This is a genomic window from Actinoplanes sp. NPDC048796, from assembly GCF_040650035.1.
Lineage (GTDB): Bacteria > Actinomycetota > Actinomycetes > Mycobacteriales > Micromonosporaceae > Actinoplanes.
Genome location: NZ_JBEZGO010000022.1, coordinates 1 through 110,084 on the forward strand (window position 1 = coordinate 1; position 110,084 = coordinate 110,084).

Genomic DNA, 110,084 nt, shown 5'->3' on the forward strand with positions numbered 1-110,084 from the left:
ACGAGACCGCAACCATCGCCCCGCTGTTACCGTCCCTCAAAGCAGCCTGAAAGGATCAACACATCAACCCTGTCCGTCGAATCGGGTCAGGCCCACTCCAAGTATGTCGACGCTCTCGAAACACGGATACAGCTCTGAATCCGGGAACACGTGGGAGCGCGATCGGGCCCGTCATGGGATCGACCGATCCAGCCGATGTTCAAACGTTCTCATCTCGGCATGAGCACCCAGGCCGATGCTTACCCGGCGTGACGGACCTCGGCGGTCCGCCGCGCGCGGTCGGCGGAAAATCAGTGCGACGGTTCGCTTCTTGCTCCGAGTGCTTGTCTGATGGTGCGTCCGATCGGAGAGGGTTCGGTGTCAGTGACGGAGAGGCTGAAAGGCCCGGGCATAAACGGTGGCGAAGGGTGCAAGGGCGGCTGGCCGAGGAAGCGGGGACGTGACCCGTGGTGTGGCTGGGCAGCGTGAACGAGGAACGGGTGACAGAGGTAGACGTCTCCAGGCTGGCCCGTCGCCAGGGTGACGCGCCGGTGAGTGGACGCCGCGTCGACTAGGGGCCCGAGCACGGACATGGGGGCTCCTTGACCGCCGTAGGGGCGGAGGACCTCCGGCACGTCGAGGTGGGAACCGATTCTGATGCGGGTGGGGGCGTTGCTCTCGTCGATCTCCGAGAAAAGGAACAACATCAACAGCGTCTTCCCTGAGGAGTGGACGTTGGTCCACCACTCGGTTTCCCCAGGTGGCTGATAACCGCCTTCGATGTGCCAGCCCGCGTCGTTGGGTTCTTGCGCGTGTGGGAACCGCAGGGGGAATGACCCCATCGAGGGTCTGGGTGACCAGCGGCCCGGCCCCACCAAGGCGTCGAAGGCGTCGTGGAGGACAGGAGTATTCGCTGCCTGGACAAAGGGTTCCTGCGGCATGTCACCGACCCAGTAGACCGGTTGAGTCCAGGTTGCCGGCTCGTCCGGCCGGGCGTCGATCTCCTCCCACAGCAGAGTGGCGCATGCGTCAGCGATATCCGTGGAAAAGGCACCCGGTACTTTGACGAAGCCGTCGAGAACGAAGTCTTCGATCAGTTCCTCACGCATGCCGACCAGAATCCCGGGGCGCCGCGATCCATCGCAACCTATTTCGGGGCACACTTCTCATGTGCCACTGTCGCGGGGAACACATTCATCTCGGCAGATCCGGATGTCTTCGTGATGACCTCACTCTTGTAGCCGGTCATCTGATTTTGTGCGCGTCGGCTGAGCCGGCACGTTCACTGAGCCTGCCGCGTTCCCAAGTCGTGAGACATGGGTTCACCGATCCGCTGTGCGGTGGGGGCCCGGCGGGCGGCGCCGTGCGGCTGGCCGGGGCGTCCGAACGCCTCCGTGTGACCGCGCCGGTGTTCCTTCAGTAGATGACATGCGGGGAGCCGGGAATCGCCCGTACGGGATAGTGCCAGCGCTCCAGCGCCTGCCGGATCTTGACCACGCCGGGCGGGTTGGCGGAGTGAATGTAGACGACGCCGATGTCGAACGGTTCGCCGTCGAAGGCCGCCCGCTCCAGCAGCTCGACGACCGGCCAGATGGTTTCCTCGCCGCCCAGGTCGTGGTCCAGCCACAACTCCGTGAGGTGACGGCCGCGCAGGCTCTCCAGGAGGGCGACGCCCGCCTCGCTCGTACGGGCCACCATCGCCGGGCGGCCGTCGGCGAAAGAGCGCAGGTCGTCGATCAGCACCGAAGTCATGCCCCCATCATGAGCCGCGGAGGCCTGTCGGGTTGAGACGGCGCCGTAGAGTCGTTGGGCATGTTGCCGGAACCCATCAGCGGTGTCATTTTCGACTTCCACGGCACTCTGGTCGACGGGGGCGACTCCGAACGATGGATCGCCGACGCCCTCCGCCGCCTGGCCGAGAACGGGAGCACCGAGCCGGTGCCGAGCGCCGGCCAGATCGCGGCGCTGCGCGGGCATCTCGACGAGATCTGGCATCACGCCCACACGTTCGACCCCGGCAGCGAGCGCGACCTCAGTCCCGAGCTGCACCGGGAGGTCTTCGGCCGGACGGTCGCCATGTGTGCGGGGGTGGGGCCCGAACTGATCGCCGCGCTGTACGCGGTGATGCCGGATCAGTGGGCCGTCTTCGAGGACACGGCCCCGGTTCTGCGTGAGCTCAAGGCGCGCGGCGTCCGGACCGTGGTGGTGTCGAACATCGCCGTGGACATCCGGCCCTGTCTGAAGCGGGCCGGCGTCGAAGAGCTGCTCGACGGTTTCGTGTTGTCCTTCGAGGTGGGTCTGGTGAAGCCCGATCCGGCCATCTACGCCCGCGCGCTGGAGGTGCTCGGGGTGCCGGGCAACCGGGCGCTGATGGTGGGCGACAGCCCCCGCGACGACGTCGGCGGCGTACCCCTGAAGATCCGGACGTTGATTCTGCCGAAGACCGACGGCCCGGTGCACGGTCTCGGCACGGTCCTGCGAATGGTCGGCTGAGTGCGGTCGTCGATGACGTAGATTGTCTTCCATGTCTCGAGACTTCGTGGTGGTGCTGCGGGGCTACAACCGGGTCGAGGTCGACCAGGTCGTCGCGCTCGCCGAGGAGGCGCTGGCCTCCGATAATTCGGTGTCGCGGGCGGCGGCGCGGACGGCGATCAGCGAGGCCAAGTTCTCGATGGTGCTTCGGGGGTACGACCGGAGCGAGGTCGATCAGGAGCTGGGGCGGCTGCTCCAGGGGCTGGGGTGACGCCATGCGCGCCGTGGAGGTCACCGCGCTGGGCGGGCCCGAGGTTCTTCAGCTGGTCGAGCGGCCCGACCCGGTGCCGGGGGAGGGGCAGATTCTCGTACGGGTCCTCGCCGCCACCGTCAACCCGGCCGATGTCGCCGCCCGCGTCGGGCGGATTCCCGGCGGGCCGGTCCCGCCGCCCTTCCGGCTCGGCTGGGACATCGCCGGCGAGGTGGTGACCGGCGACGACGATCTGCCGGCCGGTACCCGGGTCGCCGGAATGATCCCGTGGCATCTCACCCGGGGCGCGACCGGCGGCTATGCCGAGCTGGTGGCCGTGGACGCCGACGCGGTGGTGCCGCTGCCCGACGGGCTCGATCCGGTCGTGGCGGCCACCGTGCCGCTCAACGGGCTGACCGCGCACCGGGCCCTCGACGTGATGGAGCTGACCGGGCCGACCACGATCCTGGTCACCGGGGCCAGCGGTGGCGTGGGCGGCTTCGCGGCTCAGCTGGCGTTGAAGCGCGGCCACACGGTGCTCGCGTGCGCCACCGACGGCGACGAGGAGTGGGTACGCGGCCTGGGCGTGCACAGCGTGATCCCGCGCGGGGCCGAGCTCGACCGGCCCGTGCCGGCCGTGGTGGACGCGGTTCCCCTGGGCGGCATCAAAGGCGACGTGGTGGTGGCGACCCGGCCGATCCCGGACGACGGCCACACCCTCGTCCTCGTGGAACCCGACCGGGACGCCCTGCGTGACCTGATCACGGCCGTGGCCGACGGGACGCTCAAGACCCGGGTGGCCGAAACCTTCCCCTTGGAGGCGGCGGCCGAGGCGCACCGCCGCCTCGAGAGTGGCGGCGTCAGAGGAAAAGTAGTGCTGAAGCTATGAGCGTGGCCGCAGCCTGAGGCCCTGCATGCCGCCGTCGACGGCCAGCGCCACGCCGGTGGTGGCCGAGGCGAGCGGGCTCGCCAGGTAGGCGATGGCGGCGGCGACCTCGTCGACGGTCACCAGGCGGCCGCTCGGCTGCCGGGCGGCCAGGGCCGCGCGCTCGGCCGACGGGTCGTCCGCCTTCTCCAGCAGGCGGCCGATCCACGGCGTGTCAGCGGTTCCGGGGTTCACGCAGTTGACCCGGATGCCCTCGGCCAGGTGGTCGGCGGCCATGGCCAGGGTCAGCGACTGCACCGCGCCCTTGGTCGCCGAGTAGAGGGCACGCTGCGGCAGGCCGGCGGTGGCGGCGATCGAGCAGACGTTGACGATCGCGCCGTGCTCGGAACGCCTGAGGAACGGCAGGGCGGCCCGTGACGTACGGACCATGCCTTGGACATTCACGTCGAAGACGCGCCGCCACTCGTCGTCGTCGTTGTCCTCCACGGTGCCCTGCGCGCCGATGCCGGCGTTGTTGACGACGATGTCGACGCCACCCAGCTCGGCCGCCGCCTGGTCCACGGCCGCGCGGACCGAGGCGTCGTCGGTGACGTCGGCCTTGAGGCCCAGCAGCGGCTTGTCCACCGCCGGGTTCAGGTCGAGGCAGGCCACCCGCGCCCCCCGGCCGGCCAGCAACTGAGCGGTGGCCAGGCCGATGCCGGACGCGCCACCGGTGACGATGGCGGTCAGGCCAGCAAATTCAGACATACGAGGGGCCTTTCACAGTCGCGGATCCACCAGAACTTTCGGGCCGCCGTCGTAGCGGCGGCCTTCGAACACTTCGACGATCTCTTCGAGGCCCACCGTGGCCGCGACCAGCGGCCGCGGGTCGACGGCCCCCGAGGCGTACGCCTCGATCGCTGGCTCGAGCCCGGCCGACGCACCCAGAATGCCCACCGCCGTGACGTCCTTGAGCACGAGCGAGCGCGTGTCGATCGTGCTCGGCATCGAGGACAATCCGATGTAGACGATGGTGCGGCCGGGTTCGGCCAGGTGCAGGGCAAGGGAAGGCGAGGTCGTCGCGTTCGTCGCGTCGATGACGCCGTCCCACGGCCCGTCCGGCAGGCTCTCCCGGGTCCAGACGTCGTCGAAGCCCAGCTCGCGCGCCTTGGCCAGACCGGAGGGCAAACCCATCAGGTGTACGGCGGCGCCCCGGGCCCGGGCGAACAGCGCGGCCAGCAGCCCGATCGTCCCGGTGCCCAGCACCAGCAACCGGTCGCCGGCCGTGACGTCGGCGGCCAGCACGCTGCGCAGCGCGTTGCCGCCCGGCTCGACCATCGCGCCGGCCTGCACGCCCACCGAGGCCGGCAGCGCGTGCAGGAACCGCGCCGGATAGGCCAGCTGCTGGGCCAGGGCGCCGGGCAGGCCCCGGATTCCCAGCTCCCGCAACGACTCACAGACCCAGTGCCGGCCGCGCAGGCAGCGCCGGCACTGCCCGCACCCGATCATGGTGTCGCCGGTGACCCGTTCGCCCAGCCACGAGGGGTCGACGCCGTCGCCGAGCGCGGACACCACGCCGCACCACTCGTGCCCGGGCCGGATCGGGTAGGAGGACTCGCCCGTCTCCAGGTAGCTCATGGCCCCGGTGAACAGCTCGACGTCGGTGCCGCAGACGCCCACCCGGTCGACGTCGATGACCACCTGGCCGGGCCCGGCCATCGGCGGCGGCACCTCCTCGACGGCGGCCTTGCCGGGACCGGTGAAGACGAGCGCGCGCATCAGCGGGGGCCGACCACGTTCTGCCGGGCCTTGCCCAGGCCGGCGATACCGAGCTCCATCACGTCGCCCGGCTTGAGGTAGACCGGCGGCTTCAGGCCGAGGCCGACGCCGGGCGGGGTGCCGGTGTTGATGAGGTCGCCCGGCTCCAGCACCAGGAACTGCGACAGGTAATGCACGATGAAATACGGGTCGAAGATCATCGTCTTGGTGTTGCCGGTCTGCCGGCGGACGCCGCTGACGTCGAGGAACATGTCCAGATCCCGTACGTCGGAAATCTCGTCGGTCGTCGCCAGCCACGGCCCGGCCGGGTTGAACGTCTCGGCCGACTTGCCCTTCGACCACTGGCCGCCGCGCTCCTGCTGGAACTCGCGCTCCGACACGTCGTTGACGAGCACGTAGCCGGCGATGGCGTCGCGGGCCTGCTCGACCGAGTCCAGATAGGACGTCCGGGAGCCGATGACGATGCCCAGCTCGACCTCCCAGTCCGTCTTCACGGAGTTGCGGGGGATACGCACGTCGTCGTGGGGACCGATCAGGGTGTTCGGCGACTTGGTGAACAGGATCGGCTCGCTCGGCACGGCGGCGCCGGTCTCGGCCGCGTGGTCGCTGTAGTTCAGGCCGATGCACAGGATCTGGTGCGGCCGGGCGATCGGGGCGCCGATCCGCACGTCGCCGAAGGGCAGCACGTCGCCCGTCGCGATCCGCTCGGCGACCGGCTCGGCCAGGCGGGCGAGACCGCCCGTACCGAAGAAACGCTCGTCGAAGTCGGGGGTCAGGTCGGACACGTCGACGTAGTGACCCTCGTCGACGCGAACGACCGGCTTCTCGGCGCCGGGGGCGCCGATACGCATGAGCAGCACGTGTTTCTCCCTAGTGGTGCCAGTACGGCGTGTGCAGGCCGGCAGCGCCGACCCGCGCGGTGAACAGCGGCCCCTCGGCGGCCGTGATCACGAGGACGTCGAGATCCGGCCCGGCGAAGCAGACGCTGGTCGTCTTCGGCGCGGCCACGGTGACGGTGGCGAGAAGGTCACCGCGCGGCGTGAAGCATCGGACCTCGCCCCGCTCGTGGACGGCGACCCAGAGGTTGCCGTCGCTGTCGACGCACAGCCCGTCGGGCAGACCGTCGGTGACCCGGAACAGTTCGTGGCGAGGTCCGCCGGGATAGTCGCGCTCGTAGACGACGCCGGGGATCGAGTCGATGCTGTAGAGGCGGTCACCGGCCGGGCTCCAGGCGAGCCCGTTCGACAGGGTCAGGTCGTCGTCGAGCACGGCGATGCCGGCGCCGTCCCAGCGCAGCAGCCGTTCCTGGCGCCGGCGGCCGTCGAGGGCCATGCTGCCGACCACGAAACGGCCCTGAGGGTCGACGGCGCCGTCGTTGAGGCGGCTGCCCTCGCCGTCGACCAGGCGGGCCAGCCGCTCCCGGCTGCCGTCGGGGCGTACCCAGGTGAGATGGTGCCGCTCGGCGACGAGCAGATCGCCGTCGCGGGCCACGGCGACGGCGCAGGCGAGGTCGCCGAACTCCCAGGTGTCGGTGAGGCGGACGGCGCCGGTGTGACGGTCGAGCTTGCCGGCGCAGACCAGGCCGGCCTCGATGTCGACCCAGAGGAGCCGGTGACGGTCGCGGTCCCAGAGGGGTCCCTCGCCCAGGGTGTACGCCTGCGCGGTCGCTTCCCGAGCCTCGAAGACGGCGTTCATCGGGGATCCTCCACGATCGCTCGGATGACCGGCACATCCTCGATGAGCCGCTCGAGTGGCGTCCGGTACGCCAGGGCGCTCACGCTCACCGCGCCGCTCGGCACCGACGGCGAGTTCAGGTAGACCGGCACCGCCAGACAGTTCACGCCCGCCTCGTTCTCCTGGTTGTCGACTCCGAAGCCGCGCTCCCGAGTCCGCACCAGTTCCTCGTACAGTGAGGCGGCCGTCCCCAGCGACGTCGGTGTCGGAGTGGTCAGCGGAATGTCGCCGATCCACTCCCGGACGGCCTCTTCGCTGCGCAGAATGCCGGACAGGAGCAGTTTGCCGACGGCTGTCGTGTGCGCCGCGTTGCGGCCGCCGACGACCGACGAGAGGCGGACCGCGCCGGTCGGCGGGTCGAGTTTCGAGCGGTAGACGACCCAGCGCCCGTCGAGCGTCGCGTAGTGGGCCGTTTCGCCGTAGCGCTCGCTGAGCGCCCGGAGCACGGGCACGACGCGCACGTGGTCGGGCCGGGCCTCGTGGTGGGCGAAGGCGAGCCGCAGGAATTCGTCGCCGAGAACGTAGCGGCCGTGGCCGTCCTGGGCGGCGAAGCCGGCCCGGCGCAGGGAGGCGAGGGCGCGGTGGACGGTGGGTTTGGGGCTGGCCATGGCGCGGGCCATCTCGTCGAGGCCGACGCCGTCGGCGTGGCGGGCGAGCTCGGCCAGGACGGCCAGCACGCGGTCGGCGCCGACCAGCCGTGCCTCGTCCTGCGTCTCGGTCATGTTCCGAATGTTAGACCGATGTTCCGTCATCGTGAAAGAGGGCTTCTCCATCGGCGCGGACAGGGTTAGAGTCCGGCCATGCGGAGCGCTGAGTGGTACGGCGGTAACGATCGCAACAGCTACATCCACCGGGCCTGGATGCGGCGGGGCCTGCCCGCGGACGCCTTCGACGGGCGGCCGCACATCGCCATCGCGAACACCGCGAGCGATCTGACGCCGTGCAACGCCCACCTGAACGAGGTGGCCGAGTCGGTGAAGAGCGGCATCTACCAGGCCGGCGGCATCGCGCTGAACCTGCCGGTGGTGTCGCTCGGCGAGACGCAGGTGCGGCCCACGGCCATGCTGTGGCGCAACATGGCGGCGATGGCGATCGAGGAGATGCTGCGGGCCAACCCGATCGACGGGGTGGTGCTGCTCGGCGGCTGCGACAAGACGATTCCGTCGCTGCTGATGGCCGCGTCGTCGGTCGACCTGCCGGCGGTCGTCGTGCCGGGCGGGCCGATGCTCACCGGTACCTTCCGGGGCGTGCCGCTGGGCTGCGGCACCGACGTGTGGAAACTGTCCGAGGAGGTGCGGGCCGGGACGCTGAGCGCGGCCGAGTTCACCCGGTCGGAGTCGTCGATGATCCGCAGCCGTGGGCACTGCAACACGATGGGCACGGCCTCGACGATGGGGTTGCTGGCCGAGGTGCTGGGCATGACGCTGCCGGGCATCGCGGGCACCCCGGCGCCGGACAGCCGCCTGCTGGAGATGTCGCACGAGACCGGCGTGCTGATCGTCGAGATGGTGCAGAAGGAACGGCGGCCGTCGACCGTGCTGAGCCGGGGGTCGTTCCTGAACGCGATCGTGGCCTTGGCGGCGCTCGGCGGGTCGACCAACGCGGTGGTGCATCTGCTGGCCATCGCGGGGCGGCTGGGGATCGAGCTGACGCAGGACGACTTCGACGCGGTCGGGTCCGAGGTGCCGCTGCTGGTCGATCTGCTGCCGGCCGGGCGGTTCCTGATGGACGACCTCTACCGGGCCGGCGGGCTGCACGCGGTACTGACCGAGATTCGCGACCTGCTCGATCCGGCGGCGCTGACGGTGACCGGGCGCCCTCTCGCGGACTACCTGCAAAGCGCGCTTGTGTACGACCGTGAGGTGATCCGGGCCCGGGAGGAGCCCCTGCTGCCGGCCGCGGGAATCGCGGTCCTGTACGGGAACCTGGCCCCGGACGGGGCGGTCATCAAGCCGGCCGCGGCGTCGCCGGAACTGCTCCGGCATCGGGGACCGGCGGTCGTCTTCGACTCCGTGGAAGACCTGCACGCGCGGCTCGACGACCCCGATCTGGAGGTCACGGCCGACTCCGTGCTCGTGCTGCGGGGCTGTGGCCCGAAGGGCTATCCGGGAATGCCCGAGGTGGCCAACATGCCGTTGCCGGCCAAGCTGCTCGAGCTCGGCGTGCGTGACATGGTGCGCATCTGCGACGGGCGGATGAGCGGCACGGCGTACGGAACCGTGGTCCTGCATGTCGCCCCGGAGGCGGCCGCGGGCGGGCCGCTCGCGCTGGTGCGGACCGGGGACATCATCGTTCTCGACGTGCCGGCCCGGCGGCTGTACGTCGACATCCCGGACGCCGAACTGCTGGCGCGGGCGCCGTCGGCGGCGACCGTCGAGGCTTTCGCCGCCCCGAAGCGCGGCTGGGAGAAGCTGTACGTGAACACCGTCGGGCAGGCCAACACCGGAGCCGACCTGGACTTCCTGCTCGGGTCCAGCGGCGATCGGGTCTCGCGTGAGTCGCACTGAGCGCCGCACCGCCGTCATCACCGGCGGGATGAGCGGCCTCGGCGCGGCCGCCGCCGTTCGCCTGACGGCCGCCGGAATTGAGGTCGTGACCTGGGACATCGCCCCCGGCGCGTCCCAGAAGGTCGACGTCCGCGACGCGTCGGCGGTGCGAGAAGCCGCCGCACAAGTCGGGCATGTCGATATTCTGGTGAACTCGGCGGGGATCGTCGGGCCGAACGGGCCGCTGTGGCAGATTCCGGCGGCGGGCTTCCGGCACACCTTCGAAGTGAACGTGATGGGCACGGTCAACACCTGCCAGGCCTTCGTGCCCGGGATGATCGAGCGCGGCTGGGGCCGGATCGTCAACCTGGCCAGCATCGCCGGCAAGGACGGCAACCCCGCCATGTCGCCCTACTCGGCGTCCAAGGCGGCCGTGATCGCCCTGACCAAGTCGCTCGGCAAGGAACTGGCGACCACCGGAGTGCTGGCCAACGCGATCGCCCCGGCCGTCATCGAGACCCCGATGAACGCCACCACCTCACCCGAGGCGCTGGCCCACATCACCAGCCTCATCCCGATGAAACGCGCCGGCCAGGCGTCCGAGGTGGCCGAACTGATCGCCTGGCTGTCCTCGGACAAGGTCTCCTTCTCGACCGGCGCCGTCTACGACATCAGCGGCGGCCGCGCGACCTACTGACACCCGTGCGATGGCCGTAACGGCAAAACGCCCTCCGGGCGGCGAAGCTGTGCGACAAAAGGGGCATGACAAGGTTCGTGCAAGTGTTCGGCGCCGTGCTCGGGCTGGTGCTGGGGCTGGTGCCGGCGGCGCTTCCGGAGCCGCCGTTCAGCACGCGGGTCGTGGCCGACGGCCTCGACAGCCCGTGGGAGATCCTGCGAGGACCGGACGGCTACCTGTGGGTGACCGAGCGGACGGCGGGGCGGGTGACCCGGATCGACCCGGCCAGCGGGGCGCGCACGGTGGTCGGCACGGTGCCGAGCCGGGCCGCCGGCACGCAGGACGGGCTGCTCGGCCTCGCGCTCGACCTGCCGTACGTCTTCGTCGCCTACACGAACGGGCCACTGAACGTGGTGCGGTACACCTACGACGCCGCCACCGGGACGATGCGGGACCCCAAGGACCTGATCGTCGGGCTCCCGGCGACCGTCGACCACGTGTCGGGACGGCTGGTGCTCGGGCCGGACGGCAAGCTCTACCTCACCGTCGGCGACGGCGGGGCGAACCAGTTCGAGCGGGCCTGCGACCCCAACCGCGCACAGGACCTGCCGGTCTCGGCCAGTGACTTCACCCGCTACCAGGGCAAGATTCTGCGGTTCGACACCGACGGCTCGGTCCCGGCCGACAATCCCTTCTTGCGAGGTGTACGCAGTCACGTCTTCTCCTACGGGCATCGCAACGCCCAGGGGCTCGCGTTCGACGCGGCGGGCCGGCTCTACTCCACCGAGCAGGGCCCGAAGACCGACGACGAGCTCAACCTGATCCGGCCCGGCGGCAACTACGGATGGCCGCGGGTCGCCGGGTACCGCGACGACAAGGCGTACGTCTACGCGAACTGGTCGGCCGCCCCGGACTGCCGCTCGCTCACCTTCAGCGACTACCGGATCCCGCCGTCGGTGCCGCGGCAGAAGGAGTCGTCGTTCACCGACCTGAGTTTCGTGCCGCCGCTGCGGACGTTCTTCACCGTGCCCGACGACCACGACTTCGCGAGCGAGTGCGGCCACCTGTGCTGGCCGACGATCGCCCCCTCGAGCGCTGACGTCTACACCGCGACGGCCATCGCCGGCTGGGAGGGCTCGGTGCTGATTCCGTCGCTCAAGAACGGCGCGGTCTACCGGGTCGACCGCTCGGGCGAGACACAGACCTTGTGGCGTACGGTCAATCGGTACCGGGACGTGGCGATCGGCGCCGACGGCCGCACTTTCTACGTGGCGACCGACGCCTCCGGCGCTACCACCGACCTGGCCGGAAAGCCGACCAGCGAGCTGGCCGATCCCGGCGCGATCCTCGAGTTCACCGCCGGCTGAGCCCGGCGAGGCCACCCGCAAACCGGCGGTGAGCAGGGAAAAGACGCACGCCCCGAAGGGCGGACATCGTGCCTGCGCCGGCAAGCGGGCCGTGCGCCACACTTGGACCCATGATTAGCGAGGATGTGGTGTCGGTCGCGGTCGTCTCCAGCCGGTCGGAGGCGGAGATCATCGCGGGTCTGCTGCGCAGTTACGGGCTCAAGGTGGGCGTCTCGGCGGACGACGCGGGCCAGCAGGAACCGCAGTTACAGCTCACCGGCGTGCACGTGTACGTCGCCCCCGGAGACGAGGCCGAGGCGCGGGAGATCCTGTCCGCCTCGGGTCAGTAGACCCAGCGGTCCACGAGCGCCTCGTGAGCCTCGAGGCGCTCCTGGGTTCTCCCCGGGTCGGTGGCGGCGATCGCGTCGAGCAGGCTGATCGCCAGCACCACCACCGCCGCGTGGGAGTCGAAGATCAGGCCGGTGCCGACCGGCGCCACCAGCAGCACGTCGGCGTCGTCGGCGAAGGGCGCCAGCGCCGTGTCCGCGATCACCACGGTGGTCAGGCCGAGGCCGCGCGCGAGCCGCATGGCCGAGACGGTTCCGGCCGGGTAGCGCGGCAGCGCGAAGAACAGCGCCGCCGAGGCGCCCTCCTGGTGCATGTGGAGCACGAAGTCGTCGGCGCTGCCCGCGTCGGTGCACACCCGGACCGCCGGAAGCGCCCGGCGGGCGAAATAGCCGAAATAGTCGGCCAGGGCGGCCGAGGCGCGGAGCCCGACGACGCCCAAGGGGGCGGTGGCCGCGAGGGCGTCGACGGCCGCCGGCATCGTGCGGGCGACCCGCGTCAGCCCGGCGACGTTCGAGGCCTCCTGGTCGAACGCGCTGTGCCGCGGGAAGGGCAGCCGGGCGCCCGGCACCGGCACGGCGGAGCGGCCGGCCGTGGACGGTGACAGCACGACCTCGCGCAGGGCGGCGCGGAACTCGGGGTAGCCGGTGAAGCCGAGCGCCGTGGCCAGGCGGGTCACGGTCGGCTGGCTCACGCCGGCCCGCTTGGAGATCTCGATGGTCGACAGGAACGCCACGTCCGGGAACATGCCCAGCATGCGCTGCACGATCTGCCGCTGCGAGGGCGAGAGCCGGTGCCGCCGGGCGAGGTCGAGCAGCCAGTCCTCAGCCTGTCCGATGTCCATCCGCCCCCCGCTCTACCCTGAATAGCCTAAAACACGATCGGACAAGGGTGCATTCGATGATTCATCTGCGGTTCCTCTCCGGCCCGGACATCGAGGAGCTCGGTGTCGGCCCGGACGACGCCGTCGCCGCCGTCGAAGCGGTCGTCGCCGCGCACGGCCGGGGCGAGACGGTCTTCGAGCCGCGTACGCACCTCGTGCCGGACAACGGCGGCGTCGGCCACTTCAACGTCCTGCGCGGGCACGTGAAGCCGCTGGGGGTGGCCGGCGTCAAGGTGGTCGGCGACTTCGTGCCCAACTACGAGCGCGGCCTGCCGAGCGAACTGGCCATGGTCACGCTGCTGGACCCGTACACCGGCGTACCCCTGTCCATCATGGACGCCACCTGGATCACCGAGATGCGCACCGGGGCCATGACCGCCGTCGGCGCCAAATATCTGGCCCGGCCCGACTCCCGGGTGCTCGGGCACGTCGGCGCCCGCGGCACCGCCTTCGCCAACATCACGCTGCTCGACCGGCTGTTCGAGCTCGACGAGATCCGGGTCACCAGCCGCCGGGCCGAGTCGCGGGAAGCCTTCGGCGAGCGCCTGCGCGAGGTCACCAGCACCCCGGTACGCGTGGTGGAGACCGCCGACGAGGTGTTCGACGGGGCCGACATCCTCATCGAGGCGTCCCGGCTGACCGAGCCGCGGCCGCTGCTGCGGACGGCGCTGGTCGAACCCGGAGCCTTCGTGGTGCCGTACGGGACCGTCAGCGCCGTTGAACTCGATCTGCTCGACGTCATGGACAAGGTGGTCGTCGACGACTGGCGCGAGTCGCAGTCGGGCCGCTTCGGGGCCCTGCGCGCGCACGTCGACACCGGCCGCCTCAGCGAACAGAGCCTTTACGCCCAGCTCGGCGAGATCGTCAGCGGCCGCAAGCCGGGCCGCGAGTCGCCGGACGAGCGGATCCTGCTGTGGCACCGCGGCCTGTCGATCCTCGACGTGGCCCTGGCCCACCTGATCCTCACCCGCGCCGAAGCGGCCGGCGCCGGCACGATGCTGCGGTACCGATGAAGATCGGCCGGCCGGCCGACCTGGACCGGACCGCCATCCGCGAGATCGCCGGGGGAGCGTTCCCCGAGCTGTCCGGCGAACTCCTCGAGCGCCTGGCCGCCTCCCGCGAGGCGACGCTGGCCGACCTGGCCGGCGACGAACCGGTTTACGGCGTCAACACCGGGATGGGAGCGCTGGCCGGGGTACGCCTGGACGCCGCGACCCAGAAGCAGCATCAGAACACCCTGATGGCGGGCCGCGCGGCCGGCTCCGCGCCCTGGTTGCGTCCCGTCGAGGCGCGAGCACTGATCGCCGTACGGCTGGGAACGCTGCTGGACCCCGCGGCCGGAGTCTCCCCGGGCCTGTGCACGCACCTGGCCGGCATGCTCGAAGCCGGCGCCGAGCCGCGGATCCCGTTGCGCGGCGGCGCGGCCGGCGAGATCATCCCGCTCGCCCATCTGGGCCTGGCCGTGCTGGACGGCGGCTACTCGTTCGGGGCGAAGGAGGGCGTCGCGTTCCTGGAGGGCGTGCCCGGGCTGACCGGCCTGTCGGTGCTCGCGGCGGCGGCCGCGCGGACCCTCGTCGAGCAGACCGTGGCCGTCGCGGGCGACGAGATGGCCCTGATCGGCGCCAGCCGCGACCCGCTGCACCCGGCCACCGCGCGCGGCGACGCCGAACTGGGTGCGATCCTCGAGGCGCTGTCGGAGCGACGCGGCGGCGGACCCACCCGGGCGCTGCAAGCGCCGGTGTCGTTCCGGGTGACCGCCCCGGCCCTCGCCGTGGCCCTGCGCGCGGCCGCGGCTCTGGAGGCGGCCGTCGATCGCGCGCTGACCGCCGTGACCGACTCGCCGGCGCACCTGGACGGGCGGTTCGTCGGCACGGCCGGGTTCGCCGGAACCGACCTGACGGCGGCGCTGGGCGCGCTCACCACCGCGCTCGTGCACCTGGCCGAGGCCGGCGCGGCCCGCCTCCACCGGCTGCTCGACCCACAGGTGACCGGCCTGCCCCGGCAACTCTCGGACGCGCCCGGCCGGCACGCCGGCATGGTCTCGGTGCACAAGCGGGCGGTCGGCACGGCCCACCGGCTGCGGCGCTTCGCGCTGCCGGCGCTGATCGGCCCGATGGAGACCTCGACCGGCCAGGAGGACGTGCAGAGTTTCGGCTTCGAGGCGTACGAGTGCTTCACCGAGGCCGCCGCCGGCCTGCGCGACGTCCTCGCCTGCGAAATCCTCGCCGTCGACCAGGGCCGGCTCCTTCGTGCCGCGGCGGGCGCCCCGGAGCACGTCGCGCCGGGCGGCACACGGGACCGGCCGTACGGGCCGGAGATCGACCGGTTCGTCAGCCTGCTGGCGGGCGGCTGGTCGATCCCCGCTCGACCAGCGACGGGCGGAACGGCCGGGGCGCCGCCGACCGGTCGATGAGCTGGCCCACCGCCGACTCCACGATGGCGTCCTCGTCCCACGCCATCGTGGTCAGGCCCGGGCTGACCAGGGCGGCCAGCTGATGGTCGTCGTAGCCGATCACCGACAGGTCGGACGGCACGCGCAGCCCGGCCGCCCGCGCCGCGTGGTAGGCGGCGAAGGCCAGTGAGTCGCTGAGGCAGAACAGGGCGGTCGGCCGGCTCTCGGCCGCCAGCAGCGCCGACACCACCGTGACGGCCTCGGTCGTGGCGGCCGGGGCCGAGACGATGCCCAGCTCCAGGCCGATCGAGGCGGCGACGCGCGGCGCCAGCACCTCGGACGGGCGGCCCGGGGTGGACGGCAGCGACGGCGCCAGCATGCCGACCCGGTGGTGCCCGAGCTCCGCGAGATGGCCGAGCGCGGCCGTCACCCCGTACTCGTTGTCGAAGAGCACGCACCCCGAGCCGGGCCGTTCGGTCAGGGCGTCGCCGAGCGAGACGACCACGACCTCGGGGTCGAGCAGCCGCCAGTACGAGGCCGAGGGGTCGACCGGGGAGACGATGGCGCCGTCGACCCGCTGGGCGGCGAACTGCTCGACGATCAGCCGCTCCTGGGAGGGGTCGGCGTCGGCGTCGGCGATCGTGGCGTACCGGCCCCGGCTGCGCAGGGCCCGGGTCAGCAGCACCGAGAGATCCTGCTGCCACAGGTCGCGCAGGGAGCCGGAGACCCCGACCGATCCGGTACGCCCGCTGGCCAGCGCCCGGGCGATCGGGTCGACCGTGTAGCCGAGCTCGTCGGCGAGCTCGCGCACCCGGCGGATGGTGTCGGGGGAGCCGCGCACGCCGCGTAGCGCGTAGGAGGTAGCGGCCAGGGAGAGTCCGGCGGCGGTCGCCAGGTCCTGGAGGGTCCGTCGCGGTTGCTGCCGTGACACCGACTGAGGGTAACACCCGTTCCGGAGGGTGAGATCACGTTGCGTTTCCGATGGGGAAGCGCTTCACTTTTGGAAACTTGTGAAGCGCTTCCCTCATACGGAAAGTGAGGCCCGGCCATGCTGATCGACTGCCATCAGCACCTCTGGCCGGCGCGCCTGGTGGAGGCTCTGCGGCGGCGTAACACCCACCCTTACCTGCGCGAATGGACTCTTTACCTGCCGGGTGAGGCGCCCTACGAGGTCGACCCGCACGCCCATGACGTGGAGAAACGGCGTGCGCTGGATATCGCTGAGGGTAAGGATTTGGTGATCCTCTCCATCTCCAGTCCGCTAGGTATGGAATATCTGGATTCCCCGGAGCTGCTGGACGTCTGGCACGAGAGCGGCCTCGAGCTGCCCGATCCGTTCCGGATCTGGGCCGCGGCCAACGTCGCGGCGCCCGACCCCTCGGCCCTGGCCAAGATCCTCACCGAGGAGCGCGTCGTCGGGGTCCAGCTGCCGGCGACGGCCCTGTGCGACCCGGCCGCCATCGAGCGGATCGGTCCTCTGCTGGCGGAGGCCGAGCGGGCGAACAAGCCCGTGCTCGTCCACCCCGGGCCGGCTCCCGCCTGCGACCCGGGCGCGCCTTCCTGGTGGCCGGCCCTGGTCCCGTACGTGTCCCAGATGCACAGCGCCTGGCTCGCCTGGCACGTCGCCGGCCGCAAGCGGCACCCGCGGCTGCGGATCGCCTTCGTCGCGCTGGCCGGGCTCGCCCCGCTGCACCACGAACGGCTCGCCGCCCGGGGCGGCGCTCTCGGGCCGCTCGACCCGTACGTCTATTACGAGACCAGCTCGTACGGGACGCGGGCGATCGACGCCCTCACCCGTGTCGTCGGCGTCGACCCGATCGTGCACGGCTCCGACCGCCCGTACGCGGAACCGGCCGACCCCGGCCTGGGCGACGCGTTCCGGCACGCCCTGTTCACCGCCAACCCGCGTCATCTGCTGACAGGAGAACCGAGATGACGACCGACACCGTCGCGGTCACCGACCCGGCGCGGCTGCCCGACCTGCCCGGCCGGACCCTCAGCCCCAAGGAGCTGCAGCTCTGGGTGAGCGAGCTGGCGGCCCGCACCGAGATCTGGGAGCCGCTGGTGCGGCACGACACGGGCAAGCGCCACTACGCCTCGCTCTACCGCGACAGCGACATCGACGTGTGGGTGCTCTGCTGGAACACCGAGGACGACACCGGCTGGCACGACCACGACATCTCCTCGGGCGCGGTAGCGGTCACCCGGGGCGCCGTGAACGAGGCCAACCCGCGGATGGGCGGTGAACCGGTGACCCGGGTCGTCGGCCCGGGCCGGACGTTCGCGTTCGGGCCCGACCACATCCACCGCATGTCGGGCGCGGTCGACGGCTCGGTGACGATCCACGCGTACTCGCCGCCGCTCTGGCGCATGGGGCAATACTCGATCAGCGAGAGCGGCGTCATGCGCCGCAAGGCCGTCAGCTACGCCGACGAGCTCCGCCCGCTGTAGCTCGCCAGAAGCGGCAGCACCTCGGCCGCGGCCGTCAGGTCGATGCCGATCGGCCGGTCGCCGGCTTCGGGGTCCAGGACCTTCGAGACCATGTCGTACGCCTCCCGGGCCGGCCCCTCGGGCAGCCGGCCGGGTGCCATCCGCAGCGCCCGGACCGCCGCCACCAGCTCGGCCGCCAGCAGCGTCGGCGCCAGGTCGGCCATCGTCCGCAGCGCCCGCGCGCCCTGCGTGGCGAAGCTGGCGTGCTCCTCCAGGCCGAGCGAGATGGTCAGCGTGCCGGCCGAGATCGGCTGCATGCCGACGCGGATCTCGGTCAGCACGTCCTGCACCACGTACTCGCTGATCATCAGGCCCGAGCTGCCGGCCGGCCCGTCGGCCAGGAACGCCCGCAGACCGGTCATGTCCGGCCGCATCAACAGGCCGAGCCGCGCCGACGACAGCACCAGCACCGGCAGGAACGAGCCGCGCAGCGTGTCCAGGCTGGTGGCCACCGTGGCCGTGTGGAACTGGCCGTGGTGCAGCACCGCGTCCGCCGTGACCAGCGGGTTCTCCACGGCCGCGTTGATCTCCTCGGTCAGCACGTACCGCAGTTGCCGCACGGCGTGCGCGGCCGGCGCGGTGACCTGGGGGAGCACCCGCAGCCCGAACGGGTCCTGAATGCGCGCGGGCTCGCCGGCCCCGGCCACCAGGCGGCTCATCGTCGCCGCGACCTCGGCCTGCCCGGGGTGGGCCCGGGCGATGTGCACGGCCGGGTGGTAGGCCTCCGGGTTGCCGCGCAGCGCCAGGAAGGACAGTGCGGCGACCACCGTGGACGCCTCCAGCAGGCGCTCGACCCGGCTCAGCGCCAGCGCCGCGGTGGCCACGGTCAGCGCGCTCGAGCTGATCATCGGCAGGGCGTCGGTGGCGTCGATGACCGTGGCCGGCACGTCGCCGGAGCGCCACGGGCGCTCGCCGGCCAGGGTCAGCGCCAGTTCGGCCAGCGAGGCCAGGTCGCCGGTGCCGATCGCGCCCCACGAATGCAGGGCCGGCACGGCGCCGGCGCTCAGCGCGGCGGCCAGCGACTCGGCCACGCGACGGGAGATGCCGCTGCCTCCGGCGAGGATCTGATTGAGCCGTACGGCCATGGTCGCCCGGGCCGTGACATCGTCGACCTCCGGGCCCACCGCCGCGCAATGGCTGCGCAGCAGCCGCAGACCGTGGCCCTCCGACGTCCGTTCGTGGCGGTTGGCGCCGACGCCGGTGTTGGCGCCGTAGACGGCGCCGTGCTCGCGGGCGAGTTGCAGCAGGGCGTGACGTTCGTCGATCAACCGGAGCGCGGCCCCGTCGACGGTGACACCGGCCGTGCCGGAGGCGACCGCGACCAGACCCTCGATCGTCAAGGTGCGGCCGTCGAGTGACACCCCCATAGTGATCTCCAGCTCGAAGGTTTCCGGACCGTAACGGGCTCCGGCCTTCCGTTGACAGCCTATTCACTACACCGCAAGTATGAATAGCGCCATTCAGACGACCGCCCAGGAGAACCATGATCACTTTCGAGGACGTCGTCAAGATCTACCCCGGCGGCGGTACCGCGGTCGACCACCTCTCGATGGAGTTGCCGACCGGAAAGATGACGGTTCTGGTCGGTCCGTCCGGGTGCGGAAAGACCACTTCGCTGCGCATGATCAACCGAATGGTCGAGCCGACCTCGGGCCGGGTCCTGATCGACGGTCAGGACGTGTCCGGTCAGGACGAGGCGCTGCTGCGCCGCGGCATCGGGTACGTCATCCAGTCCGCCGGTCTCTTCCCGCACCGCACGGTGCTCGACAACGTCGCCACCGTGCCGGTGCTGCTGGGCAAGACCCGGCGCGAAGCCCGTACGGCCTCGCTGGAACTGCTGGAGCGGGTGGGGCTGTCCGCCGAGCTCGCCCAGCGCTACCCGGCCCAGCTCTCCGGCGGCCAGCAGCAGCGCGTGGGCGTGGCCCGGGCGCTGGCCGCCGACCCGCCGGTGATGCTGATGGACGAGCCGTTCAGCGCCGTCGACCCGGTCGTCCGGGCCCAGCTGCACACCGAGTTCCTGCGCCTGCAGCAGGACCTCGGCAAGACCATCGCCATGGTCACGCACGACATCGACGAGGCCATCAAGCTCGGCGACTACGTCGCCATCCTGCGCCAGGGCGGGGTCCTGGCCCAGTTCGGTACGCCGCAGGAACTCCTGGACGCGCCGGCCGACCCGTTCGTCGCCTCGTTCGTCGGGCGCGACCGGGGCCTGCGGAGCCTCTCGTTCGACTCCGCGGCCGCCGTGCCCGTGGCTCCGCCCGCCTCGTCCGCCGAGCTGATCCTTGACGAGGGCCGGCCGATCGCGTGGCGCACCTCCTCCGGCGACCGCGCGATCGCCGGAACCTTCACCAAGGCCGACTCTCTGCGGATCGTCACCGACCTGGCGATCAGCTCGCCGGTCGGCATCGCGGTCCGAGTGGACGACACCGGCGTGGCCGACGGGATCGTCCGCCACCACGACCTCGTCGACTACCTGATGGAGCGGCACACCTCGTGATCCAGTACCTGCAGAACAACTCGGACACCGTGCTGGCCGCCCTGCGGCAACACCTCTACCTGGCCCTCGTGCCGGTGCTGCTCGGCTTCGTCATCGCGCTGCCGATCGGCTACCTCGGCGTGCGCTTCCCGTGGCTCTACCACCCGCTGGTGAACGTCTGCGGCGTGCTCTACTCGATTCCGTCGCTGGCCCTGTTCGTCTTCCTGCCGGTCGTGCTCGGCACGAAGATCCTGTCGCCGCTCAACATCATCGTGGCGCTGACCATCTACACCGTGGCCCTGCTGGCCCGCACGGTCGCCGACGGCCTGCGCTCGGTCGACAAGCTGGTGAACGAGGCCGCCACCGCGATGGGCTACCGCCGCACCCGGCGGCTGATCGACGTCGAGCTGCCGGTCGCCCTCCCGGTCATCCTGGCCGGCCTGCGGGTGGCCACGGTGGCCAACATCAGCCTGGTCAGCGTCGGCGCCCTGATCGGCATCGGCGGCCTCGGCCAGCTGTTCACCCGCGGCTTCCAGCTCTTCTACCTCGAGCCGATCATCGTCGGTATCGTCCTGTCGGTGCTGCTGGCCGCCGTGGCCGACCTCGTCATCGTGCTGATCCAGCGCGCCGTCACCCCGTGGGCCCGCGCATGAACCTGTCGTACCTCTTCGACCCGGCCAACTGGGACCCCAGCGCCGCCGGCGGTTTCCCGCAACTGCTGCTCTCCCACCTCTGGTACGTGTTCCTGGCCCTGCTCATCGGCACCGTCATCGCCCTGCCGATCGGCCTCTACATCGGGCACACCGGCAAGGGCTCGTTCATCGCCATCAACGCCGGCAACGCCGGGCGCTCGCTGCCCACCCTCGGCCTGCTCATGCTGATGGTCACGCTGCTCGGCCTGGGCCTGCTCCCCGTGCTCATCGCCCTGACCGTGCTGGTCATCCCGCCCATCCTCACCTCGTCCTACGCGGGCATGCGCACCCTCGACCGCCGCGTCGTCGACGCCGCCAAGGGCATGGGCATGCGCCCGTGGCAGGTGCTCACCCGCGTCGAACTGCCGATGGCCCTACCGGTCATGATGGGCGGCTTCCGCAGCGCCGCCCTCCAGGTGGTGGCCACCGCGACGGTCGCCGCCGCGGTCGGCCTGGGCGGTCTCGGCCGCCTCCTGATCGACGGCCTCGCCGTCAACGACTACTCCCGTGTGCTGGCCGGCGCCATCGTCGTCGCGGTGCTGGCGGTCGTACTCGACCTGTTCCTGGCGCTCGTGCAGCGCTGGGTCGTGTCGCCCGGTGTCTCCGGGCGCTTCTGAAGGAGATTGTGATGTTCCGTATACGTACGGTCGGCGCCCTGGCCGCCGCCTTCTCGCTGGCACTCTCCCTCACCGCCTGCGGCGCCGACGAGGATCCGCTGTCGAACGACTCCGGCACCAAGTCGGGCGGCTCGTCGGCCGTGACGGTCGGCTCGGCCAACTTCGCCGAGAGCGAGCTGCTGGCCGAGATCTACTCGCAGGCCCTGGAGGCCAAGGGCGTACAGGTCAAGCGGCAGTTCAACATCGGCGCCCGTGAGCTGTACCTGAAGGCGCTGCAGGACGGCTCGATCGACCTGCTGCCCGAGTACAACGGCGCGCTGCTCTCGGCGCTGCACACCGGCGGCGCGCCGCAGGGCGTGTCCAAGCCGGACGACGTGCTGGCCGAGCTGAAGAAGGTCCTGCCGGCCGGCACCGAGGTGCTGGAGCAGTCGGCCGCCGAGGACAAGGACACCCTGACCGTCACCCAGGAGACGGCCACCAAGCACAACCTCAAGACGATCGAGGACCTCAAGCCGGTCGCCGGTCAGCTCTCGATCGGCGCCGGCCCCGAGTGGCAGGAGCGCTACCAGGGCCTCAAGGGCCTCGAGGAGCTGTACGGCGTCAAGTTCAAGAAGTTCCAGCCCCTCGACGCGGGCGGCCCGCTCACCCTGAACGCGCTGCTCGACGGCAAGATCGACGTGGCCAACATCTTCTCCACCGACTCGGCCATCGCCACCAAGAAGCTGGTGGTGCTCGAGGACCCGAAGAACCTCTACCTGGCCGAGAACATCATTCCGCTGATCCGCACCGAGGCCAACAACCCGACCGTGTCGGGCGCCCTCAACGCGGTCTCGGCCAAGCTCACCACCGAGAACCTGACCCAGTACCTGGCCAAGGTCCAGGTCGACAAGCAGGACACGGCCACCGTGGCCAAGGCCTTCATCAGCGACAACGGCCTCGCCTGACAAATAGCGCGCGGCAACGGGCCGCCCCCCTACGATCGTCGATCAGCGGTGGGCGGCTCTCCGCGGTGCTTCCTTCTCCCCACCCTTTCCCGGACATCCAGCGTCGCGACTCCCCGCCCACCGCTTCGTGCGCTCAACTGGGGATGGTCGTGGTGGATGCTCTGGCCTCGGTGCCGCTGCGCCGGGCCGGCACGTACACCGAGGTCCCCGCCTCCCTCCCCGCGATCCGCGAGGCGGCCGCGGCGCCCCCGGGCCCGCCCCGCCGGCCGCCGGCCGTGCCGGCTGGGACTGTGCTGGCCGGTGCGGTTGACGTCGCCGTCCTGCAACGGCTCGTGCCGGCGCCGGGGGCCGGCTCGGTCGCGGTGACGGTGAGTGGCGAGCCGGCCGAGCCGTGGTCAGCCCGCCACGTCACCGAGCTGCTGGCCGAGGTTCCGCGCCAGGAACGCGGCCGCCGGTGGAGCTCAGCCGAAGGAGGGCGGCCTGGTGAGAGAGCTTCCGCCGAAGGAGCGCGAGCCGCTGGGCGCTTCGCGTCAGGAGCGCGACCACCAGTCGTACGGCCGAAGCCCGGGCTTGAAGCCGTGGGCCTGGGCCATCGCGACGGCGCCGGCGAAGCCGCGGGCGAGCTCGTCGGGGTTGTGGGCGTCGCTGCCGAAGGTGACGGCCGTGCCGCCCTCGTCGCGCCACCAGCCGAGGATGATCGGGCTCAGCGGCACCGTGGTGTTGATTTCGAGAGCGCGGCCGCTGCCGGACAGCGCGCGCAGCGCGAGGCGGAACTCCTCCTCGAACGCGTACGGGTCGAACGGGCCCGCCGACACCGGCCACTTCCGGGCCGTGTAGTCGATGTGGGTCAGCACCTGGAAGGCGTCGGATCCGGCGACCAGGTTCGGGATTTCCAGCAGGTAGTCCCGTACGACGTCGGCGGCGGGCCGTTCGGCGAAGGCCGGCCCCACCTCGGCCAGGCCCTCGGCCACCGGGACCGTGTGCAGCGAGCCGACGACCCGTTCGAAGTCGCCGCCGGCCAGCAGCTTGGCGACGGCCTCGGTGTGCCAGTGCGGTTCGCCGAGTTCGAGGCCGGTCAGGATCCGCAGGCCCGGGAAGCGGTGGCGGCAGCGGTCGACCGCGTCCAGGTATCCGTCGACGTCCAGGGGCGGCGCGGTGAAGCCGACCCAGTCGGTGAAGTCCAGGTGTTCGGTGAAGGCCAGCGCCGGCAGCCCGATCTCGACGGCTCGGGCGCAGGTGGCCATCATGTCGGCCCCGCGCCGGCCGGCGTCCCAGGACCATTCGCTGTGCACGTGGTTGTCGGCGGGAAGTTCGAGGGTCATGCCGGTCCTCTCAGGCGACTGCCAGCACGACCACCCCAAGGATGATCAACGCCGCGGACGTGATGCGCTGGAGCTGATCTTGCCGTAGGCGCAGGGCCGTCCGCGCGCCGAGGAGCACACCTGCAGCGGCGATCACACCGATCAGTTCCCAGCTGACTGTTTCTCGACATGTGATTCGCGGCGCAAACCGCTGTCTACCGACGCTCCGGAGGGTCTACGTTGCCAGTCAGCGCACGTTTACCACTGTTTTCGCACCCCGGAGGCCCCCTATGGCTCGTGCTTTCGAGGAGTGGGTCAACCTCCCCTCTCCAGACACCGACCTCGCGGTGCCTCCGTTCTCTTTCCTGTACGCGGTGACGGCCGCCCTGGCCGCCTCGGTCGCCGTGGCCGCCGCCACCACCCACTACCTCCGCGCCCGCCGCGCCGCCTCGGCGCCGGCCGATTCCCTCCCGGCTCGATTCCGATGACGCTGCGGGCACGCAGGCCCGGTTCTCCCCGGCGGCCAGGTAGCCGCCCGAGCCCTCGCGCCTGCGTGCGCCGCCGTCGCCGCCTCACCCTTCGCCGGTTCGCCCTTCGCCGCCGCCGTTTCTCGTTGCGGCCCCCGCGCCCGGCCGCTTTCCGCCTGGCCCCCGCCGCGCTGCGCCTGGCACCGGTCGTCTTTCCCTTCGCGCCGGCCGCCCTGCTGTTCGCGCCCGCCGCGTTTCGGCCTGCGGCTTCCCGCCCCATCTCCACCCGGCCCGAGCCACCCGCTCCGCCACCGCCCCGCCCCTGGCGCCCGGCGCTTCGCGTCCTGCTGGGGGCCGCCGCCGCGGCCGCGGCGGTCGTCGCCCTGCGCGGCCGGATACCCGACCCGTCGTCGGTGGCCACCACCCTCACCCACGCCGAACCGCGCTGGCTGGCCGTGGCCGTGGCCGCCCAGTTCCTGTCCCAGGCCGGCTTCGCGTTGCAGCAGCGCACCCTGCTGGCCGCGCTCGGCACCGATCTGCGCCTGCCGGACGCCCTGGCCATCACGTTCAGCCGTACCGCCATGGGTTCGGTCCTGCCGGCCGGCTCCGCGATGTCGGCGGCCTTCGCCCTCCAGCAGTTCCGCCGCCGAGGCGCCCTCGCCACCGCGGCCACCGCCGCCGTGGTCCTCTCGGCCGCCGCGTCCATGCTGGGCCTGGCCGTCCTCTACGGGGCCACCGCCGCCGTAAACCTGAAACCGGCCCACACCGCCGAACTGGCCGCGGCCGTCCTCGCCGTCGCTGCCGTGGTTGCCTGGATCGCCCGTTCCCGCCGCGCGGGATCGCTCCGTGCACCGTCGCGGCGGCCCGAGTCCCCGGTCTCGGTCCTCGGCGCGCCCTTCGCACCGCCTCCGGCCGCTGGTTCGCCCACGTCAAGCGGGCCGACGACCAGGCCGACGACCGCGCCGCCGACCAGACCGACGACCGCGCCACCGACCAGACCGACGACCGCGTCGACCACCGGGCCGACGTTCGCGGCCGTTCGGCGGCGGTGGCTTGAGCGGGCGATCGCGCAGGCACGCCGCATGCTCGGCGAGGCGAGGGCCGTGCGCCCCCGGTACTGGTTGACAGCTGTCGGCTTCGCGACGCTCAACTGGGCGCTCGACCTGGCCTGCCTGATCGCCGTGGCCCAGGCGTGCGGCTTCCCGCTCAGCCCGTTGCAGCTCACCTCGGTCTACCTGGCGGTGCAGATCGTCCGCCAGATCCCGATCACCCCGGGCGGCATCGGCCTGATCGAGGCCAGCCTGCTGGCCGGCTTCCTGGCCGCCGGCGCCCCGCAGGCCGCGGCCGCCGCCGTGGTCCTCGGCTACCGCGTCATCTCGTTCTGGCTGATGCTCCCGATCGGCTTGGGCACCTATCTGAGGCTGAGCCGTTCTCGCCCGGGCCTGTCGTCACCGCAGCACGAGTAGATCGAGGACGTCGATCTGTGGCCCGGTCGTCGTCCGCGCGGCCGCGCTGAGCCGCCGGACACCTCGCGCGTACGCGTCATCGCTGATCAGCTGGAGCAGGGTGTGCGCCTCGCGGCGCAGGTGGGTGGCGGCGTGCTCGAGCGACGGCGCGGAGACCTGCGCGACCGGCTCGAACCCGGCGGTGGTGAAGCCCGCGGTCGCGAATGCCTCCTCGACGGTGGCCACGGCCGGGTAGCTGCCGTTCAGCGCGGTTATCGCTTCCGGCCAGAACCGGCACAGGGTCAGGCCGTCGTGCCGGCCCGGGAACGCGGACCGGATCAGGACCGGGCCGCCGGGTTTCAGGACGCGGCGGATCTCCCGGGCGGCGGCCGGCAGGTCGGGGACGTGGTGGATGACGGTGGAGATCCAGACCGCGTCGACGCTGGCGTCCGCGGCCGGGATGTCAGCGGCGTGCCCGGCGAGGACCGGCTGGAACGGCGCGCGCTCGCGCATGGCGGCGGACGGTTCGACGGCGAGCACGCCGGCGGCGGGCCACCAGGCGCGAAAGGCCTGTGACCAGCTTCCGGTGCCGCATCCGAGGTCCAGCAGGCGCATGCCGGGTCGCGGATCCAGATACCGGGTGATCGCCGCACGCCAGGCGCCCAGCGCGTCGCCGCTCAGGTGGCGGGTCGCCTCGAACGCGGCGGCGTCGGTCTTGTCGTACGCGATGAGCGCCATGCCTCGAGCCAACCCGTGGCGCCGGCGCCTCGCAAGACAGGTGTGACGTAAGCAATTGTTGACTTAATCGACGTGGCCACGATAATAAGTCAGCAATCGTTTACATCTCTGGTTCGGGGTTTCTCATGACGGGTGCGCGTCGCGCCGGCAATCTGCTCGTGCTCTATCTGTCGCTGGGAGGGCTCGCGTTCGCGGTCCTTCAGTCGCTCGTGGCGCCGGCGCTGTCCACCATCGGGCGCGATCTCGGGGCCGACACCAGCGACGTCAGCTGGGTGATCACCGCCTATCTGCTCTCCGCCTCCGTCCTCACGCCCGTCCTCGGGCGCCTCGGCGACATGGCCGGCAAGCGCAAGGTCCTGATCGGCGTCCTGGCCGCGCTGGCCGCCGGCACGCTGCTCGCCGCCCTCGCGCCCAACCTCGGCGTGCTCATCGTGGCCCGCGCGGTTCAGGGCGCCGCCGGCGCGATCCTGCCGCTGTCCATCGGCATCGTGCGCGACGAGCTTCCCCGCGAGAAGGTCAGCGTCGTCGTCGGCCTGCTCTCCGCCATCTTCGGGGTGGGCGCCGGTGTCGGCATCGTCGGCGCCGGTCCGATCGTCGAGCACCTCTCGTGGCACTGGCTCTTCTGGCTCCCGCTCGTTCTCGTGGTGGTCGCTCTGCTCGGTGCCATCTTCGGCATGAAGGAGTCCCCGGTCCGTACCCCCGGGAAGCTGGACATTCTCGGCACTGTGATCCTGTCCGCCGCCCTCGTCTCGCTGCTGCTGGCGATCAGCAAAGGGCAGGCCTGGGGCTGGGGCGAGCCCAGGACGGTCATCCTGCTCGCCCTCGGCGCCGTCGCGCTGGCCGGCTTCGTCCTGGTCGAGCTGCGCGTCAAGGAGCCGCTGGTCGACATGCGCCTGATGCGCCTGCGCGGCGTCTGGGCGACCGACCTGGTCGCGCTGATCCTCGGCTTCGCCATGTTCGGCACGTTCCTGCTGGTGCCGACGCTGCTGCAGCTTCCCGCGGCCACCGGCTACGGCTTCGGCAAGTCGGTCTCCCAGTCCGGGCTGTTCCTGCTGCCGACAGTGGTCATGATGGTCTTCTTCGGCCCGCTGGCCGGCCTGCTCAACCGCAAGTTCGGCCCGAAGCTCCCGATGTTCCTCGGCGCCGTCTCGGTGGTGGCCGCGTTCGCCCTGCCCGCCTTCGCGCACGGCCAGCTCTGGCAGGTGGTCGCCTCCGGTGTGCTGACCGGCGCCGGCATTGGCCTGGCCTTCTCGGCCATGTCGAACGCCATCATCGAAAGCGTTCCCGCCGCGCAGACCGGAGAGGCCACGAGCGTCAACACGATTGCCCGTACGGTCGGCAGCAGTATCGGCACAGCCGTGGTCGCGGCCGTGATCTCGTCGCACGCGACCCCGCGGGGCCTGCCCACCGACAACGCCTTCACCATGGGCTTCGCCGTCTGCGCCGGTGTGGCCGTCCTCGCGGTGGTGGCCGCGCTGGCGCTGCCGTCCGCGCACCGTCGCCACGAGGAGGCCGTCGCGACCGGCGTCGAGGACCTGCCGCCGGAGCCCGAAGAGCTCCACCTGACCCACCGGGCGGGGTAGAGTCTCGCCGCCCCAGTAGAAGATCCACCCAGGAGGCGGCGTGGCCCCGGATCCGGCCCGGTTGGTGAGGGCCCTCGCCGCCCTGTTCCGTAAGCGGAAGGCCCCACCGCCCGGCCCGTTCCCGCCGCGCGGCCCCTATCCGGGGCCTTTCCTTCCGGCCGACGACTACCCACCGGGACCGTTCTCGGAAGCGCCGCCACCGGAGAAACCGACGCACGGTACGTAGCGTCCAGTCTGGAGGACTTTCGGGCCGTCGTCGAGCGCAACGTCCTCATCTACGGCACCGGCCTGCTGGCCTCGGATCGCCAGGCGGCCGCGGACGAGTTGGTCAAGGCGCTGCGCGAGGGCCCCGGCTATCAGGTCACCGCCTCAGGCGGCGTCGTAGGGTCCGACGGCCGCGTTCATCAGCGCCGAGTTCGGGATGTTCAACGGGCCGTCCTCGGTCTGCAGCACGGTGTAGAGCAGGCCGGCCGAGACGATGGTGCCCACGTGCCGGCCGTTGAGCGCCCCCGACTCGATCCGCACGCGGGTGCCGGGCACGTACGGCCGGGCGAACAGGATCACCAGCCCGGCGAACAGGTTGCCCAGCACCGGCTGCGCGGCCAGGCCGAGGATGATGCCGGTGACCGACCCGGCGACCAGCAGGCGCTGCAGGCCCACGTCGAGCAGGTCGCCGACCGACACCACCACGATCAGGTAACCGGTGAGCTGGATCATCACCCGCAGCGGCGTCGCGGCGGCCTCACTGGCCCGGGCGGCCGCCACGCGGTGCACCTCACGCGCGGCGGTGCGGGTCGCCGTCACCCCGAAAACCCCGACGAGCGCGGCACAGCCGTACGTGATGAGCCGGTCCCTGGTCGTGCCGGCGCCGAACTGGGAGCCGGTGACGAGCGCGGCCAGCGCCACGAAGCCGAACACCACGGTGCGGCGGAAGTCCGGCCTGAGCAGTTCCGGCCTCAACAAGTTGATCACTCTTGGTGACCCTATCGGCCGGGATCACAGGATCGGGTGTGATGATGCCTACGTGACGGTTCTCGACCCGGTGGTGCGGCTCCTCGTGGAGGCGTCGGCCGGACCGCCGTTCCTGCACCAGATCGGCCCGCAGGACGGCCGTCAGGCGCTGCTGGAGTCGCAGGGCCCGCCGCGGCCCGATCCGCGGGTGTCGGCCGAGTTCCAGGTGGCGCCGATCGGCCCGTCCGGCCTCGTCGGCTTCTGGGTGTTCCGGCCGCGCGGCGGGGAAAGCACCGGCAGCGTCGTCTACGCGCACGGCGGCAGGTGGATGCTGGGCGACGCCAGGACGCACTGGGCGCTGATCAGCGACCTCACCCGGCTCAGCGGCAAGACCTTCGTGGTGCCGGAGTACACGCGCACTCCGGAGGCCCGCTACCCGGTGGCGATCGAGGAGATCTACGCGCTGCTGCTGTGGGTGAGCGAGACGACCGGCGGCGACCTGGCCGTGGCCGGTGACTGCGCCGGCGCGACGATGGCGGCCGCGCTCGCCCTGATGGCCAAGCGGCGCGGCAGTCCGCGGATCAGCGCGCAGCTGCTGTTCTACCCGATCCTCGACATCGCCTGCGCGCAGCCGTCGCACCGCGAGTTCGGCTCCGGGTACCTGCTCACGCACGAGGCCGTGCGCTGGTACTGGGGGCAGTACAGCGACGTACCGGCGGAGCGGGCCGAGCCGACGCTGTCGCCCGCCCTGGCCTCGGTGGAAGACCTGGCGGGACTGCCGCCGGCGCTGGTGGTCTGCGCCGAGGCGGACCCGGTGCGCGACGAGGGCGAGGCGTACGCCGCGCGGCTGCGCGACGCGGGAGTGGACGCCTCGGCGGTGCGCTTCCTGGGCACGGTGCACGACTTCGTGTCGCTGACCCCGCTGCGGGACCGGCCGACGACGCGGGCCGCGATCGAGCGGGGCGCCGCGTTCCTGCGCGAGCACTAGGCCCTAGCGCGGGATGCGGACCGCCAGCATCGCCACGTCGTCGGCGCGGTCGGTGGTCATCTCCTTGACGACCCGGGCCAGCAGGTCGCGCGGGGCGCCCGCGTTGCGGATGCGCAGCTTGCCGTAGAGCCGCTGGAACCCCTCGTCGATGACCCGTCCCCGGCTCTCGACCAGCCCGTCGGTGTGCAGCAGCACGATCGAGCCGCGCTCGAGCGAGGCCGTGTACGTGTGCCGCGGCGAGCCCCGGCGGGCGCCGAGCAGCAGGTCGTTGCCGGTCAGCGGCCGCACCTCGCCGGACGGGCTGATCAGCACCGGCGGCGGGTGGCCCGCGTTCGACCAGCGCAGCCGGAAGCCGCCGCCGGGCGCGCGGTCGAGGAACGCCACCACGGCGGTGGCCATGGCCGGCTCGCCGAGCGCGAAGTTGGCCGCGTCCAGCCGGCGCAGCAGAGCCGACGGGGGCTCCCGGCGATCGACCAAATAGGCCCGCAGCATGTTGCGCAGCTCGCCCATCCGCGCCGTGGCCGCCGCGTCGTGGCCGACCACGTCGCCGATGACCATGGCCAGCCGGCCGTTCGGGCCGGGGATGACGTCGTACCAGTCACCGCCGACCTTGCGGTGGGTGTCGGCGGCCCGGTAGTACGCGGCCAGCTCGAAGTCGTCGACGTGCGGCAGCCGCGACTCGATCGCCCGCTGGAGCGTGTCGGTGATCGCGGTGCGCGAGTCGTGCCGGGTCGCCCGCTCCAGGGCCTGGGCGACGTACAGGGCCAGAGTCGCGATCATCGCGCGGTCGGCCACGTAGAAGGTCTGCGGCTCGTCCCAGGCCAGCAGCAGCGCGCCCACCGCGTCCGGCAGGGGCGCGCACACCGCGGCCTGCCAGCCGTCGCGTTCGAGCTCCTCGGCCAGCGTGGGGTGCTCCAGCGTCACGTCCATGCTGCTCTCGTAGTAGCGCGACCGGCGGTCCCGCATGGCCGTGGTGGTCAGCCGGTCCGACACGGCGCCGCGGCGCGGGTCGCCGGGCAGCACGACCTCGGCGTGCGTGGCCCCGAGCGCCGACTTCAGCAGCTCGGGCACGATGACCAGGACGTCGTCGGTCGTGGCGGTGACCGACAGCGACTCGCTGGCGTGCAGCAGAAGCCGGCTGCGCCGAAGCGCCGCGTCGTCCTGCACGATCGGTGGCGCTACGGCCAGAATGTTCTCAGTCATGACAGCTCCCCCCGGAGATGACCCCCCATGACAGCTGGTCACGAGGTTGATAAAGAGCGTGACGAGATCGCGCTCCCAGGGCATCCGCCAAATGACTGTCCTGTCTGCCGGGCGGGGTCGCGTCCGGTACGCGGTGAGTCGAATGACCGATGCCGGGTACCCCGGAGAAAGTCGACGATGATCGCTGGACTACAGAGGAGTGCTCATGGGTGACCGGTCCCGCCGCTGGGCCTGGCTGGCTGTTCTCGTCGTCGGACTGGGACTGTATTTCCTGGTCCTGCGCACTTTGGTGCACACACAGAACCCGAACTTCGTGCCGGCGCTGATCCTGCTCGGCGCGAGCGTGGTGCCCGCGTCCTTCCTGACGTTCGCCCAGGCCCGCACCGGCCGCTGGGAGGTGCCGACGTCTGTGTTGCTGGTCACGGCCTTCTTCGGCGGCGTCATCGGGGTGGTCGTGGCCGGCACGCTCGAGTACGACGCGCTGCGCGACCTGGGCACCCTGCCCATGGTGGTGGTGGCCGTGGTCGAGGAGTCGGCCAAGCTGATCGTGCCGGTCGTCCTGCTGATGACCGTGCTGGTCCGGCACACCCGCCGGCTGCCGTCGGACGGCCTGGTCATCGGCATCGCCAGCGGCATGGGCTTCGCCGCTCTGGAGACCATGGGGTACGCCTTCACGGCCCTGCTGCAGTCGAACGGCAACGTCGGCGCGGTCGAGGAGACGCTGTTCGTCCGTGGTCTGACCTCGCCCGCCGGGCACACCGCCTGGACCGGCCTGACCTGCGGCGCCCTCTGGATGATGCTGAGCGCGCCCAGCGTGCGCCACCTGCTGCAGTTCGCCGCCACCTTCATCGGGGCGGTCGCCCTGCACACCGCCTGGGACACGTTCGGCAGCACCTGGGCGTACGTGGTGCTGGGCGTGCTCAGCCTGGGCTGGCTGACCCTGATGCTGCGCCACTACCGGGCCTTCCACCCGGCCGAGGACGCGGTCACTCTCGGGCGAACGCGGCCCGTAGTTGGTGGCGCCCGCTGACGCCGAGTTTCGGGTAGACACTGTGCAGGTGGGCGCCGACCGTGCGGACCGAGATGAACAGCTGCTCGGCGATCTCCCGGTTGCGCAGTCCGCGCGCGGCCAGCTCGGCCACCTGCCGCTCCTGCGGGGTCAGCACGGCCAGCCGGGCGCTGCCGGCCGGCCCGTCGTGCCGGCCGCTGGCGCGCAGCTCCCGCGTGGCCAGTTCGGCCGCGTGGGCCGCGCCGAGCGCGGTGAACGCCTGCTCGGCCGCGGCCAGCAGGGCCCGCGCGTCGCGGGGCCGGCGGACCCGGCGCAGCCACTCGCCGTAGTGCAGCCGGGCCAGCGCCCGCTCGTACGGCCACTGGTGCCCGGCCGGGTCCACGGTGGCCAGCCGGAAGTGGTGCTCGGCCCGCTCGCCGTCGCTGAGCAGCGCGTCGGCCAGGTGCAGCAGCAGCCGCATCCGGGCGCTGGGGTCCTCGCCCGCGCCGGCCCGCACGTGCTCGACCACGACGCGGACGTCGTCGCGGTGTCCGCTGCGGACGGCGGCGGCGGCCAGCTCGGCCACGTGCCGCCCGGCCAGCAGCCGGTGCCGGGGCCGGCCGTCCCGGTCGAACATCGTGCGCAGGTAGCGGTACGCGGACTCGTAGTCCCCGTCGATCGTGGCGGCCAGCCCGGCCGCGCGCAGCACCCGCACGTGCACCGAGCGGTGCTGCTGGATGTCGACCCGGGCCACCGCCTCCCGCACGAGCTGCTGGGCCGGGGCCGCCTCGCCGCGCAGCGCCAGCAGTTGGGCCCGCAGCGCGTCCATCTGGGCCGCGAACACCGGCAGCCCGCCCGGGCCGACGAGGTCGGCGCAGCGCCGGGCCTCGGCCCACTCGCCGGTGTCGATCAGGGCGCTGACCAGGTGCGGAAGCATTTCCAGGCCGGAGACCGAGGCCCGCGGGTTGGCCTCGGCGGCCATCGTCGCGCGCAGCAGGCCGGCGGCCAGGGCCGAACGGTCCTCGTACCCGGCCATCGTGCCGATGACATTGAGCCGGTGCCGTTCGGGCGCCGCGAGCCGGGCGCCGGGCGGCGGGACCGGTGTCGCGTCGCAGAGTTCCCGGCCCGGGTGCGACGCCGGGTCGATGATCAGCCGGACGAACGCCGCGGTGGCCGGGTCGGCGCCCGGGCCGGCCGCGGCCAGCAGCTCGGCCAGGCCCCGCCGGTGCTCCTCGTCGCCCGAGGTGGAGGCGATGACCGAGGCCAGGCCGGCGATGGCCGCCGCGACCCGCGGGTCGGCCGGGACACCGGCCCGGCGGGCCGCCGAGATCATGGCGTACGCCTCGTGCTGGCGCCCGGCCCGGGTGAGCGCGGTGGCCGCCGCGTGCCCGGCCATGGTGACCAGGGCCGGGTCGTCGGTGAGCCGCCGCACTGTCGAGTACAGATCACCCGGCCACTCCGTCTCGCCGAGGTTGCGGGCGTCCATCGCGGCCAGCGCGTAGCGGCGGGCGGCCGCGGCCGGCTCCGGTGACCGCTCGGCCGCGTGCTCCATCGCCTTCGCGGCCTCGAACAGGTCCTCGCGCTCGCGGAAGGCGGCCGCCGCGGCCTCCAGCCCGGCCGCGATCCGCTCGTCCGGGCCGTGCGTCACCTCGGCCAGGTGCAGCGCCCGCGACGCCGAGCCGGCCGGCAGCGCCCAGGCCAGGTTGCGGTGGGCCTGCCGCCGCTGATAGGCGGGGACATCCTGGTACGCGGCGTCGGCCGCCAGGGGATGGGTGAAGTCGGCCGTGTCTCCGCCGAGCACCACCAGCCCGGCCTGCTCGGCCGGCGCCCACCACTGATCGTCGCGCTGGCCGGCCGCGCTGGTCACCCCGGCCCGGCCGGCCGGCGGGCTGGCCGCGGCCAGGTGCAGCAGCAGGCGGCGCGACGGCTCGGGCAGCGCGGCGATCTCGGCCGCGAACGCCGACCGCAGCCGGCCGCCCGGGCCGAGCTCGAGCACCGCCGCCGGGTTGCCGGCCGCGCGGTGCAGCACCATGGCCCGGTGGCGGCCCACCGGCGGGTTCGGCTGCGACTCCAGCAGCCGGGCGGCGTCCGCGCGGTCCAGCGGGCGCAGCTCGGCCCGGGGCAGCCCGCGCAGCACCTCGGGAATCCGGTCGGGCAGGCCGGCCATCAGCACCGCGGGCACCGCGCCGGCCATCTCGGCCAGCACGCCGGCCGCGGCCGGGGTGATCCGGTGGACGTCGTCCACGGTGACCAGCAGCGGCGAGCCGATGCGCTTGAGGACCCGGCACAGGGCCGGTGAGTCGGCCCGGTCCAGGTCGACCGGGCCGGGCGTGTCGTGGCGCAGCGCGATCAGCAGTCGCCGGATCAGCGCCGGCGCGTCCATCGGCGCCCCCGGCGGCACCTCGACGGTGACCACCCGGTGCCGGCCCTCGTCGCGGGCCCGCTGGGCCGCGGCGGCCAGCAGCCGCGACTTGCCGATCCCGCGGCCGCCGGTGACCAGCAGCGCGTGCTGCCCGGGGCCGAGGCAGCCGGCGACGCGGGCCAGCTCGCGGTCGCGGCCGATCAGCCCGGCGCCGGGATCGATCAGCGTGCTGTCCGACATCGCTCAGCCCTCCGTGTTCGTGGTGCCCAGCAGCTCCCGCAGCTGGTGCCGGTTGCCGACACCGAGCTGCGGATAGATGTCGTAGAGGTGCGAGCCGACCGTGCGCGGCGACAGCAGCAGCCGCTGGGCGATCTCGCGGTTCGTCATGCCGTCGGCGGCCAGCCGGGCGATCAGCTGCTTCTGCGCGCTGAGCGCGGCGAAGGCGCCGGCCGTGCCGGCCCGGTCGGTCTCGACGTCGCCGGGCAGATATTTGCGCGCCTCGTCGGCGTGCGCCCGCGCCCCGAGCCGGGTGAACGTGTCCAGGGCGGCCAGCAGGTACGGCCGCGCCTCCGGCACCCGGCGCTGCTTGCGCAGCCAGATCCCGTAGTTGAGCTGGGCCTCGGCGCGCTCCAGGGGCCAGTGCAGCGCCCGGTCCTGGTCGGCCAGCGCCTCGGCGAAGCGGAGCTCGGCGTCCTCGCTGTCGTCCAGCAGGGCCGCCGCGTGCGCAAGCAACATGGCCATCCGCGGGGTGGGCGCCGCGCCGGCCCGCGCCCGGCAGCCGTTGAGGATCTGCCGGGCCTGCGCCTTGGCCCGCGAGCGGCGGCTCGAACCGCCGGCGGCCAGCGCCAGCTGTGGCAGCGAGCGCGGGCCGAGCAGGAAGTGGACCGGCTCACCGGCCGCGTCGAACATCGCCCGGAAATGGGTGTACGCGGTGTCGTGGTCGGCGGCCGCGAGCGCGGCCAGGCCCGCCGCCCGCCGGCGCAGGCTCTCGCTGAACGGGTCGCCGGCCGGGCGCGCCGGCACCGCCACCGGCCGGGTGCCGTCGGAGCGGATGGCGGCGAGGATGCCCCGCAGGCCGGGCAGCGAGCGCAGCAGCAGCGTCAGATTGCCCACCTCGGCCAGCGTGGCCGACTCCTCGATCGCCTCGTCGGCGTCCGGCCACCGCCCACAGTCGATCATGGCGAGCACCATCATGGGGATCCGGCCGGCCAGCGCGCCCGGCGCCCCGTAGGCCCGCTGGGCCTGCCAGAGCGCCGACAGCTCGGCCGCCGCCCGCACGGAGTCGTCGGTCAGCCAGGCGACCGTGCTGGTGGCCAGCAGCCGGCTGATCTCGGCCAGCCCGTTGAGCGGCTCGGTGCCCTCGAACAACCGGGCCGGCCCGGCCGCCGGGGCCGGCGCCCGCGACGCCGGATCGGCCACGGCCAGCACCGAGGCCCGGGTCGCCGCGTTCGCCGCGCCGGGCAGGATGGCCTCGCCGAGCACGCCGCCCGTGCCGTCCACGACGAGCTCGAGCAGGCCGGGCAGGCCTTCGCGCAGTGCTTTGTCGCCGGACAGGACGGCGGCGTTCGCGGCGACGGCCACGTTGGTCATCGCCACCTGCCCGTCGGAGGGTCGTCGCTGGACGGCGTCGCTGGTCAGCCCGTACGCCTCGGCGAAGCGCGCCTGGTGCACCAGGGCCAGCCCGGCGCCGACACAGGCCACGCCGAGCACGTCCGGATCGTCGGTCAGCGCGGCCACCCGGCGGTGCAGCTCGATCGCGTACGCCGGCTCGCCCGCCCGGTAGGCGGCGACCGCCGCCTTGGCCAGGCGCCGGGCGGCGTCGGACAGGCGCGGGCTGCGCTCGGCCGCCATCAACAGGGCCCGTCCCTCGGCCAGGAAGTCGGCCCGGCGGCCGACGGCGGCCGCGCTCTCCTCCAGCGCGGCCGCCACCACCTCGTCGGTCTCGTCGGAGGCCAGCGCGGCATGCAGCGCCCGGGCGTACGGCTCGTCGGTGTAGCCGGCCAGACAGCCGTGCACGGCCCGCCCCGGCCCGGCCGCCGCGGCCACCCGGATCAGCGGGTGCTCGAACCGCACCCGCCCGCCGGTCAGCGTGACCAGGCCGGCCTGCTCGGCCGGCTCCCAGTCGCGCAGACCGTCGTCGCCGTTGGCGGCCCGGTTGATGGTGCTGACCGGTTCGGCCTCGTCGGCCAGCGCCGCGAACCGCAGCAGCCGCAGGGTGGTGGCCGGCAGGCCGGTGAGCTTCTGCTGGAACTCGCGCGGCGGCACGTCACAGGTGAGCGCGAGCGGGTTGCCGGCGGCCCGGCGCAGGATCAGCCGGCGTGGCCCGCCGGCCGTGCCCTCGGGCCGGCTGTTCAGCAGCCGGGCCGCCGCCCGGTCGGTCAGCGGGTCCACCCGGTAGCGGGGGATCTCGGGGCCCAGCCCGGCCGGCGGCTCCGATCCGCGAGCGGCCAGCAGCAGGGCGGCCCGCTCGGTGCAGGCGTGCCGGGTGACCAGCGTCAGCAGCCGCAGCAGGGCCGGGTCGGCCCGATCGGCCCGGTCGAGGATCAGCAGGGCGGGCGCGCTCGCGGTCAGCCGGTCCAGGCCGGTCAGGATCGCCGTCAGCAGGGCGGCCTCGTCGGTGGGCTCGTCGCGGATCCACGACCGGACGGCCGGATCGAGCCGGGGCGTGGCCAGCTCCCGCAGCAGGGCGCGGTCGAGCGGCAGGACGCCGAAGCCGCGGTCGCGGGCGATCCCGGCGGCCGCGCGCAGCAGCGCGGTCTTGCCGATCCCCGCCTCGCCCAGCAGAACCATGGACATCGGCCGGGAACGGGCCGACTCGACGAAGGCGATGAGGTCGGCCCGTTCCCGGGCACGCCCGTACAACGTCGTCGAGCTCACTGCTTACCGTCCCCTTTCCCCGCAAATCTGTACGAATGCCGGCCGGACGGTTCCCGCCGGCACCGTATTCGATCATCGGAAGTGAGCCGTGCACCACGAAGAAAGGACGAAGAACGACCTGCGTGCGAGGCTGTGACCCGGACATGACCTGGGGGATGCACACGATGACGGACGACGACGTCCCGTTCGGCGCGCTGCTGCGCCGGTTACGGCTCGCCGCCGACCTCACTCTCGAACAGCTCGCCGAGGCCTCCGGCGTCAGCGACCGGGGGATCAGCGACATGGAACGCGGCGTCAGCCGCAGCCCACGCGCCCGCACGATCGAGGCGATCGCCGACGGCCTGCGGCTCGGCCCGGACGAGCGGGCCCGGTTGCTCGCCGCGGCCCGGGCCGGCCGGGCGATCAGCGCGCCGGTGGCCGGCCTGCCGTTGCCGCGGCGGGTCAGCGACTTCACCGGCCGCGCGGCCGAACTCGCCCGGATCAGCCGGTGGACGTCCGCGGCGAGCGCCGCCACACCGGCGCCGGTGGTGGTCGTCAGCGGTCCGCCCGGCGTCGGCAAGACCTCCCTGGCCGTGCAGGCGGCCCAGGCCTGGCCGGCCGACCAGCAGCTGTTCGTCGACCTGCGCGGCCTCGACGACAAGCCGCTCACGACGGCCGCCGTGCTCGGCAAGCTGATCCGCGCGCTGAGCCCCGACCAGAGCGCCGTGCCCCGCGAGCTCGACGAGGCGGCCGCCCTGTGGCACACCCTCAGCCGTGACCGGCGCCTGGTCGTCGTGCTCGACAACGCCATCAGCGAGGCCCAGGTACGCCCGGTCCTGCCGCCGCACGGCCCGGCCGTGGTGCTGGTCACCAGCCGCCGCGCCCTGAGCGGTCTCGAGGGCGTACGCCGCCTGCGGCTCGACGCGCTCGACGAGAGCGACGCCGTCGCCCTGCTCGCCGCGATCCTCGACGATCCGGCGGCACCCGCCGACAGCCTGCGGCGCATCGCCGAGCTCTGCGTCCGGGTGCCGCTGGCCCTGCGCATCGCCGGTAACCGGCTGCTCAGCCGGCCCGGCTGGACCCCGGCCGACCTGATCGCCCGCCTGGCCGCCCAGGAGCGCCGCCTCGACGCTCTCGCCGCAGGCGACCTGCAGGTCAAGGCCGCGTTCAACCTGTCGTACCAACAGCTGTCCGGGGTGGCCCGGCGTCTTTTCCGCCGCCTCGCCCTGGTGCCGGGCCCGTCGGCCGGCGTCGAACTGGCCAGTGTCCTGGTGCAGGAGCCGATCCCGGTCACCGAGGACGCCCTCGACGAACTGGTCGAGCTGAGCCTGCTTCAGCAGCGGCCCGACGGCCGCCTCGAGTTCCACGACCTGCTGCGCCTGTACGCCCAGGGCGAGCTGGAGCGGGAGGAGGGCGCCGCCGACCGGGCCGCCGCCATCCGCCGCCGCGACGACTGGCTGCTCGACACCGCCACCCACGCCGGGCTGTACTTCGAGCCCGGTCAGCGCTCCCGGCCGGCCGGCTGCCCGTTCACCACCGGCGCCCAGGCCGGCGACTGGCTGCGCCGCGAGGCCGAGAACTGGCTGCCCGCGCTGCAGACGGCGGCCGCGGCGGGGCAGGACCGGCGGGTCGTCGAGGTGGCCGACTCGCTGCACTGGTTCTCCGACGGATGGGCCAACTGGCCGCACTGGCTCGACGTCTTCAGCCTCTCCGTGGGCGCCGCCCGCCGGCTCGGCGACGACCGCCTCACCGCCATCCACCTCGGCTACCTGGCCTGGGTGCACATCGTCTGCCTGGGCCAGCCGGAGATCGCCCTGGACCGCGCCCGGGAGTCCCTCGACTACGCCATCCGCTCCGGTGACGACCAGCAGATCGCCTGGGCCCACTACTACATCGGCTGGGCCCTGAGCCGCCGCCGGCGCTGGGACGAGGTTCTCGAGCACGCGCGGGAGGCGGTGGCCGGCTTCCGCGCCGTGAACGACCGGGAGGGACTGCCCAACGGGCTCACCCTGTGCGCGCTGGCCGTGCAGGGCCGCGGCCCGGCCGACGAGGCGATTCCCCTGTACGAGCAGGTGATCGAGGCGGTGACCGACCCGGCGACCGCGCCGCCGGCCCACATCGCCCTGTTCATCGAGACGGTCTCCCGTTCGTTCCTGGCCAACATCGAGATCGCGGCCGAACGGTGGCCGCGGGCGCTGCAGCGCGTCGACGAGTCGATCGCGGCCGCCGAACGCCTCGAGCATTCGCTGGAGCGCCTGATGACCGCGCGGTCGCAGCGGGCCCTGGTCTTCGCCCGGCTCGGCCGGATGGAGGAGGCCCGTCAGGAGCTGGCGGCGGTACGGGATCTGATGGAGCGCAACGGCAGCACCGAGCCCCGGCCGGGCGCGCTGCGCGACCGCCTCATCGAGGTCGAGTCCCTGCTGGCCGCCTACGACGCGCAGAACTCCAGCAGGTAGCGGTTGACCAATGCGGGGAAGGCCCGTCCCAGCTCGTGCGGGCCACCCGGAATCACCTCGTAGCGCAGGTCGGCCACCAGGTCGGGCAGCCGGTGCGCGGTCGCGTCGATCGGCAGCAGCCCGTCCTCGTCGCCGTGCAGCAGCAGCACGGGCACGTCGACCCGGCCCAGATCGGCCCGGAAGTCGATGCGCCCGGCGTCGCCGAAGCCCCGCCCGGCGCGGGCCTCGATCGCGGTGACGCCGGCCTCGTCGACGCCCTCCGGGTTGTCGGCCGCGCGTAACAGGAACGGGGTGACCCCGGCGACCAGCACCACCTTGCGGACCCGCCCCGAGCCGTGCTTGCCGAGGTAGCGCACCACATCACCGGCACTCGCCGAGGAGCCGGCCAGCACGCTGCCGGTCAGGTCCAGATGCTCCAGCAGCGCGTCCAGGTCGGCGGCGAGCCCGTCCACCCCGTACTCCGGGGAAAGCTCGGACCGGCGGTCGAAGCCGATCACCCGGTGACCCGCGGCGCGCAGCGCCCGGGCCTGTTCCTCCCAGCCCGCGCCCACCAGCACGACCGGGCGGCCAGGGCCCTCGTCGCTGTAGCGGAGGCGGTTCCGTACGTACGGCACCGGTCAATTGCACGACCTCGGCCCCCGGCGCGCCAGGAAGTTTGCACGCAGATTGATCTAGGGCTAGTCACCGGTCATCGGTCGGACGACGGTCGCGCTGGCGCAGGCAGTCAATTGACCGATGCAGGCGGGGCCGCCGCGCAGAAGTCTCTGACGCATGCCATACATCACCACCACCGACGGTACCGAGATCTTCTACAAGGACTGGGGTACCGGACAGCCGATCATCTTCAGCCACGGCTGGCCGCTCAGCGCGGACGCCTGGGACGTGGAGCTCAAGCTCGCCGCCGACAACGGATTCCGGGCCATCGCCCACGACCGGCGCGGGCACGGCCGCTCCTCGCAGAGCTGGCTCGGCAACGACATGGACACCTACGCGGCGGACCTGGCCGAGCTGGTCGACGCGCTCAACCTCAAGGACATCATCCTGGTCGGCCACTCCACCGGCGGTGGCGAGGTCGTCCGCTACGCCGCCCAGCACGGCGCGGGCCGGGTCGCGAAGATCGCCACGGCCGGCGCGGTGCCGCCCGTCATGGTGAAGTCCGAGACCAACCCCGAGGGCACCCCGATCGAGGTGTTCGACGGCCTCCGGGCGAGCGTGCTCGCCGACCGCTCGCAGTTCTTCAAGGACCTCTCGGAGCCGTTCTTCGGCATCAACCACGGCTTCGACGTCTCCCAGGGCCAGCGCGACCTGTTCTGGAGCCTCGGCATGCAGATGAGCCTGAAGGGCGCGTACGACTGCATCAAGGCGTTCTCGGAGACCGACTTCACCGAGGACCTCAAGGCGCTCGACGTCCCGGTCTTCATCGCCCAGGGCGACGACGACCAGATCGTGCCGGTCAAGGACGCGGCCGAGAAGGCCATCAAGCTCGTCAAGAACGGCACGCTGAAGCTCTACAAGGGCGCGCCGCACGGCATCGCCGGCTCGTACCAGCAGGAGCTCGACAAGGACCTGCTGGAGTTCTGGCAGAGCTGAGCATCGTCCGCCGGCGGCCGGCCCCGGCCGCCGGCTTCACCCTCGCATCGGAGGTCTCCCTTGGCTACCGGTCTCCACGGGCACCGCATCGGCGCGGCCCTTCTGCATTCCGCGGTGGCCGAGCTCGCCGGCACGTTCATCCTCGTACTCGGCATCATCACCACGGCGATCCTCCTGCCCTTTCCCGTCGTGCCGTTCGCGGGCGCGGCGGCCCTGCTGATCGGCGTGGCCGCGTTCGGCCCGGTCAGCGGCGCCCACTTCAACCCGGCGGTCACCGTCGCCCTGGCGGTCACCGGCCGCTTCCCGTGGCGGCAGGTGCCGCTGTACGTGGTGGCCCAGTTCGCGGGCGCCCTGCTGGCCGCTCTGGCCGCGTGGGGCGTCGAAGGCTCCCGCACCCACGGCGCCCTCGGCGCGACCGCTCCGGCAACGGGGGTGAGCGGTCCGCGCGTCCTGCTCGTCGAGGCACTGGTGACCTTCATCCTGGTCCTGGTGATCGTCGCCGTGGCCACCGACCGGACGGTCCCGCGGGCCGGCGCGGCCCTGGCCATCGGAACCGCCCTGGGCGTGGCCATCCTGATCAGCGGCCCGATCACCGGCGCCGGCGTCAACCCGGCCCGGGCGCTGGGCCCGATGCTGATCGCCGGCCGGCTGACCGACTGGTGGGCCTACATCGTGGGCCCGCTGATCGGCGGCATCGCGGGGGCGGCACTGTGGTCGCTCATGCCGGCCACTCCAGCACCCGCAGTGATGGCCACTGCCGACGCCACCGCTCGGTCTTAGCCTCGTACACGTGGCGCGGGGCCAGGACGGGATTGGGCCGTACGACGAGATTGAACACGTCGGCGAGCCCGTGCGGCGCGTACACGCGCCACCGCCCGTCCGGCTCCAGCCGCACCCCGAGACAACAGGTGGTCGCCGCGAACGAGTCGATGGCGGCTTCGCAGGAGTCGTACGGCGGGCACGGCACCCCGAACTTCTCCTCGTACCAGAGATGCACGCGCGCCTCGTTCCGGACTTCGACCTCGACCTCGGCCGCGGCCGCCGGTCCGGCGAACGCCTTGATGACCCGGTCCTCGGCCTCCCAGGACAGGTCGGTGTCGTCGAAGTAGAAGACGTCGTAGTCCTTGATGCCCTCGGCGGGCGGCCGGTCCGTGACGACGTTCCACACCGTCTGGAACAGGCAGCCGGCCGTGACGTACCAGTTCGGCGGCCCGACCGCGTTCGCCGTCTCGAGCACCTGGAGCAGCGTCTGGTTGCGGGAGAGCGTGGTGCGGAGAGCGGCGAGCTGCTCGTGCAGCGGGAGACGTCCGTACATCCGCCAATAATCGCTTCCCCGCGACCGGAACCCGATGGTAGACACCCCACGTGGACTTTCCTGATCTTCTGCGCCTGATCGACGAGCGCGCGACCGCCTTCCGCGCCACGATCGCCGCGGCCCCCAGCCTCGACCTGCCGGTACAGGGCTGTCCCGGCTGGACCCTGAGGGACCTGGAGGAGCATCTGGCCAACGGCCGCCGCAAGTGGGCGAGCATCGTCGCGGCCGGCCCGGCCGACGCGCCCCCGCCGCAGCCCGCCGAGCCGGCCGAGTTCGCCACCGCGACCCGGGCCATGCTGGACGCGCTGGAGGAGGCCGGCCCCGACCGCGAGTGCTGGGGTTGGTGGGGCGACTCGCAGTCCCCGTTGACCACCGGCGCCGCGGCCCGCCATCAGCTGCAGGAGATCGCGGTGCACACGTACGACGCCCAGCTCGCCGTCGGCGCCCCGCAGCCCCTGCCCACCGAGGTGGCCGTGGACGGTGTGGAGGAGTTCCAGGTGACGTGCTGCGCCACCACGAGCCCATGGCCCCACGAGCCGGCCATCGTCGACTACCGGACCACCGAGGGCCCGGCCTGGCGCCTGTACCTCTCCGCCGACGGCGCCCGGGTCGAGCGCCTGCACGCGCCGAGCGACGTCGCGGCGTCCGCGTCCGCCGAGGCCTCGGCCAGCGACCTGGTCCTGATGTTCTACAACCGCCTCCCGATGACCACCGCCAAGCTCGACGGCGACCCCAAGATCTTCGACCAGCTGATCGCCTGGGACCCGACCGCCTAGCCGGTGACGTGCGGCGGCTGATCGGCGGGCCTAGTCTGAGGGTGCCCCGGAAGGGAGGGCACCCGGGTTGGACGAGCTCCCCATCGGCCGCCGTGTCGCGTACTGGCGTGGGCGGCGCAAGATGTCGCAACAGGTCTTCGCGGATCGGCTCGGGAAGTCGAAGAGCTGGGTCGACAAGGTGGAGCGTGGCATCCGGCGGCTGGACAAGTTCACCGTCGTCTACGAGATCGCCGATGTCCTGCAGGTCGACGTCCAACTGCTGCTCGGCCGGGAGGCCGAGCGCCGGCCGGACGGGGCCGGATTCGTCGATCCGATCGAGGTGGAAGAGGTCCGGGCCGCGATCGAGCGATACCAGCAGATGGACGACTACTTCCGGCCGTCGAGGGCGGCGCCGCCGCCGTTGCCCGGGCTCCGTCAGACGCTGGACCATGCCTGGCTGACCTACCAGCACGCCAAGTACGGCGCGCTCGTGCGCATGTTGCCCCGGCTCCTCGGCGACGCGCAGGCCGCCGCCGGCACCCGGGCCGGCGGCGCGGACGGCGACGACACCACCCGGCTGCTCAGCGAGGTGTGGCAGGTGACGTCCGCGGTGATGCGCAAGGCGGGCGAGACCGAGCTGGCCAGTATGGCCGCCGACCGGGCGATGTCCGCGGCCTACCGCGGCGGTGACCCACTGCTGATCGGGGTCAGCGCGCGGCTGGTCGCGGCCTCGCTGCTCGCGGCCGGCCGGATCCGCCCGGCCATGGAGATCAGCATGGTGGCGGCGAACCGGCTGGCCGACTCCGGCGACCCCGCGCGGCTGGCGGTCTACGGAGCGCTGCTGCTGCAGGGCGCCCTGGCCGCGGCCCGGATCGGCGACAAGGCCACGGCGAGGGAACTGCTGGACGTGGCGGCGGCCGCGGCCGGCGCGCTGGGCCGGGACGCCACCTACTACTGGACGTCGTTCGGGCCGACCGAGGTCGTGGTGCACCGCGTGGCGGCGTCGGTCGAGCTGGGCGACGGCGAGGCCGCCGTCCGGGCCCATGCCGGACTGGCCGAGGAAGACCTGAGCGGCCTGGCCGTGGAACGGCAGGCGGCCCACCTGATCGAGCTGGCGAGGGCATCGGTGCAGCTCGGCGAGCCCGACCGGGCCGCGGAGTTCCTGCTGCGGGCCGACCGGCTGGCCCCGTCGGAGATCCGGGCCCGCCCGTTCGCGCGCGAGGTAGTGAAAGACGTCGTCACCCGGATGCGCCACCCGGGTTCGGCCACGGCCGAGCTGCAAGCGCTGGTCGAGGAACTAGGACCGGTTCCGGAGATCGGCTGAGGCGGCCGGCATCCCGTCGTCGGTCAGCCCGAACCTCGCGACCGCCTTCGCCGTGGCGATGCCGTCCCTGTCCTGCCGCATCTCGGCGAGCACCGACATCGCCATCGTGTCGCCCCGGTTCGCCGCTTCGAGGGCGAGCGCGTACGCCCGATCACGTTCACCGGCCTGCTCCGACAACCTCGCCAGCGCCGCGAGCGCGGTCAGGTCACCGGCCTCGGCCGCTTCCCGGTAGAACTTCACGGCGCCCGCCGGATCGTCCGCCTCCTCCCGCAGCTCAGCGAGATCCCGCAGGGCGGCGGAGTCGCCGCCGGCCAGAGCCCGGCGAGCGAACCGTGCCGCCCCGTCGTGGTCGCCGGCCAGTTCCCGCAGCCGGGTCGAACCACGGAGCGCGCCGGTGTCGCCGGTTTCGGCGGCTTCCTGGAAGAAGCGTTCGGCGTCGGCCATCCGGCCGCCCTCCTCGCGCAGCTCGGCGAGGGCCTGGAGGGCGCTGGAGTCGCCGTCGGCCAGAGCCCGGCGGGCCACTCGTTCCGCTCCACCCTGGTCACCGGCCCGTTCCCTCGTCCGCGTCAGACCACGGATCGCGCTGGAGTCGCCCAGGCGGAGAGCATGGACGGCGATGGCCAGGGCGCCTTCCTCGTCGCCCGCCCGCTCCCGCATCTCGGCCAACACCGCGAAGGCGTTCGTGTCACCACGCTCGGCGGCCTCCCTGAAGAGCGCCTCCACTCCGCGCTGGTCATTCGCGCGCTTCCGGATGACGGCCAGGTCGCGCAGAGCCATGAGGTGCCCCTTGTCGGCGGCTCGCCGATAGAGCGACACCGCCGTGCCGAGGTCGCCGGCCTCCTCCCTGCGCCAGGCCAGGTGCCACAGCGCGACGACATCTCCGCTGTCCGCCGCCCTCCGGTAGAGATCGTCGGCGCCCGCGTGGTCGCCCCTCTCGTCAGCCATCCTGGCCAGCGATCGCAATGCCATGCTGTCGCCGCTCTCGGCGGCACGTTGATACAACGCCGTTGCCTCGTCCCGGTCCCCGGCGCATTCCAGGCGCCACCCCAACGGCCCCGAGGCGCTGGTGCTCCCGAGATCGACCGCACGCCAATAGAGCTGGACAGCGCGTCCGTATCGCATCCGGGCCTCGGCTTGCGAGCCGAAGCGCCGCAGGACGTCCGGATCGGTGAGGGACGACGCCGCCTGCCAGAACGTCTCCGGAGGGAAGACGGCCGCTCGGTCACGGCGGCCGGCCTGCTCGACGTAATCGGCGAGTTTGTACGCCGGTGACCTCGGCTCGTCGTCGGACCGCGGCCGGAAAGGGACCAGCGGCCCGGGAACTCCGTGGCACGGCGCGGCCGTGAAGGCCGATGCCTGCTCGAACCAGTCCTCGGGTGTCAACTGCCATTCGTCGTCGTCCAGATAGCCGGGCGCGGCGTGCTCCAGAAGCGATCGCGGAATCATCGGGCCGTGACCGAAACGCCGGAGGTCGATCGCGGCGTCCATCAACGCCCGGGCCGCCGGCGGGGCGATCTGGTAGCGCTGGATCAAGCCCGGAACACCGGCCAGATACTGCGTTACCCGTCCCTTCTGGGCGAAGGCCGCCGCCTGCCGCAGCCGCGGATCAAGGTCTTCGCTCTGGCGAAGCCGGCTCAGGTCGGTCGTGGTGAAGCGATCCGGAACAGGCAGATCGGTGCCGGCCAGCAGTTCGCGAGCCTGGGAGTGCGGGTCGGGGTGTCCGGGCGACGGCGGCGCGGTCAGCTTCGCCCAGAACTCGGGCCACATCGTCGCCACCACCAGGATCGGACGCCGCGAGTCGTCCGTCAGCGCCTCGCGGATGGCCGCGGCGATCCGCTCGCCCACCGACGGCCCGGCGGTGATCAGGTAGTGCTGGGCGTCGTTCAGCCAGATCACGGTGCGGGGGGCGACGTCGTCCAGGGCCGCTTTCAGCGCGTCCGGTCGTGACGGGCTGATCGGATGCCACAGGAGCCATCCAGCCGGAAGCGCCTGGACGGCCTCCCAGCCCGCTCGGGTCTTGCCCGTCGACGACCCGCCGACCAGGGTGACGATCCGGCTCTGGCCTCGAGCGGCGGCGCCGACGACCTCCCCGAGCAGGGCATCGTGAGGTCGCCGCACGTACGCCGGCAGGGCCGGGAGGGCGGTGCCGTGCTCCGGACTCTCGATCGCCTTGTGCACCTCGAGCGCTATCGCGTTGCACTCGGCGATGGCCCTGCCCAGGGCCGGCGGCACGGGGTCGAGGTCGGTCTTGTCGCGATGGGCCTGCCGCTCCCGCTGGGCTTCTCGATGCAGCTCGAGCCACGTTGACAGCTCGCGCGGGCGATAGCCGTCGCTTGCCCGCGGTTGCAGGTATTCGACGAGGAAACGCACGATGGCCGGGTCGGCCGGAACCGCCTTGGCGCCGAACCAGTCACTCAGCCGCTGGTTGGTGATCGGTGATTGCAGCCGCTGAGCTTCCGCCCGCCGCGTCAGCGTGGTGTACGAGACGGAACGGGTGGCCCGCCGCAGCTCCGCCAGCGCGGCGAAGAACCGGCCCGCGGCCGGTGAGCCGTCCGCGTTCATCGCCGACCACGACCGTGGTCCGCCATGTGTCCGGGCCCGGACCGCACCGGACAGCGGGCTACCAGACTTGACCTGGCCATGGGACAAACGTAGCCGACACCCGCTTGGCGGACCCCTCCCGGACAGCCGAGAACGGAGGGCACCCACGAAGCCGAGTCAGGGAGTCCTCATGTCCAGGGTGCTCAATGTGATCCACGACGGAACCCTCGCCGTCGGTGTCGGCACTGCCCTTTACGCGGTTTCGGTCACCGCCGCCGCCGTGACCGCGTTGACGGCGCCGAGCCGGGAACGGCGCCGGGATGCCCGGGCGGTGCTCGCCCTCCTGGTGCGTAACCGGCGGTCGAGCTGAACCTCAGGTGGCCGGTGTCAGCTGGAAGTGCCAGATGATCTGGCTGGGCGTGCCGTTCCAGGCGGCGGCGGTCGCGGCCGGGACGATGTCCTGCAAGGACCACGGCCACAGGTCCCACGGACCGGTCGCGAACTCGCCGGGCATGGCCCGGTCGACGTCGCCGGACATGCGGGGCTCCTCGCACCGCCGGGGTTGCAGGCCCAGCGGCAGGGCGGCGCCCAGGTAGTCGCTGGTGCGGTGGCGGAAGGCGGGCAGCAGGCCGGGGTCGCCGCCGGCCGAGCGGACCCGGGGTACCGACCCCAGGGCCACGAGCTCGTGGTGCACGTCGCTGATGACGAGGTGGCCGCCCGGTCGCAGGACCCGGGCGAGCTCGGCGAACACCGGGCCCAGGTCCGGCAGGTGGGTCAGGGCCAGCGCGCACACCACCACGTCGACGTGGTCGTCGGGGACCGGCAGGTCGTGCAGGTCGCCCGGGCGCAGGTCGGCGGTGGGAACGCGGTCGCGGGCGTGGGCCAGCATGTCGGGGGAGCTGTCGACGCCGATGACCTGGTGACCCCGGGCGGCCAGGTACGCCGTGTAACGGCCGGTGCCGCAGGCCGCGTCCAGGGCCACGCCGGGCGGCACGGAGTCGAGGATTTCGTGGACGATCGGCTCCTCGATAGCGAACAGGCCATTGCCCGGCTGGTCGTAGGTGGCGGACCACACCTGGTATCCGCTGACCGTGTCGACCCGGGCCGCGGTGACGCCCTCACCCTTCAGCGTGGGGCTGTCGAGCAGGCGCCGAATCTCGCTGACGCGCGCTTCGAGGAAGTCCCGGTCGTAGTCGCCGGCGAAGGCGCGCAGCAACGCGACGCCTTCCAGCCCCAGGGTGTAGGCGAGCGGATGTTGATAGACCACCCGGCGAACGTAGCGGCCGCCGGCGGACGGGTCCATCGGATATCGCCGGCTCGGCAACTATCGACGTTCATCTAATTCTTGGACGGTTGTCACCGGCGTACGGCTGAATGTGGCCATGGATCGACGAACGATGTTGCGAGCGACGGTTGTCGGCGCGGGCTCGGTGGCCCTGCCCTTCACAGCGTGGTCGGCGGCGTACGGGGCGCCGGCGCAGACCGCCACCGGGCCGTACGGCCCGCTCCAAGCCGCGGACGCCCGTGGCCTTCAGCTTCCGGCCGGGTTCACCAGTTCGATCGTGGCCCGGTCACGGCAGGCGGTGCCGGGCACGTCGTACGTCTGGCACGACGCCCCCGACGGCGGGGCGGTCATCCCGAACGGCAGCGGCTGGATCTACGTCTCCAACTCCGAGGTCAGCTCGTCCGCCGGCGGCGGCGCGTCCCGCATCGTCTTCGACTCGGCCGGTGCGGTGACCGGCGCTTCCAGGATCCTCGCCGGTACGAATCAGAACTGCGCCGGGGGCAAGACGCCCTGGAACACGTGGCTGTCGTGCGAGGAGGTCGCGCTCGGGCGCGTCTACGAGACGTACCCCCTGGGTGGCAGTGCCGTCGTCCGGCCCGCGATGGGCCGCTTCAAGCACGAGGCGGCGGCGGCCGACCCCGTACGCAAGGTCGTGTACCTCACCGAGGACGAGCCGGACGGCAAGTTCTACCGCTTCGTGCCGGCCGTGTGGGGCGACCTGTCCGCCGGCGTCCTGCAGGTCTTCGTGGCCGGCTCCGCCACCTCGGGCACCTTCACGTGGGCGAACGTGCCCGACCCGGACGGCTCGCCGACCGTGACCCGGTCGCAGGTGTCCGGCGCCAAGACGTTCAACGGCGGCGAGGGCTGCCACTACGCCGACAACACAGTCTGGTTCACGACGAAGGGCGACAACCGCGTCTGGCAGGTGAACTTGACGGCCGGCACGTACGAGCTGGCCTACGACGACAACCTGGTCAGCTCCGGCCGCGCCCCGCTGACCGGCGTCGACAACGTGACCGGTTCCTCCTCCGGCGACCTCTACATCGCCGAGGACGGCGGCAACATGGAGATCTGCCTGATCACCCCGGACGACAAGATCTCCCCGTTCCTGCGCGTCACCGGCCAGAGCGGTTCCGAGATCACCGGCCCCGCCTTCACCCCCGCCGGCGACCGCCTCTACTTCTCCTCCCAGCGCGGAACCACAGGCACGTCCGCGGGCGGCATCACCTACTGCGTGACCGGCCCGTTCCGCCGCTGACCGAGGGACAGGCGTATCGCGAGGTCTATCTCTTCCATCTTCTCGGGTGGCAGGGTGCCGACGTATTCGGTCAGCGCGTCCGGGGTCAGGGCCGTCCGCCACGTGCAGAAGATGTGGGTGTCGTGGGGGAGGGCGACGCGGATGGCCCCCGCCGGTGAGAGGTCGAGCAGCACCTCGATGCCGGCGAGGCCGGCCGGCCTCTCCCGTTCCGCTTCCGCCGGGGAAAGCAGGGTGTAGCCGCGTTTCTGGGCCTCGGTGGCGGGTGCGACGACCTGGATGACATCCAGGTCGTCGGAGAGCAGCAGCACCGGCCACTCGTCGTCGAGGGTCGACCGCCACACTTCGCCGCGGTTCATGGGGCTCCTGGTTGGATGGTCGCATGAGTGGGCCGGAGACTTTCGAGCTGACGCTGCCCGAGGGACGCGTTCTACGGTATTGCCTCTACGGGCCGGTGGACGGGCGGCCGGCCGTCTTTCACAGCGGGTCGCCCAGCAGCCGGTGGAAGCGGCCCAGCCTGGTCGCGGGCATGGCGCGGAGCAAGCTTCGGCTCCTGGTCTACGACCGGCCCGGGTACGGCGGGTCGACGCGGCAGCCGGGGCGGGCCGTGGCCGACGCGGCGGCCGACGCGCGGGCGCTCGCCGACGCGTACGGCTGGGAAAGGTTCGCCGTCTTCGGTGGCTCCGGGGGTGGGCCGCACGCGCTGGCCACCGCGGCCCTGCTGGGGGAGCGGGTGACCCGCTGCGCGGTTCTGTCCGGGATCAGGCCCCGCGAGTCGCCGGCCGACGAGGCGGCGCTGCGCGAGCGGCAGGCCGAGAGCGCGGCGCACATCCTGGGGCAGATCGAGGCGGGCGGGCCCGAGGTGCCGTGGGAGCCGGGAACGCCGGCCCGGGACGATCCGGCGGCGATGGCCCGGATCCGGGCCACCTTCACCGACAGCATGGACGGGTGGGTGGACGACAGCCTCGCCTTCGCGCGGCCGTGGGGTTTCGACGCGGCGCGGATCGGCGTGCCGGTCGGTGTGTGGCGGGGGACCGCCGATCCGGTCGTCGGCCCGGAGAACGCCGAGTGGATGCTGACGAGCATTCCCGGCGCGCGTGGGCACGTCTATACCGGAGGGCATGTGCCGGGAACCGAGGTGTACGAGGAGATCTACGACTGGCTGAGCTGACGCGTGTACGGTCGGGGCATGCGCGTCTCCACCGCCGCGGTCACCGCGGCCTCCCTGATCGGCGGGTGGCAGGTCGCCCGCAGCACCGGTGTCCGGCCCCTCGGCGGCGCCGTCCTGGCCGCCGGCGGTGTGCTGGCCGGGCGTGAGTGGGCGCGCCGCACCAGCCCGGCCGTGACGGCGGGGCTGGTCGCGACCTACCTCGGCGCGTTCGGCTTGTCGCACCCACTGGCCAAGCGGATCGGCGCGTGGCCGTCGGTGCTCGCCGTCTCGGCGGTCACGGCCGCCGCCTCGTACGCGCTGGCAGACCGGAAAGCACCTCGCTGAGGCTCGCCGCCGCCGCGCTCGGCAGGAGCACGTCCGCCGCGCCGAAGCGGGACGCGGGCACGTACGGGTTGGGGATGGCCACGCAGGGCAGACCGGCCGCCTGCGCCGCGGCGACGCCGTGCGGGGTGTCCTCGAACGCGACCGCCCGCACCGGGCCCAGCCGGTCGAGCGCGAGCAGGTAGACCGCCGGGTCCGGCTTGTGCGCGGCCACCTCGTTGCCGCAGGCCAGCACGTCGATGCCGGCGATCAGCCCGGCCCGTTCCAGGAGCCCGCGGACGTGGTCCTCGTGCGAGCTGCTGGCCACCGCGAGCCGCAGCCCGAGGCCGCCCGCCTCGGCGAACCACTCCCGGATGCCCGGCGCCGGCTCGAGTTTCTGGTTCAGGGTGAGACGGTGCGCCATGCGGCGGGCGTGACTCGCCGCGCGGTCGTATCCGGCGCCGACGGCGGCGGCCAGCGCCGCGTACCTCTGCTCGTTGACGTCACCGCCGTGGTTCGCGAAGAACCCGTGTTCGGTGAGCTCGAGCCCGTGCTGGCGCCACTCGTGACGCCAGCTCTCCAGCAGGGTCGTCTCGGTGTCCATCAGGAGGCCGTCGAAGTCGAAGATGAGCGCGTCGATCGTCACCGCCCTATAGTGCGGCGATGATCTCCGCCAGCGCGACCGGCTGGGTGAACATCGGCCAGTGCCCGGAGTCGATGTCGACGTAGTCGAGGTGTTTGACCCGGGACAGCTCGGGTGAGTCGCCGCCGGTGACCCACTCGCGGGCCTGGGCGGGGCTGAACTCGGGGCAGACGAGCACGACCGGCACGTCGAAGCGGCGGTCGTCGGTCAGCCGTACGGTGCCTCGGGCTGTCCCCTCGGGAACGGCGACCGCCGCCGCCTCGAAATCGCGGCGGGCCCGCTCGTCGAGGTCCTGAGCGTCGGGGCCCTCGAACGGTTCCCATCCCGGGAACGCCATCACCCCGTCCTCGATCTCGAAGAAGTCCGCGTAAGGCTGTCCGTCCTCATTGGGGAAGCCGCCGATCATGGCCACCGTGGCGACCTTGTCCGGCCGGCGGTCGGCGGCGATCCAGGCCAGCGTGACCGCCGCTGAGTGCCCGACCACGATCGCCTTCTCGGGGGCCGTGTCCACGGCCGCCACCACGGCGTCGATCTGCTCGGTCAAGGTCAGGCCCGTCGGCGGTACGGCGGTGGCCCGGCGCCCCCGCTTCTCGAGCTCCGGCACCACGTCGCGCCACGCCGTGCCGTCCAGCCACAGGCCACCCAGGAGAACGATTGTCATGACCCGCAACGTACGGCCTATTCCGGACGTTCGGCTTCCGGTAGCGTGCTCGATGTGCCGGACGGATCGAGTCCCACCGCGCGGGCCCTGCGCACGCTGGAGTTGCTGCAGGCGCGCCCCGGCACGACCGCCGAGCAGCTCGCGGCCCATCTCGGCGTCACCGAGCGGGCCGCCCGGCGCTACGTCGGCATCCTGCGCGAGGCCGGCATCCCGGTCCAGTCCGCCCGCGGGCCGTACGGGGGATACCGGCTCGGCCGCGGCACCCGCCTGCCCCCTGTCGTCTTCACCGAGGATCAGGCGCTCGGCCTCGTCATGGCGGTCCTCGACGGGCATCCGGCCGCGATCGACGCCGACGACCTGGTCGGCACCGCCCTCAGCAAGGTGATCCGCGCCCTTCCCGAGAGCGTCGGCCGCCAGGCGGCGGCGCTGCGGGCGTACGCCTCGGCCGCCCCCGACCGGCACGCGGCCCGCCCCGACCCGGCCACCACGAGCGCGCTGATCGCCGCCTCGGCCGACCGCCACCGCGTGCTGGTCACCTACCGTTCCGAGCGCGGCGACGCCTGGGACGCCGAGGTCGACCCGTGGGCCGTCGTGGTCCGCTTCGGGCGCTGGTACCTGCTGTGCCACTCCCATCGGGCCGACGCGATCCGCACGTACCGGATCGACCGCATCCGCGACGTCCAGCGCCTGGCGCACACGTTCACGCCGCCGGACGACCTCGACCCGGTGGCGTCGCTCGAGGAGAACCTCGGCGCCGGCTGGAAATACACCACCCGCGTGGTCTTCCACGCCCCGCTGGACAAGGTCGCCCGCTGGATCCGCCCGCCGATGGGCCGGCTGGAACCCGACGGCGACGACCGCTGCGTCCTGGTCGGCACGACGACGAACACCGAGATGTACGCCCAGGAGTGGCTGGCCGCCGTACCCATCGACTTCACCGTCGAGGGCGGCCCCGAACTCCGCGCCGCGGTGGCCGCCGTGGCCGCCCGCTTCACCGCCGCCCTGGGAGGTTCACATGACTGAGGTGATCGTCGCCGGTGGTGGGCCGACCGGCCTGATGCTGGCCGCGGAGCTGCGGCTGCACGGGGTGGGGGTGGTCGTGCTGGAGCGCGACGTCGACCCGGCCCGGAACGTGCGGGCGCAGGGGCTGCACGTGCGCAGCATCGAGATCATGGATCAGCGGGGTCTTCTCGGGCGCTTCCTCGAGCGGGGCCGACAGTTCCGGCCCGGCGGGTACTTCGCGGGGCTCGGCGCCGGCTGGCCGGACGGGCTGGACACCGCCCACTCGTACGTCCTCGCCATTCCGCAGACCGTGGTCGAGGGGCTTCTGGCCGAGCATGCGCTCGAGGCCGGGGCCGACCTGCGGCGCGGGGCCGAGCTGACCGGGCTGAGCCAGGACGACTACGGGGTCACGGCCGAACTGGCCGACGGTACGCGGGTGCCGGGGCAGTTCCTCGTCGGCTGTGACGGTGGGCGCAGCACCGTCCGCAAGCTGGCCGGCATCGGCTTCCCCGGCGAGCCGTCACGCCACGAGACGCTGCTGGGCCAGATGGAGGCGTCGGCGCCGGCCGAGGAGATCGCGGCGGTGGTGGCCGAGGTCCGCCGGACGCAGCTGCGCTTCGGCCTGGGGCCGGTCGGCGACGGAACGTACCGGGTGGTCGTGCCGGCCGGGGAGGCCGGGCCCGAGCCCACCCTCGACGACTTCCGGCGCCAGCTGCGGGCCTTCGCCGGCACCGACTTCGGGGTGCACTCGCCGCGCTGGCTGTCCCGGTTCGGCGACGCGACCCGGCTGGCCGAACGCTACCGCGACGGGCGGGTCTTCCTGGCCGGCGACGCCGCGCACATCCATCCGCCGACCGGCGGGCAGGGCCTCAACCTCGGCCTGCAGGACGCCGTCAACCTCGGCTGGAAGCTGGCCGCCGCGGTGGCCGGGTGGGCGCCGCAGGAGCTGCTGGACACGTACGAGTCGGAGCGTCACCCGGTCGCCGTGGACGTGCTCGACAACACCCGCGCGCAGATGGAACTGCTGTCGGCCGAGCCCGGTCCCCAGGCCGTACGTCGGCTGTTGTCCGGCCTCATGGACATCGCCGAGGTGAACCGGCGGCTCATCTCGAAGATCACCGCGATCGACATCCGCTATGACTTCGGCGCCGGGCCGGATCTGGTCGGAAGACGCTTGCGGGACGTACGCCTGAAGCACAGCGGCCGCCTCTTCGACCTCCAGCACGCCGGCCGGGGCCTGCTGCTCGACCAGACCGGCCACCTGGCCGCCGGCGGCTGGTCCGACCGCGTCGACCGCGTCGCCGACATCAGCGACGAGCTCGAGTCCCCAGCCGTCCTGCTGCGCCCCGACGGCCACGTCGCCTGGGCCGGCACCGACCAGCGCGACCTGGACGCGCACCTGTCCCGCTGGTTCGGGCCCGCCTAGGGGCTTACGTTCAGGAAGTGCTCTGAGGGTGGCCGATGAGCAACGCCTTGGAGACGTCGTCGGGGTGGGTCAGAAGGGCTCGTTCTCGGCCAGTACGTAGGTGATCGGCACGCCGATGGTGCCGTCGGGCGCGGCCGCGATCGCGTCCCGGAGGAAGCCCTCCATGGGGCCCATCGCCCTCGCCGAGATCGAGGCCGCCACCGACCCCGGCCAGCTGATCCGGCTCGTCGTCTCCGCGTCGCGGACCCGGTTCGGCGAGTGGTTCACCCTCAAGCGCCAGGCCGTCGCCGCCGCGCCGCAGGAACCCGCCATCCGGGAAGCCATGGAGATCGCACACGAGAGCCTGCGCGGCGGCCTCCGGTTGACCGCCGATCGCCTGGCCGAGCTGGGTGCTCTCCGCGACGGCCTGGACGCCGCCGGGGCGGCGGACATCCTCTGGCTCTACCTCGGCAATGCCGCCTACTTCGTCCGCGGCGACGATCTCGGCTGGCCGCTCGACAAGTCCGAGGGGTGGCTGAACGTCGTCCTGCCCCGCGAGCTTCTGAGCGCTGAGTCAGCGCGCTGAGCCCTTTTCGTACCTGAGGCGGGGCTGCGGCGAGGCCCGGCCTCCGCCCCAGGTGCGATACAGGCCTAGCCCCGCCGCTCGCGGAGGGTGAGGCGGCGGGCGTCGAGGCGGACCTCCGCGATCTTCCACGGTGGCAGGGTCAGCGGCCGGCGCCGCCGGGTCCACCGGGACCGGTCGGCCGGCCTCGGCCGGAGAAGAACCGACGGCCGGATGTCGTACGGGGCCGGGAGGCGGATGTCCAGAAGCTGTCTGAGGATCATGTACGGGCACCGATCTGCTGAGGGGGTCCGCGCACGCCGAAGGAGCGCGTGGCGCGCGCGGGATGTCAGAACCTGAAAGCTCAGCTGATGCGGTACAACGGCCTGTCCTCTTCGTGTGGGTGTCCGGCGACGCTAACCGATTCCCCGCGGCGCCGGAACCGATTTATCTCAGCGCCGGACCAGCGCCAGGTCCCACTGGCCGTTGTCGTCCTCCCACACGGTGACGGCCTCGCCGGCCGGCAGTGGGTTGTCCGCCGGGTCCTCGTCGACGACCAGGTCGTCGTACTCCTCCTCGATCTCGCCGATGACGCGCAGCGCGTCCTCGCGGGTGCCGTCGGTGGCCACCCGGATGCGCGCGACCCGCCACTTGCCCTCGCTCAGGTCCCGCCCGGCCAGGTCACGGCCCTCGACCAGCTCACCGTCGATCTCGAAGAGGGTGCCCGGCCCGTCGACCAGCAGCGTCCCGGTGTCCAGAATGGTGAGGTTCTCGTCGATGACGTTCCGCTCGCCGCCGAGCACGGCGGGATCGATCCAGACCGGAAGGCGGTCGAGTTCGGTCTCGTGGATGAAGTTTCCCCAGGCGTACAAGGCGTACATGTCGAGGACGCGCCCTTTCCATTCGTGTAGGCAGCGAGAAGCGAGAACGAGGAGGAATGATGGCGCACTATCTGCTGAGCGTCTACCAGCCCGACGGCGACCCGCCGCCGCCCGAGGTGCTGGACCCGATCATGGCCGAGCTGGAGAAGCTGAACCAGGACCTTCGTGCCGCCGGGGCCTGGGTGTTCGCGGCTGGGCTGCACCCGCCGGCGTCGGCCACTGTGATCCGTGACCGCGACGGCGAGACGCTGCTGACCGACGGGCCGTTCACCGAGGGCAAGGAGCACCTGGGCGGCTTCACCGTCATCGAGGCGGCCGACCTCGACGAGGCGCTGCGCTGGGGCGGGCGGATGGCCCGGGTCGTGGCGCCGCTGTCCATCGAGGTGCGCCCCATCGCATGACCGAGGAGATCGAACGCGTCTTCCGGGCCGAGTTCGGCCGGGCGGTCGCCGTGCTGACCCGCCACTTCGGCGACCTCGACGTCGCCGAGGAGGCGGTGCAGGAGGCGTTCGCGGTGGCCGTGCGCCGCTGGCCGGAGAGCGGTGTGCCGCCCGCGCCGGCCGGCTGGATCATCACGACGGCCCGCCACCACGCGATCGACCGTCTGCGCCGGGAGGCCCGCCGGGCGGAACTGGAGGCGGAGGCCATGCGCGAGCGGAGGCCGGGCGAGCGGGACGACCTGTTGCGGCTCATCTTCACGTGCTGCCATCCGGCCCTGGCGCCGGCGGCCCGGGTCGCGCTGACCTTGCGGTTGCTCGGCGGCCTGACGACGAGCGAGATCGCCCGGGCGTTCCTGGTGCCGGAGGCGACCATGGCGCAGCGGCTGTCCCGGGCCAAGGGGAAGATCCGCGACGCCCGGATCCCGTACCGGGTGCCGCGGGACGAAGACCTTCCGGACCGGCTCGGTGCGGTCCTGGCGGTTCTCTATCTGGTTTTCACCGAGGGGTACGCGGCCCGGGCCGGCGACAACCTCACGCGCGACGATCTCACCGCCGAGGCGATCCGGCTGACCCGGGTCCTGCTGGCTCTCATGCCGGACGAGCCCGAGGTTCGGGGCCTGCTCGCGCTGATGCTGCTCGTCGAGGCGCGCCGGCCCGCCCGTACGGCCGAAAACGGTGACCTGATCCGCCTGGGTGACCAGGACCGGGGCCGGTGGAACCGGCGGCTGATGGACGAGGGGCGGGAGTTGCTGCGCGCCTGCCTGCGCCTCGACCGGGCCGGCCCGTATCAGTTGCAGGCGGCGATCAACGCGGTGCACGCGGACGCCGCGAGCGCGGAGGAGACCGACTGGCCGCAGATCCTGGCCCTCTACGACCACCTGGCGCTGTTCGATCGGGGGCCGGTCGTGGCGTTGCACCGGGCCGTGGCGGTCGCCGAGGTGCACGGTCCCGGGCCGGCCTTGGCCATTGTGGAGGGTCTGAGAGGCTTGGAGCGACACCACATTTGGTACGCCGTCGAGGCCGAACTGCTCGCTCGCTGCGGACGTGGCCGGGAGGCCGCGCGGGCGTACACCCAAGCGGCGCGACTGACCGCCAACGCGAGTGAGAGGCGGTTTTTGCTGCGGCGCTCAGACGCGGAAGGCTGACACCACACTGCGCAGCTCGGACGACATGCGGGCCAGTTCGGCCGTGGCCTCCTGTGTCTCGGCGACGCTCTGGCTGGTCATCCGGGCCGCCTCGGCCACGCCGGTGATGTTCTGCGCGATCTCGCCGGTGCCGCCGGACGCCTCGGCCACGCTGCGGTTCATCTCGGCCGTGGTCGCCGTCTGCTCCTCCACCGCCGACGCGATGGTCGTCTGGAACTCGCTGATCCGCCCGATGACCAGAGAGATCTCCTCGATCGCGGTGACCGCGCCGCTGGTGTCGGCCTGGATCGCCTCGACCCGCTTGGAGATGTCCTCGGTCGCCCGCGCCGTCTCCTGAGCCAGGTCCTTCACCTCGGAGGCGACCACCGCGAAGCCCTTGCCCATCTCACCGGCCCGCGCCGCCTCGATCGTCGCGTTCAGCGCCAGCAGGTTCGTCTGCTCGGCGATCGCGGTGATCGTCTTGATGACGTTGCCGATCTCGGCCGACGAGTCACCCAGCTTGTTCATCGTGGCCGAGGTGGCCGCGGTGACGGTCACCGCCTCGGCCGCGACCCGGGCCGCCTCGGCCGCGTTCTGCGAGATCTCCCGGATCGACGCGCCCATCTCCTCGCTACCAGCCGACACCGTCTCGACGCTGCGCGACACCTGCTCGGCCGCGGCCGACACCGCCTGCGCCTGGGCCGAGGTCTCCTCGGCCGAGGCCGCGATGTGGTGCGAGGTGCCGGTCAGCCGCTCCGAGGCCCCGGCCAGGGAGGCGGCCGAGTTCTCGATGGTGGCCACCGTGGCCCGCAGCCGGGCCATCGCCGCGTCCAGCGCCCGGCCCATCCGGCCCGGCTCGTCGCGGCTGACCAGGCCGGTGGTGCGGGTCAGATCGCCGTCGGCCAGGCCGTCGCAGACCACTGTCACCTTCGACAGCGACTGTACGATCTTGCGGGCCACCCAGACGCCGATCATCAGCGCCACGGCGAGGCCGACGATGAGCGTGAGCAGCGAGAACGTGCGGCTGCTGGTGTAGGCCGAGTTCGCGGCGTCCGAGTTCTTCGTCGCGTCGGCCGTCTCGGCCTTGTCCAGGGCGGTGGTGTTGGCGTTGATTTTGTCGAGGATGGGCTCGGCCTGGTCGTCGCGAATGTTGGCCCATTCGATGAGCTTGTTGGCGGTGCCCGCCGGGAGCATCTTGCTCTTGGCGACGTCGGCGTAGTCGTCCCAGTTCGATTGGAGCTCGTCGATCAGTGCCGAATCCGCGGTAGGCATGCTGTTGCGGTAGGCCGTCATCGCCGTGCCGAACGACTCGAGGTCGTTGCCGAAGGCCTCGGCGTACTGTGTGGTCCTCGTCGCGTCGACCGACAGCGCCTGGTTGGCCAGGTCGATCCGGGTCGCGCTGATCGCGGCCCGGATCTGGCCCACGGCCTTGATGCTGGCGATGTTGCTTTTGGAGATCAGCTGGGCCTTGTCGTTGACCTGGCTCAGCGAGACGATTCCGAGGATGCCGACGACCAGGGCGACCAGGGCCGCGACCCCGACCGCGGTGAGGACCTTGACGCTGACGCCGAGGTCGGCGAAGGAGAAGCCCTTCCTGGTCGCCGCGCTCGGCGCGGTCACGGTCACAACGCTCACGTTGCCCACTATCGCGAATCAGTCTCGGCAAAGAACGCTATTCACCCGAAATACTGAACAGCCAGACGTATCACCATACCCACGACAACGACCACCAGGGCGGTCCGTACGAATCCCGCGCCGCGCTTGAGGGCGGCACCGGCCCCAAGCCGAGCGCCGACGATGTTGCACACCGCCATCGACAAGCCCAGCCACCACAGGACGTGGCCGCCGGCTGCGAAGACCACCAGCGCGCCGAGATTGGTGCCCGCGTTGAGAATCTTCGCCGTGGCCGAGCTGCTGACGAAGTCGAGCCCGAGCAGGGCGGTGAACGTGATGATCATGAAGGTGCCGGTGCCCGGGCCGAACACCCCGTCGTAGAACGCGATCCCCACGCCCGCCACGACGACGGCGGCGGCCCGGCGGCGCGCGGTCGGGTCGGCCGCCTTGACGGTGACCCCGAACGTCGGTCTCAGCACGACGAAGGCCAGCACGCCCAGCAACAACAGCATGATGGCCGGACGGAACCAGTCGACCGGGATCCGGCTCGCGGTGACGGCGCCCAGCCCGGCGAAGACCACGGCCGCGCCGGCGGCCGGCCCGGCCACCCGCCAGTCGATCTTCGTGCGCCGGGCGTAGGTGATCGCGGCCGTGGTGGTGCCGCAGATGCTGGCCACCTTGTTGGTGCCGAGCGCGGTCACCGGCGGCAGGCCGGGCAGGCCGAGCAGCAGGGCCGGGACGAGGATCAGCCCGCCGCCGCCCACGACGGCGTCCACCCATCCGGCCGCCGCGGCGACCGCGAGGAGCAGGAGCACTGACTGCCAATCCATCGGCTTCCCTTCGTTGTCTGCCGGCCGATGGTGATGATGCTGTAATGGGCTTATGCACCTCAACCCTTACGGGGAGGATGCGGTGCGGCTCGCACTTTCGCTCGTCGCCGACCCGCCGCCCCATCCGGATGCGCTGGCGTCTCGATGCGCAGCGGCCGGCGTCGCCATCGAGCGGCCGCCCACGCTGTCCGATCTGTCGGTCATCTCGGCCTTTCTCGGCGAATGGCTGGCGGTGGTGGACGCGGCGGACGTCGGAGCGCGCGCGGAGAGGCTCAACGCGCTGCTGCGGGCCACCGCCGCCTACCCGCGATTGACCGACCATGCGGGCAGCGGCTGGCACATCCACTACCGCGAACCGGACCAGTCCCTGTCCTCGCTGCTGTCCACCCTGATCAGCGTGGGCACCGCCCTGCACCTGTCCGGGCGCGGCATGCACCGGCTCGGCCGCTGCGCCGCCGCCGGCTGCGGAAACCCCTTCGCCGACTTCAGCCGAACGGGCCGGCAGCGGTACTGCTCACACGCCTGCGGCAACCGCGACGCCGTACGACGGCACCGCGCTCGTGCCGAAACGGTGAAGATGCCGTAGAGGACTCGCGCGAGCCGGGGGCCGCGACGGCCCGATCTGCTGAGATCTCGGCATGCTTCGGTCCTTGCTGTACGCCGTCTACGCCCGCCTGCTCCGCCGCCGGCTGACCGGGGCCACGCTGCCCCGGCATGTGGCCATGGTCATGGACGGCAACCGCCGCTGGGCCCGCCAGATGGGCTTCGGCGACCCGCGGGTGGGCCACCGCTACGGCGCCGAACACCTCGACGAGGTTCTGACCTGGTGCGCCGAGGCGGGAATCCGGCACGTGACAGTGTTCGTGGCGTCCGTCGACAACGTCCGTAAACGCGACGCGGTCGAGGTCGGCAACCTGATGCGCATGATCGAGGACGTGGTGGCCGAACGCCTGCGCCGCCCGGCCAGCCCGTGGCAGGTCCACCTGGCCGGCCGCCTCGACGTCCTGCCCGACTCGACCCGGCACGCGCTCAAACTGGCCGAGGAACAGACGCGCGACTCCGCCGCCACCTTCCACCTGACCATCGCCATCGGTTACGACGGCCGCGAGGAGATCGTCGACGCCGTACGCTCGCTGCTGTCCGAGGCGCCGTCCTTGGCCGCCGCGATCGAAACGCTGACCGCCGACCGCATCGCCGACCACCTCTACACCAGCGGCAGCCCCGACCCCGACCTGGTCATCCGCACGAGCGGCGAGCGCCGCATGTCGGGCTTCCTGCTGTGGCAGGCCGCCTACTCCGAGCTGTACTTCTGCGACGTCTACTGGCCCGGCTTCCGCCGAGTCGACTTCCTGCGCGCCCTGCGCTCCTACGCCGCCCGCCACCGCCGCTTCGGCGCCTGACCCGCCGCGCCCGGAGGAGATCATCGGCACACCGGCAGAGCACGGGTGAGCGTCCGGCCGGCGGGCACCACGCGGCCATGGGATCGACATCGGTGACCGCGTCGACGTCCGGGCCGGCGACGCCCGCGACTTCGCCGCCTCCACCCCGCAGGGTCTGCCCTTCGCCCGCCGGCCTTGACCGTCGAGGTGGGAACCTTTGGCCGTGCTGCCGCGTGTACGGGACATGGTGGTTTCCACGACGAGGGCCGGCGAGGCGCCGGCGCGCCGCGACGCCGACGGGTTCGAGGCGTTCTACCGGGCCAATGTGGACCGGTTCTACCGCGCTCTGGCGGTGACCCTGCGCCGCGACGGCCTCGCCCACGAGGCCGTCGACGAGGCGATGGCCCGGGCGTACGCGAAATGGTCAGTGGTCGGTGAGCTCGAGTCTCCGGCCGGCTGGGTGTTCCGGGTCGGATTCAACTGGGCCACGTCGTGGCGGCGCAAGCTGCGCCGCGAACGGCCGCCCGTGGCGGACGACGCGCATCCCCAGCAGGGCCCGCCCGACGGCGACGCGGTGGACCTGGCCGAGGCGACCGACACCACGGCCTATCTGTGGCGCGACACCGGCTACGTCGCGCACGACCTGGCGACCGGCCGGGAGAGCCTGCTGCTGCCGATGACCGGCGTGTTCGACGGCTCGACCGACGCCGCCGACGGTATCTCCACTGCGGTCGCCTTCGACCGGACCGAGGAACCGTGCCACCCGCAGGTCGTGCACCTCAACGGCACCTCGTACCGGCAGCTGTGGTCGGCCGGCGTTCCGGGCTGCCTCCGGGTGACCGACCTGCGGCTCAACCGCGACGGCGACCGGCTGGCCATCGGCTATCGGAGCGCGGACGGCCTGCGGGTGGCGCTGCTGGACACCGAGGACGGCCGGCTGCTGACCGATCGCCGGGTCGGCGCCCTCCCGGCCGGGAACGCCCGGATGCACGTCGAGCTCGCCTGGACGGAGGACCAGACCGTACGCGGCGTGGTGGTCCCCGGGGGCGGCGGCCCGCACGACCTCGAGCCGTTCACCGTCCGGTGAGCGGCGCTACCTGGAGGAAGGCGCGTGACTCCTCCAATGCCGCGTCGAGCTCGTCCCCGGCGCGGGTGAAGTCGCCGGCCTCGTAGCAGCTGGTCAGGGCCTTCTCCCAGGCCAGCATCATGAGGCCGCACTGCAGGCGGGAGCGCGGCGAGTCGGCCGGCAGGCCCAGCCGCTCGCCCAGCGCCGCCGCCAGCGCGGTGACCCACAGATCCTGCTGCTGGAGGTGCCGCCCGCGCAGGGCCGGCTCGTTGCGGTTGAGGCGCATCACCGTGGCCATCGTGACCGGGTCGGCGGTGACCGAGTCGACGGCCACCGCGAAGGCGGCCCGCAGGGCGCGCGCCGGGGTCTCGGCGGCCGGGCGGCGGCGCAGCTCCTCGGCGATCGACGGGCCCAGGGCCTCGATCGGTTGCAGGACCGCGTCCTCCTTGGTGGGGAAGTAGCGGAAGAACGTGCGCTCGGTGACGCCGACGCTGGCCGCGATGGCGCCGGCGGTCGTCGCCGCGAAGCCGACCTCGTCGATCGAGCGCATCGCGGCGGCCGTCAGCTCGGCGCGGATGGCCTCGCGCATGCGAGCTCGGACACCTGGGGGCTTCGCCGCTTCCATGTCGATCATCTTAGCGCTACAGTCGGCCACTGACACTGTGTCAGTCACTGACACAAACTGAGGAGAGCGACCATGAGCGAGAAGATCACCATCGGGGACTACACCGTGACCGTGCTGCGGGACGGCTCGTCCTACATGCCGCCGTCCTTCTATCCGGGTGCCGACTTCTCCCGATTCCCGGGCCTGCTGGGGGAGAACGGCGTCTACGAGATCCGCCTCGGCGCCCACCTGGTCCAGGGCCCGGCCGGCACGTTCCTGATCGACGCCGGCGCCGGGGAGCTGGCCATTCCGTTCCCGGCCGAGCTGGCCGGCGAGAACAGCCCGGCCTACCTGGCGCGGGCCGGCAACCTGCCCGCCGCCTTGGCCGAGGCCGGTGTCGCGCCCGAGGACATCACCGCGGTCCTGATCACGCACCTGCACCTCGACCACGTCGGCTGGATCGTCAAGGACGGCGAGCCGTTCTTCCCGAACGCCGTCGTCTACTACGGCGCCGAGGACCGGGCGCTCCTGGCCGGTGATGAGCCCACACGGGCGATCATGGATGCGGCCGAAAGGGCCGGCATCCTGCGCACCTACGGCACGGAAGACCTTCCCGGCGTACGGGTGATGCCGGTGCCCGGGCACACCCCGGGGCACGTGGTGATCGAGCTCGCGTCCGGCGGCCGGCGGCTGTGGTTCACCGGCGACCTCCTGCAGCTGCCGGGCCAGCTGACCGACCGCGACATCCACTTCCTGACCGACGTCGACCGCGAGCTCGCCACCGCCGCCCGAGCCCGGCTCTTCGCGCAGGCCAAGGAGCAGGGGATCGTCATCGCGGCCGCACACCTGGACAACCCGTCGTTCCGGCTGATCGCCCCCGGCGACAGCTGGGTCGACGCCCGAACGGTCACTGGCACTCTGCCCGCATAGGCGATGCTTTCGCCGGAATTGGCGGCATATGTTCGTACCTCTCTGAAGAAAAGCGTGAGGTGCTCATGTCCCGCCTGTCCCGGCCCGCGTTGCTCACGGCCGCCGTCTCCCTGTCCGCCGGCCTGGTTGCCGTCCCCGGTGCCGCGTACGCCGCCGACACGGCGACCCAGCTCTCCGCGGCCCAGATGGCCGCCGCGCTGAAGGCGGTGGCCACCACGTCGACCGCCGCGGCCGCCCCCGGCTGGCGGGCGACGATGGGCCTGTCCGGTCAGCTGGCCGGTTCCAGCCTGTTCGTCGTGGACCCGGCCGGTGGCGTGGCGTTCGAGCGGTTCATCTCCGGCGGTCACATGACGGCCGAGTACGCGGTGGGCGGCAAGGGCCTGTACGAGTACCTGGGCGACCCGGCGTCGCGGTCGGCCGTGAAGATGATGCGCCGCCCCGCTGTCAAGTTCGTGTTCACCGCGAACAAGGCGCTCAAGCTCGACGCGTACGTCAAGGAGGCCGCCGCGGCCCCGGGGACCGTCCTGACCGAGGACACCGACCACGCGGGTACCAAGACCGTGCACGACGACGCGTCCGCCGACTACCGGTTCACGGCCGACGGCTCGGCCGTGACCATTCACGTCAACCCGGCCGGGTTGCTGACCTCGGCCAAGGCAACCGGCGACGGCCTGGCCATCACGCTGGACTACAACTACGGCCCGCAGCATGTGACGGTGCCGGCGGCGCCGGTCACGATCGGCGCCGCCGCGCTGGAGCAGGGCGTCGCCTACCTGGACATGCCGGCCATCGTGAAGCAGGTCGCCCGCCAGGGCGCGGCGGACACCCGGAAGGCCGCCCACGGCCGCAAGGTGAAGGTCGCCTCGCTGCGCACGGTGGTTCGGCGCGACGTGACCGCCCTCAACAAGTCCCTGCGGGTGGCCATGGTCAAGACCAAGAACACGGCGACCGGTGTCCGCGTGTACGCCACCAACCCGTGGACGCGCAAGACGACCTCGTACACCCTCAAGGCGTCCGGCACGAAGGTCGTCACGACCAAGAACAGCTGACCCTAGGACTGGAGGATGGCCCGTGCCTCCGCGGTCCGCGCTCGGAGCTTCTCCACTGTTCCGGCGTCGAAGGCCGCGGCGGTACGGTCCATGACGTTGACGGCTCCGACGATGTGACCGGCGGCGTCTCGGAGCGGCACCCCGGCGTACGAACGCACCTTGGTCACGGTGGCCAGCGGTGTGCCGGCGTAGATCTGGTCGTCACCGAGCTCGTCGATCAGGATGTCGGCGCCCGCCTCCACCACGCGGGTGCACGGCGACCACTCGGCCGGCATGCCGCCGGCCTCCGCGATCCAGCCGCCCAGCCCGTACGATCCGCAGACGGCGACCGCGTCGACCAGCACCATGGTCACCGAGGCCATGGCGGCGCCGGCCTCGGCGGCCAGCTCCTCGGCGAGGTGGCCGAGGCTGGTGGCGGTGCGCTCGGTGTGCAGGTCCAGCAGCTCGGCGGCGGCCCGTACCCGTTCCAGGTTGTGCAGGGTCTCGGCCGGCTCGCGGCTGAGCAGGTCGTTGACGACCATGCGGAAGTGGGCGAGGGACACCGGTTTGGCCAGCACGACGTTGCAGTAGAGCAGCGCGGTGGGCGGCGCGGACGCGCTGACCATCAGCACGGGGAGCGAGGACGTGGCCGGGTCGGCGCGAAGCTGCTGAGCGACCTGCAACCCGGTCATCCCGGGCATGTAGTGATCCAGGACGCTCAGGTCCGGCCGCAGCTCGTCGATGAGCTCCAGCGCGGCCGGGCCGTCCGGCGCCGTCCGCACGGTGTGACCGGCGTTCGAGAGCACGGAGGCAAAAAGCGCCGCGACGTCCGGTTCGTCGTCGGCCACCAGAATCGTCGCCATCAGCTCAGCTAAGCATGGCGGCTCGCGCGTCGTGCCACAAAAGCGCGTCTTGGGCCTTTGCAAGTTGCGCCGGATTCCGTAACTTACGGGCATGAGTACGGCGACCAGGCGGGCCATCCGCAACCCGGTGCTGACCGGCTTCCATCCGGACCCGTCGATCCTGCGGGTGGGTTCCGACTACTTCATCGCCACATCGACCTTCGAGTGGATGCCCGGCGTGCGGATCCACCACTCGACGAACCTGGTCGACTGGCGGCCGATGGGCGGCGCCCTCAACGAGAAGCGCCTGCTCGACCTGACCGGCGCCGGCGACTCCAACGGTGTGTGGGCGCCCAGCCTCAGCTACCACGACGGCCTGTTCCACCTGCTCTACGCCGACGTGGCCACCTTCTCCGGCGGTTACTGGGACCCGCAGAACTACCTGGTGACCGGCCCGACCCCGACCGGGCCGTGGTCCGATCCGGTGCCTTTGCACGGCCGCGGCTTCGACGCCTCGCTGTTCCACGACGAGGACGGCACGACCTGGATGCTGTCGATGGTCGCCGACTGGCGCCCCGGCCGGAACCGCTTCGCCGGCATCTCGATCCAGCAGTACGACCTCCAGGCCCGCCGCCTCGTCGGGCCCGACCACACGATCTTCCAGGGCACCGGCGCCGCGCTGACCGAGGCGCCCAACCTCTACCGCAAGGACGGCTGGTACTACCTGGTCACCGCCGAGGGCGGCACCAGCTGGGAACATCAGGTCACGGTGGCCCGCTCCAGCCACCTGCTCGGCCCCTACCTGGCCGATCCCGCGGGGCCGCTGCTGACCTCGTACGGCAATCCGTCGCTCACCTTGCAGAAGGCCGGGCACGGCAGTCTCGTGCGCACGCCCGCCGGTCAGTGGTACCTGGCCCACCTCGTCGCCCGCCCCTACACGCCGCTCGGCCGGTGCGTGCTGGGCCGCGAGACCGCGATCCAGGAGGTCACCTGGACCGCCGACGGCTGGCCGCGGATCGCCGACGGCGTACCCTCCGACGTCGTGCCCGCCCCCGACGGCGTCCCGATCGCCGAGGTGCGCCCGGTCTCCTCCGAAGAATCCGAGGACGACGACTTCGACGAGCCCGCCCTGGGCGTCAACTGGTCGACGTTGCGCCGCCCGGCCGACCCGTCGTGGATCGACCTGAGCACCCGCCCGTCGTTCCTGCGCATCCGCGGCGGTCAATCGCCGATGGGCCGGCAGCGGCCGAGCCTGGTCGCCCGGCGGGTCGTCGCCGAAAGCTGCGCGTTCGAGGCCGTCATGGAGTTCACCCCCCGAAACTATCGGCAGCTGGCGGGCATCACCGCCTACTACAACACCCGCAACTGGTACTTCCTGCACGTCACCGCCGACGACGACGGCACGCCGGTGGTCGACCTCCTGGCCTGCGATTCCGGACGGGTGGCGGTGGTGCCCGGCGTCCGTTCGGCCCTGACGGCCGATCGGATCGGTCTCCGCTTGCGCTTCGACGGTCCCCGCTTGCGTTTCTCGTACGCCCGTACGCCCGGCCCGGCCGCCAGCTGGACCGAGGCCGGGCCGGCGCTGGACGCCACCACGCTCTCCGACGAGTACGCGGCCCAGGTCGTCGACGGCGAGCCCGCGGCCTGGGGTTTCACCGGCGCCTTCACCGGCCTGTGGGTGCAGGACCTGGGCGCCGAGGGCGCGTACGCCGACTTCGATCGCGCCGTCTACACCGCGAACCCGGCGCCGTAGGCCCCGAAATTCCTTGAGTTTCGCGCGAAAAGTCCGATGAAAGACTCGTGCGACGCGACCCTGTGCTCCTGGCGATGGCGGCCCTGACGCTGCTGGGTGGCGTGCTGTTCTTCGCCCTGCCCGACGGTGTGCTCCAGGTGTCCGCCTTCTGGGGCCTCCAGGTGCCGTTCGACGCTCTCCTGGCGGTCGGCGCCTGGCGGCTGCGCCAGATCTCGCCGCTCCGGTTCCGCCGCTTCTGGACGATGATCGCCTTCGCCGGCGCCTGCTTCACGGTCGGCGACTTCTCCCAGTTCGTCACGTTCTCGTCGGAATCGATGAACGGCGGCCTGGTCCAGACGGTGCTGTTCACACTCGGCATGAGCAGCAACGTCATCGCCTGCCTGATCTTCCCGCAGGGCCTCGACGGCCGCCGCGACAAGGTCATCTTCTGGCTGGACGCGACCACCGTGCTGGTCGGCGGCGCCGTCGCCGCCTGGTGCTACGCCTACAACTCGGGCGACAACCAGTTCAACGCCGGTCTCACCGCGGCCCTGGTCGTGGTGGCCGCGTTCTGCGCCACCAAGGTCGCGCTCATCCCCGAGCCGCCCATGGCCCGCGTCGCCGCCTGGCCGATGGTCGCCGCGGCCGGCCTCCAGGGCATCGCCACCTTCCTGCCCGGCGTCTTCCAGGACCCCAACAACCCCTGGGTTCTCGCCGTACGCCTGCTCCCGTCGGCCCTCATCGCGGCCGGCCCCCGCATCCAGGAGGTGCTGGTGCGCCGCGGCGGCTCCAGCCGCCGGATCCAGCGACGCCCGTACAGCCTGCTGCCGTACGGGATGATCGCGCTCACCTTCGTCATCTTCTTCGCGATGATGCCCGAGCACGCCTCCTCGCAGCTGTGGGGCGCCGCCATCGCCGTCGTCGTGATCACCTGCCTGGTCGCCGGCCGCCAGCTTGTCGCCTTCCACGACAACATGACGCTGATCCGCCGCCTCGGCGAACACGAGGTGCTGCTGCGCGAGCAGGCCTCCCTGGACGGCCTCACCAAGCTGGCCAACCGGATCTCGTTCAACGAGCGGATGGCCGCGGTCCTTCCGGACCGGGAGGCCTGCGTCCTGCTGATCGACCTGGACGACTTCAAGACGGTGAACGACACGATGGGCCACGCGGCCGGCGACGCCCTGCTGGTGGCGGTGGCCGAGCGCCTGCGCCGCTCGGTCCGCCGCGACGACCTGGTGGCGAGGCTCGGCGGCGACGAGTTCGCGGTGCTGCTGCCGGGCGCCGACGCCGGCATCGGCGGCGCCATCGCCGACGAGATCCAGCGCCTGCTCAACGAGCCGGTCGAGATCCAGTCCCACACCCTGTTCACCCGGGCCAGCGTCGGCGTCGCGGCCGCCGCCGCCGGATACGAGCCGTCCAGCCTGCTCAGCAACGCCGACATCGCCATGTACGAGGCCAAGGGCCGCGGCAAGAGCATGTGGGTGCGCTACACCGACGAGATGGGCGCCCGGATCAGCGCCGAGGCCGAACTCATCCGCGAGATGCGCGAGGCCCTGGACACGGCCCAGTTCGAACTGGTCTACCAGCCGATCGTCCGCCTGACCGACCTGAAGACCACCGGCGTCGAGGCGCTGCTGCGGTGGAACCACCCCGTACGGGGCCTGGTCTCGCCCGTCCAGTTCATCCCGGTGGCCGAACGCACCGGCCAGATCGTGGCGATCGGCCGCTGGGTCCTGTGGCAGGCGTGCCGCCAGGGCGTGGCGTGGCTGCGCGCCAACCCCGAGGTCTCCGGCATGTCGGTCGGCGTGAACGTGGCCGGCCGCCAGCTGAGGGAGCCGGGTTTCGTCGGCGAGGTGGCCCGCGCCCTGGGCGAGACCGGAATGCCCGCGAGCTGCCTGACCATCGAGGTCACGGAGACAGCGGTCCTGGACGATCAGGAGTCCCTAGACGCCCTGCTGGCCCTGCGAGCCTTGGGCGTGAAGCTGGCCCTGGACGACTTCGGCACGGCGGCGTCCTCCCTGGGCCTGCTCCTGACCACCCCGGTGACAACGCTGAAGCTGGACCGCTCGTTCGTGGAGTCCATCACCACGGTGGGCCGCCAGTCAGCCGTGGCCACAGCGGTGAGCCAGATGGCCGGCGCCCTGGAACTCTCCTCAGTGGCGGAGGGCATCGAAACCCCGGAACAACGCGACCTGCTCCTGGCCCTGGGCTACGAGTACGGCCAGGGCTACCTGTTCTCCCGCCCCGTACCCGCCGCCCAGATCGACGACATCATCGGCCGCCCCGCCTGGACCCCCGGCGCCACCATCACCACCTGACCCGCCGCGAAGGCAGATGGATCGATATCGATTTCAGGTCCTCATGGTGGAGGCGGTCCGCGATGGCCTGGGCCTGGCGGCCAGGATCGGAGTTGTCGATCGGAAAGGTCACGGCATAGCGACCAGGCATCGCGTAACGAAGACCATTCAGGTCGCGGGCGTAGTAGACGACCTCAACCGCGTCCGGGCGGTCTGCTGGAGCGCGTACCGCGTGACACTCGCGTATCCACGTGCCGCCGTCCGCGGTGATGCCGTCAGCCCACCCGGTCCCAGCAGGTATGCGGGAGTGAATCCGGCTACCGGTTTCCGCGAAAGCCGCCGGGGCCATATGCCGCGGCCACCACATCGATGCCGTCCACGAGAATTCGCATCCGATGGGTACCGAACTCGGCCGGAAACAGCAACGGTTCCAGCTGCAGAACGTTGACCATCGCGCCACCATTTGATGAAGTCGGGCCGGATCGATAGTGGGCGGGAGCTGTCCACGTCGGTGAAGCCGTACTCCTCGGCCAGCTCGGCTGCGACCAGACACCGGCCGGTGAACTCGGGGACTCCGAGTTCGACAGGTCGAAGAAGCCGGCCGCTCGTAGGACGCCTCGCCGGTCGAACGTCCGGTCACGTACACGACGGCGACGAGAATGGCCGGGAGTGCGACAAGAACGCGTGGTTGACTGTCGGGGTGCCGGTTCTGCGTACGGTCGAGTTCTGGCCCCAGACCGGCTTCGTGGACGCGCCCTGGGTCGAGGAGCCCGACGAGGACGCGTTCGTGCGCAGCGCTCGCGGGATCGGCGAGTTGTACAGCGAGGGACTCCGCCCGGCGCGGGTCCAGGCGCGGCCCGGGGCTGGGATCCGGTGGCGTTCGAGGCCGCCCGCGCCCACGCGGTGGCGCGGGACCTGCGGTTCCACTGGGACGGACCGGCCAAGATGTCACCCGGGCGCCGGTTCACGGCGCGGCCGGTCTTCACCATCACCGACGACGGTCTGGGCCGCGGCGTGGTCGAGGTCCGCCGGGTCGCCGACGGCGCGCTGGTCGCCCGCTCGGCCGAGATGGTCACCGCGGGCGCCGAAAGTGTTTTCCGCCGGGCCGCCGCCACCCTTCGCTGGCACGGCGGCACGACGGTGCGGATCAGGCCGGACGAGGTCCCGTACGACACCGTGGTCGTGCCCTTGCCCCAGCTGACCGTGATGGCCGAACGAGCCGCCCTGATCCACCGGATGATCCAGCTGGTCGACCGCCTGGCCGACCGCCTGCCGCCCCGACTCGTCACGGCCTTCAAGTCCGACCTCAGCGCGGGAAGAACCGGCGACACCATGTCGGCCCTGCGCTTCCAGCTCGCCGACCTGGGCGCCGCACTCACCGACGCGGAACGAACAGAATTCGAAGCCCTGGCCGCAACCCAGCGTCAGCTCACCAGAACAGCTGAACGCCCGATGCGTAAGGTACAGGCATTTCCAGGCCGGGCGGAAACTCCTCTCCTGGCAGGGCGCACCTCCGGGCGTGACGGCGCCGGGGTGATGGCATTCTGTGGGCGTGAGGCCCATGTGCTCCCTTTATGTGGACGTCGGTTATCTGCTCGGCGCCACAGCTGTCCGGGTGACCGGTACGTCGTTTCGCAACGGGATCCAGGTCGACTACGAGTCACTGATCGACGCGCTCGTTCAGCAGGCGGAGGCGCTGTCGGGGCTGCCGGTGCTGCGCGTGCACTGGTATGACTCGGCCGTCAATGGTGTGCCGGACAATCAGCAACAGCTCATCGGCGAACTGTCGAGCGTGAAGTTGCGGCTCGGCCGGTTCGGCCGGGAAGGTCAGCAGAAAGGCGTCGACCTGCGTATCGGCCTCGATCTGGTGACGCACGCGCGCAACGGGGCCGCCGATGTCTTCATTCTCGTCTCGGGGGACGATGACCTGACGGAGGCCGTCGAGGAGGCCCAGGTTCACGGCGTACAGGTCATCCTGCTCGCCGTTCCCGACGCTGACGACAAACCCCACGCCATCAGCCGGCATCTTGTTCGCGCCGCCGACGGGCTCAAAACCATATTTCCGGATGTGTTCGACCAGTTCGTGTCGAAGGTCGAGGTGCAAGGCGGGTGGCCGCGAGCGAAGACGACGCTCAACGGCTTCACCACGCCCGGATATGAGGACGCCGAGCAGATCGACTCGGTGGTCACCAACGTTCTGGCCACGTTTCGCAGGTCCGCCACCGCGGAGGCGCTGGCGGAACTGGTGGCCGGACGGCCGTCGATTCCCCGGGACATCGACAAAGCCCTGCTGACCGATTTATCCGATCGTCGTGGTGGGATCGATCTGGATGAAATGGTGCGGCACAAACTGCGGACCCGATTCTGGGAGAAGTACGACGAAGGCGAGCACCGCTGATGTTTCCGACTGCCCTTCTCGTCGACCGGCTGTCCCGGGCGGGAATTCGCGACGTCGTCGCCGTCGAACCGGTCAGTGGTGGGCTGGCCGCGCTGGCGGGGGTCGCCGTTCGTGCGGACGGGCCGCCGGTTTTCGTCAAGGCCTTCCCCGACGACGGAGAGGCCGATGGTGACGCCTTTGTCGCGGAGGCCGAAGGGCTGGCTGCGCTGCGGGAATTCGGCGGCCTGGCCACACCCGAGGTGATCGTGGCGAACCAGGAGGTTCTCGTTCTCGCGCTTCTGCGGCCGCGGCCGGATGGCGAGGACTTCTGGGAACGGTTCGCCCACGGGCTCGCCCGCCTGCACACCGGCACCGTGCATCCGCGCTTCGGGTGGCACCGGGACAACTGGCTGGGGCGCCGGCGGCAGGAGAATTCCTGGGCCGAGGATGGGTTCGCCTTCTTCGCTGAGCGCCGGCTGCTGCGCTGGCTCTCCGAGCCCCGGGTCGAGGCCGCGCTCGACGCCGCCGACCGGGTTGCTCTGGAACGGCTCTGTGCGCGGCTTCCCGAGTTGCTGCCGGAGCGGCCGGCCTGCCTCACCCACGGGGACCTGTGGGCGCAGAACGTCCTGGCCACCGCGGACGGGCAAGCCGCGCTGATCGACCCGGCCGTGTCGTACATGTGGGCCGAAGTCGATCTGGCCCATCTCTGGACCACCGTGCCGCCGCCGGAGTCGCGCCGGTTCTTCGACGTCTACGCCGAGCTGACCGGGCTCGACCGCGGGTGGCCGGAACGGATGCCGATCATTCAGCTGCGGCAGCACCTGGCCGTGCTGGCCCAGTTCGACGACGACTGGGGCGCCGCCACGACGATCCGGGCCACCGTGGCGCCGTTCCGGGCCGGGAGCTGACCGGGATCAGGCGAAGACGATGGTGTGGTTGTCGTGGCGGATCACCCGGTCCTCGCTGTGCCAGCGGACCGCCCGGGACAGGACCGCGCGTTCCACGTCGGCGCCGCGCCTCTGCAGGTCGGCGACCGTCTCGGCGTGGGTCACCCGGACGACGTCCTGCTCGATGATCGGGCCCTCGTCCAGGTCCTCGGTCACGTAGTGGGCCGTGGCGCCGATCAGCTTCACGCCGCGCTGCTTGGCCTTCGCGTACGGGCCGGCGCCGATGAAGGCCGGCAGGAACGAGTGGTGGATGTTGATGATCGGGACGGCCAGTTCCTTGATGAAGCGGCCCGACAGGATCTGCATGTAGCGGGCCAGCACCACGAAGTCGACGTTGCCGCGCAGCAGTTGCAGGTGTTGCGCCTCGGCGGCCGACTTGTCGGGGCCGGCGGGCGACGGCACGTGGAAGAACGGGATGCCGAACGACCGTACCTCGTCCGCGGTGTCGGTGTGGTTCGAGATGACCATCGAGACGCTGACCGGCAGCTCCCCGCGACGGTGACGCCACAACAGGTCCAGGAGGCAGTGGTCCTCCTTGGAGGCGAAGATCGCCACCCGCTTGGGCTTGGCCAGGTCGCGCAGCGTGAACTCGAGGTCGAAGCCGCGGTCCATCTCGGTGCGCAGGTCGTTCTCGATCTCCGGGAGCGCGGCCTTGAGCCCGTCCAGGCTGAACACCGTACGCTGGAAGAACGCCCCGCCGTGCGGGTTGTCGGAGTACTGGTCCAGCGACACGATGTTCGCCCCGTGCTTGCTGAGCACCGAACCCACAGCGGCCACGATGCCGGTGCGGTCGGCGCCGTGCACGATGAGGACGGCCTGGTCACGGGGGCCGTCGCCGCGCGGGTGGGGTGAGGCGAGGGGCGCGTGCTGGGTGAGCGTCACTGAGCAATCCTTCCGGTCTGATCGTGGCGAGGGTACTCAAAGATCGCCCGTCGCGGTCGGTTTGTGACCCACCCGGCCCGGTCAGTTCTTCAGCAGCGCGGCGGCCAGCTCACGGCCGTGGTCGGTCCAGGGCGCCGGGCGCATGGTCGCGGCGTCGAGGCGTACGTTGACCCGCCGCCCCTCGGCGAACACGGTCCGCCCGTCCTCGGAGGTCACCCGGAAGCCGTACTCGGCGCTGGTCGTGCCCATCCGGTCGAGCCAGAAACGGACGGCGATCTCGCCGGTTCCGGTGATCGGGCGGTGGAACGTGATGGCGTACTCCCGAACGACGTTGAAAGCGTCCGGCGTGGTCGGGCCGCCGCCGGTGAACGCGACGCCGCGCTCCTGCCACCAGATCACGATGGCCCGCTCGACCAGGACGGCGTACCGGGAATTGTGCAGTACGCCCATCGCGTCCAGGTCGTCGAAATGCACGGGAAGGCGCACGACGTCGCCGTACGTCTCAGTCAAGGTCGTCATGACAGCTCCGGAAGGATCGAGGGATCGGTGGCGAGGGCACGCAGGTGGCTGAGCAGGGCCAGCCGCGCGTGCCGGAAGGTGACGTCAGGGCCGAGCGCGGGCGCCTGCATGACGGCGCAGACCCCCAGCGACTCGACCACGAAGGGAACACCGGCTCCCGTACGGAGATCGCCGGCCGCGACCGCCTCGTCGGTGAGCCGGGTCAGGAAGGCCATCCAGTCGGCCAGCTCGGCGCCGAGCCGGTCGCGCAGGACGCCGGGCCGGGCGTTGAACTCGAAGTGGGCGTTGGCGAAGAAACAACCGCCGGGAAGCACCCGCGCCTCGTAGAAGGCAAGCCGCCGATCATGCAGAGCCCACAGCCGCCGTACGCCGTGGGGCGCGGCCAGGGCGGGCCGGATGACCTCGTCGGTCCACTGGGCCCGGGCGTGGTCGATGACGGCGAGCTGGAGCGCCTCCTTAGATCGCCAGTGCGCGAACAGCCCCGACTTGCTCACCCCGAGCGCGTCGGCGAGCTGGCTCAGCGACAGCCCGTCGAGCCCGTTCACGGTCGCGAGACGCAGGGCCTGATCCAGTACGGCGGTGCGCGTGCGCTCCCCGCGTACCAGCCTGCCGTCCACCGTCATGCGGTCGACACTACAAAGCGACCGACCGTTCGTAAATATTGTCCTCCGGCTTATCGTGTGGTGTGCCTCTCGATTACGACGCCGAACTACGCCGGCACACGGAGGCCCTGCGCCGCGTCTGGAACCTGGGCCCGCACGACCACGTCCTGGACATCGGCTGCGGCGCCGGCCAGACCACCCGCGAGGCCGCCGGGCTGGCCGCATCCGCGCTGGGCATCGACGTCTTACCCGACGCCATCGAGCGCGCCCGCGCCATCGATGAAGGAAAAGCTCGATTCACCTGCGGAGACGCCCAGACGTACGCCTTCCCGCCGCGCTCCTTCACGGTGGCGATCAGCCGCTTCGGCACGATGTTCTTCACCGACCCGGTGGCCGCCTTCACGAACATCGCCCGGGCCCTGCGCCCCGCCGGCCGCCTGGCCATGCTGGTCTGGCAGCCGGCCGACCGGAACGAATGGGACGTGACCATCCGCCGCGCGCTGGCCGTTCCGGCGGAACCGTCACCGTTCTCCCTGTCCGACCCGGAAACGGTGCGCGGGATTCTGGGGGCCGCGGGTTTCACCGGCGTCGCCTTCACGGACGTCCCCGAGCCGGTCTACTACGGTCCCGACGTGGAGGCCGCCCTCACCTGGGTCCGGGGCTTCACCTGCGCCCGGGGCGCCCTCGACGACCCGGAAGCCGTCGAGCGTCTGCGCTCCCTGTTCGCCGCCCACCAGACGTCCGACGGCATCTGGTTCGACGCGCGGGCGTGGCTGGTCACGGCGCGCGAAAGTAGTCCCGCAGCATCGCCGGTCTCGTGCGGCACATAGCCCGAGCGGCTCAGATCCACCGGCTCACCTTCTCGAGCGATCGTCTTGACGAGCCCGCGTTCGGCACCGGTCGAGTACCACGAGACCGCCCAGAAGCGTCAAGGCACCCGCGAAGGCTCCCCGCACACCGCGAGTGCCGCCATGCCCCAGCGCGGCCCCGGCCAGGCACAACCCGGCCACCACCGCTCCACCAGCAAGGTTCAGCTCGACACTCCGAAACAAGCTGGCACCGGCCAGACGAGCGCGCCATCGTGGCACAGGCCGGTACTCGGCGAATCGCCGCTCCACTTCACGCCTCCCGAATCCAGGCGAACTGCCCGCTCATATTCCCGCGGAACCGCCGGGGGTGGGAGAACCGGGCGGAGGTGAAATGCGAAGCGAGTGGCGGTGGGGTCTGGGTACCTTCCGTGGGTGGAGTTTGAAGGGCTTGTGGCTGAGGCCGCCGGGATGCCGTTGCGGGGGTGGGATTTCGAGTGGCTGAGGGGGCGGGTTTCGGGGTCCGATCCCAGCTGGTCATATGAGGCTCTGGCGGGGGACCTGGTGCGGGAGAGTTCCAGTCTGCTCGATGTGGACACCGGTGGGGGTGAACTGCTCTCCACGCTGGGGCCGCTGCCCGCCCGGACTGTGGCCACCGAAGGGTGGGAGCCGAACCTCGCGGTTGCCCGGGAACGGCTGGCGCCGCTCGGGGTGGATGTTCGGTTCGGGCGGGGAGACCAGCTGCCGGTCGCGGACGGGTCCGTGGATCTGCTGTTGAACCGGCACGGCCTTCTCGACGCGGGGGAGGTGGCGCGGGTTCTCGCGCCGGGGGGTGTGCTTCTCACGCAGCAGGTCGGCAGTGCGGACTGTGCTGAGATCAACGCTGCTTTGGGGGCGCCTCCGCCGTACGGCCGGTCGTGGAATGCCGGGGACGCGGTGGCGGGGCTTGCCGCTGTGGGGATGGCCGTCACCGACGTACGGGAAGAGTGGCCGCCTTTGACGTTTTTTGACATCGGGGCGCTGGTCTATCAGCTGCGCGCGGTGGCTTGGCAGGTTCCCGATTTCACGGTCGAGCGGTACGAGCGGGGCCTGCGGCGCATCGACCGGCATATTCGGGCGCACGGGGAGTTCCGCGTACGCGCGCACCGGTTTCTTTTATGCGGCAGGGCGGCGGTACGCGCGGATTGACGGCAGGGCGCGGCCGGTGAAGTCGAACTGGGTCAGGTTGTCGTTGGGGGCCTCGGCGCCCGGCTCCCAGCCGACGCCGGGGATCCATTCCGGCTCCCAGGCCAGGAAGCCCAGGCCGAGGGAACCGGGAACGGCCAGCAGGACCTGCCGTACGCGCTCGTAGAAGGCGGCCTGGCCGGCCGGTGTGGCCGGGAACTGGTCGAGGTCGGGCAGCGTGGCCGGGTCGGTGACGATGTTGCCGCGGCCGTCGCCGTCGGTCATCGTCCACGGGTAGGCGACCTCGGCCAGCAGGATCGGCTTGCCGTACCGGGTGGCCGAGTCGGCCAGGTTGGCCCGCAGGTCGGCGATCGAGCCGTGCCACATGGGGTAGTACGACTGGCCGAGAATGTCGTACGGGACGCCGTAGGCGGCGATGTTGTCGAAGAACCAGCGGGTGTCGCCCATCTTGCCGCCCCGGTCGATGTGCAGCATGACCCGGACGTGGTCGCCGGCCGCCTCGCGGGCGCCGGCGATGCCCGACTTGAGCAGGTCGGTGAAGGCCGGCCACTGCTGGGTTCCGTCCGGCGGGTAGAGCTGCCCGGCCGGCCACAGGATGCCGTTGGTGATCTCGTTGCCGATCTGGATGATGTCGGCCGGCGTGCCCTGCCGCGCGAAGTCGCGCAGCAGGTCGCGGGTGTAGCTGTGGATCTTCGTCAGCAGGGCGGGCAGGCCGGTGGGCCAGCTCGCGGGGATGGGCTGTTTGCCGGGGTCGGCCCAGAAGTCGCTGTAGTGCGGGTCCAGCACGATCTTCAGGCCGGCCTTCTTGGCGCGGCGGGCCAGGTGGAGCGCCCGGGCCCGGTCGCTGTAGCCGTCCGGCGGGTCGACCCAGACGCGCAGCCGCATGTGGGTGGCGCCCTCGCGGGCCAGGATCTGCTCGGCCGGCCGCACCCGCCCCCGCAGGTCGCGGTAGCGCACGCCCGCCTCTTCCAGTTGCGGCAGGAAGGACAGGTCGGCGCCGCGGACGCGCAGCGCTCGGGAACTCGCCGAGGCGACGCCCGGCGTGAGGGCGGCCAGCGCGGCCCCACCGGCCCCGGCCAGCAGGCTGCGGCGGCTGACGTGTGGCATCGAAGACCCCCAATGCTTGTGAGCGCTCACGGTGCTCCGCGACAATGGGAAAGTCAAGGGAGGGAGCGGACGACGACGGTCATGGCGATCCTTCTGTTCCTGGCCGTCGTCCGCGTCTGGAACTACAAGGGCCCGGCCCGGCTCCAGCCCATCGTCAACCCCGTCGCCGCGCTCCTGCTGTGCACGCTGTTCGGCCTCGACGTCACGATCTCCAAGACCGCTTTCCGGTACGCCGTGACCGGCGCCGCCGTCATAGCCGCCGCCTATGTCATCGCCTCGCGATTCAGCGCAGCCGAACGGAGCGACGCCCATCCGTGGCGCAAGGCCCTGGTCGAGATCCCGCTGGCCGTGGTCCTGTTCGAGGAAGTGGCTTTCCGGGGCGTGCTGCCGGAGCTGATCGGCCCGTACTGGGCGGCCGCCCTGTTCGGGCTGTGGCACGTCCGGCCGGCCTCGGCGGTCGTTTTCACCGCCGTGGCCGGCCTCGTTCTGACCTGGGGCGCCGAGGCCGGCGGTTCGCTGCTGGTGCCCATCGTCTGGCACTGGGCCGCGAACGGCCTCGGCGTGCTCGTCTTCCAGCGGAAGCGCTGATCAGGGCTTGCGCGCGACCGCCCCGTACGCCTCAATCGTCTCGATCTCGCCGTCGGCGCGCCAGGCGCTGATCTGGACCACGCCGGGCTCGATGATCTCGAAGCCGTCGAAGACGCTCTCGATCTGCTCGGGGCTGCGCAGGATGTACGGCACGCCGCCGCTCTCGGCCAGCTTGCGGGCGCCCTCGCGGACCGCCTCGGTGGTGTCCGTGCCGTCCCAGAAGACCAGGTAGCTGCCGGAAGGCACTGCGTCCATGACCGTGTTGACGATCTCGCGGATCCGGTTGAGGCTGGGCTCGTAGCCCATCACGCCCATGAACATGACAGCGACCGGCTGGGTGAGATCGAGCGGGCCGTCGGCGTCGGCCAGGATCTTCTCGGGGTCGTGGTAATCGGCGTGGACGTACTGGGTGACGCCCTCGTCGGTGACGCTGACCAGCAGCGCGCGGGCGTGCGCGAGGACCAGCGGGTCGTTGTCGACGTAGACGATCCGGGCCGCCGGGTTGATGCTCTGCGCCACCTCGTGCGTGTTCTGCATGGTGGGCAGGCCGGTGCCGATGTCGAGGAACTGCTTGATGCCGGCCTCGGCGGCCAGGTGGCTGACGACCCGGATCAGGAACTGCCGGGACAGCCGGGCCATCACGGCGATCTCGGGGTAGACCTGTGCCACCGCGTCACCGGCGGCCCGGTCGGCGGCGAAGTTGTCCTTCCCGCCCATCCAGTAGTTCCACATCCGGGCCGCGTGCGGCACGTCCGGCTGCAGTTCGGCGGGGGCTTCGTCGGTCATATCGCGCTCTCCTTGTTGTCGAATGCCACATCGTCAGCGATCTTGCGAAGAATCAGCGGTGTGTCGTCCGGCGGCGCGGCATCGATGATGAGGCGGCTGAACGCGGTCGCGTAGTTGTCGAGGTCGTCCCGCTTGTCCAAGTAGACGGCGCTGGTCAGGTGTTCGATGTAGACGACGTCGTCGAGTTCCTCGTGCGGGAAGCGCAGAATGCTGAACGCGCCGCCGGCCGCCGCGTGCCCACCCGAGTCGAACGGGATGATCTGCAGGCGGATGTTCGGGTTCTCGGTGGCCTCGAGCAGCGCGAGGATCTGCTCGTGCAGGACCTCGCGGCCGCCGATGAGCCGGCGCAGCACCGCCTCGTCGAGGACGGCCCACAGCTTCGGGGCGTCCGGCCGGGTCAGGATCTGCTTGCGGGCCATCCGCAGTTTCGCCCGCCGCTCGATCTCCACCGTGCCGGGAGCCTGGTGGCCGAGGCGGATGACAGCGCTCGCGTACGCCTCGGTCTGCAGCAGTCCGGGCACGAACTGGATCTCGTACGTGCGGATCAGCTCGGCCGACTGTTCCAGGTCGAGATAGTTGGTGAACCAGCTGTCGAGCACGTCGCCGTAGCTGCGCCACCAGCCCGGGGTGTTGGCCTCCCGGGTCAGTTCGAGCAGCCGGTCGTGCTCCTCCTGATCGTCCACGCCGTACAGATGAAGCAGGTCGGTGACGTCGCGCGGCTTGAAACTGACCCGGCCCAGCTCCATCCGGCTGATCTTGGATTCGGACGCGCGGATGCGGTAGCCGGCGTCCTCCCGGCTGACGCCCTTGGCCAGCCGCAGCTCGCGCAGGCGCGCACCCAGTTGGAGGCGGCGCACTGTGGAGCCGGCGCTGTCCTGTCTCCCGGTCACGGTGACCTGCTTATCAGGCTCTGAGCTCGCACGCTACGGCTTGCGGCCGACGGCGCAGAACTGGCTGATCGCCGGCCCGTCGGCCCGCCACCGGGTCACCGGCACCACGCCCGGCTCCACAAGAGCCATGCCATCGAAGAGCTTCGTTATCTGCTCCGGGCTGCGCAGGTGATACTTCGGATTGGCCGACACATTCCAGATGCGGGTGGCCTCCGAAGTGGCCGGGTCGGTGTCGGCGCCGTCGTACATGGCCAGGAAACTTCCGGCGGGCAGATCGCGCAGCAGGCGGTCGATGATGCTCTTGGCCTTGTCGTCGCTCTCGATGTGCCCGAGCACGCCCATCAGCGTCACCGCGACCGGCCGGGAGAGGTCGAGCGTGGCGGCGGCGGCCCGGAGGATCGCCTCCGGGTCCCGGAGATCTTCGTGTACGTACTCGGTGGCGCCCTCGTCGGTGCTGCTCAGCAGCCGGCGGGCGTGCGCGAGGACCAGGGGATCGTTGTCGACGTAGACGACGCGGGCGGCCGGGTTCGCCTTCTGCGCCACCTCGTGGGTGTTGTCGGCCGTCGGCAGTCCGGTACCGATGTCCAGGAACTGGGTGATTCCCTCCTCGAGCACCAGGTACCGGACCGCGCGGGCGAGGAAGGCCCGGGAGAGCTTGGCATGCTCCGCGAGCTGGGGCAGGGTGGCGATGATCTGATCACCGACGGCCCGGTCGGCGGCGAAGTTGTCGGTACCGCCGAGCAGGTAGTTCCAGATCCGTGCGGTCTCCGGCACGTTCGTGTCGAGCCGGTCGATGTCCTCAGCCACGCGACCATCCTTTGTGGAGATCCACGACGATGATCGACAGCATACTCATGCGGCCTACCGGCCAGTCTCCACCCGGTCGGCTATTTCCTTCACCCGCTCGGCGCATTGAGCTTGACGGTCGCCCCCCAATCGGCGCCGCGACAGACCGGGCGGACGGTGGCAAGCCCTTGCGACCCTGACGGTACCCGACGGGGAAAGGCGACCAATGTGAAGATTCTTCTTCAATCCCTCCCGGCCCTGATCGGCGTTCTTCTCGGAGCGCTCGCGACCTTCTTCACCAGCTCGGCCACCGAGCGGGCCCGCTGGCACCGCCAGCAGTCGATCCGGTGGGACGAGAAGCGGCTGACGGCATATACCGAATATGCCAACGCCGTCAAGCACGTCATCTCCACCTCGGTCCGGCTGGCCTCGGCCCGGGGTGTGTACCCCGACGATTCGTGGCTCGCGGGAAAGAGCACGCTTGAGGACCTGGTCGAGGCGGAGGAGCAGCGGACGCTCAAATGGGAGGCTGTACTGCTGTTAGGTGACGAGAACGTCATCGCGGCCGGGCGCGACTGGCACCAACTCTCCTTCCGGCTCATGCGACTCGCTTGTAGCCAGCCGAGTGAACTGAGCTGGGAGGAGGTGATCAAGAGGACCGGCGAAGCCCGGCATCGGTTCTACGTCGCCGCGAAGGGGGACCTGGGCGTACACGTCGGCGAATCCACCGACGTGTACGAATGGCAGATGGCCAAGTGGCTCGCTGAGAGGCCGGAAGGCGTGAGCGAGGGCGGGCAGGCGTGAACGGTCAGTGGAAGGCCGGGGCGTTCTCCGCCAGCCAGTCCGTGTAGGTCTGGGTGCCGCGCGGGCCGTCGCCGGTCGGGACCAGACCGCCGGCGCTCATGCCGCCGGGGAAGTGGACGGGCAGGATCGGGCGGCGGCGGGCGCCGCCGGCGGCCATCAGGCGCCGGGCCATGTCGACCAGGGTTTCGAGCCGGGGGCCGGCCAGCTCGGGGGCCATCGCCCGCGGGGGCTCCATGGCCAGGGCGGCCAGATGCTCGCCGACCTCCCGGACGGCGATCGGCTGGACCTGGCCCGTTGGGACCAGCGCGAGGGGGCCCGGCACCGAGGACAGCAGTTGGCCGGCGAACTCGTGGAACTGGGTGGCGCGCAGGATGGTCCACGGCAGGCCCGAGGCGCGGACGATCTCCTCCTGGCGCAGCTTGCCGGTGTAGTAGCCGTTCTTCACCCGGTCCACGCCGACGATCGACAGGGACAGGAAGTGCCGTACGCCGGCGCGGGCGGCGGCCGCGGTCAGGTTCGTGCCGGCCTTGTCGAAGAAGGCGACGGCGACCGCCTTGCGCTGGGTGAGCACGTTGCTGACGTCGATCACGGCGTCGGCGCCGGTCAGGGCCGCGTCCAAACCGTCGCCGGTGAGCAGGTCGACGCCGGCGGCGCGGGACAGGATCACGGGGGAGTGGCCGCGGGCGCGGAGCGCCTCGACGACCTGCCGTCCGGCCAGGCCGGTGCCACCGGCGACGGCGATGCGCAGTGTCTTCATGCCAGAGGGACGAGGCAGCCTCCGGCAACGTGACAGTGACGACCGGCACACCGGGGCTGTCACGAAACGCGGGGGTGGCTCGTCCTCTCGGCATGACACCTGTGAACACGTGGCTGCGCGGTGGCCTGCTGACGCTGGCCGGGCTCCAGACGATCGCCTCGGTCTGGCAGTACTTCTTCCCGCGCGCCTTCTACGACCACTTTCCGACCGTGCGGCTGGATCCGCCGTACAACGAACATCTGGTGTCGGATGTGGGCGGGCTCGGGCTGGCGCTGACCGCGATGCTGTACTTCGCGGCCGTCGTCCTCGAGAACAAGGTGGTCATGTCGGCGCTGATCGGCTACCTGATCTACGCGGCGACGCACTTCCTGTTCCACGTGACGCACTTCGGCAACTTCTCGGTGGGGGAGGCGCTGGGCGTGGGCACCGGCCTGGGCGTCGAGGTCGTGCTGGCGGTGCTTTTGCTGTACGTAGCCTGGTCTACTCGTGGGGCAGCAGATACCGCCACGTCGCGGCCACGTAGTTAGAGGGGCCGACCCGGTACATCGGCCAGACCGGCTCGGTGGCTCGCGGCAGCCGGCGCTGGACCTCGAGCGCGGCCGCCCCACGGAGGCGCTGCTCGGCGTACCAGCCGGCCGGCGGCGCGCCAAGAGGCCACGCTTCCGATGAATCGGGCACGTAGTCGATCTTCACCGTCGCCAGGAGCACCGCGGGCGGGCGGAAGATCTCGCCGTCGAGCGCCCGGCGGCGCAGGCGCCGCACTCGGTCGTACAGGTCGTGCAACGCCGGCGGGAAGGAGATCACCGGCCCCGCGTCGAGCCGGGCGCTGAGATCTCGGTCGGCATCCACCCATACCCGTACATCATGATAGGGCCGATCGGGACGGCTCGTATCGACCGGCTTGCCCAGCGCGTCAAGGGCGTGGACCCGCAGCGCCCGCACCTCGGCGGCGGGCAGGCGCAGGCTGGCGGCGGCGTCGGCGTACGCGGTGCCGTCGTCGTAGACCACCAGCGGCGGCGGCTCGAAGACGCCGACGCCCGGAGCGAAGAAGCCGCCGGGCCGGGACCACGCGAACAGGGGCCGGCTGGGCACGCCGCCGGCGCCGATCGCCAACACGGAGAAAGCGCCGGCGGCGGCGGTCAGGAACGTTCGGCGGTCCATGCGACCAGACTAAACGGGCAAATCGGCCGCCGGGCCGGGTGGGGCAGAATGATCGGCGTGCGAGAAGTGGTGGATGGGGTCTTCGAGCTGAGCCTCGGTTTCGTGAACGTGCACCTGGTCGTCACCGACGACGGCGTCGTGCTGGTCGACACGGGGTTGCCGCGCAACGCCAAGCGCATCGACCGCGCCCTGCGCGACATGAGGAAGACCATCGGCGACGTACGGGTCGTCCTGCTCACCCACCATCACGTCGACCACATCGGCAACGTGGCCGACATCCGCCGCCGCTCGGGCGCCCGGGTCGTCGCGCACGCCGCGGACGCCCCGGTGATCACCGGCGCGATCACCGGCGAGCCGCCCAAAGGCCTGGCCCGGTTCGCCGTACGCCTGATCGGCACCCCCGAGCCGACCAAGCTCGACCAGCTGATCACAGGCGACGAGAGCAGCCCCGTGCCCGGCTTCACCGCCCTGCACACTCCCGGGCACACCCGAGGCCACGTCTCCTACCTGCTCGAACGCGACGGCGGCATCCTCTTCGCAGGCGACACGGCCGGCCACGGCCGCGACGGCAGGGTGACCTTGGGCCCGACCCAGGTCTCAGCCGACCCCACCGAGCAGAGCCGCAGCATCGCCAAGCTGGCCACCCACGACTTCGAGCACGCCGTCTTCGGCCACGGCCAGGCCCTCACCGGCCGCGCCGTCGACCGCTTCCGCGAGTACGCCGGCCAGCACGCCCCGGGCGACCCCGCCCTCGGAGATCCCGCCCCCGGAGACCCCGCCCCCGGCGACGGTGTCTCTGACCCCGGCGCTTAGCCCAAACCGCACCCAACGGCCCGCCACACATCGATCCACCACCGCGCCACCGGGCACACCGCGCCACCGGGCACACCGCGCCACCGGGCACACCGCGCCACCGGGCACGCCGCGCCACCGGGCACGCCGCGCCACCGGGCACACCGCGCCACCGGGCCGTGGCGGCATATCACCGATGTAGCGCAATTCGGACGTCGCGTCATCACGGCTGGCAGCGTTCGAGCGCCGACATTTCGGACAACGGCATGCCGACCCATCGTGTTGGATGGCGACAACGTTTCGAGCGCCCGCGTTCGAGTGCGGCCACATTCCGGGCAGCAGCGTTCAAGGGCGGTGGCATCTTGGACCGAGACTTCTCCAGCTGGAACTTTCTCCAGCTGAGACTTCTCCAACCGAGACTTCTTCGACCGAGCCCTCTTTTCCGGCTGAGACTTTTCGTCCGAGCGAGGCTTTTTGTCCGAGCGAAGCCTTTTGTCGGAGCGAGGCTTTTTGTCCGAGCAAGAGTTCTCGCTGCGACATTTCGGGCAGTTCAGAGGGTGGCGACATTTCGGGCGGAGTTCTGCGGCAGTCAGGGACGGCGGCATCTCGAACCGGACATTCGGGTAGCGACATTTCGAGCGGCCGTGTTGAAGACGGCGACATTCGGGCGGCCGTGTCTCGGACAGCGACATGCTGGGCGGTCGCCTTTGAGAGTGCGACATTTCGGGCAGCTGTGCCTCGGGCGGCGACAATCGCGGTCGCGCTTGAGGATACCGACATTTCGGGCGGCCGAACTCGACTGCGGGCGCGTTCCAAGGCGGCGGCCTCGGGACGGCGGCTTCCAGAGGGCTGGCGCTTCGGGGCGGCGGCGTTCCAAGGCGGCGGCCTCGGGACGGCGGCTTCCAAAGGGCTGGCGCTTCGGGGCGGCGGCGTTCCAAGGCGGCGGCCTCGGGACGGCCGCTTCCAGGGGGCTGGCGCTTCGTGGCGGCGGCGTTCCAAGGGGGTGGTGCTTTGGGGCGGCGGCTTCCAGAGGGCTGGCGCTTTTGGGCGGCGGCGTTCCAAGGGGCCGCGCTTCGGGGCGGCGGCGCTTCGGGCGCTTTGCCTCAGACGGCTATACGGAAGGGTGGGGCTGAGGTCGGCGCGGCCGCCAGGTGTATGACGTCGAGGCTCTCGTCCGCCGGTAGCGGAGCCGCGCCGGCGCCCGTGATCGGGTGGGGGCGGCGTGGGATGTGTGGGCCCGAACTGCCGCCCCGGCCCTGGTAGACGTAGAGGCCGTGCGCCGGGTCGGGCACCGCGTCCAGGGCAGCCGTGACCAGGGGCAGGGCGCGGAACGCGGCCCAGCGCTCGTCGGTGGCGAAGGCGATCTCGAACAGAACGCCCCACGTGTGGGTGTGCCACTCCCACTGGTAGGCACCGTGAGTGATGGCGGCCTCCGTCAGCGCTGTGCCCAGCCCGTCACGCCAGGCGCGCGCGGAGCCGCCGGGTCCGTCCAGGACCTCGATCGACCACCAGCGCAGTTCCATCACCCGACTGTAGACCCGCAGCACAAGATCTGACAGTAAAAGGAACGATCAAGAAAAGCACCCGAATTGGGGAGGCTGATTTCTCCTTTCACTCGGCCGATCGGATGGTTGCGCCGTTACCGGGCGCGTTGAAAGGTGTTTATCGGAAATCATCGAATAGCGAGCGTAACTGTCGGGGGGACAGGATGAAATTCACGCACGCACTGACCGCGTCGACGGCCGCCGCGACCGGCCTGGTGACCGTGTTGGCCGGTGTTCCGGCCTATGCGGGGACCGGCGGACATCACGGTCCGCCGCCGGTCCGGACGATCACGAAAGGCCTTGACGGGCCGTTCGGCCTCGATGTGACGTCGCCGCGCCACGCGCTGGTTGCCGAGGGGGATTCCGGCGAGATCACCGCGGTGGATCTGAAGAACGGCCGCCAGCGTACGTTGATCTCGAAGTTGCCGTCGCCGTCCGGCGTGACCACCGACGGCCACCGGATCTACGTCGCGCTCGGCGGGCCGGCCCCGGACGGGCCGCCGCCTCCGCCGTCGAAATACAAGCCGGCCACCGTGCTGGTCGCCGACCGGAACGGCAAGAATGTCCGGGTCCTGGCCGATCTGCTGAAATACGAGTTGAAGTACAACCCGGACAGGCAGAAACAATTCAACTCCAAGGGCGAGCCGTACGACGCTCTTTCCAACCCGTTCGGCATCACCTCCACGAAGTGGGGTCTGCTGGTCGCGGACGGCGGGGCGAATGATGTTCTGCGCATCAACCCGCGTACGGGAAAGGTCTCCACTTTCTTCGTGCCGCCGAATCCGAGGACCAAGGAATGCCTCAAGCCCGAGGCGCAGGCCAACCCGGGCACCAAGGGCTGCGACTCGGTCCCGACCGGCGTGGTGGCCAGCGGAAAGTACGTCTACGTGTCCACTCTCGGCGCCGAGCAGCCGAAGGCCTCGTCCATCTGGAAGCTCGACGGCCGCACCGGCCGCGTCCTGAAGGTGTGGCACGGCTTCACGGCGCTGACCGGGGTCGCTGTCGCGCCCAACGGCACGCTGTACGCGTCCGAGGTGCTGTACGGCATGCCGGCCGGCCCGACGCCGCCGCCCGGGTTCGACCCGGCCAAGGTCGGCCGCCTGACCCGCATCCAGCACGGCCGGGTCACGCACGCCCAGGTGACCATGCCGACCGGTATCGAGTACGTCAACGGCAGCCTGTACTCCACGGCGTGGAGCACGGCGAGCTTCCTGGGTCTCAAGAAGAAGGGCGAGGTCGTCCAGGTGAGCCCGAAGGCCTTCCGTTAGGGGCCGGCGCCGCCCCCGGCCGCCGGGGTGACGACACAGTCACCCCGGCGGCCGCGTCTGTACGATCGGGCACCGTGTTCACCCCGTACAAAATCTTCCGGATCGCCGCCGTCGCCGAGGCTTTCTCGTGGGCCGGCCTGCTCGTCGGCATGTACCTCAAGCGGGTCGCCGAGACCACCGACCTGGGCGTCTACATCTTCGGCCGCGTGCACGGCCTGCTCTTCGTCGTCTACCTCGCGGCCGCTCTCTGGACCGCCCGCACCGAGCGCTGGTCGCTGTTGCGCACTCTGTTCGGCCTGGCCGCCTCCATTCCGCCTTTCACGTCGCTGATCTTCGAGCGCTGGGTCGCCAACCGCCGTCCGGGCGCCCCCGAGACCGAAGAAATCGGCCAAGCCGCCTGAAAAGGACGTTGGCCTGAAATGGCTCCATAAAGGGCCGGGAGAGCGCGATCCTTTCAGCGACGCTTGAAACGTGTTGCCGCTCGGGTGCGCTCCCATGCAAGGTCATGACGCTGGGTCGGCCACGAGCCGGGCCGCGGGCGCGGGCAATAACGGATATGCCGGTATCGGGGGTGTGTATCCCGCCCACAACCGCGCCCCGCTCGTGCCGACACCGTTCTTCTTCCGTCCGTCCCCCGGCGACGTACGGCCCTTTGGCGTGCTTTTCGCCGCCGGATAGAATCGCCGCCTGAGATCCAAGGGGGCGGGCCGACGTGTTGCGGATTCACTTCACGCCGGAGGATGTCGGGCGGGTGCGGATCGCCGGCGAGCCCGACCCGCTGTGGGAGACCATCTTCAGTGTCTGGCGTCTGCGCCGGCCGGGCCCCGAGCTGATCTACGGGCGCTGGCGTGACCACGCGCTGCGGGCCAGCCGCCGTACCGACCTCGAACTGCTGCTTCCGCTGGTCCAAGGGGCCTACTACCCGGACTTCCTGACGCCGGCCGAGGGGGCGCGGGGTCTGCCGGCCGCGCTGGAGGCCGTGCGGTCCACCCCGGCCACCCGGCTGCGCGAGGAGATGCGCGAACTGGTCCGCACCGGCGGGCCGACCCCGTCCTGGCTGGGGCACCTGGCCGGCGGCGACCAGGAGACCCTGGAAAGGCTGGCCGGGGCCCTGCAGTCGCAGTACGACGCCGCCGTCGCCCCGTTCTGGGACCAGGCCCGGGCCCAGATCGAGGCCGAGCGGTCCCGCCGGGCCCGAGTGCTGCTCGACCAGGGCGCCGAGGGGCTGCTCGACAGCTTCCGCCCGCAGATGCGCTGGGAACCGCCGTACCTGCTCGCCGACGTCCCGTTCGAGCAGACGATCCACCTCGACGGCCGTGGCCTGCTGTTCCTGCCGTCGTACCTGTCATGGGGCACGCCCGACGTCCTGCGCGACACCACCCTGCCGCCCGTGCTGGTCTATCCGGTCGAGCACGACCTGACCCTGCCGGGCGGGGTGAAAAACCTGGCCGCGCTCATCGGCCGTACGAGAACAAGCCTGCTGGAATCTCTCTCCGACCCGCGCACCACCTCGGAGCTGGCCCGGCGGGTCGGAGTGAGCGCGGCCAGCGTCAGCCAGCACACGGCGGTGCTGCGCGAGGCTCGGCTGATCACCACGAGCCGGGCCGGCAAGGCGGTGGTCCACGCGCTCACTCCGCTCGGTAACGCCCTGTTGAGTGATCTCTCCTGACGCCTACCATCGAGTGATGTGAATCACTCGAAGGGGGCGACATGGCAGTCGACGTCGAGAAACGCCTGCTCGGTGGGGCCACGTACCGCAGTCTGGGTGAACAGCAACTGTCACCGGCCGAGGAGCGCTTCGAGCGCGGCCGCCGTACCGTCGGCCTCTTCCTCGCCCCGATCGTCACGATCGTCTTCCTGGCCCTGCCGCTGAGCATCCCGCCCAGTCAGCAGGTGCTGGCGGGGGTTCTGCTCGGTGTGATCATCCTGTGGGTGACCGAGGCCGTGCCCATCCCGGTCGGCGGTCTCATCGGCGTCGGCCTCATCGTGGTCTTCGGCGTGGCCGAGGCGGCCGACGTGCTCGCCCCGTTCGGCTCGTCCACGGTGTTCACCTTCATCGGCGCCTTCATCCTGGCCCAGGCCATGCTCAAGCACGGCGTGGCCCGCCGGTTCGCGTTCCGCATCCTGTCGCTGCCCGGCATCGGCCGCTCGACCGTGCGGGTCATCGTGGCCTTCGGCGTGATCACCTGCCTGCTGTCGGCCTTCGTCTCGAACACCGCCACCGTCGCCATGCTGCTGCCCACGGCACTCGGCATCCTGGCCGTCATCGCCAAGATGATGCAGGACCGGGGCCTGGCCGGCGAGGGCTTCGACCCGACCCGCCTGCGGGTGGGCGCGGCGCTGATGCTGATGCTGGCGTACGGGGCGAGCGTCGGCGGCCTGCTCACTCCCGTGGGTTCGCCACCGAACCTGATCGGCCGGGGCCTGATCGAGGAGGCCACCGGTGAGAAGATCTCGTTCGCCGAGTGGATGGCGCTCGCCGCGCCCATCTGCGTCTGCATGTTCGCCGTCCTCGCGGTGATCCTGCTGCTTCTCAACCGGCCCGAGGTGCGCCGGATCGAGGGGGTCGAGGACTACATCGCCGGCGAACGGGCCAAGCTCGGCAAGTTCAGCGCCGCCGAGCGCAACACCGTGATCGCCTTCGCGGTCACGGTCGCCCTCTGGATCTTCCCGGGCATCGTGGCGCTGGTCGCGGGGACCGATTCGAAGGTGTACGACGTGGTCAGCGGCCGCCTCAACGAGGGTGTGGTCGCCGTGCTCGGCGCGTCGCTGCTCTTCCTGCTGCCCACCTCCTGGCGCGAGCGCGAGTTCACCCTCAACTGGAGTGACGCCCAGCGCATCGACTGGGGCACGATCGTGCTGTTCGGCACCGGCATCATCTTCGGCTCGCTGCTGGCCGACACCGGCCTGGCCGAGCGGATCGGCGAGTCCAGCGCCGACGCCCTCGGCCTGAGCAGCACCTTCGCCATCACCGCGTTCGCCGTCGTGCTGGCCATCCTGGTCTCCGAGACGACCAGCAACACCGCCTCGGCCGCCGTGGTCGTGCCGATCGTCATCCCGATCGCCGTCGCGGCCGGCATCAACCCGCTGGTGCCGGCCCTGGCCGCCACCTTCGCGGCGTCGTTCGGCTTCATGCTGCCGGTCTCCACCCCGCAGAACGCCGTCGTCTACGGCTCCGGCGTCGTCCCGATCACCACGATGATCCGATCCGGCGCCTCCTTCGACGTCCTCGGCGCCATCCTCATCCTCCTGGTGCTGCCGCTCATGGTCGCGCTCGTCGGGCTCGGGTGACCGCGATGACGCAGCGGATAGCGGTCATCCCCGGCGACGGCATCGGCCTGGAGGTGACCTGGGCGGCCCGGCAGGTGCTGGCGGCGGTCACGGCCCGCCACAAGATCGAATTGGAGTACGACGAGTTCGACTGGTCCTGCCAGCGTTACGCGGCCGCCGGCGAGATGATGCCGGCCGACGCCATCGAGCGGCTACGGCCGTACGACGCGATCCTGCTCGGCGCGGTCGGCTGGCCCGGCGTACCCGACCATGTCTCGCTGTGGGGTCTGCTGATCCCGATCCGGCGGGCCTTCCGGCAGTACGTCAACCTGCGGCCGATCCGGGTTTTCGAGGGCGTGCGGTCGCCGCTGCGCGCCGCCGAGCCGGGCGCCGTCGACTTCGTGGTGATCCGGGAGAACGTCGAGGGGGAGTACAGCGAGATCGGCGGCCGGCTCAACCGCGGCTTCCCCGACGAGTTCGCCGTGCAGGAGGCCGTCTTCACCCGGCCCGGCGTGACCCGGATCGCCCGGTTTGCGTTCGAACTGGCCGGCACCCGCGGCTCGTACGTCACCTCGGCCACCAAATCCAACGGCATCGTGCACACGCTGCCGTTCTGGGACGAAATCGTGGCCGAGGTCGCGGCGGAGTTCCCGGAGGTACGGACGGACAGCGAGCACATCGACGCCCTCGCGGCCAAACTCGTGCTCGACCCGGCGCGGTTCGACGTCATCGTGGCGTCCAACCTGTTCGGCGACATCCTCAGCGACCTGGCCGCCGCGGTGGCCGGCAGCATCGGCATCGCCCCGTCGGCCAACCTCGACCCGACCCGCACCTACCCGTCCATGTTCGAGCCGGTACACGGCTCGGCCCCGGACATCGCCGGGCACGGCGTGGCCAACCCGATCGGCGCGGTCTGGTCGGCCGCGCTGATGCTGGAGCACCTCGGCCACGCGGCCGCCGCCGCCGATGTGATGGCCGCCATCGAGGAAAGCCTCAGGTTCCCCGGGACCCGCACCCGCGACCTGGCCGGCACCGGCGACACTGCGTCCGTCGTCTCATCCCTGGTTGCCCTTCTGGGCTGATCTCCGACAGAACGGTACCTTCTCCGCCGGAACGCACGGTGTTCTGGAACCTCAGGACGGGGGAGGAACGACGATGAGTGACGACACGGTGCTGGTGGTCGGCGGCGGCATCGCCGGCTTGGCCCTGGCGCGGGCTCTGCGGCAGCGGGACGTGCCGTTCGAGCTGCTGGAACGCGACCCGGCGGCCGGCGACGGCGGCCTGGCGATCAACCTGCCGGGCAACGCGGTGGCCGCCCTGCACGCGCTGGGCCTGCGCGCCGGCCTGGAGAAGATCGGCCGCCCGACGCGCCGCCGCGAGTACCGGTCGGCGGCCGGGCGGGTGCTGTTCGCGGTGGACGAGGACGAGTTCTGGGGCCCCGACGCCCGCCCCCGGTGCGTCCGCCGGTCCGACCTGCACGCGCTGCTCGGCGAGGACACCACCAGCACCGTCGCCAAGGCCGGCCCCATCGAGCTGGAGGCGTCGGGCGCCCGGGTGGGCGGCCGCCCGTACGGTTTCGTGGTCGGCGCCGACGGCGTCCACTCGAGCGTCCGCGAGCAGGTGTTCGGCCACGCCGGCATGCGCTCGGCCGTGCTGAGCCGCGCCAGCTGGCGATTCATGGCCCCGAACCCGGGCGTCGACTGCTTCACGGTCTGGTCGGGCGCCGAGGGCGCGTTCCTGATGATCCCGGTCGACGAGTCCGAGGTGTACGTCTTCGCCTCGGCCACCCGAGGCGGCCCGGTCGAGGCCGACCCGTCGTGGCTGCGGGAAACGTTCGGCCGCTACCCGGAGAAGGTGCGGGCGGTCCTCGACAGCCCCGGCCGTCTCTACCACTCACCGATCGAGGAGGTCCGGATCGCCACCTGGCACCGCGACCGCTGCGTCCTGATCGGCGACGCCGCCCACGCCACCGCCCCGGTCTGGGCCCAGGGCGGCGCCCTGGCCCTGGAGGACGCCATCACCCTGGCCGACCTGCTCGCCGCCGGCGCCTGGGACTCGGTGGGTGCCCGCTACGAGGAACGCCGCCGCGACCGGGTCACCCACATCCAGGCCGCCACGGACCGCTTCTCCAAGGTCGCCGCCCTGCCGATCCGCCTCCGCAACGCCCTGCTCCCGCTGATGGGCCCGATCTCCTACAAGGCGGCCTACGGCCCACTGCGCTAGCTAGTCCCGCTGGTGCGAATGACGTAGCGGCCGAACCAGTCGACCGAGCACCGCGCGATTCGCGCCGCAATCCGCTCGGTGGTCGTCCCGTCCACCAGTGGGCTCCTCAAGGAAGGCGCCGACGGCCGGGTGTTCGAGCGCGGCGGCACCTGATCCCGCGCTCACGCAACCGGCCGGACAGTCTTGCGAATCGACTGCTGGGGATCAGGTTTGGAGGATCTTTGTTTGCGTTTTCCGCCCGGTGGCGGACTGCTGTCATAGTGGGCGGATGGACTCTGCGAAAGTTTTCGTCCGGACGGATCGCAGATATTTGGATGATCTTTATGAGTGGCTGCGCGGAGAGCGGGAGTTGCAGGGCCGAATAGAGCTTCTGCCCCGGGCTCCTCGTGCCGGTGAGATGGGCGCGGTCGCCGACGTGCTGGTCGCGGCGCTGGGCAGTGGGGGTGCCGCTGCCGCGTTGACGCAGGCCATTCATACCTGGATCAGATATCGTCGCCCCACCGTCACCGTCACCGTTGAGACGGCGGCCGGCGAGAAGGTCACTCTGACCAGCGACGATCTCAACCGGGCTCCGGAGATTCTCGTGATGGCGCTGGAAGCCGCCACGAACGCCGCGCTCAAGGAGTAAGGCGCTTGACCCGCCTGCCCGATCCACTTACTTCCCGGGCTTTCCTCTTCGGGACCAGCAGCTACCGCGATCCCACGGGCAACTTGAAGGCCATTACCCAAGTCGAGGAGAATGTCGCCGAGCTCGCGGATATCTTGACCGACCCGCTTCTGGGGGGACTCAGCGAAGCGAATTGTGAAGTCCTGCTGAATGAGCCCGATCTCGGCGTCCTGGGCCGCCGGCTCGAGGACGCCGCGAAGGCGGCGCGGGACACGTTGGTAATCTACTACTCGGGCCATGGCTGGCCCAGTGGCGGCGGCTCGCTGTATCTCGCGCAGCCCAACAGTCACTGGGACTACATGCGGCGCACCGCGATGCCCTATGAGTGGATCGTCGAGGCTTGCGCCGAGTCGCCGGCGCGCAACAAGGTCATCATCCTGGACTGCTGTTTCTCGGGGAGGGCGCTCCGGCCGTTTCATCTGAGCGGGGGCGACGCTGAACTGGCCGCTCAGATCGACATCCGTGGTGCCTTCATCATGGCGTCGTCGGCGGCGTCGAGCGTGTCGGAGTTCGCCGTCGACGAGCGTCACACCGCGTTCACCGGCGAGCTGGTGACCCTCCTCCGGCATGGCATTCCCGGCGCTCCCCGCCTCATCGAACTGAACGGCCTTTTCCTCGAGCTGGCGCAACGTCTGATCGCTCGCTCCCTGCCTCAACCCCAGCAGGGCGGAAGCGGGACGGCGCACCGCCTCGCCTTGACCCAGAACGCGTCGTACGTCACGTCCGGTCCCAACGTCGGCGACTCCGATGGCAATGCCGTGCCCAGCCGCAGAATCATCGCCAACGGCAGCCTCAAGGGGCCCGGGAACGCGGGCGCGCTGGCACGGCCGCGGAAGCCGACGCCCGTGATCATCGACGAATTCCCGGATCACCATCAGTTCCACGAACCGGTCAGCTACACGAAATACTGTTTCGTCGACGGCGGTGGTGACCTTCGAAGCGCGGAGGAATCAGCCCGCATACACTGGGACAATTTCAGCCGCTACCTCGAGGCGGTGGCCCAGTATTGTGTCGGCTCGGCATGGACAGCCGACAGGCCGAACCTCGATCAGCTGGTGACGCAGTCCTATGAGTGGAGGCGGCTGATTCCGAGGGTAGATGCTCTTGGTCGTCGCATCGAAGCTCACTATCAGAAGCGTGCGCGTTTGTTTCCCGCGCAGTTCGTCCATGAGATCAATGGCTTGGTGGACGACGTCGATAATCTGCTGCGATCACACTATCGGGGCCTGCCGGTATTCTCCGGCCTTCGAGGTTCGGCCGGTCGAATGGCAACTCGGCGGAAGATTCTTTCCATCGCGGAGGAGAACAGGGCGTGGTATTACTACTACCTGCGGCAGTTGGCCGAATTCTGTGTCGAATTGGATCCCGAAGCGACGCACGACGACGTCGCGAAAACATTGCACGAGATCCTGCCGGCGTATGCGGTGTTCGAGAAGCGGATCCACGACTTCGAGAGCGAACAGGCGAGGACCGTCCCGGAGAACCGGTCGGCGGCGAGAGATCACCTCGCCCGGAACCACCGCTTTTTGTGCGGCATCGTCAAGGAGATCGACGTCTGCTTTCGGCTGGGCGTGCTGGAAGGCGCCTTCTGAAACGACCGGACGGGCCGGCCAGGGTGAGCGTGAGGTAGCTCGCGGGGCCCGGCGTGGCGGAAGGGGAGGTGGTGTCGGCATGATCGTGTGGTGACATCAATCAACGTGAGAGCGTTGGGCGCGGGGGTGCCATGGGCTTCAACGCACTGCTGAGCCGGGCCGAGACCTTCGCGGTCGGTGGCGCCGACCGGGTGCTGGAGATCGGGTGTGGCAGCGGGGCCACGGCCGCGCTGGTCGCCGAGCGGCTCACGACCGGGCACATCCTGGCCATCGACCGGGCGGCCGGGGCGGTGCGCGTGGCCCGCGAGCGGAATGCCGCTCATATCCGGGCCGGGCGGGCCGAGGTGCGGCAGCTCGACATCACGACGGCTGAGCTGCCGGACGGGTCGTTCGACGTGATCTTCGCGGTCAATGTGAGCCTGTTCTGGCTGGGCACGCCGCCTCGGCTGGTGGAGCGGGTCGGGCGGCTTCTCGCGCCCGGCGGGACCTTCCACGTCGTCGCGGAGCGCCCGACCCGGGAGGCGATCGAGGGGATCGCCACCCGGGTGGCGAGCGCCCTGCGCGCGGCGCGCTTCCTTTCGGTCACCTCCACGCTGACCGGCACCCGGGTGGAAGTGGCCGGCAAGCGGCCGGAACGCTGAACAGCGGGACCCGTGTCGTCACGGGTCCCGCTGTCGATGACGCTGCGAGGAGCGGTCAGGCCACCGTGGCCGGGAAGCGTTCCCAGACGCGGTGGGCGGCCATCAGCTGCTGCACCTGGGTCAGGGCGGCCGCGCCGGACTCGGCGCTGACCACTCCCAGGGTGCCGGTGATGCCGGCCGCGGCCAGCGCCTCGGCGCCCTCGCCCCAGGCGCCGATCGCCTTGGCGTGGCGCCACGCCTCGTCGAGCAGCAGGACCACCCGCGGGTCGACCGAGGTCGCGGCGGCGCCGGCCTTGTCGTCGCGGGCCGGGATCGCGTCCGGGGCCGGGACCGGCGCGGCGCCGACCAGGATCGCGTCGAACTCGATGGAGCGGGCGGTGGCGAACGTGCGCTGCACCGGCAGGCCGCCGACCTTGCCGCCGTGCGGGGCGATGATCAGCGGGACCATGCCGGCCGCCTGGATCGTCTCGCGGACCTCGGCCAGGCCGGGCACCTCGGTGCCGTCGGGGCCGACCACGATGCCGACGATCCGGCCGTCCGGCGGCCACTCGCCGCCGACCTGCGACAGGGCCGGGCTCGGCTGCGGGTCGATCAGCTCGACGGTGGGCTTGGGTGCGGGCAGGCCCAGGCCGGTGGCGACCTCGGCGCACAGCACCGGGTCGATGTTGGCCAGGCTCTGGAGCTGGCGCTCCTTGATCGCCTGCTCGTAGCACTTGCCGAGCTCGAACGTGTAGGCCCGGATGATGTGCTCCTTCTCGACCGGCGACATGCTCAGCCAGAACAGGCGCACCTGGCTGTAGTGGTCGTCGAACGAGGCCGGGTTCTGCCTGATCTTGGGTGCTTCGGCGACGCGTACCGGGAAATCAAGGAAGGCCTGCTCTTTGTCGCCCGCGGTGAACGGGTTGCCGCCGTCGAGCGAATTCGGCCGGTACGGCGCGACCCCGGCGTGCACCGCGTGCTGGTGGAAGCCGTCGCGGAGCATGTCGTTGACCGGAGCGTGCGGCCGGTTGATCGGGATCTGCGAGTAGTTGGGACCGCCGAGCCGGGTGAGCTGCGTGTCGACGTACGAGAAGAGCCGCCCCTGAAGCAGTGGATCGTTCGTCACGTCGATGCCCGGCGGCAGATGGCCGAGGTGGAAGGCCACCTGCTCGGTCTCGGCGAAGAAGTTGCGCGGGGTGCGGTTCAGCACCAGCTTGCCGACCCGCTGAACCGGGGCGAGCTCCTCCGGCACGATTTTGGTGGGGTCGAGCAGGTCGATGCCGGCGAACGTCTCCTCGGGCGTGTCCGGGAATACCTGGATGCCCAGCTCCCACTCGGGGAACGCGCCGGCCTCGATGGCGTCGTAGAGGTCGCGCCGGTGGAAGTCCGGGTCGACGCCCGCCGCGATCTGCGCCTCCTCCCAGGTCAGCGAGTGCACGCCGAGCTTGGGCTTCCAGTGGAACTTGACCAGCACGGTCTCGCCGGCCTCGTTGATCAGGCGGAACGTGTGGACCCCGAAACCCTCCATGGTCCGGTACGAGCGGGGGATGCCCCGGTCGGACATGTTCCAGATGGTGTGGTGCTGGGCCTCGGTGTGCAGCGAGACGAAGTCCCAGAACGTGTCGTGCGCGCTCTGCGCCTGCGGGATCTCGCGGTCCGGGTGCGGCTTGCCGGCGTGGATGACGTCCGGGAACTTGATCGCGTCCTGGATGAAGAAGACCGGGATGTTGTTGGCGACCAGGTCGAACGTGCCCTCGTCGGTGTAGAACTTCGTGGCGAAACCGCGGGTGTCCCGTACGGTGTCGGCCGATCCCCGAGAACCGAGCACGGTCGAGAAGCGGACGAAGACGTCGGTCTCCTTGCCCTTCTTGAGGAACCCGGCCCGGGTGACGCCCTCGGCGGTGCCGTACCCGACGAACGTGCCGTGGGCGCCGGCGCCGCGGGCGTGCACGACGCGCTCCGGGATCCGCTCGTGGTCGAAGTGCGTGATCTTCTCGCGGAAGTGGTGGTCCTGCATCAGGATCGGCCCGCGCGGCCCGGCCTTGAGCGAGTGGTCGGTGTCGCGCAGGCGAGCGCCCTGCGCCGTGGTCAGATAGGCACCCTGCTGGCCCTTGCTCTCGGCCGGCGCGCCGGTTTCGGCGCCGGTCGGTGTACGGGTGTCCGGCGCACCGTGTTCCTTCTTCGGCGGCAGGGGCTCGACGGGCGTGGTGGGTTCCGCGACGGTCGGCGGCGCGCTCGAGGGCGCTCCCGGCACCGGCGGCGTCAGGGCGTCGGCCACCTTCGCGGCGGCGGCTTCCACTACGTCCTTGACCTTCTTGGCGGGGTTACTAGCTGCCATTATGCGTACATCCTCCGGAAGATGGCGGATTGCGACGCCATCGGGGTACCCGGGTCCGGAGCCGATAAACGAAATCTGGAACCGCTCAAGATCCTTGGAGCAAAGTCACCCGGACCATCGAAGGCGAAACGGGCCGCTCTGAGTAGGTGACGGTCAGGTATCAGGCTGGTGACGGTCGTTACACGAACTTTCCTCGGGCGAACGGTGCCGCTATGGTCTGTCGATGTCCCATCAGCCTATGGGATATCTAGGCTTTAAGGGTGCTTCTTGATCGAGATAACGGGACTCCGGAAGACCTACCGGAGCCGCGGCCGTGAGGTGCGCGCCGTCGACGGCGTCGACCTCACCGTCGGTGAGGGTGACGTCTTCGGCGTGCTGGGGCAGAGCGGCGCCGGCAAGAGCACGCTCCTGCGCTGCGTCAACATGCTCGAACGCCCCGACGAGGGGCGCATCGCCGTCGGCGGTGTCGACCTGACCGCGCTGAACCGCCGGAGACTGCGGCTCGCCCGGCACGGCATCGGGATGATCCACCAGCACTTCGCGCTGCTCTCCTCGCGGACCGTGGCCGGCAACATCGCGTTCGCGCTCGAGGTCACCGGCGAGCCGCGGGCCGCGCGCAAGGCCCGCGTGTCGGAGCTGATCGAGCTGGTCGGCCTGGGCGGGCGCGAGGACGCGTACCCCTCGCAATTGTCCGGAGGCCAGAAGCAGCGCGTGGGCATCGCCCGCGCGCTCGCGGCGCGGCCCAAGGTGCTGCTCTCCGACGAGGCGACCTCCGCGCTCGACCCGGAGACGACCGACTCGATCCTGCGGCTGCTGCTCGATCTCAACCAGCGGCTCGGCCTCACGATCCTGCTGATCACCCACGAGATGGGGGTCGTCAAGAAGATCTGCCACTCGGCCGCGGTGATGCGCGACGGCAAGTTCCTCGAGTCCGGCCCGGTGGCCGACCTGCTGCACCGGCCCGGCTCCTCCCTGGCACGGGACATCTTCCCGCTCGGCGCGCCGTCCCCGGTGTCCGGGCAGACGGTCGTCGACGTGACGGTCAGCGGTTCCGTTGCCGACTCGCCCCTTCTGTCCGCGCTGTCGCGCGAGTTCTCGTCCGATGTACGGATCCTGAGTGGCTCCGTCGAGACGCTGGCCGCGACCCGCGCCGGGCGGTGGCGACTGGCCCTCACGGGTGACGCCGCTGGGCAGATCGAGTTCCTGCGAACGGCCGGCGCCCAGGTGGAGGTAGTGGCATGACCTGGTCCGAAGTCTTCGACCTGCTCGGGGTGGGCCTGCAGGAGACCGCCTGGATGGTCTTCGTGTCGACCGTCCTGACCGCGCTCGGCGGGCTGCTGCTCGGCGTGCTCCTGGTGCTCACCGCGCCCGGCGGGCTGCTGTCGGCGCCGCCGCTCTACTCGGTGCTCGGCCTGATCGTGAACATCACCCGTTCGCTGCCGTTCATCATCCTGCTGGTGGCGGTCATCCCGTTCACCCGGGCCGTGGTCGGCACGACGATCGGCACCGACGCGGCCATCGTGCCGCTGACCATCGGCGCCATCCCGTTCTTCGCCCGCATCGTCGAGGCCGCCCTGCGCGAGGTGCCCAACGACGTGATCGCGGCCGCGACCGCGATGGGCGCCACCCGCACCCAGATCGTCGGCAAGGTGCTGCTCCGCGAGGCCCGCCCCGGTCTGGTCGCCGGCCTGACCATCACGGTCATCGCCCTGGTCGGCTACTCGGCCATGGCCGGCGTGGTCGGCGGCGGCGGCCTCGGCGACCTGGCCATCCGCTACGGCTACCAGCGCTTCGAGACCGAGGTCATGATCGCGACCGTCGCCGCGCTCGTGGTCTTCGTCCAGCTCGTACAGGTGGCGGGCGATCTCGTCGTCCGCCGGCTCTCCCACAAATAAGAAAGGTTGTTCTGTGCGCCGCTCCATCACCGCCCTCGTAGCGTCCGCTTCCCTCTTGCTGGGGCTGGCCGCTTGCGGTTCCGACTCCGATGAGGCCGCCGGCTCGTCCTCCGACACCCTGAAGGTCGGCGTCAGCCCGGTCCCGCACGGGGAGATCCTCAAGTACGTCGCGGACAACCTGGCGTCCAAGGAGGGCCTGAAGCTCGACATCGTCGAGTTCAACGACTACATCCAGCCGAACGTGGCCCTCAAGGAGAAGCAGCTCGACGCCAACTACTTCCAGCACGTCCCGTACCTGGAAGAGGAGATCGCGTCCAAGGGCTACAAGTTCACCGCGCTCAAGCCGGTGCACATCGAGCCCCTCGGCGTCTACTCCAAGACGGTGAAGAGCCTGGCCGAGGTCCCGTCGGGTGGCGTCGTGGGCATCCCGAACGACCCGTCCAACTCGGGCCGCGCGCTGAGCCTGCTGGCCAAGAACAACCTGATCACGCTGAAGGACGGCGTCGGCGTCAAGGCCACCGAGAAGGACATCACGGGCAACCCGAAGAACCTGAAGTTCAAGGCGCTGGAGGCGGCTCAGCTGCCCCGCAGCCTCGAGGACACGGCCGTCTCGGTCATCAACGGCAACTACGCCATCGAGACCGGCCTCAAGCCGGCCACGGACTCGCTGGCCCTGGAGTCGGGCGACGACAACCCGTACGCCAACCTGGTCGTCGTGCGCACCGGCGACGAGAACGACGCCCGCGTGCAGAAGCTCGAGAAGCTGCTGCACAGCGCGGAGGTCAAGAAGTTCATCACCGACAAGTACCAGGGCTCGGTCCTGCCGGCCTTCTGATCCACCACGGGTGAGCACCGGCCCTCGGGCCGGTGCTTTTCCGTAGGCAGGGAATGGGAAGATGGGCTGTGACCGGGCGACCTGAGATTGTCTGTATCTGTGGCTCCGCGCGGTTCCTGGACGAGATCGGCGCGGCCAACCGTGAGCTGACCCTCGCGGGTGTCATCGTGGTCGCGCCGGCTGTCTTTCCGCGTGGTGAGGAACGCGGAACGGACGAGCCGATCACCGGCGAGCAGAAGGCCGTCCTGGGCGACCTTCACCTGCGCAAGATCGATCTGGCCGACCGGGTGCTGATCGTCAACCCGGGTGGGTACGTCGGCGAGTCCACGCGCAGGGAGATCGCCTACGCCCGGGCCGCCGGGAAGCCGGTCTCGTTCACCGATCCCACCTGAGGGAGGGCCAGAATCGCTGGGCCCAGTCGAGCCAGCTCTCGTCCTCGGGCGGCGGGAACGAACCGGAGAGCTCATCGGCGCCGGGGACCTCGAACATCTCCCGCCAGGGGCCGAGTTCGGCCTCGGCCATCGGGAACGTCCGCTCCGGGGTGTGTTTCCAGCGGTTCTGGATCCGGCTCCACTGCTCCGCACGGTCCACCGGCAGGTAGACGATCTCGCTGGCGGCCCCGGCGGAAGCGGCCAGCCAGCGGAGGGCCGAGCGTTCGTCGCGCGACCACAGCCCGAAGTCGAGTACGACGCTGAGCCGTAGCCGCAGGGTGTCGATGGCCATGGTGATGAGCAGGCCTTCCAGCAGCCACCGCTTGCCGTTCGGTCGCTCCTGGTGACAGTCTTCCTGGCCGAAGAGGGTGAGCGCCCACTCGTCGGGGGTGAGCCGCAGGGCTCCGCGCTCCGCCGCCAGCTCACGCGCTCGCACGGTCTTGCCCGACCCGGGAAGACCGACCATCAGGAACAGCGTCGGTACGTGGTCCGCGTTCATGAGGTCATGGTGCGCGAACGTCGCGGCCGGCCGCTCCGATTCCCCCTCGCCAAGCGCCCGCTCGGACGGTTCGGGGGCAAGCGGGGTTGCCCTCACGGGAAAGGCCGGGTCGAACAGCATCGGGCGGCGAGGTCAGGATGGTTGACTGCGGCGCACGATCGACGGTCGAAACGTGGTCTTGACACATTGGAATCTTGGCCGTCTTATGACAACGTTGTCAACGTCCTCCTGGAGTCATCATGGTCGATTCACCGTCCGTGTCCCGACGGGCGCTTCTCGGCGCCGGCGGTGGGCTGCTCGCCTCCGTCGCGCTGCCGATGGGCGCGGCCCGTGCCGCTTCCCCCGGTGCTGCTCCCGCCACCACCGAATTGGCTCTTCACCGGCCCGTCACGGCGTCCTCCACGGCGTACGCCCCGGCGCAGCCGTCCTTTGTCGTCGATCGTCTGCCGCAGGCCGGCGTGCGGGGCTCCGGATGGCGCGCCGGCGGCGGTGACCCGCAGTGGATCGCCGTCGACCTGCAGGCCGTCTGCGAGATCTCGGCGGTCACGCTGACGTTCGAGGCGACCCTCGCCGACGGGCCGTTCGACGGCAACTACGGCGGCACCGACGGGGACGAGGTCCTGTCGAGCGCGGCCACGGCGTACACCATCGAAGTCAGCTCCGACGGCAAGACCTGGACCGTGGTACATGAGACGGCCGAGGGCTCGGGCGGCGTGCAGCAGATCGCCCTGGCGAAGCCGGCGCGAGCGCGGCACGTGCGGCTGAGCGTGCGGAAGCAGCACAACTCCAACCCGGCCGGTCTCAACGGCTTCCAGGTGTACGGGCGTGCCCTCGGCGCCCGGCCGCGGGCGAAGGGCTGGACCGATTGGGCCGGCGGCAACACCGAGCCCGCGCCCGCGCTGGGTGTCGCCAAGGACGGGACGGTGCCGCTGGAGTCGGGCTGGGCGCTGACGATGGACGACTTCGCCGACTCGGACCCGCGCGACTGGGTGCCCGCCACCGTTCCCGGTACGGTTCTGGCCAGTCTCGTCGAGCAGGGCCACCTGCCCGACCCGGTCGCCGGCTTCGAGAACCTGCGCATTCCCGAGGCGCTGTCCCGGCACGCGTGGTGGTACCGCCGCGAGTTCAAGCTGCCGCGGGGGTTCGACGCCTCGCGGCACGTCTGGCTGGAGTTCGATGGCGTCAACCACGCCGCCACGACCTGGGTCAACGGGGTCGAGGTGGGCACCGTGACGCACCCGTTCGCGCGGGCCGCCTTCGACATCACCGAGGCGCTGAAGGGCCACGCCCAGCACACCGTCCGGGTGAAGATCTCGCCGATGCCGCACCCGGGCACGCCCGGCGACAAGTCGCTGAACAGCTGGACGTTCCTCGGCGGTGGCTCGATCTTCAAGGATTCGCCGACCTACCTCGCGGTGTCCGGCTGGGACTGGATGCCGGCCGTCCGGGACCGCGCCTCGGGCATCTGGAACCATGTCCGCCTGCGCAGCACGGGCGACATCGTCATCGGCGACCTGCGCGTCGTCACCAAGGTGCCCGACTCGCGTACCGGCGAAATCACCGTGACCGTCCCGGTGCGCAACGTGGCCGCCACGGCGACCACCGTGACGCTCAAGGCGTCGCTCGGCGTGACCAAGACCGTGACCGTTCCGGCCGGCGCGAGCCTCGACGTCACGCTCGGCACCGTGCGCGTTCGTGACCCCAAGTTGTGGTGGCCCAACGGGTACGGCGAGCCGCATCTGCACGACCTCACGGTCACCGCCACCGTCGGCCGCACGGTCAGCGACACCCGCAAGATCCGGTACGGCATCCGCGAGTTCTCGTACGAGTCGCACCTGCCGGTGGTGATCAGCCCGGCCGCCAAGCCGCCGCTGAACTTCCAGGACGGCAAGGCGGCGCAGACCGTCACGTTCGACCGGCAGCACAAGCGCTACGTACGGATCCAGGCCGGCGCCCGGGCCACGGGCTGGGGCGTGTCGATGTGGTCCCTTTCGGTCTCCGACGGAGACGGCGCCGACCTGGCGTTGAACAAGACCGCCACGGCGTCGTCGGCCGGGGACGGCTCGAGCCCGGCCGCGGTCGTCGACGGCGACCCGGGCACCCGGTGGAGCTCCGACTACCGCGACAACGAGTGGATCCAGGTCGACCTCGGCGCGGCGGCCGACTTCGACCGCGTGACGATCCTCTGGGAGCAGGCGTTCGCCCTGAACTACCGCGTGCAGGTGGCCGACGGCGAGAGCGGCCCGTGGACCGATGTGAAGGCGGTCGACAACGAGACGGCGCCCGGCAACACCGGCCGCCAGGTTGTCGAGGTGCCGGGTACCAGCGGCCGCTATGTCCGCGTCCAGGCCGGCAAGCGGGTCACGGACTGGGGCGTGTCGATGTGGGCCCTTTCGGTCCTGGCCGACGGCGACGACCTGGCCCGCGGCAAGACGGCGACGGCCTCGACGAGCGAATCGTCGAACCCGCCGGGCAACGTCACCGACGGCAATCCCCGGACGCGCTGGGCCTCCGAGTCGGCCGACAACCAGTGGATCCAGGTCGACCTGGGCGCGGTGGCCACGTTCGACCAAATTCGGATCGACTGGGAACAGGCGTACGCCAGGGACTTCGTCGTCCAGGTCTCGGCCGACGGCTCGTCGTGGAAGGACGTCAAGGCGGTCGACAACCGTGCGACCGAGCTGAAGATCAGCGTGAACGGTGTGCCGGTGTTCTGCCGTGGCGGTAACTGGGGCTGGGACGAGTTGTTGCGCCGTACTCAGCCGCATTTGCTGCGGGAGGCGGTGGCGATGCATCGGGACATGAACTTCACGATGATTCGTAACTGGATCGGCAGCAGTACCCGTGAGGAGTTCTTCGCGGCTTGTGACGAGTACGGGATTCTGGTGTGGAACGATTTCTGGGAGGCCGGGCCGTTCATCGAGGAGTCGGCCACGTACGACGCGATCGTCGCCGACACGATTCGCCGGTATCGGCATCATCCGAGCATCGCGGTGTGGTGTGGGGCGAACGAGCAGTTCCCGCCGCCGGCGATCGACGCCGGCCTGCGTAGGGCGGTGGCCGAGCTCGACCCGGAGATCGTCTATGTGCCGTCGTCGAACGCCGGCGTCGTCAGCGGCTCCGGCCCGTGGCACTGGATCGACCCGGTCACCTACCCGGACCCGAACGTCTACAAGAACGGGACGCTCGGCTTCCACACCGAGATCGGCATGCCCGTGGTGCCGCACCCGGAGACCCTGCGCAACCTCGCCGGCGACCAGCCCGCGTGGCCGATCTCCGAGGTGTGGGGCTACCACGACTGGGCGCTGATCGGGAACCAGCACGTCGGCGGCTACCAGCAGGCGATCGAGGAGCGGCTGGGGGTGGCGTCGTCGCTGGAGGAGTTCAGCGCTCGCGCTCAGTTCGTGAACTATGAGAGCCATCGGGCGATGTTCGAGGCGTGGAACTCGTCGTTGTTCGACAACGCGTCCGGGTTGTTGCTGTGGATGTCGCATCCGGCTTGGTACAGCACGGTGTGGCAGACGTATGACTATGACTTGGATGTCAATGGCGCGTATTACGGCGCTCGGAAGAGTTGCGCGCCGCGTCACGTGCAGGCGGATCCGGGTACGTGGCGGGTGCGGGCGGTGAACCACACTCCGTCGGCATTGATCGATGTGACGGTGACGGCGCGTGCGTACGACCTGGCGGGCAAGCCGCTGGGTCGGGAGCAGAGGCAGACACTGTCCGTGGCGGCTTCCGCGACAACTCCGGCGTTCACGGTTGCCGCGCCGCAGGGTCAACCGCTTCATGTGGTACGGCTGGAAATGCGCACCGCCAAGGGCGAACTCCTGTCGGAGAACACCTATTGGCGGTACACAAAACCGTCCGACATGCGGGCCCTGTCGACGATGGCGCGCACCAAGCTCGACGTGCGCACGGCATCGGCGGCCGGCGGCGTCACGGCAACGGTCACCAACCGGGGCCGGGCGGTGGCGGCGCTGGTCCGGGTCGCCCTGCGCGACGGCACGGGGGAGCGGGTCCTGCCGGCCGAGTACAGCGACAACTACTTCTGGCTGCTCCCCGGTGAGACCCGCAAGGTCGCCATCACCTGGCCGTCCCGGCTCGGTCGCCCTCGCGGTCTGAAGGTGACCGCCGAGGCGTACAACTCCTGAGAAACCCGCGGCCGGCGTCCCCGCCAGGACGCCGGCCGTGCCCGTGAGCAAACCGGGTTGCCCTTGAGGGAACAGCCGAGGCGGATGGCGGGAAGCGGGCGCGACGCGGTGGTTGACTGCTGCGCATGTCGAGTGATGTCGGGTGGACGGCGCTGTTGACCGCCTACAGCCGGCCCCAGGAGAGCCGCCGGGACGGCCGCCGCCTGGTGGAGGATCCGTACGCGGCGGAGTTCATCGCGGCCTACACCGGTCAGGTCCTCGATCCGGCGGGAGCGTTGCCCGACCTGGGGCCGGCCGGCGACCGGGGCTCGTCCTCGCTGTGGGCGGTGTTCGAGTTCTACATCCCGCAGCGCACCCCGTTCTTCGACCGGGCCGTCCGGCGGGCTCAGGACACCTGCCGGCAGGTGGTGCTGCTCGGTGCCGGGCTCGACACCCGGGCGTATCGGCTCGGTTTGAGCGCCGAGGTCACGGTCTTCGAAGTCGACCGGCCCGCCGTGTTCGCGTTCAAGGACCGGGTGCTGACCCAGCTGGGGGCCCGGAGCACCGGCCGGCGGGTCGAGGTGGCGGCCGACCTGGCCGCCGAAGGCGCCGGCGCGGCGCTGGTCGCCGCCGGGTCACCTGGCGGCAGCTGACCTCCAGTTGGGCGTACGGGCTGGTCGGCCAGCAGCCACCCGCGGTGCTGACCCGGCACGGCTGGACGCCCGGTGAGGTGACCGACCTGGCGACCCTGGGCCGCGCCACCGGACGAGCGGTCCCACCGGCGTTCGGCGCGCCCGGCGCGGGCCTGGTCTGGCTCTACGAAGGGCTCCGCGCCTAAGAATTGGTCCAGTAGAGGGCGCGGGCGAACTGCGCGTACAGGCCCTTCGGGTGGGCTCGGAACAACGGTTCGGTGCCGAACAGGACGGCTCGGCTGCCTCGGGCCGTGGTGCCGGAGACGACCGAGGCCTGGCCCGCCGCCTGGGACGGGCCACCCACGCCGGGAGCGGTGGGCAGCCAGTGTCCGGCGACGAGTGGGGTCTCGGCGTAGCGCTGTTCGACGGTGAACCCGGTGCCGGTGAACCACAGCGGCGAGTAGACGAACGAGTTAGGCGGTGAGTCCGTGCCGGTGACCTGGCCGGGGTTGCGGACGGCGACGACTCCGTTGGCGTCGCCGCGGCCCGCGACCGCGGTCGCCGGAAGCAGGCCGGCGGCCGCGTTGAACGTGGCGCCGGTGACGCCCCGGGTGACCACACCGCCGCGGCTGAGCAGGTCGTCGACCTGTGCCTGGGCGGCCTCGGTGAGCTGCGTGTAGTTCAGGCCGGAGGACACGACCAGGCCGGTCACCCCGGCCAGGCTCGCGCCGGCGTTGAGGGTGGCGGTGGAGACCGTTCGGACGTCGAAACCCATCTCGCGCAGCGCGAACAGCTCGTCGGCGGCCACGGCGGCGGCCAGCACCGGACGCGAGATCGGGGTGCCGGCGTGGCCGCGCGCGGCGGCCTCGAGACGTACCCCGAACCGGTCGGCGATCCACGCCGCACTGGCCGGGAGGACAACGGTGGCCGCGCCGTACAACCGCAATTTGATGCCCTCGTCGAGGAGGGCGTTGACGGCCCGGACGTCGGCCGGGTCCCGCAGTGTGAGAGCCAGCTCCCGGCTCTGGGGAACGGAGCTCGTCCCGGTGGCGACGGAGACGGGCGACGTGGCCACGCGCGGCGCCGCGGTGCGGCTGATGTCGACCGAGGCGCCCCAGAGCAGGCGATGGCTCCAGCCGGAGATGTCGTACATCTGGGGCACCAGCGAAGAGATGTCGCGTCCGGCCTCGAGCAGCACGTTGGCCAGGCCGCGCTTGGGCTGGTGCATGTCCACGACGTACGAGCCGGCCGGGTAGCGGCGGCCGTTCAGGGTGAAGCTCGTACGGGCCTCGGTGACCCGGACGTCGTGGGCGATCAGATGGTTGACCAGGCGCGCGGCGGCGGGTGCGGAACGCTGCCGGGCGCCGGCCGGAACGACGTAGGCCCGGGGGAAGGTCGTCGAGTAGCGGTCCTCGGGGCCGAAGCCGGGCACATAACCGTCGGGAACGGAACGCTGCGGCTCACCGGCCCAGCCGCGGCGGAACTGCTCGATCTGGCCGGCCAGCAACGAGGCCCGGTTCGTGTCGGCGTACGTCAGGGCCGCCTCGATCGTCGCGGCGGCGACGTCGGTGTTGACGCCCGCGCGGCGGCGCAGCTCCTCGACCGGCAGAGTGGTGTAGAGGTCCCGGTTGACCTGCAACGGAATCTCGACGGTGTGGCCGACCGCGCCCTGGTACATCGCGTACATCGGGGTGAAGATGGGTGGCCAGTCGTCCCAGTCACCGGGAGCGTAGTCCCGGAACGGGATGTCGGCGCGGGTGGTCTCGGGGTGTCCGAGGCGCTGGATCGCGGCCTCCATACCCAGGGCGTTCGGCAGGGCGTGCCTGATGTACAGGTCGTACTCGTAGTTCTGCCCGTGCGGCGGCGTGGCCGGCTCGATCAGCGTGGTGCCGGTGTAGCCGTGCTCGTCGAGCATGACGAACGGCTGGGTCCCGATGACGACGTCGCGGACAGCGCGCGACTCCGGCTGCGAGCTCGTGGCGTGGTCGCGGTTGATGTCGAAGCCGGCCCCGTTGACGCGGGTGCCGGCGATCCGCCCGTCCGGGTTGTTGGTCACCGTGACGTAGACCCGGCTGCGGGCCAGGAAAGCCTTGGTGGCGGCGTCGGTCGCGGTGGCCAGCCGCTCGATGACGCGCAGCGCGCCGTCGGTGCCCTCCCACTCGTCGCCGTGAATGTTCGCGTTGATCCAGACCGGCGTCTTGTACCCCCGGGCCAGCGACCGGTCGCGCTTGGCGGCGACCGGATCGTTCTCGATCAGCTCGCGCCACCGCTGCTGCCGGGCCGCCTCGGCCGCGGTCTCGGGTGCGGTGACCGTGACCAGATAGAGGTCCCGGTCGAGCGCGGAGTGCCCGACGACCTCGGCCGACACCCGGTCGGAGGCCTGCTGGAGGGCGTTCAGCCGAGGGGCGATGTCGTGGTACGGGATGAGGCCGAGCTTGATCGATCGGTCCTCCGGGTTCGCGGGGTAGACCCGCAACTCGTGCCGCCGCGGATAGCCCTGGCGCCCCGGCTTCCAGGCCGCGCCGGGCACGGCCGCCGACAGGATCCGCGCCGCCGCGCTGTCGGCGGCCGCTACCTCATTGCGCTCGGGCCCGTTCCCGAACTCCCGCGTCGAGCCCCGGTCGTCGGCGCGCGCGGGCGCCGAGGCGTGCGCGGGCACCGCCGAGGCGGTGATGAGCAGAGCCGCGCCGAAGCCCGCGGCGAGCCGTGACAGGTCCACAATGCACTATTACCCATCGACGTACGTGATTGGTAATACCGCTTGTGCCATTCGCCCGGCGGGATGGGCCCCGCCCTAGGCCAGCAGGG

The 110,084-nt window shown here is 71.3% G+C and carries 110 protein-coding genes (1 of these 110 running past the window's edge); 65 read left to right on the top strand and 45 right to left on the bottom strand.

Annotation, left to right across the window (positions count from 1 at the left end):
• Nucleotides 1-290 precede the first annotated feature (290 nt).
• Both AB0C26_RS42915 and AB0C26_RS42920 read right to left on the bottom strand, forming a co-directional pair.
• Nucleotides 291-1,088, bottom strand: coding sequence for a phytanoyl-CoA dioxygenase (locus tag AB0C26_RS42915; protein ID WP_360260079.1), 798 nt, complete (start codon nucleotides 1,086-1,088; stop codon nucleotides 291-293).
• A 307-nt stretch (nucleotides 1,089-1,395) separates the two neighbouring features.
• Nucleotides 1,396-1,731, bottom strand: coding sequence for a cyclic-phosphate processing receiver domain-containing protein (locus AB0C26_RS42920; protein ID WP_360260081.1), 336 nt, complete (start codon nucleotides 1,729-1,731; stop codon nucleotides 1,396-1,398).
• Between the two features lie 60 nt (nucleotides 1,732-1,791).
• Between AB0C26_RS42920 and AB0C26_RS42925 the strand changes: the two genes are divergently transcribed.
• Genes AB0C26_RS42925 through AB0C26_RS42935 form a run of 3 tightly spaced genes read left to right on the top strand, consistent with a single transcriptional unit; the run spans nucleotide 1,792 to nucleotide 3,590 of the window.
• Nucleotides 1,792-2,472 (top strand): HAD family hydrolase, encoded by a 681-nt coding sequence (locus AB0C26_RS42925; protein ID WP_360260083.1) that lies wholly within the window; start codon nucleotides 1,792-1,794, stop codon nucleotides 2,470-2,472.
• Nucleotides 2,473-2,503: 31 nt separating this feature from the next.
• Nucleotides 2,504-2,722: a hypothetical protein gene (locus AB0C26_RS42930; protein ID WP_360260085.1), complete on the top strand. Its 219-nt coding sequence runs from the start codon at nucleotides 2,504-2,506 to the stop codon at nucleotides 2,720-2,722.
• Between the two features lie 4 nt (nucleotides 2,723-2,726).
• Nucleotides 2,727-3,590 carry an NADP-dependent oxidoreductase gene (locus AB0C26_RS42935; protein ID WP_360260087.1) on the top strand — a complete coding sequence of 288 codons (864 nt, stop codon included), beginning with the start codon at nucleotides 2,727-2,729 and terminating at the stop codon, nucleotides 3,588-3,590.
• Here the strand turns inward: AB0C26_RS42935 and AB0C26_RS42940 are convergent.
• From AB0C26_RS42940 to AB0C26_RS42960, 5 genes are read right to left on the bottom strand one after another with little or no spacing between them, the layout of a single operon-like run.
• Nucleotides 3,585-4,334, bottom strand: coding sequence for an SDR family oxidoreductase (locus AB0C26_RS42940; protein WP_360260089.1), 750 nt, complete (start codon nucleotides 4,332-4,334; stop codon nucleotides 3,585-3,587). The two genes, AB0C26_RS42935 and AB0C26_RS42940, sit on opposite strands and share 6 nt — an antisense overlap.
• A 12-nt stretch (nucleotides 4,335-4,346) precedes the next feature.
• Nucleotides 4,347-5,345 (bottom strand): alcohol dehydrogenase catalytic domain-containing protein, encoded by a 999-nt coding sequence (locus AB0C26_RS42945; protein WP_360260091.1) that lies wholly within the window; start codon nucleotides 5,343-5,345, stop codon nucleotides 4,347-4,349.
• Nucleotides 5,345-6,205 (bottom strand): fumarylacetoacetate hydrolase family protein, encoded by an 861-nt coding sequence (locus AB0C26_RS42950; protein ID WP_360260093.1) that lies wholly within the window; start codon nucleotides 6,203-6,205, stop codon nucleotides 5,345-5,347. Before AB0C26_RS42950 ends, AB0C26_RS42945 begins: the two co-directional genes overlap by 1 nt.
• 10 nt (nucleotides 6,206-6,215) lie before the next feature.
• Entirely contained in the window at nucleotides 6,216-7,040 is an 825-nt protein-coding gene (locus AB0C26_RS42955; RefSeq protein WP_360260095.1) for an SMP-30/gluconolactonase/LRE family protein, read from the bottom strand.
• On the bottom strand, nucleotides 7,037-7,801 hold the full coding sequence (locus AB0C26_RS42960) for an IclR family transcriptional regulator (RefSeq protein WP_360260097.1): 765 nt from the start codon (nucleotides 7,799-7,801) through the stop codon (nucleotides 7,037-7,039). Before AB0C26_RS42960 ends, AB0C26_RS42955 begins: the two co-directional genes overlap by 4 nt.
• A 78-nt stretch (nucleotides 7,802-7,879) precedes the next feature.
• On the opposite strand from AB0C26_RS42960, the gene AB0C26_RS42965 reads away from it, so the two are divergent.
• The 4 genes from AB0C26_RS42965 (at nucleotide 7,880) to AB0C26_RS42980 (ending at nucleotide 11,937) form a co-directional block, all read left to right on the top strand.
• Nucleotides 7,880-9,586: an IlvD/Edd family dehydratase gene (locus AB0C26_RS42965; RefSeq protein WP_360260099.1), complete on the top strand. Its 1,707-nt coding sequence runs from the start codon at nucleotides 7,880-7,882 to the stop codon at nucleotides 9,584-9,586.
• A complete protein-coding gene (locus AB0C26_RS42970; protein ID WP_360260102.1) occupies nucleotides 9,573-10,262 on the top strand; it encodes an SDR family NAD(P)-dependent oxidoreductase in 690 nt (229 codons plus the stop codon). The genes AB0C26_RS42965 and AB0C26_RS42970 overlap by 14 nt, the downstream gene beginning before the upstream one ends.
• A 65-nt stretch (nucleotides 10,263-10,327) precedes the next feature.
• Nucleotides 10,328-11,608 carry a glucose/sorbosone family PQQ-dependent dehydrogenase gene (locus tag AB0C26_RS42975; protein ID WP_360260104.1) on the top strand — a complete coding sequence of 427 codons (1,281 nt, stop codon included), beginning with the start codon at nucleotides 10,328-10,330 and terminating at the stop codon, nucleotides 11,606-11,608.
• 110 nt (nucleotides 11,609-11,718) lie between these two features.
• On the top strand, nucleotides 11,719-11,937 hold the full coding sequence (locus AB0C26_RS42980) for a hypothetical protein (RefSeq protein WP_360260106.1): 219 nt from the start codon (nucleotides 11,719-11,721) through the stop codon (nucleotides 11,935-11,937).
• On the opposite strand, the gene AB0C26_RS42985 is transcribed toward AB0C26_RS42980, so the two are convergent.
• Entirely contained in the window at nucleotides 11,931-12,776 is an 846-nt protein-coding gene (locus tag AB0C26_RS42985; protein WP_360260112.1) for a MurR/RpiR family transcriptional regulator, read from the bottom strand. The genes AB0C26_RS42980 and AB0C26_RS42985 overlap by 7 nt on opposite strands.
• Before the next feature lie 56 nt (nucleotides 12,777-12,832).
• On the opposite strand from AB0C26_RS42985, the gene AB0C26_RS42990 reads away from it, so the two are divergent.
• On the top strand, nucleotides 12,833-13,828 hold the full coding sequence (locus AB0C26_RS42990) for an ornithine cyclodeaminase family protein (RefSeq protein WP_360260114.1): 996 nt from the start codon (nucleotides 12,833-12,835) through the stop codon (nucleotides 13,826-13,828).
• Complete coding sequence (locus tag AB0C26_RS42995) at nucleotides 13,825-15,228, top strand: aromatic amino acid lyase (RefSeq protein ID WP_360260116.1); 1,404 nt, start codon at nucleotides 13,825-13,827, stop codon at nucleotides 15,226-15,228. Before AB0C26_RS42990 ends, AB0C26_RS42995 begins: the two co-directional genes overlap by 4 nt.
• Here AB0C26_RS42995 and AB0C26_RS43000 read toward each other — a convergent pair.
• Nucleotides 15,146-16,138, bottom strand: a complete 993-nt coding sequence (locus AB0C26_RS43000; protein WP_360260118.1) for a LacI family DNA-binding transcriptional regulator — start codon at nucleotides 16,136-16,138, stop codon at nucleotides 15,146-15,148. The two genes, AB0C26_RS42995 and AB0C26_RS43000, sit on opposite strands and share 83 nt — an antisense overlap.
• Before the next feature lie 117 nt (nucleotides 16,139-16,255).
• Between AB0C26_RS43000 and AB0C26_RS43005 the strand changes: the two genes are divergently transcribed.
• Together AB0C26_RS43005 and AB0C26_RS43010 are read left to right on the top strand one after the other, a co-directional pair.
• Entirely contained in the window at nucleotides 16,256-17,143 is an 888-nt protein-coding gene (locus AB0C26_RS43005; protein ID WP_360260120.1) for an amidohydrolase, read from the top strand.
• Nucleotides 17,140-17,658, top strand: a complete 519-nt coding sequence (locus AB0C26_RS43010) for a cysteine dioxygenase family protein (RefSeq protein ID WP_360260123.1) — start codon at nucleotides 17,140-17,142, stop codon at nucleotides 17,656-17,658. The genes AB0C26_RS43005 and AB0C26_RS43010 overlap by 4 nt, the downstream gene beginning before the upstream one ends.
• On the opposite strand, the gene AB0C26_RS43015 is transcribed toward AB0C26_RS43010, so the two are convergent.
• Nucleotides 17,631-19,064 (bottom strand): aromatic amino acid lyase, encoded by a 1,434-nt coding sequence (locus AB0C26_RS43015; protein WP_360260125.1) that lies wholly within the window; start codon nucleotides 19,062-19,064, stop codon nucleotides 17,631-17,633. The two genes, AB0C26_RS43010 and AB0C26_RS43015, sit on opposite strands and share 28 nt — an antisense overlap.
• 116 nt (nucleotides 19,065-19,180) lie before the next feature.
• Between AB0C26_RS43015 and AB0C26_RS43020 the strand changes: the two genes are divergently transcribed.
• The 4 genes from AB0C26_RS43020 to AB0C26_RS43035 are packed head-to-tail and all read left to right on the top strand — an operon-like array spanning nucleotide 19,181 to nucleotide 22,426.
• Nucleotides 19,181-20,194 (top strand): ATP-binding cassette domain-containing protein, encoded by a 1,014-nt coding sequence (locus AB0C26_RS43020; RefSeq protein ID WP_360260127.1) that lies wholly within the window; start codon nucleotides 19,181-19,183, stop codon nucleotides 20,192-20,194.
• Entirely contained in the window at nucleotides 20,191-20,826 is a 636-nt protein-coding gene (locus AB0C26_RS43025) for an ABC transporter permease (protein ID WP_360260129.1), read from the top strand. Before AB0C26_RS43020 ends, AB0C26_RS43025 begins: the two co-directional genes overlap by 4 nt.
• Nucleotides 20,823-21,482 carry an ABC transporter permease subunit gene (locus AB0C26_RS43030; RefSeq protein ID WP_360260131.1) on the top strand — a complete coding sequence of 220 codons (660 nt, stop codon included), beginning with the start codon at nucleotides 20,823-20,825 and terminating at the stop codon, nucleotides 21,480-21,482. The genes AB0C26_RS43025 and AB0C26_RS43030 overlap by 4 nt, the downstream gene beginning before the upstream one ends.
• An 11-nt stretch (nucleotides 21,483-21,493) precedes the next feature.
• Nucleotides 21,494-22,426 (top strand): ABC transporter substrate-binding protein, encoded by a 933-nt coding sequence (locus AB0C26_RS43035; RefSeq protein WP_360260133.1) that lies wholly within the window; start codon nucleotides 21,494-21,496, stop codon nucleotides 22,424-22,426.
• A gap of 530 nt (nucleotides 22,427-22,956) precedes the next feature.
• Here AB0C26_RS43035 and AB0C26_RS43040 read toward each other — a convergent pair.
• A complete protein-coding gene (locus tag AB0C26_RS43040) occupies nucleotides 22,957-23,748 on the bottom strand; it encodes a PHP domain-containing protein (RefSeq protein ID WP_360260135.1) in 792 nt (263 codons plus the stop codon).
• A 269-nt stretch (nucleotides 23,749-24,017) separates the two neighbouring features.
• Here AB0C26_RS43040 and AB0C26_RS43045 point away from each other — a divergent pair, with 269 nt between their 5' ends.
• Nucleotides 24,018-24,215: a hypothetical protein gene (locus tag AB0C26_RS43045; protein WP_360260138.1), complete on the top strand. Its 198-nt coding sequence runs from the start codon at nucleotides 24,018-24,020 to the stop codon at nucleotides 24,213-24,215.
• A 125-nt stretch (nucleotides 24,216-24,340) separates the two neighbouring features.
• Entirely contained in the window at nucleotides 24,341-25,660 is a 1,320-nt protein-coding gene (locus AB0C26_RS43050; RefSeq protein WP_360260140.1) for a lysylphosphatidylglycerol synthase transmembrane domain-containing protein, read from the top strand.
• Here the strand turns inward: AB0C26_RS43050 and AB0C26_RS43055 are convergent.
• Nucleotides 25,643-26,377 (bottom strand): class I SAM-dependent methyltransferase, encoded by a 735-nt coding sequence (locus AB0C26_RS43055; protein WP_360260142.1) that lies wholly within the window; start codon nucleotides 26,375-26,377, stop codon nucleotides 25,643-25,645. The genes AB0C26_RS43050 and AB0C26_RS43055 overlap by 18 nt on opposite strands.
• Before the next feature lie 125 nt (nucleotides 26,378-26,502).
• Between AB0C26_RS43055 and AB0C26_RS43060 the strand changes: the two genes are divergently transcribed.
• Nucleotides 26,503-27,960, top strand: a complete 1,458-nt coding sequence (locus tag AB0C26_RS43060; protein ID WP_360260144.1) for an MFS transporter — start codon at nucleotides 26,503-26,505, stop codon at nucleotides 27,958-27,960.
• 369 nt (nucleotides 27,961-28,329) lie between these two features.
• On the opposite strand, the gene AB0C26_RS43065 is transcribed toward AB0C26_RS43060, so the two are convergent.
• A complete protein-coding gene (locus tag AB0C26_RS43065; RefSeq protein WP_360260147.1) occupies nucleotides 28,330-28,932 on the bottom strand; it encodes a mechanosensitive ion channel family protein in 603 nt (200 codons plus the stop codon).
• A 52-nt stretch (nucleotides 28,933-28,984) separates the two neighbouring features.
• Between AB0C26_RS43065 and AB0C26_RS43070 the strand changes: the two genes are divergently transcribed.
• On the top strand, nucleotides 28,985-29,899 hold the full coding sequence (locus AB0C26_RS43070) for an alpha/beta hydrolase (protein WP_360260149.1): 915 nt from the start codon (nucleotides 28,985-28,987) through the stop codon (nucleotides 29,897-29,899).
• 3 nt (nucleotides 29,900-29,902) lie between these two features.
• On the opposite strand, the gene AB0C26_RS43075 is transcribed toward AB0C26_RS43070, so the two are convergent.
• Nucleotides 29,903-31,102 carry a PP2C family protein-serine/threonine phosphatase gene (locus AB0C26_RS43075; protein WP_360260151.1) on the bottom strand — a complete coding sequence of 400 codons (1,200 nt, stop codon included), beginning with the start codon at nucleotides 31,100-31,102 and terminating at the stop codon, nucleotides 29,903-29,905.
• A gap of 205 nt (nucleotides 31,103-31,307) precedes the next feature.
• On the opposite strand from AB0C26_RS43075, the gene AB0C26_RS43080 reads away from it, so the two are divergent.
• Nucleotides 31,308-32,132, top strand: a complete 825-nt coding sequence (locus AB0C26_RS43080) for a PrsW family glutamic-type intramembrane protease (RefSeq protein WP_360260153.1) — start codon at nucleotides 31,308-31,310, stop codon at nucleotides 32,130-32,132.
• Here AB0C26_RS43080 and AB0C26_RS43085 read toward each other — a convergent pair.
• Both AB0C26_RS43085 and AB0C26_RS43090 read right to left on the bottom strand, forming a co-directional pair.
• Nucleotides 32,089-34,692 (bottom strand): LuxR C-terminal-related transcriptional regulator, encoded by a 2,604-nt coding sequence (locus AB0C26_RS43085; RefSeq protein ID WP_360260155.1) that lies wholly within the window; start codon nucleotides 34,690-34,692, stop codon nucleotides 32,089-32,091. The genes AB0C26_RS43080 and AB0C26_RS43085 overlap by 44 nt on opposite strands.
• 3 nt (nucleotides 34,693-34,695) lie before the next feature.
• Nucleotides 34,696-37,329 (bottom strand): AAA family ATPase, encoded by a 2,634-nt coding sequence (locus tag AB0C26_RS43090; protein WP_360260157.1) that lies wholly within the window; start codon nucleotides 37,327-37,329, stop codon nucleotides 34,696-34,698.
• 164 nt (nucleotides 37,330-37,493) lie between these two features.
• On the opposite strand from AB0C26_RS43090, the gene AB0C26_RS43095 reads away from it, so the two are divergent.
• Nucleotides 37,494-39,764 carry a helix-turn-helix domain-containing protein gene (locus AB0C26_RS43095; RefSeq protein WP_360260159.1) on the top strand — a complete coding sequence of 757 codons (2,271 nt, stop codon included), beginning with the start codon at nucleotides 37,494-37,496 and terminating at the stop codon, nucleotides 39,762-39,764.
• On the opposite strand, the gene AB0C26_RS43100 is transcribed toward AB0C26_RS43095, so the two are convergent.
• A complete protein-coding gene (locus AB0C26_RS43100; protein ID WP_360260161.1) occupies nucleotides 39,737-40,378 on the bottom strand; it encodes an alpha/beta hydrolase in 642 nt (213 codons plus the stop codon). The genes AB0C26_RS43095 and AB0C26_RS43100 overlap by 28 nt on opposite strands.
• Nucleotides 40,379-40,535: 157 nt before the next feature.
• On the opposite strand from AB0C26_RS43100, the gene AB0C26_RS43105 reads away from it, so the two are divergent.
• Nucleotides 40,536-41,354, top strand: a complete 819-nt coding sequence (locus AB0C26_RS43105; RefSeq protein ID WP_360260163.1) for an alpha/beta hydrolase — start codon at nucleotides 40,536-40,538, stop codon at nucleotides 41,352-41,354.
• Nucleotides 41,355-41,414: 60 nt separating this feature from the next.
• On the top strand, nucleotides 41,415-42,134 hold the full coding sequence (locus AB0C26_RS43110; protein ID WP_360260165.1) for an aquaporin: 720 nt from the start codon (nucleotides 41,415-41,417) through the stop codon (nucleotides 42,132-42,134).
• Here the strand turns inward: AB0C26_RS43110 and AB0C26_RS43115 are convergent.
• Nucleotides 42,073-42,669 (bottom strand): nucleotidyltransferase family protein, encoded by a 597-nt coding sequence (locus AB0C26_RS43115; RefSeq protein WP_360260168.1) that lies wholly within the window; start codon nucleotides 42,667-42,669, stop codon nucleotides 42,073-42,075. The two genes, AB0C26_RS43110 and AB0C26_RS43115, sit on opposite strands and share 62 nt — an antisense overlap.
• 50 nt (nucleotides 42,670-42,719) lie before the next feature.
• Between AB0C26_RS43115 and AB0C26_RS43120 the strand changes: the two genes are divergently transcribed.
• Nucleotides 42,720-43,445 carry a maleylpyruvate isomerase N-terminal domain-containing protein gene (locus tag AB0C26_RS43120; protein WP_360260170.1) on the top strand — a complete coding sequence of 242 codons (726 nt, stop codon included), beginning with the start codon at nucleotides 42,720-42,722 and terminating at the stop codon, nucleotides 43,443-43,445.
• Between the two features lie 67 nt (nucleotides 43,446-43,512).
• Nucleotides 43,513-44,748, top strand: a complete 1,236-nt coding sequence (locus AB0C26_RS43125; RefSeq protein ID WP_360260172.1) for a helix-turn-helix domain-containing protein — start codon at nucleotides 43,513-43,515, stop codon at nucleotides 44,746-44,748.
• Here the strand turns inward: AB0C26_RS43125 and AB0C26_RS43130 are convergent.
• Nucleotides 44,722-47,310 (bottom strand): tetratricopeptide repeat protein, encoded by a 2,589-nt coding sequence (locus AB0C26_RS43130; RefSeq protein WP_360260175.1) that lies wholly within the window; start codon nucleotides 47,308-47,310, stop codon nucleotides 44,722-44,724. The two genes, AB0C26_RS43125 and AB0C26_RS43130, sit on opposite strands and share 27 nt — an antisense overlap.
• 169 nt (nucleotides 47,311-47,479) lie before the next feature.
• Here AB0C26_RS43130 and AB0C26_RS43135 point away from each other — a divergent pair, with 169 nt between their 5' ends.
• Nucleotides 47,480-47,659, top strand: coding sequence for a hypothetical protein (locus AB0C26_RS43135; RefSeq protein ID WP_360260177.1), 180 nt, complete (start codon nucleotides 47,480-47,482; stop codon nucleotides 47,657-47,659).
• Nucleotides 47,660-47,662: 3 nt separating this feature from the next.
• On the opposite strand, the gene AB0C26_RS43140 is transcribed toward AB0C26_RS43135, so the two are convergent.
• Entirely contained in the window at nucleotides 47,663-48,592 is a 930-nt protein-coding gene (locus AB0C26_RS43140; protein ID WP_360260180.1) for a class I SAM-dependent methyltransferase, read from the bottom strand.
• 79 nt (nucleotides 48,593-48,671) lie between these two features.
• On the opposite strand from AB0C26_RS43140, the gene AB0C26_RS43145 reads away from it, so the two are divergent.
• A complete protein-coding gene (locus AB0C26_RS43145) occupies nucleotides 48,672-49,832 on the top strand; it encodes an alkaline phosphatase PhoX (protein ID WP_360260183.1) in 1,161 nt (386 codons plus the stop codon).
• Here AB0C26_RS43145 and AB0C26_RS43150 read toward each other — a convergent pair.
• Nucleotides 49,802-50,188, bottom strand: a complete 387-nt coding sequence (locus tag AB0C26_RS43150; RefSeq protein ID WP_360260186.1) for a hypothetical protein — start codon at nucleotides 50,186-50,188, stop codon at nucleotides 49,802-49,804. The genes AB0C26_RS43145 and AB0C26_RS43150 overlap by 31 nt on opposite strands.
• Nucleotides 50,189-50,211: 23 nt before the next feature.
• On the opposite strand from AB0C26_RS43150, the gene AB0C26_RS43155 reads away from it, so the two are divergent.
• Both AB0C26_RS43155 and AB0C26_RS43160 read left to right on the top strand, forming a co-directional pair.
• A complete protein-coding gene (locus AB0C26_RS43155; RefSeq protein WP_360260189.1) occupies nucleotides 50,212-51,000 on the top strand; it encodes an alpha/beta hydrolase in 789 nt (262 codons plus the stop codon).
• 18 nt (nucleotides 51,001-51,018) lie between these two features.
• The gene (locus tag AB0C26_RS43160; protein WP_360260192.1) at nucleotides 51,019-51,324 is read left to right on the top strand and encodes a hypothetical protein; all 306 of its coding nucleotides are present in this window, start codon (nucleotides 51,019-51,021) and stop codon (nucleotides 51,322-51,324) included.
• Here AB0C26_RS43160 and AB0C26_RS43165 read toward each other — a convergent pair.
• Nucleotides 51,275-51,946, bottom strand: a complete 672-nt coding sequence (locus AB0C26_RS43165) for an HAD-IA family hydrolase (protein WP_360260195.1) — start codon at nucleotides 51,944-51,946, stop codon at nucleotides 51,275-51,277. The genes AB0C26_RS43160 and AB0C26_RS43165 overlap by 50 nt on opposite strands.
• Nucleotides 51,947-51,950: 4 nt before the next feature.
• Nucleotides 51,951-52,604: an alpha/beta hydrolase gene (locus AB0C26_RS43170; protein WP_360260198.1), complete on the bottom strand. Its 654-nt coding sequence runs from the start codon at nucleotides 52,602-52,604 to the stop codon at nucleotides 51,951-51,953.
• Nucleotides 52,605-52,658: 54 nt separating this feature from the next.
• On the opposite strand from AB0C26_RS43170, the gene AB0C26_RS43175 reads away from it, so the two are divergent.
• From AB0C26_RS43175 to AB0C26_RS43185, 3 genes are all read left to right on the top strand, one after another.
• Nucleotides 52,659-53,627: a WYL domain-containing protein gene (locus AB0C26_RS43175; protein ID WP_360260201.1), complete on the top strand. Its 969-nt coding sequence runs from the start codon at nucleotides 52,659-52,661 to the stop codon at nucleotides 53,625-53,627.
• Nucleotides 53,620-55,032 (top strand): rifampin monooxygenase, encoded by a 1,413-nt coding sequence (gene rox, locus AB0C26_RS43180; protein WP_360260204.1) that lies wholly within the window; start codon nucleotides 53,620-53,622, stop codon nucleotides 55,030-55,032. Before AB0C26_RS43175 ends, rox begins: the two co-directional genes overlap by 8 nt.
• 163 nt (nucleotides 55,033-55,195) lie before the next feature.
• Nucleotides 55,196-55,597: a hypothetical protein gene (locus AB0C26_RS43185; protein WP_360260207.1), complete on the top strand. Its 402-nt coding sequence runs from the start codon at nucleotides 55,196-55,198 to the stop codon at nucleotides 55,595-55,597.
• A 65-nt stretch (nucleotides 55,598-55,662) separates the two neighbouring features.
• Here the strand turns inward: AB0C26_RS43185 and AB0C26_RS43190 are convergent, their stop codons facing one another.
• Together AB0C26_RS43190 and AB0C26_RS43195 are read right to left on the bottom strand one after the other, a co-directional pair.
• Entirely contained in the window at nucleotides 55,663-55,857 is a 195-nt protein-coding gene (locus AB0C26_RS43190) for a hypothetical protein (protein ID WP_360260210.1), read from the bottom strand.
• Between the two features lie 168 nt (nucleotides 55,858-56,025).
• Nucleotides 56,026-56,454, bottom strand: coding sequence for a hypothetical protein (locus AB0C26_RS43195; RefSeq protein ID WP_360260213.1), 429 nt, complete (start codon nucleotides 56,452-56,454; stop codon nucleotides 56,026-56,028).
• A 59-nt stretch (nucleotides 56,455-56,513) separates the two neighbouring features.
• Here AB0C26_RS43195 and AB0C26_RS43200 point away from each other — a divergent pair, with 59 nt between their 5' ends.
• On the top strand, nucleotides 56,514-56,855 hold the full coding sequence (locus AB0C26_RS43200) for a YciI family protein (protein ID WP_360260216.1): 342 nt from the start codon (nucleotides 56,514-56,516) through the stop codon (nucleotides 56,853-56,855).
• Nucleotides 56,852-58,039, top strand: a complete 1,188-nt coding sequence (locus AB0C26_RS43205) for a sigma-70 family RNA polymerase sigma factor (RefSeq protein WP_360260219.1) — start codon at nucleotides 56,852-56,854, stop codon at nucleotides 58,037-58,039. The genes AB0C26_RS43200 and AB0C26_RS43205 overlap by 4 nt, the downstream gene beginning before the upstream one ends.
• On the opposite strand, the gene AB0C26_RS43210 is transcribed toward AB0C26_RS43205, so the two are convergent.
• Both AB0C26_RS43210 and AB0C26_RS43215 read right to left on the bottom strand, forming a co-directional pair.
• Entirely contained in the window at nucleotides 58,022-59,653 is a 1,632-nt protein-coding gene (locus AB0C26_RS43210; RefSeq protein ID WP_360260222.1) for a methyl-accepting chemotaxis protein, read from the bottom strand. The genes AB0C26_RS43205 and AB0C26_RS43210 overlap by 18 nt on opposite strands.
• Nucleotides 59,654-59,694: 41 nt before the next feature.
• A complete protein-coding gene (locus tag AB0C26_RS43215; protein ID WP_360260225.1) occupies nucleotides 59,695-60,462 on the bottom strand; it encodes a TSUP family transporter in 768 nt (255 codons plus the stop codon).
• 82 nt (nucleotides 60,463-60,544) lie between these two features.
• Here AB0C26_RS43215 and AB0C26_RS43220 point away from each other — a divergent pair, with 82 nt between their 5' ends.
• The 3 genes from AB0C26_RS43220 (at nucleotide 60,545) to AB0C26_RS43230 (ending at nucleotide 62,928) form a co-directional block, all read left to right on the top strand.
• Nucleotides 60,545-61,048 (top strand): CGNR zinc finger domain-containing protein, encoded by a 504-nt coding sequence (locus tag AB0C26_RS43220; RefSeq protein WP_360260228.1) that lies wholly within the window; start codon nucleotides 60,545-60,547, stop codon nucleotides 61,046-61,048.
• 52 nt (nucleotides 61,049-61,100) lie between these two features.
• Nucleotides 61,101-61,862: a polyprenyl diphosphate synthase gene (gene uppS / locus AB0C26_RS43225; RefSeq protein WP_360260231.1), complete on the top strand. Its 762-nt coding sequence runs from the start codon at nucleotides 61,101-61,103 to the stop codon at nucleotides 61,860-61,862.
• A gap of 202 nt (nucleotides 61,863-62,064) precedes the next feature.
• Nucleotides 62,065-62,928: a hypothetical protein gene (locus AB0C26_RS43230; RefSeq protein WP_360260234.1), complete on the top strand. Its 864-nt coding sequence runs from the start codon at nucleotides 62,065-62,067 to the stop codon at nucleotides 62,926-62,928.
• Here the strand turns inward: AB0C26_RS43230 and AB0C26_RS43235 are convergent.
• Entirely contained in the window at nucleotides 62,915-63,496 is a 582-nt protein-coding gene (locus AB0C26_RS43235; protein ID WP_360260237.1) for a TetR family transcriptional regulator, read from the bottom strand. The genes AB0C26_RS43230 and AB0C26_RS43235 overlap by 14 nt on opposite strands.
• Before the next feature lie 108 nt (nucleotides 63,497-63,604).
• Here AB0C26_RS43235 and AB0C26_RS43240 point away from each other — a divergent pair, with 108 nt between their 5' ends.
• Nucleotides 63,605-64,441, top strand: coding sequence for an MBL fold metallo-hydrolase (locus tag AB0C26_RS43240; protein WP_360260240.1), 837 nt, complete (start codon nucleotides 63,605-63,607; stop codon nucleotides 64,439-64,441).
• A gap of 65 nt (nucleotides 64,442-64,506) precedes the next feature.
• The gene (locus tag AB0C26_RS43245; RefSeq protein WP_360260243.1) at nucleotides 64,507-65,490 is read left to right on the top strand and encodes a hypothetical protein; all 984 of its coding nucleotides are present in this window, start codon (nucleotides 64,507-64,509) and stop codon (nucleotides 65,488-65,490) included.
• 2 nt (nucleotides 65,491-65,492) lie between these two features.
• On the opposite strand, the gene AB0C26_RS43250 is transcribed toward AB0C26_RS43245, so the two are convergent.
• The gene (locus AB0C26_RS43250) at nucleotides 65,493-66,332 is read right to left on the bottom strand and encodes a response regulator (RefSeq protein ID WP_360260246.1); all 840 of its coding nucleotides are present in this window, start codon (nucleotides 66,330-66,332) and stop codon (nucleotides 65,493-65,495) included.
• Between the two features lie 91 nt (nucleotides 66,333-66,423).
• Here AB0C26_RS43250 and AB0C26_RS43255 point away from each other — a divergent pair, with 91 nt between their 5' ends.
• A complete protein-coding gene (locus AB0C26_RS43255; protein ID WP_360260249.1) occupies nucleotides 66,424-68,064 on the top strand; it encodes a glycoside hydrolase family 43 protein in 1,641 nt (546 codons plus the stop codon).
• 47 nt (nucleotides 68,065-68,111) lie between these two features.
• Nucleotides 68,112-70,361 carry an EAL domain-containing protein gene (locus AB0C26_RS43260; RefSeq protein WP_360260252.1) on the top strand — a complete coding sequence of 750 codons (2,250 nt, stop codon included), beginning with the start codon at nucleotides 68,112-68,114 and terminating at the stop codon, nucleotides 70,359-70,361.
• Nucleotides 70,362-70,657: 296 nt separating this feature from the next.
• Here the strand turns inward: AB0C26_RS43260 and AB0C26_RS43265 are convergent, their stop codons facing one another.
• Nucleotides 70,658-70,792 (bottom strand): hypothetical protein, encoded by a 135-nt coding sequence (locus AB0C26_RS43265; protein ID WP_360260255.1) that lies wholly within the window; start codon nucleotides 70,790-70,792, stop codon nucleotides 70,658-70,660.
• Between the two features lie 496 nt (nucleotides 70,793-71,288).
• On the bottom strand, nucleotides 71,289-71,903 hold the full coding sequence (locus tag AB0C26_RS43270) for a hypothetical protein (RefSeq protein ID WP_360260258.1): 615 nt from the start codon (nucleotides 71,901-71,903) through the stop codon (nucleotides 71,289-71,291).
• Between the two features lie 13 nt (nucleotides 71,904-71,916).
• Here AB0C26_RS43270 and AB0C26_RS43275 point away from each other — a divergent pair, with 13 nt between their 5' ends.
• Nucleotides 71,917-72,738 (top strand): NYN domain-containing protein, encoded by an 822-nt coding sequence (locus AB0C26_RS43275; RefSeq protein ID WP_360260261.1) that lies wholly within the window; start codon nucleotides 71,917-71,919, stop codon nucleotides 72,736-72,738.
• The gene (locus tag AB0C26_RS43280) at nucleotides 72,738-73,625 is read left to right on the top strand and encodes a fructosamine kinase family protein (protein ID WP_360260264.1); all 888 of its coding nucleotides are present in this window, start codon (nucleotides 72,738-72,740) and stop codon (nucleotides 73,623-73,625) included. Before AB0C26_RS43275 ends, AB0C26_RS43280 begins: the two co-directional genes overlap by 1 nt.
• 6 nt (nucleotides 73,626-73,631) lie before the next feature.
• Here AB0C26_RS43280 and purU read toward each other — a convergent pair whose 3' ends face one another.
• From purU to AB0C26_RS43295, 3 genes are all read right to left on the bottom strand, one after another.
• Complete coding sequence (gene purU, locus AB0C26_RS43285; protein ID WP_360260267.1) at nucleotides 73,632-74,546, bottom strand: formyltetrahydrofolate deformylase; 915 nt, start codon at nucleotides 74,544-74,546, stop codon at nucleotides 73,632-73,634.
• 81 nt (nucleotides 74,547-74,627) lie between these two features.
• Complete coding sequence (locus AB0C26_RS43290) at nucleotides 74,628-75,065, bottom strand: hotdog domain-containing protein (protein WP_360260270.1); 438 nt, start codon at nucleotides 75,063-75,065, stop codon at nucleotides 74,628-74,630.
• Nucleotides 75,062-75,688, bottom strand: coding sequence for a TetR/AcrR family transcriptional regulator (locus AB0C26_RS43295; protein ID WP_360260273.1), 627 nt, complete (start codon nucleotides 75,686-75,688; stop codon nucleotides 75,062-75,064). The genes AB0C26_RS43290 and AB0C26_RS43295 overlap by 4 nt, the downstream gene beginning before the upstream one ends.
• A 62-nt stretch (nucleotides 75,689-75,750) precedes the next feature.
• Here AB0C26_RS43295 and AB0C26_RS43300 point away from each other — a divergent pair, with 62 nt between their 5' ends.
• Nucleotides 75,751-76,497 carry a methyltransferase domain-containing protein gene (locus AB0C26_RS43300; RefSeq protein WP_360260276.1) on the top strand — a complete coding sequence of 249 codons (747 nt, stop codon included), beginning with the start codon at nucleotides 75,751-75,753 and terminating at the stop codon, nucleotides 76,495-76,497.
• Between the two features lie 411 nt (nucleotides 76,498-76,908).
• Nucleotides 76,909-77,661 (top strand): class I SAM-dependent methyltransferase, encoded by a 753-nt coding sequence (locus AB0C26_RS43305; RefSeq protein ID WP_360260279.1) that lies wholly within the window; start codon nucleotides 76,909-76,911, stop codon nucleotides 77,659-77,661.
• Here AB0C26_RS43305 and AB0C26_RS43310 read toward each other — a convergent pair.
• The gene (locus AB0C26_RS43310) at nucleotides 77,629-78,765 is read right to left on the bottom strand and encodes a glycosyl hydrolase 53 family protein (protein WP_360260282.1); all 1,137 of its coding nucleotides are present in this window, start codon (nucleotides 78,763-78,765) and stop codon (nucleotides 77,629-77,631) included. The two genes, AB0C26_RS43305 and AB0C26_RS43310, sit on opposite strands and share 33 nt — an antisense overlap.
• An 81-nt stretch (nucleotides 78,766-78,846) precedes the next feature.
• On the opposite strand from AB0C26_RS43310, the gene AB0C26_RS43315 reads away from it, so the two are divergent.
• Nucleotides 78,847-79,353 (top strand): CPBP family intramembrane glutamic endopeptidase, encoded by a 507-nt coding sequence (locus AB0C26_RS43315; protein ID WP_360260285.1) that lies wholly within the window; start codon nucleotides 78,847-78,849, stop codon nucleotides 79,351-79,353.
• On the opposite strand, the gene AB0C26_RS43320 is transcribed toward AB0C26_RS43315, so the two are convergent.
• The 3 genes from AB0C26_RS43320 to AB0C26_RS43330 are packed head-to-tail and all read right to left on the bottom strand — an operon-like array spanning nucleotide 79,354 to nucleotide 81,836.
• A complete protein-coding gene (locus AB0C26_RS43320) occupies nucleotides 79,354-80,139 on the bottom strand; it encodes an SAM-dependent methyltransferase (protein WP_360260288.1) in 786 nt (261 codons plus the stop codon). It lies immediately after the preceding gene.
• Nucleotides 80,136-81,029 (bottom strand): helix-turn-helix transcriptional regulator, encoded by an 894-nt coding sequence (locus AB0C26_RS43325; RefSeq protein ID WP_360260291.1) that lies wholly within the window; start codon nucleotides 81,027-81,029, stop codon nucleotides 80,136-80,138. The genes AB0C26_RS43320 and AB0C26_RS43325 overlap by 4 nt, the downstream gene beginning before the upstream one ends.
• 33 nt (nucleotides 81,030-81,062) lie before the next feature.
• Nucleotides 81,063-81,836: an SAM-dependent methyltransferase gene (locus AB0C26_RS43330; RefSeq protein WP_360260294.1), complete on the bottom strand. Its 774-nt coding sequence runs from the start codon at nucleotides 81,834-81,836 to the stop codon at nucleotides 81,063-81,065.
• A 207-nt stretch (nucleotides 81,837-82,043) separates the two neighbouring features.
• Here AB0C26_RS43330 and AB0C26_RS43335 point away from each other — a divergent pair, with 207 nt between their 5' ends.
• A complete protein-coding gene (locus AB0C26_RS43335) occupies nucleotides 82,044-82,619 on the top strand; it encodes a hypothetical protein (RefSeq protein WP_360260297.1) in 576 nt (191 codons plus the stop codon).
• Between the two features lie 4 nt (nucleotides 82,620-82,623).
• Here the strand turns inward: AB0C26_RS43335 and AB0C26_RS43340 are convergent, their stop codons facing one another.
• Nucleotides 82,624-83,376 (bottom strand): NAD(P)H-binding protein, encoded by a 753-nt coding sequence (locus tag AB0C26_RS43340; RefSeq protein WP_360260300.1) that lies wholly within the window; start codon nucleotides 83,374-83,376, stop codon nucleotides 82,624-82,626.
• 92 nt (nucleotides 83,377-83,468) lie between these two features.
• On the opposite strand from AB0C26_RS43340, the gene AB0C26_RS43345 reads away from it, so the two are divergent.
• Nucleotides 83,469-83,903 (top strand): hypothetical protein, encoded by a 435-nt coding sequence (locus AB0C26_RS43345; RefSeq protein WP_360260303.1) that lies wholly within the window; start codon nucleotides 83,469-83,471, stop codon nucleotides 83,901-83,903.
• On the opposite strand, the gene AB0C26_RS43350 is transcribed toward AB0C26_RS43345, so the two are convergent.
• On the bottom strand, nucleotides 83,857-84,537 hold the full coding sequence (locus AB0C26_RS43350) for a hypothetical protein (protein ID WP_360260306.1): 681 nt from the start codon (nucleotides 84,535-84,537) through the stop codon (nucleotides 83,857-83,859). The genes AB0C26_RS43345 and AB0C26_RS43350 overlap by 47 nt on opposite strands.
• A gap of 57 nt (nucleotides 84,538-84,594) precedes the next feature.
• On the opposite strand from AB0C26_RS43350, the gene AB0C26_RS43355 reads away from it, so the two are divergent.
• Nucleotides 84,595-85,350 (top strand): MBL fold metallo-hydrolase, encoded by a 756-nt coding sequence (locus tag AB0C26_RS43355; protein WP_360260309.1) that lies wholly within the window; start codon nucleotides 84,595-84,597, stop codon nucleotides 85,348-85,350.
• 1,082 nt (nucleotides 85,351-86,432) lie between these two features.
• Here AB0C26_RS43355 and AB0C26_RS43360 read toward each other — a convergent pair.
• Nucleotides 86,433-86,852: a hypothetical protein gene (locus AB0C26_RS43360; protein WP_360260312.1), complete on the bottom strand. Its 420-nt coding sequence runs from the start codon at nucleotides 86,850-86,852 to the stop codon at nucleotides 86,433-86,435.
• A 185-nt stretch (nucleotides 86,853-87,037) separates the two neighbouring features.
• On the opposite strand from AB0C26_RS43360, the gene AB0C26_RS43365 reads away from it, so the two are divergent.
• From AB0C26_RS43365 to AB0C26_RS43405, 9 genes are all read left to right on the top strand, one after another.
• A complete protein-coding gene (locus AB0C26_RS43365) occupies nucleotides 87,038-88,141 on the top strand; it encodes a ScyD/ScyE family protein (protein ID WP_360260315.1) in 1,104 nt (367 codons plus the stop codon).
• A gap of 74 nt (nucleotides 88,142-88,215) precedes the next feature.
• On the top strand, nucleotides 88,216-88,542 hold the full coding sequence (locus AB0C26_RS43370; RefSeq protein WP_360260318.1) for a DUF3817 domain-containing protein: 327 nt from the start codon (nucleotides 88,216-88,218) through the stop codon (nucleotides 88,540-88,542).
• Nucleotides 88,543-88,853: 311 nt separating this feature from the next.
• Complete coding sequence (locus tag AB0C26_RS43375; protein WP_360260321.1) at nucleotides 88,854-89,810, top strand: winged helix-turn-helix domain-containing protein; 957 nt, start codon at nucleotides 88,854-88,856, stop codon at nucleotides 89,808-89,810.
• Between the two features lie 41 nt (nucleotides 89,811-89,851).
• A complete protein-coding gene (locus AB0C26_RS43380) occupies nucleotides 89,852-91,432 on the top strand; it encodes a DASS family sodium-coupled anion symporter (protein WP_360260324.1) in 1,581 nt (526 codons plus the stop codon).
• A gap of 5 nt (nucleotides 91,433-91,437) precedes the next feature.
• Complete coding sequence (locus AB0C26_RS43385; RefSeq protein WP_360260327.1) at nucleotides 91,438-92,493, top strand: tartrate dehydrogenase; 1,056 nt, start codon at nucleotides 91,438-91,440, stop codon at nucleotides 92,491-92,493.
• A 73-nt stretch (nucleotides 92,494-92,566) separates the two neighbouring features.
• Nucleotides 92,567-93,634: an FAD-dependent monooxygenase gene (locus AB0C26_RS43390; protein WP_360260330.1), complete on the top strand. Its 1,068-nt coding sequence runs from the start codon at nucleotides 92,567-92,569 to the stop codon at nucleotides 93,632-93,634.
• Nucleotides 93,635-93,902: 268 nt separating this feature from the next.
• A complete protein-coding gene (locus AB0C26_RS43395; RefSeq protein ID WP_360260333.1) occupies nucleotides 93,903-94,262 on the top strand; it encodes a hypothetical protein in 360 nt (119 codons plus the stop codon).
• Nucleotides 94,263-94,267: 5 nt separating this feature from the next.
• On the top strand, nucleotides 94,268-95,893 hold the full coding sequence (locus AB0C26_RS43400; RefSeq protein ID WP_360260336.1) for a caspase family protein: 1,626 nt from the start codon (nucleotides 94,268-94,270) through the stop codon (nucleotides 95,891-95,893).
• Nucleotides 95,894-96,024: 131 nt separating this feature from the next.
• Nucleotides 96,025-96,534 carry a class I SAM-dependent methyltransferase gene (locus AB0C26_RS43405; RefSeq protein ID WP_360260339.1) on the top strand — a complete coding sequence of 170 codons (510 nt, stop codon included), beginning with the start codon at nucleotides 96,025-96,027 and terminating at the stop codon, nucleotides 96,532-96,534.
• A gap of 55 nt (nucleotides 96,535-96,589) precedes the next feature.
• On the opposite strand, the gene AB0C26_RS43410 is transcribed toward AB0C26_RS43405, so the two are convergent.
• Nucleotides 96,590-98,851 carry a catalase gene (locus AB0C26_RS43410; protein WP_360260342.1) on the bottom strand — a complete coding sequence of 754 codons (2,262 nt, stop codon included), beginning with the start codon at nucleotides 98,849-98,851 and terminating at the stop codon, nucleotides 96,590-96,592.
• 267 nt (nucleotides 98,852-99,118) lie between these two features.
• Here AB0C26_RS43410 and AB0C26_RS43415 point away from each other — a divergent pair, with 267 nt between their 5' ends.
• From AB0C26_RS43415 to AB0C26_RS43430, 4 genes are all read left to right on the top strand, one after another.
• Complete coding sequence (locus AB0C26_RS43415; protein ID WP_360260346.1) at nucleotides 99,119-100,093, top strand: ATP-binding cassette domain-containing protein; 975 nt, start codon at nucleotides 99,119-99,121, stop codon at nucleotides 100,091-100,093.
• Nucleotides 100,090-100,746 (top strand): methionine ABC transporter permease, encoded by a 657-nt coding sequence (locus tag AB0C26_RS43420; protein ID WP_360260349.1) that lies wholly within the window; start codon nucleotides 100,090-100,092, stop codon nucleotides 100,744-100,746. Before AB0C26_RS43415 ends, AB0C26_RS43420 begins: the two co-directional genes overlap by 4 nt.
• A gap of 13 nt (nucleotides 100,747-100,759) precedes the next feature.
• Complete coding sequence (locus AB0C26_RS43425; RefSeq protein ID WP_360260352.1) at nucleotides 100,760-101,581, top strand: MetQ/NlpA family ABC transporter substrate-binding protein; 822 nt, start codon at nucleotides 100,760-100,762, stop codon at nucleotides 101,579-101,581.
• A gap of 68 nt (nucleotides 101,582-101,649) precedes the next feature.
• Nucleotides 101,650-101,973 (top strand): hypothetical protein, encoded by a 324-nt coding sequence (locus tag AB0C26_RS43430; protein ID WP_360260355.1) that lies wholly within the window; start codon nucleotides 101,650-101,652, stop codon nucleotides 101,971-101,973.
• On the opposite strand, the gene AB0C26_RS43435 is transcribed toward AB0C26_RS43430, so the two are convergent.
• Nucleotides 101,957-102,511 carry an ATP-binding protein gene (locus AB0C26_RS43435; RefSeq protein WP_360260358.1) on the bottom strand — a complete coding sequence of 185 codons (555 nt, stop codon included), beginning with the start codon at nucleotides 102,509-102,511 and terminating at the stop codon, nucleotides 101,957-101,959. The genes AB0C26_RS43430 and AB0C26_RS43435 overlap by 17 nt on opposite strands.
• A gap of 239 nt (nucleotides 102,512-102,750) precedes the next feature.
• On the opposite strand from AB0C26_RS43435, the gene AB0C26_RS43440 reads away from it, so the two are divergent.
• The 3 genes from AB0C26_RS43440 (at nucleotide 102,751) to AB0C26_RS43450 (ending at nucleotide 107,482) form a co-directional block, all read left to right on the top strand.
• Nucleotides 102,751-106,665, top strand: a complete 3,915-nt coding sequence (locus tag AB0C26_RS43440; protein WP_360260361.1) for a discoidin domain-containing protein — start codon at nucleotides 102,751-102,753, stop codon at nucleotides 106,663-106,665.
• Nucleotides 106,666-106,790: 125 nt separating this feature from the next.
• Complete coding sequence (locus AB0C26_RS43445; RefSeq protein WP_360260364.1) at nucleotides 106,791-107,297, top strand: class I SAM-dependent methyltransferase; 507 nt, start codon at nucleotides 106,791-106,793, stop codon at nucleotides 107,295-107,297.
• Nucleotides 107,298-107,341: 44 nt separating this feature from the next.
• Entirely contained in the window at nucleotides 107,342-107,482 is a 141-nt protein-coding gene (locus tag AB0C26_RS43450; RefSeq protein WP_360260367.1) for a hypothetical protein, read from the top strand.
• Here the strand turns inward: AB0C26_RS43450 and AB0C26_RS43455 are convergent.
• Together AB0C26_RS43455 and AB0C26_RS43460 are read right to left on the bottom strand one after the other, a co-directional pair.
• Nucleotides 107,479-109,995 carry a M14 family zinc carboxypeptidase gene (locus AB0C26_RS43455; protein WP_360260370.1) on the bottom strand — a complete coding sequence of 839 codons (2,517 nt, stop codon included), beginning with the start codon at nucleotides 109,993-109,995 and terminating at the stop codon, nucleotides 107,479-107,481. The two genes, AB0C26_RS43450 and AB0C26_RS43455, sit on opposite strands and share 4 nt — an antisense overlap.
• Before the next feature lie 75 nt (nucleotides 109,996-110,070).
• Nucleotides 110,071-110,084: the final stretch of a hypothetical protein gene (locus AB0C26_RS43460; protein WP_360260373.1), read on the bottom strand. The gene runs 673 nt beyond the window's last position; the window shows 14 of its 687 coding nt (coding positions 674-687); its start codon lies off the right edge, out of view; it ends in the stop codon at nucleotides 110,071-110,073.

Bases quoted from the DNA above. Each gene is read 5' to 3' on its own strand.
- AB0C26_RS43170 (WP_360260198.1), bottom strand. From the start codon at position 52,604: ATGACAATCGTTCTCCTGGGTGGCCTGTGGCTGGACGGCACGGCGTGG.
- AB0C26_RS43215 (WP_360260225.1), bottom strand. From the start codon at position 60,462: ATGGATTGGCAGTCAGTGCTCCTGCTCCTCGCGGTCGCCGCGGCGGCC.
- AB0C26_RS43045 (WP_360260138.1), top strand. From the start codon at position 24,018: ATGGCTCGTGCTTTCGAGGAGTGGGTCAACCTCCCCTCTCCAGACACC.
- AB0C26_RS43035 (WP_360260133.1), top strand. From the start codon at position 21,494: ATGTTCCGTATACGTACGGTCGGCGCCCTGGCCGCCGCCTTCTCGCTG.
- AB0C26_RS43060 (WP_360260144.1), top strand. From the start codon at position 26,503: ATGACGGGTGCGCGTCGCGCCGGCAATCTGCTCGTGCTCTATCTGTCG.
- AB0C26_RS43435 (WP_360260358.1), bottom strand. From the start codon at position 102,511: ATGAACGCGGACCACGTACCGACGCTGTTCCTGATGGTCGGTCTTCCC.
- AB0C26_RS43015 (WP_360260125.1), bottom strand. From the start codon at position 19,064: ATGGGGGTGTCACTCGACGGCCGCACCTTGACGATCGAGGGTCTGGTC.
- AB0C26_RS43030 (WP_360260131.1), top strand. From the start codon at position 20,823: ATGAACCTGTCGTACCTCTTCGACCCGGCCAACTGGGACCCCAGCGCC.
- AB0C26_RS43190 (WP_360260210.1), bottom strand. From the start codon at position 55,857: ATGATCCTCAGACAGCTTCTGGACATCCGCCTCCCGGCCCCGTACGAC.
- AB0C26_RS42965 (WP_360260099.1), top strand. From the start codon at position 7,880: ATGCGGAGCGCTGAGTGGTACGGCGGTAACGATCGCAACAGCTACATC.
- AB0C26_RS43340 (WP_360260300.1), bottom strand. From the start codon at position 83,376: ATGAAGACACTGCGCATCGCCGTCGCCGGTGGCACCGGCCTGGCCGGA.
- AB0C26_RS43270 (WP_360260258.1), bottom strand. From the start codon at position 71,903: ATGGGCCTCACGCCCACAGAATGCCATCACCCCGGCGCCGTCACGCCC.
- AB0C26_RS43160 (WP_360260192.1), top strand. From the start codon at position 51,019: ATGCGCGTCTCCACCGCCGCGGTCACCGCGGCCTCCCTGATCGGCGGG.
- AB0C26_RS43250 (WP_360260246.1), bottom strand. From the start codon at position 66,332: ATGGCGACGATTCTGGTGGCCGACGACGAACCGGACGTCGCGGCGCTT.
- AB0C26_RS43385 (WP_360260327.1), top strand. From the start codon at position 91,438: ATGACGCAGCGGATAGCGGTCATCCCCGGCGACGGCATCGGCCTGGAG.
- AB0C26_RS43200 (WP_360260216.1), top strand. From the start codon at position 56,514: ATGGCGCACTATCTGCTGAGCGTCTACCAGCCCGACGGCGACCCGCCG.
- AB0C26_RS42925 (WP_360260083.1), top strand. From the start codon at position 1,792: ATGTTGCCGGAACCCATCAGCGGTGTCATTTTCGACTTCCACGGCACT.
- AB0C26_RS43295 (WP_360260273.1), bottom strand. From the start codon at position 75,688: ATGACGGTGGACGGCAGGCTGGTACGCGGGGAGCGCACGCGCACCGCC.
- AB0C26_RS43290 (WP_360260270.1), bottom strand. From the start codon at position 75,065: ATGACGACCTTGACTGAGACGTACGGCGACGTCGTGCGCCTTCCCGTG.
- AB0C26_RS43240 (WP_360260240.1), top strand. From the start codon at position 63,605: ATGAGCGAGAAGATCACCATCGGGGACTACACCGTGACCGTGCTGCGG.
- AB0C26_RS43040 (WP_360260135.1), bottom strand. From the start codon at position 23,748: ATGACCCTCGAACTTCCCGCCGACAACCACGTGCACAGCGAATGGTCC.
- AB0C26_RS43265 (WP_360260255.1), bottom strand. From the start codon at position 70,792: ATGGTCAACGTTCTGCAGCTGGAACCGTTGCTGTTTCCGGCCGAGTTC.
- AB0C26_RS43005 (WP_360260120.1), top strand. From the start codon at position 16,256: ATGCTGATCGACTGCCATCAGCACCTCTGGCCGGCGCGCCTGGTGGAG.
- AB0C26_RS42975 (WP_360260104.1), top strand. From the start codon at position 10,328: ATGACAAGGTTCGTGCAAGTGTTCGGCGCCGTGCTCGGGCTGGTGCTG.
- AB0C26_RS42935 (WP_360260087.1), top strand. From the start codon at position 2,727: ATGCGCGCCGTGGAGGTCACCGCGCTGGGCGGGCCCGAGGTTCTTCAG.
- AB0C26_RS43080 (WP_360260153.1), top strand. From the start codon at position 31,308: ATGGGTGACCGGTCCCGCCGCTGGGCCTGGCTGGCTGTTCTCGTCGTC.
- AB0C26_RS43445 (WP_360260364.1), top strand. From the start codon at position 106,791: ATGTCGAGTGATGTCGGGTGGACGGCGCTGTTGACCGCCTACAGCCGG.
- AB0C26_RS43420 (WP_360260349.1), top strand. From the start codon at position 100,090: ATGACCTGGTCCGAAGTCTTCGACCTGCTCGGGGTGGGCCTGCAGGAG.
- AB0C26_RS42945 (WP_360260091.1), bottom strand. From the start codon at position 5,345: ATGCGCGCGCTCGTCTTCACCGGTCCCGGCAAGGCCGCCGTCGAGGAG.
- AB0C26_RS43350 (WP_360260306.1), bottom strand. From the start codon at position 84,537: ATGGACCGCCGAACGTTCCTGACCGCCGCCGCCGGCGCTTTCTCCGTG.
- AB0C26_RS43150 (WP_360260186.1), bottom strand. From the start codon at position 50,188: ATGAACCGCGGCGAAGTGTGGCGGTCGACCCTCGACGACGAGTGGCCG.
- AB0C26_RS43360 (WP_360260312.1), bottom strand. From the start codon at position 86,852: ATGGAACTGCGCTGGTGGTCGATCGAGGTCCTGGACGGACCCGGCGGC.
- AB0C26_RS43105 (WP_360260163.1), top strand. From the start codon at position 40,536: ATGCCATACATCACCACCACCGACGGTACCGAGATCTTCTACAAGGAC.
- AB0C26_RS43245 (WP_360260243.1), top strand. From the start codon at position 64,507: ATGTCCCGCCTGTCCCGGCCCGCGTTGCTCACGGCCGCCGTCTCCCTG.
- uppS (WP_360260231.1), top strand. From the start codon at position 61,101: ATGCTTCGGTCCTTGCTGTACGCCGTCTACGCCCGCCTGCTCCGCCGC.
- AB0C26_RS43195 (WP_360260213.1), bottom strand. From the start codon at position 56,454: ATGTACGCCTTGTACGCCTGGGGAAACTTCATCCACGAGACCGAACTC.
- AB0C26_RS43440 (WP_360260361.1), top strand. From the start codon at position 102,751: ATGGTCGATTCACCGTCCGTGTCCCGACGGGCGCTTCTCGGCGCCGGC.
- AB0C26_RS43410 (WP_360260342.1), bottom strand. From the start codon at position 98,851: ATGGCAGCTAGTAACCCCGCCAAGAAGGTCAAGGACGTAGTGGAAGCC.
- AB0C26_RS43345 (WP_360260303.1), top strand. From the start codon at position 83,469: ATGACACCTGTGAACACGTGGCTGCGCGGTGGCCTGCTGACGCTGGCC.
- AB0C26_RS43205 (WP_360260219.1), top strand. From the start codon at position 56,852: ATGACCGAGGAGATCGAACGCGTCTTCCGGGCCGAGTTCGGCCGGGCG.
- AB0C26_RS43140 (WP_360260180.1), bottom strand. From the start codon at position 48,592: ATGGACCCGTCCGCCGGCGGCCGCTACGTTCGCCGGGTGGTCTATCAA.
- AB0C26_RS43075 (WP_360260151.1), bottom strand. From the start codon at position 31,102: ATGACTGAGAACATTCTGGCCGTAGCGCCACCGATCGTGCAGGACGAC.
- rox (WP_360260204.1), top strand. From the start codon at position 53,620: ATGACTGAGGTGATCGTCGCCGGTGGTGGGCCGACCGGCCTGATGCTG.
- AB0C26_RS43135 (WP_360260177.1), top strand. From the start codon at position 47,480: ATGTCCAGGGTGCTCAATGTGATCCACGACGGAACCCTCGCCGTCGGT.
- AB0C26_RS43085 (WP_360260155.1), bottom strand. From the start codon at position 34,692: ATGTCGGACAGCACGCTGATCGATCCCGGCGCCGGGCTGATCGGCCGC.
- AB0C26_RS43310 (WP_360260282.1), bottom strand. From the start codon at position 78,765: ATGCCACACGTCAGCCGCCGCAGCCTGCTGGCCGGGGCCGGTGGGGCC.
- AB0C26_RS43255 (WP_360260249.1), top strand. From the start codon at position 66,424: ATGAGTACGGCGACCAGGCGGGCCATCCGCAACCCGGTGCTGACCGGC.
- AB0C26_RS43280 (WP_360260264.1), top strand. From the start codon at position 72,738: ATGTTTCCGACTGCCCTTCTCGTCGACCGGCTGTCCCGGGCGGGAATT.
- AB0C26_RS42920 (WP_360260081.1), bottom strand. From the start codon at position 1,731: ATGACTTCGGTGCTGATCGACGACCTGCGCTCTTTCGCCGACGGCCGC.
- AB0C26_RS43320 (WP_360260288.1), bottom strand. From the start codon at position 80,139: ATGACCGACGAAGCCCCCGCCGAACTGCAGCCGGACGTGCCGCACGCG.
- AB0C26_RS42995 (WP_360260116.1), top strand. From the start codon at position 13,825: ATGAAGATCGGCCGGCCGGCCGACCTGGACCGGACCGCCATCCGCGAG.
- AB0C26_RS43055 (WP_360260142.1), bottom strand. From the start codon at position 26,377: ATGGCGCTCATCGCGTACGACAAGACCGACGCCGCCGCGTTCGAGGCG.
- AB0C26_RS43010 (WP_360260123.1), top strand. From the start codon at position 17,140: ATGACGACCGACACCGTCGCGGTCACCGACCCGGCGCGGCTGCCCGAC.
- AB0C26_RS43145 (WP_360260183.1), top strand. From the start codon at position 48,672: ATGGATCGACGAACGATGTTGCGAGCGACGGTTGTCGGCGCGGGCTCG.
- AB0C26_RS43365 (WP_360260315.1), top strand. From the start codon at position 87,038: ATGAAATTCACGCACGCACTGACCGCGTCGACGGCCGCCGCGACCGGC.
- AB0C26_RS42990 (WP_360260114.1), top strand. From the start codon at position 12,833: ATGATTCATCTGCGGTTCCTCTCCGGCCCGGACATCGAGGAGCTCGGT.
- AB0C26_RS43405 (WP_360260339.1), top strand. From the start codon at position 96,025: ATGGGCTTCAACGCACTGCTGAGCCGGGCCGAGACCTTCGCGGTCGGT.
- AB0C26_RS42930 (WP_360260085.1), top strand. From the start codon at position 2,504: ATGTCTCGAGACTTCGTGGTGGTGCTGCGGGGCTACAACCGGGTCGAG.
- AB0C26_RS43380 (WP_360260324.1), top strand. From the start codon at position 89,852: ATGGCAGTCGACGTCGAGAAACGCCTGCTCGGTGGGGCCACGTACCGC.
- AB0C26_RS43020 (WP_360260127.1), top strand. From the start codon at position 19,181: ATGATCACTTTCGAGGACGTCGTCAAGATCTACCCCGGCGGCGGTACC.
- AB0C26_RS42915 (WP_360260079.1), bottom strand. From the start codon at position 1,088: ATGCGTGAGGAACTGATCGAAGACTTCGTTCTCGACGGCTTCGTCAAA.
- AB0C26_RS43115 (WP_360260168.1), bottom strand. From the start codon at position 42,669: ATGTACGGACGTCTCCCGCTGCACGAGCAGCTCGCCGCTCTCCGCACC.
- AB0C26_RS43235 (WP_360260237.1), bottom strand. From the start codon at position 63,496: ATGCGCGAGGCCATCCGCGCCGAGCTGACGGCCGCCGCGATGCGCTCG.
- AB0C26_RS43130 (WP_360260175.1), bottom strand. From the start codon at position 47,310: ATGAACGCGGACGGCTCACCGGCCGCGGGCCGGTTCTTCGCCGCGCTG.
- AB0C26_RS43185 (WP_360260207.1), top strand. From the start codon at position 55,196: ATGGGGCCCATCGCCCTCGCCGAGATCGAGGCCGCCACCGACCCCGGC.
- AB0C26_RS43315 (WP_360260285.1), top strand. From the start codon at position 78,847: ATGGCGATCCTTCTGTTCCTGGCCGTCGTCCGCGTCTGGAACTACAAG.
- AB0C26_RS42940 (WP_360260089.1), bottom strand. From the start codon at position 4,334: ATGTCTGAATTTGCTGGCCTGACCGCCATCGTCACCGGTGGCGCGTCC.
- AB0C26_RS43155 (WP_360260189.1), top strand. From the start codon at position 50,212: ATGAGTGGGCCGGAGACTTTCGAGCTGACGCTGCCCGAGGGACGCGTT.
- AB0C26_RS42980 (WP_360260106.1), top strand. From the start codon at position 11,719: ATGATTAGCGAGGATGTGGTGTCGGTCGCGGTCGTCTCCAGCCGGTCG.
- AB0C26_RS43095 (WP_360260159.1), top strand. From the start codon at position 37,494: ATGACGGACGACGACGTCCCGTTCGGCGCGCTGCTGCGCCGGTTACGG.
- AB0C26_RS42955 (WP_360260095.1), bottom strand. From the start codon at position 7,040: ATGAACGCCGTCTTCGAGGCTCGGGAAGCGACCGCGCAGGCGTACACC.
- AB0C26_RS42985 (WP_360260112.1), bottom strand. From the start codon at position 12,776: ATGGACATCGGACAGGCTGAGGACTGGCTGCTCGACCTCGCCCGGCGG.
- AB0C26_RS43390 (WP_360260330.1), top strand. From the start codon at position 92,567: ATGAGTGACGACACGGTGCTGGTGGTCGGCGGCGGCATCGCCGGCTTG.
- AB0C26_RS42960 (WP_360260097.1), bottom strand. From the start codon at position 7,801: ATGACCGAGACGCAGGACGAGGCACGGCTGGTCGGCGCCGACCGCGTG.
- AB0C26_RS43395 (WP_360260333.1), top strand. From the start codon at position 93,903: ATGGACTCTGCGAAAGTTTTCGTCCGGACGGATCGCAGATATTTGGAT.